Here is a 115,343-nt window from a genome sequence, read left to right as displayed (position 1 = left end):
CGGATTTTACAGAATTACATCCATCCTTATTCTCGCATATGGAATTATCATGATGGTGACAAAAACCAAAATGCATCTGCCTGGAGAAGAAAAAATAATAAGCCAGAATTATTTCAAAACATTCATTAACGGTTTTTTACTGAACCTTTTGAATGTCGGAGTAATACTTTTCTGGTTAGTAACAGTAATTGGAGTCCGCAATCAATATCCCGATACAGAAACGCTGATTCTTTATTTAGCCATCGTCATTGCAACCTATCTTTTAATTGATTTGGCTAAAATTTTTCTGGCAAAACAATTTCATTATAAACTGACTCAGCGATTAGCAAACAACATCAGAAAAGGTGTAGGAGTTGTGCTGATTATTTTCAGTTTTTTCATCTTCCTTCAAAGCTTCAAAATGTTTAATCAGTTTGATAAACGATTGGAAGAAGCAGAGAAAAAGGAACTCAAATACAAAACAGATCGATGAAAATATTCCCAAAGTCAATCAAAAAAGGTGATAAAATTGCCATTATTTCTCCTGCAGGCTCAGTTGAGCCAACTCAATTGGAAAAAGGAATTGAAATGATCAAATCTAAAGGTTTTGAACCTGTTTTAGGGGAACATCTTTATACCAAATTTTCAAACGGATACAATTATGCAGGTACCGAAGACCAAAGATTGAAAGACATAAACTGGGCTTTAAATGATAGCGAAATTTCAGCAATCTGGGCTTCCAGAGGCGGTTATGGCTGTCAGCATTTACTTCATGGTTTAAATTTAAAAGAATTTAGCAAAAACCCGAAATGGTACATTGGCTATTCTGATAATACCGTGATACAAAGTTTTTTGCTGAAAAAAGGTTTTGCTTCTATTCACGCACAAACCATTAAAACATCAAGCTTCGGAGTTACTGAAGAAAGTTATGATCTTATTTTTGATATTTTAAAAGGAAAATCACCGAAGTACAGCTTAGAATCAAATCAATTTAATAAGAAAGGAAATATTGAAGGAGAATTAATTGGAGGTAATTTAGCGCTAATTTATGCGTTACTAGGTACTAAATATTCTTTTGATTTTAAAGATAAAATATTATTCATCGAAGATATTGGCGAAAATTTTTACGCACTCGACAGAATGATGATGAGCCTTGAATTAGCCGGAGTTTTTACAAAAATAAAAGGTTTAATAGTTGGAGGAATGACCAATATGGGCGATGAAAAAGACAACAAACAATACGAAGAAAGTTTTGATGAATTTGCAAACAAACTTATTTCAGACAGAGTTTCAAAGTATAATTTCCCGGTTGTTTTTGATTTTCCAAATGGTCACATTAAGGATAACCGACCGCTGATTATTGGCGGCAAAGTTTCTTTAAAGATTGGAGAAAAAACGTCTTTAAATTTTAAAAAATAAATGTTCTACTCAAAATTTGTCCTTGCATTTTTTCTGATTGTTGCCGGAATTTTACACTTTGTAAAACCGCATTTTTTCATGAAAATAATGCCTGATTATATTCCTTATCATTTGCAGATGGTTTACATCAGCGGCGCAGTAGAAATTTTATGTGGAATCCTCCTCCTCTTTCCCGAAACACAAAAGATGGGAGCTTATCTTTGTATTGCTCTATTGATAGCAGTTTTTCCGGCGAATATTGAGATGGCAAAAAAGTTTTATCAAATTCATCACAAATATTTTTGGTTGACTGTTTTGAGACTTCCTTTACAGGTTGTATTAATCTGGTGGGCTTACCAATTTAGAAAATAATGGCATCACACAACGATTTTGGCAAGAAAGCAGAAGATTTAGCGGTTCAGTTTTTACAGAAAAACGGCTATAAAATTCTTGTGAGAAACTTCCGTTATCAAAAAGCTGAGATCGATATTATCGCTGAAAAAGATAACCTTACCATCATAGTTGAAGTGAAAGCAAGATCGACAGATTTTTTCATTCTGCCTCAGGAAGCGGTTACGAAAGGTAAAATCAGGCTTATCGTTACTGCAGCCAATCATTTTATGGAAGAATTTAATAAAGACCAGGAAGTAAGATTTGATATTATTTCTGTTCTTCCCGACGAAAAAGGAAACTTAAATATAGAACATATTACCGATGCCTTTGAAGCATTTGATGCAAACTAAAGTAATGTACCAATCATTGGTACACTGGTACATTGATACATTGCTACATTCAAAAAATGAAATTTTTTTATGAAAACAATACTCATCACCGGAGCGACTTCCGGAATAGGAAAATCTACCGCTGAACTTTTAGCAAAACAAGGAAACAGAATCATTATCTGTGGAAGACGGCCAGAAGTTCTGGAATCTGTAAAGACAGAATTATCGGCTTTAACAGAAGTTTTTAGTTTAAAATTTGATGTTAGAAATCTTCAAGAAGTTGAAACTGCCATCGAATCGCTTCCGGAAGAATGGAAAAAGGTAGATGTATTAATTAATAACGCCGGAAATGCACATGGTTTAGAGCCTCTTTCAGCAGGAAGTACAGACGATTGGGATTCTATGATTGATGGTAATGTAAAAGGTCTTTTATACGTTTCTAAAACGCTTATTCCGATGATGAAGGAAAGAAATTCCGGACAGATCATTAATATCAGTTCGGTTGCAGCGAGACAAACCTATGCAAATGGGGTTGTGTATTGTGCTACCAAAAAAGCAGTCGATGTTATTTCTGAAGGAATGAGAATCGAACTTACAGAATTCGGAATCAGGGTAACGAATATTCAGCCTGGTGCTGTAGAAACTGATTTTTCTTTAATTAGATTTAAAGGTGATCAGGAAAGAGCAGCAACAGTTTATGCAGGTTACGAGGCTTTAAAAGCTGAAGATATTGCTGATGCAATTGCCTACTGTATCAATGCTCCGCAACACGTAACGGTTTCTGATATGACGATCTATCCAAGCGCACAGAGTGAGCCGAGAACGATTTATAGAAAAGGATAATTAAAAATTGATTAATTTGAGAATTTGAAAATGAAAATTCTTCTTTCAATATTTCTGTTTTGCTTTGTTTTTGGATTTTCTCAAAAGTATTCAAAAGATGAGAAAGCTGTTTTATTACAAGTAAAAAAGCTTGATTCTTTGATGATGAAAAATGATGTTCAAATTGTTGATTTGTTTTGTTCAGACGTTTCATTCGGACATTCCAATAGCTGGATTCAAAATCTGAATGATTTTAAGAAAGATTTTACATCAAAAAAAGTCAGTTATAAAGAAATCACACAACTTGAAATTTCAGAATTAAAACAGTTTAAAAATACGGTAAGCATTCGAAGAAGTGTAAAAGTTACAGGTCTTTACAAAAATCAGGATTTTGAAATGAAACTGGCTTTACTTGAAATCTGGCTTAAAAAGAAATCTGCCTGGAAATTGTGGAGCCGGCAAAGTGTGGAAATAAAGCCATAAATTTGCACAGAATATCAACACAATGGACGAAGAAATTCAAAATTTTTTAATTTACAATACACCTAATGAAAAAGTTAGGGTTGATGTTTTTTTGCAGAACGAGACACTTTGGCTTACGCAAAAAGCTATGGCTACTTTGTTTGGTGTAAATGTACCTGCAATAAGCAAACATCTTTCAAATATATTTGAGGAAGGAGAACTTATTGAAAATTCAACTATTTCCATTTTGGAAACAGTTCAGCAAGAAGGGAATCGAAGCGTTAGGAGAAACGTAGAATACTACAATCTAGATGCTATTATTTCAGTCGGTTATCGTGTAAATTCATCAAAAGCAACACAATTTAGAATTTGGGCGACCCAAACTTTGAAAGAGTTTATTATCAAAGGTTTTGTAATTGATGATGAACGACTGAAGCAAGGACAAAATGTATTTGGTAAAGATTATTTTAAAGAACTTCTTCAGAGAATTCGCTCTATTCGGGCAAGTGAGAGAAGAGTTTATCAGCAAATCACAGATATTTTTGCTGAATGCAGTATTGATTATGATAGAAATTCAGACATCACAAAGAATTTTTATGCAATAGTTCAGAATAAATTTCATTTTGCGATAACCGGTAAAACTGCGGCAGAAATTATTTATCAAAATGTCGACAGTAGAGAAGAGAATATGGGTCTGACGAATTGGAAATATTCTCCACACGGAAGAATTTTAAAATCTGATGTTATTGTTGCCAAAAATTATCTATCTGAAAAAGAAATTCAACAATTGGAAAGAACTGTTACAGGTTACTTTGATTATATCGAAGGTTTAATTGAGAGAGAAAATACTTTTACAATGGAATCTTTGGCCAAAAGTGTCAATAGATTTTTAGAGTTTAACGAGTATAAAATCTTGGAAGGAAAAGGAAAAATTGCGAAAATTGCAGCTGATAAAAAAGCAGTTTCTGAATATGAAACTTTCAATAAGACTCAGAAAATAATTTCTGATTTTGATAAGGAAATTAAAAAATTAGGTAAAAAAGATAAGTTATAAAACTTATAAATAATTTGAAAATGAAAATATTATATCTCGAAACTTCCTCAAAGAACTGTTCGGTAGCCATTTCAGATGGTGAAAAACTGCTTTGTTCTACAGAAGAAGTTTCAGAAAATTACAAGCAGTCAGAAAGTCTTCACACTTTCGTAGAATGGGCTTTGGAAGGTGCCAACTTATCAATGAAAGATATTGAAGCGGTTTCTTTAGGAACAGGTCCGGGTTCTTATACCGGTTTGAGAATCGGTGCTGCTTCAGCAAAAGGCTTTTGTTACGGACTGAAAATTCCCCTGATCGCCGTCAATTCTATGGAAAGCATGATAATGCCGTTTTTAGGGCAAAACTATGAAATGATTATCCCTTTAGTCGATGCAAGACGAATGGAGGTTTATACCGCTGTTTACGATGGTATTTCGGGGGAAGAGCTTATTCCTACCGAAGCTAAAATTTTAGATGAAACTTCTTTTGAAGAACTGAAAGACAAAAAAGTACTTTTCGTGGGCGACGGAGCATTAAAGGCAAAAGAAATATTGCAGCTGCCAAACGCAGAATTCAATACAGACATATACCCTTCTGCTCAGTATTTGATAAAGAAAACTTTAGAAAAGATAAAGAATGAAGATTTTGAAGACATTGCTTATTTCGAGCCTTTTTATCTGAAAGATTTTCACGGAGTAAAGAAAAAAAGTAAAAGCGAAGAATAATCTTCGCTTTTTTTTATTTAGTCATTGGTTTTGCTTCAACCGGAGCCTGAAGCTTTTGCATCGTGTTATTCCCTGGTTTTTTCAGAATATTGTTATTCTTTGGTGGGTTATTGTTCATCTGATTAACCGTATTATTCGGGGCAATATTACTATTTTGAGATTGAATATTACTTGGCTGTCCCGGTCCGTTAAAAGGATTATCTGGCATCTTATTTCCTTTATTGTCGGTTGCCTGGAAGGCAATATCACTTTTCAGATAATTCAGCATTTCTTTAGCTTTAATTCCTTCAGGAGTTTTGGCGTAATTCAACACGATTTGTTCAAGCTGTAGAATCATCACTTCTTTTCCACCAGTTTTTCCGGCATTGAAAGCATTTAAAAGATTAAGTTTTGGGACTAAAGCATCTTTAGGATATTTGAGAACCACCTGCTCTATTTTGCCCTGACTTTCTGCAAATTTTTCAGATTCATACAATGTAAAGGCCATTTTGTATTCGTTTTCAACCTCTTCAGAAGATTTTACAAAATTATTATTTTTAGGATTTCTTGCGAATTCTGCATAGGAAGTATAAGGATAATCGGTCAGTAAAATCTGTTTTGCTCTGGCTGCAATTTGTGGATTTTTCTCATAATTCATTGCGAAAATTTCATATAAAGCCTGAAGCATCACTTTCTCTTCCGGTTTTACATCTACCAAATCATAAAGCGTTTTTGTTGCTAAAGGTGTATTGGTAAAATAATTCTGATACATTACCCCAAGTCCCAATGAAGCGGTGTCTCTATCTTTTTTCAACTGAGATAATTTTCCGGCATCTGAAGGAATTTGCTCTATATAAAATGAAGGCTCAAAACGTCTCGGATTTGGCACTGAAGTCACTCCTAAAGCTTCATTTTTCATGTCTTCCAGAGACGTCATTTTTTTAGAATAACGCCAGTTGTCGACCAAAGCACGATCGCCCCAAACTTGCTTAAACGTTGATGTACCTTTGCTTACTGTACCTGTATTACCGAAGTAAAAACCTTTCGCCGAAACCCCAAAATCTTCGAAGGAATTTGAACTGTTAGCAAAAAGAGAATTGGCATTGTAATCTCCGGTATCAAAACCTTTGCTTCTCTCTGCACGTCTCCTTTCCTGCTCTTCTTTTTCTTCTTTAATTTTTAGTTTCTCAATATATTTTGCAAAATAATCTGTCTTTTGCGCATCAGACATTTTTGCCAAAGAAAGGACACTGTCATTTCTCTTAATTAAATAATAGTTTTTTGAGATTTTTTTAATGTAACTAGACTGATCCTGCAGCAAAATTCTCGAAGGTTCATACGTCATAGAAACCAATGCAGAATCATAATAAGCTCCTGCGCCGATGTAATCATTTTTGTCAAGATAATCTTTACCGATCTCATAATAAGCCAAACCTCTCACCTGTCCGTCAGAAACTTTTTCAAGCAATGATTTTCTGAAAAACTCCTGCGCTTCTTTTTTCTTACCGGCTTTATTAGCCATTAGCCCTAAAGCGTAATAGAATTCATTCTTTCGTGACCCGTAAGTCCCTTTTTTACTTATTTTTTCGAGATAATCTTTTGCGCCTTCATAATTTCCTTTTCCGTTGAATGTTTTTGCAATTTCGATCTGCGATTTCACTTCAAATTCAAAATCATTGGCATATTTATAGGCGGCTAAAAAGCTTTCTCTCGCCAGATCCTGTTTTCCTGTTTCCTGTAAGATTTGTCCTCTCAAAAAGGCAATTCTGCTTTTTAGTTTTCTGTTTCCGTTCAGTTCAAAAGCACGGTCTAATTCTTTTATAGATTCTTCTTTTTTACCTGCATCCAAAAGTGATTCAGCATAATAAATACTCAAAAGTTTATCATGATCTTTGCTCAATTTTTCATTTCTGAGCTTATTGAAAATTTCGTCAGATTTATGATAATTTTTAATTTGTGAATAGGCCAAAGCTTCGTAAATATGGGCTAATGGAAGTCTTTTGTCTTCTTTCATGTGAGTGAAAACATAGTTTAAGGCATCCAAAGCTTTGATCGCTTTTCCCTGATAAATTCTAGATTGAGCTAGAATTATGTAGGCATCAAAAATAGTTTTATTTTGCTCCTCTCCTTTTCTGATGACAGAATATTTATTAATTGCTTTTAAAGCCTTAGCTTCTGCAATTTCTAACACGGATGCTCCTTTATTTCCTTCCGGATTATTAGGATCTTGAGACGTATTTCCGGGCATTCCAGGCATTCCGGGACCATTTGATGGCATTCCGGGAGCGTTTCTTGCATTTTGTTGCGGTCGGTTTACCTCCGCCATTTTCATAGAATTTTCCGCAAAAGCTGAAGATTGTCCCAAATCACTTCCCAACGGTTGCTCCTCGTACGTTAGTATAGGAATATATGGCGCATAAAAATTATCTTTATGAGCTTTGTCTCTCTCTGTAAACTCACTGTTTAAGGCATCTTTTGCATTAAACAGAGTATTGTAATATGTTGAAAATCCTTTTAAAAACTTTGATCTTGCTTCCGGTTTTTTCACTTTCGTGCCACAGGAAACAACGATAATCGCTGCTAAAAGAAAGACTATATTTTTTTTCATTATTTCAATATAACTCGCTAATTTACTTTTTATTATCAGCAGTTTGGTGATTTTGTAAAAATAATAATAAAAATCTTATTTTGAAAACGGTGATAATTCTTGTAATATTTTATAAACTAAATGAGTAGGAAGCCCCATAATGGTATAAAAACTTCCGTTTATTTTTTTGATTTTTGCCATTCCAAGCCATTCTTGTATTCCGTACGCCCCTGCTTTGTCGAATGGTTTATATTTTTTGATATAAAAATCAATTTCCTCATCTGAAATTTCATCAAATTCTACATCGGCAACATCAGTCTCTGTGATGCTTTTATCTGAAGTTTTAATGGTAATTCCGGTATACACCTGATGAGTTTTTCCTGATAATGACTGAAGCATCTTTTTTGCCTCGGTTTCATCTTTTGGCTTCCCAAGAAACTGATTTTCATTGGCAACGACCGTATCTGCGGTCAACAAAACTTCATTATTTTGAATGTTTCCGAATGCATTTGCTTTTAATTCAGATAAATAAGCTGCAGCGTCTTCTATTTTTATATGGTCTGGTAAAATTTCTTCACAATCAATTTTCACGACCTCAAAATCAAAACCTAAACTTGACAGTAATTCTTTCCTTCTCGGAGATTGTGATGCTAAAAGTATTTTCATCAGTATTTTATAAATAATAAACGATTAATGTAAATGATATTTTATGTAATGAGAAAATATATTTGATTATAAGTCTTTTATCTATTTTCTCTCATCTTCTTATACGGATTGCGTATTATCATCATGCCATTTTCCCTGAACTTTCATCACCTGCTCAATGACATCACGTACTGCTCCGCTTCCGCCTTTTATTTGAGAAATATAATCTGCAATTCCTTTTATTTCGGGAACGGCATTTTCAGGACAAGTCGCAATTGCAGAATTCTGCATGATATGAAAGTCTGGAATGTCATCCCCCATCGTTAGAATTTCTTCATTTTTAAGATTATATTTAGCCTTAAAGTCTTCAAAATCTACCATTTTGTCATGAGATTTTGCATAGTAATCCTGAATGCCTAAATAACTGATTCTGTGTCTTACCATTTCATCATTTCCGCCTGTAATAACGCCGATCAGATAATCATTTTTTAATGCTTTTACAACAGCATATCCATCCAGAACATTCATCACACGGCTCATGTTTCCTCCCGGCATCAGATAAACGCTTCCGTCAGTAAACACGCCATCTACATCAAATACAAATGCTTTTATATCTTTTAATTTCTCTTTATAGCTCATACATTGTTTTAATAGAATGATTCATTGTTTTATAAATTTCAAGACTCTCATCTTTTAATAACTGCTCATGTAATTCCAGAATTCTTTGGTCATTTCTGACAGCAGGTCCGGTTTGCGCTGATTTGGGCTCTATTTCAGAAATTTTCTGAACGGTTTCGTTAATTAGCGGCAAAAAATAATCAAAAGGAATTTCCTGTGCATCCGAAATTTCTTTAGCTCTTGCAAAAAGATGATTCACAAAATTGCAGGCAAAAACTGCAGTCAGATGAATATATTTTCTTTTTTCATGAGTACTTTCCATTACATTGTCTGAAATTTTTGAAGCTAAATCAGTTAAAATTCTTTGATCTTCTTCATTTTCTGTTTCAATGAAAAACGGAATTTTTTTATAATCTAAATTTTTAGTTTTAGAAAAAGTCTGCAAAGGGTAAAAGCTTGATTTTCTGTACTCTCCTATCAAAATTTCTTTAGGAAGCGATCCTGAAGTATGGGCAACCAAACAATCTTTTTTGGCAATAATTTTAGACACATCTTCTACAGAATTATCACTTACACAAATAATATATAAATCTGCGTCTTGCAGGTTTTCAGTTGAATAAGAAATATTTAATTCTGAAGAAATTTTCTGAAGTTCTTTTTCATTTCTACCAAAGATCTGGGCTAAAGAAATACCATTTTGAATGAAGGCTTTTGCCAAATGATAGGCAACATTCCCGGAGCCGATAATGACTGTTTGCATAAAACAAAGATAAGAGTTTTTAGTTTTGAAAAGAAAGCTGAAAAAAGTGAATATTTTAGAATAATATTTATTGCTATAAATTTTAAAAGTTAATATATTGGACTAAAAATTGAATAAGTAATTTAACTTTTAGATATTTTTGTAATCCAAAACAATGAAAGCATCTTATGAAGATTAAAGACGCAGAGATTATTGCGCTGATGCAAAACCCACGAACGCTTGAAAAAGGTCTTCGGGTGTTGATGGATGCTTATCAGAGTAGATTATATTGGCATATCAGACGAATTATTGTAGATGGAGATCTTGCTCAGGACACTTTGCAGGAGACATTTATAAAAGCATATCAGAATTTTCATCAGTTCAAAAATGACAGTCAATTATATACCTGGCTGTATAGAATTGCAACGAATGAAGCATTACAGCAAATCAATAAGCTGAAGCGAATGCAGAAAACCGATGAAGATCCTGAATATTATATGCAGAATCTGGTTGCCGATAATACACACAGTGATGCTGAAGAAATCCAAATCTTTTTGCAACGAGCCATACAAAGCCTGCCCGAAAAGCAGAAACTGGTATTTATGATGCGGTATTATGATGATTTGCCTTACGAAGAAATATCAAAAATTGTTGATATGTCAGTAGGAACATTAAAAACAAATTATCATTATGCCAAACAAAAAATAGAAGAATATATCAAAGAGAATTACGAGAGATAATTTTTGAGAACCAACGACATGAAAGATTTTGATCTAGAAAAATTAGAACGCAAAAACATTTATAAAATGCCTGACAATATGTTTGAAAGCATTCAGGATAAAGTGTTGAGCCAAGTGAAAGATTTTGATCTAGAAAAACTGGAACGCAAAAACATTTACAAAGTTCCTGAAAAGATGTTTGAAAACATTCAGGACAGAGTGTTGAGTGAAATAAAAGCGGATAAGAAAGCTCCGATTTTCAAATTAAATTGGGGATATGCAGCAGCAGCGTCTTTGGCTCTGATTTTCGGAGCGACATTTGTATATCAATCAAATTCAGATTCTTCAGTAAACGGAGATCCGGTGACTGGTTATGCAGATAACAGAACATCTCCTAAAAAAGAAAGCGAATTGGCCTACGAAACTCTAACTTCAGATTTAACTTCGGTAGAAAATACTAATCAAAGAACTGAAAGACAGGTTGATATAAAGCCTATAGTTTCGCAGGTTGTTAATAAAAATTCGGAAAAACAAAATAAAAAAGCAGTAAAAACTGCTAATGAAGTACATATGAATGAATATTTAGAGTCGCTTCCCAATTCGGAAATAGCAGAATTGGCAAACAATTCTAGTCAGGATGTTTATTTAGACTTATATAATTAGAAGAAAGATGAAAAAAATATTATTTACACTTTTTGTTATCTCAAGTTTTGGGCTGAATGCACAAATCAAAGAGTATGATTGGAAGAAAATGAATCCCGATCAGAGAAAAGAAGTAATAAACAATCTTTCTCCAGATGAAAGAAAAGCACTTCTTACACAATTCAGAAATAATATGGTTGTTGATATGCTTGACGTTGCACCACAAGATAAAGCAGAGTTTACTGCGATGTACAACGAATATTTAGACAATCAGAAAAAGATAAAAAGTCAGTTCGATTCAAATTTTGATCCCGAAAAACTTTCTGAAGATGAAGCAAAAGTAAAGCTTCAGCAAAGTTTTGATGTTGGGCAAAAATTATTCGACAACAGAAAAAAGTATGCTGAGAAGATGCAGACTGTGATTCCTTGTCAAAAAGTCTTGAAGCTTTTTCAGTCTGAGGGAATGATGAGAGATAAAATGAATGAAAGAAAACCTCACGGCGGAAAAAAGAATTCTTCAGAATCGAAGCAAACTCCATAATAGTTTATTTTTTTAATGTTGGACGACTCTTGCAATTTATTGCAAGGGTCGTTTAATTTTAAATTGGTTAATATTAATTTAGAATTGAAATCTTATTTATAATTTTGAAAAAAACTTAATGATGATCAAAACTTTTTTTCTTTTACTATTTTCAATAATAATTTCTGCACAGAAAATACAGTTGGTACAGCTTACCCAAAATATAAAAGATAAGAGTAAATCTGCGAAATCGTTAACCATTATTGATGACCGGGAAGATCCAAAAATAGGATCAGTCTCGCATCAAAATGTACCATTTGAAATTCAGTTTAAAGATAATCAAATGGAAAACGCTGTTCAGGAATGGTTTTTATCAGATAATAAAAAATTAGGAAATACCGATTTTATACTGCGCATTGAAACTCTGAAAGCTTACGACGAACCTACTGAAAGATATACGTTAGGAAAGCTTGATGTTAAGTTGTCCAGTTTCGTTAAGAAAGGCGATAAATATTATTTCGTGAGCAGACTTTCCGACAATTTTTCTTTTCAGCCTAAATATGATGTGCATATTCCTAAACTTACGGCCAATAAACTGAGTTTTGTTTTAAGTAAAATTATTAATGAAACCTATTCTAATCCGACGATAGATGTTGCTTTAAATGAAAACGAACTGAAAAATTATGAAGAAATAATTTTAAAACAGATAAAATCATTAAATAGCGAAACTCTTTCTGAAGGTGTTTACCCTGATTTTATATCTTTTTTAAAGCAGGAACCCAGCAAAGAATATGCAGTAAATAAAAATAAGAAAGGAACTGCAATAGGATTTATTAATGCTAAAAATTGGCCTGTTGTGGAAAGGCTTTTCGGATATGTTGAAAACGGAACAGCATTTCGTTTAACTCCGGTTGGTTTTCTTGAAATGAAAAAAGATGAAAAGGGCTTTTTTGTAATCTCTTCCAAAAACGCATTATCAACGCAGGTAAGTGAAGGTATGATTGCCGGAAGTCTTATTGGTGGAGTTGTGGGTGGAGCAGTTGCTGGTGCAATTGATTCAAAAGACTCTCAATATTCGAAGATGCAAAAAATCTATATAGATTCTTTAAAGGGAGAGTATATTTTTGATTAAATATTGTTGTTTCAGGTTATTTGAGATTTTAAAATAACTTTTCTTCTTTCGAAAACAGTCTTATAAAATTAATTTTCTCCCTGTAAAATTAAGAATGATAAATTTCCTTCAAATTGTTATCTTTGCAAATTACATAGTTCTTAAATGAAAAACATACGAAATTTTTGCATAATCGCCCATATTGACCACGGTAAATCTACTTTGGCAGACCGTCTTTTGGAGTATACCAATACAGTGACTCAAAGAGAATTACAATCTCAGACGCTTGATGATATGGATTTGGAGAAAGAACGTGGGATTACGATAAAATCTCACGCCATCCAGATGGATTATGAGCTTAATGGCGAAAAATATATCTTAAATCTTATTGATACACCGGGACACGTAGATTTTTCTTACGAAGTTTCGCGTTCGATTGCAGCTTGTGAAGGTGCGCTTCTTATTGTAGATGCAGCGCAAAGTATTCAGGCACAAACGATTAGTAATTTGTATCTGGCTCTAGAAAATGATTTGGAAATTATTCCGATTCTAAATAAAATAGATCTTCCGTCTGCGAACCCTGAAGAAGTTACCGACGAAATTATGGGACTGATCGGTTGTAAATATGAAGATGTTCTTCGTGTTTCAGGAAAAACAGGTGAAGGTGTTCATGATTTGCTTGAACAGATTGTTGCAAGAATTCCTGCTCCGGTTGGAGACCCAAATGCGCCGCTTCAGGCATTGATCTTTGATTCAGTTTACAATCCTTTCAGAGGAATTGAAGCTTATTTCAAAGTAGTCAACGGAAGTATTTCTAAAAACGAGAAAATTAAATTTTTTGCTACAGGAAAAGAATACGGGGCTGATGAAGTTGGAACATTGAAACTTAAACAGCTTCCGAAGAAAACAATCGAATGTGGTGATGTAGGCTATATTATTTCCGGAATTAAAGATGCCCGTGAAGTAAAGGTTGGTGATACGATTACCTCTTTTGTGAATCCTGCCGAAGCTCCGATTGACGGTTTTGAAGAAGTAAAACCAATGGTTTTTGCCGGTATTTATCCTATCGAATCTGAAGATTTTGAAGAATTGAGATTCTCATTGGAGAAATTAAGACTAAATGACGCTTCTTTGGTTTTCGAGCCTGAAAGTTCAGCAGCTCTTGGTTTCGGTTTCCGATGCGGATTCTTGGGAATGCTTCACATGGAGATCATTCAGGAACGTTTGGAAAGAGAGTTTGATATGAACGTGATTACGACAGTTCCCAACGTTTCGTATCACGGATATTCTAAAAAAGATCCTGAAACTACAATTTTAATCAACAACCCGTCTGAAATGATTGATCCCAATCTTTTAGATAGAGTAGAAGAGCCTTATATTAAAGCTTCTATCATTACAAAATCTGATTTCGTTGGAGCTGTAATGACTTTGTGTATTGAGAAAAGAGGTGAAATTGTTAACCAAAGTTATTTGACTGCAGACAGAGTAGAATTGACTTTCAATATGCCTTTGGCAGAGGTTGTTTTCGACTTTTATGATCGTTTAAAATCTATTTCTAAAGGATATGCATCTTTCGATTACTCACCAATCGGAATGCGTTCTTCTAAGCTGGTAAAAATGGATATCCTGATCAACGGGGATATGGTAGATGCTTTATCTTCATTAATTCACGATTCGAATGCTTATTACATCGGTAAAAAGATGTGTGAAAAATTGCGTGAACTGATTCCGAGACAACAGTTTGATATTGCTGTTCAGGCTGCTTTGGGAGCGAAAGTTATTGCAAGAGAAACCATTAAAGCTTTAAGAAAAGACGTTACCGCAAAATGTTACGGTGGAGATATTTCAAGAAAAAGAAAACTTCTTGAAAAGCAGAAAGAAGGTAAGAAAAAGATGAAGCAAATTGGTAGAGTAGAAGTTCCGCAATCAGCATTTATGGCAGTTTTGAAACTGAATGACTAGGAAGTTAAAAGAGCCAAGTAAAAAGATAAAAGTGAAATCCGCAGAAATTTTCTGCGGATTTTTTTATTCATGATGGTTAATCAAAAACGGGTTAAATTTTATTTTTTCGTATATTTTATTTCCATTGTTTTGTACTCTTTGCCTGTTTTAGAATCAGGACCATACATTTCTAATGTTTGATGGGTATCGTCTACAAAAGTATAGACTTCTCTCATATTGCAGTCTTTTCCGGGTCTGGTAGGATCTGTCATTTTTCCTTTAAATTCAATAGATTTTTTGGATGCATCCCAATCGCCTTCCATATTCATCAATCCGGTTCCCATATTGTCAATCCAAGTGCTTACAAATTTCTTTTTAGCATTGTCATACCCCGTAATGCTCATTCCTTCAAAAGGCATTCCCATAAAGTTTCCTTTGTGTTCACTGCTTTGATAGCGCCCGTCAAAAATCATTTTATTGGTCGTTGTCGAGGTGCTTGTCATAGGTTTTCCGCCGTCTTCCATCCACATTGTATTTTCTCCAAGCCAGACTCCGTCAGATTTTGCCAACATTTTCTGCATATCTCCGGGTGTGGCAAATTCCATCCATGCTTTGTTTGCGGTTGCAGAATCTACCGGTTTCCATTCTTCATTGGCGATAGAATCTTTTCCGTCAGAGGTTTTTACATCAATTTTTGCTTTATCACAAGCGATAAACAGAAGCGCAGCGCAGGTTACGAAGAATAAATTTTTCATAATTGTTTAGTTTTAAGTTGTTTATAAATTTAATGAAAAATAGAATTCAAAAATAAATTATTTTAATCTTGACATTCAGATTTCTAATTGCTACTTTTGTGTACTCATAACGCAAATTAAATTATGGATTCTCCAAAAAAGTTACAGGATATCAAAGTTGCTGTCGATGCCGTTATTTTCGGATATTTTGATAAAAAAGATCTTCAGATTCTTTTAATTAAAAGAAATATTGAACCGTTTAAAGGCGGTTGGGCTCTACCTGGAGGTTTAGTTTTAGATGATGAGAATCTGGATGATGCTGTAAAAAGAGAATTACAGGAAGAAGCGGGCATAAAACCCGATTTTTTGGAACAACTCTATACATTTGGGCACGTAGGTCGTGATCCTAGAAACAGAGTAGTTTCGGTAGCTTATTTGGGTTTGGTCAATCCTTCTTATCACGAATTGTTTGCAGATTCTGATGCGGAAGACGCGCAATGGTTCAGTGTGAATCAACTTCCTAAATTGGCTTTTGATCATCATACTATTATTGATATTGCGTTAAAAAGACTTCGTACGAAAATTCAATATCAGCCGATTGGTTTTAATCTTTTAAATGATGAATTTGTATTTTCTGAACTCGAAAATCTTTACAAAACCATTATAGGACAAGAAATTGACCGTCGAAATTTCAGAAAAAAAATCATGAGCTACGGACTTCTCAATGAAACCTCCCAATTTAAAAAAGAAGGCAGCGGCAGACCCGGGAAATTATTCACTTTCAATCAGGAAAAGTATAAAGAGCTTGAAGAACAGGGTTTTTATTTTGAAATTAAATAGTTTTATTAATACAAATTTCACTAATCTTTTTGCATGAATTTCTAACAATATATTACTTCTCCAATGTCATTCAGAATGAAGCGAAGCGGAATGAAGAATCTATAAATTAGTGTTGAGATTCTTCCTGCGTCAGAATGACAAAATGAGCAAATAAACTACTTCTTTAATTCTTTTTCCAATCGAAAATCATCAATCAATATTCAAATCTGAACCATTTGTGAAAAATATTGATGCAGTTAATATTTAAATGAAATAAGTTTTTAAAAACACTGAAAATCAGATAATTAAATTATTTAGCGTAAAATAAACACAAATAAATTTGGCTAATAAAATCATATTGTTTTATATTTGTGTAATAATAACGCAATCATGAAATACACATTACAAAATACAATAGAAAAATTTCAGAAAAAAGAAAACATAGAATTCTTATTTTTCTGGGGACATACAGTAAAAGAGGAAATTACAAAAGCTTGTTTCAGTCAATGGTTTCCTTTTAAATTTGAAGAAGAAGGAATTGAATATAAAACTGCAGAACATTATATGATGGCTGGAAAAGCTAAATTATTTAATGACGATAAAATTTTAGAAGAGATTTTAAAATCTGAAACTCCAAATCAAGCTAAAAGTGTAGGTAGAAAAGTAAAAAACTTTGATTCAAAAATTTGGGACGAGCAAAAATATGAAATCGTAAAAAGAGCAAATTTTTTAAAGTTTTCGCAAAATCAGAAGTTTAAAGATTTTCTATTATCGACAAATAATAAAATTTTAGTAGAAGCAAGTCCATACGACACAGTCTGGGGAATCGGAATGCTGGAAACAGATTCAAAAGCACAAAATCCTTCATTCTGGAATGGAGAAAATTTGTTGGGATTTGCTTTAATGGAAGTTAGAGATTTATTAAAAGAATAGAAATATTTCGCAAAGAATTAAGGCAAAGCTATACAGTTTCAAATTAGTGTAATATCAACACAAATAAAATATAAAAACATGGAAGAAGATTTAAAACCCAGATTTATCGAATCATTACAAAGAAATAATGATCAGATAAGAGAAGATCGAGCCCGAACAATCGGAGAAGATTCAGAGTTGATATACAGACGCCGAGTTGAAGACATTGAACTGAAAATAAAAAGACTGGAACGCGAACAGGAAGGTCTTATCGACATCAGTCCGCTAGACAAAAACAGTTTGACATTTGTTGATTTTCAGCCGGAAGCATTCGTTCAGAGAGATATAGAATTATCATTAACAATCAGAAATCTAAATATTCAACTGGAAGTTTCCACAAAAATATTTGAGTATTTATTTGGTAAAAAATTTTAGTTATGGGAAGTACAAGATACGACATCGACGCTCGTTATGACAGAGCAAGAAAAGAAGGTTATGCATCAAAATCTGCCAGTGAAATTTTCACTCAGAATGCAAAAAGAATGGCACACGAATCAATGAATCCTAAAAATATTTCTTTCAGAGAATCAAGAGATTCTGCGGTTCATCCGAATTCTGTTCCGATTATTTTAGGATTGGACGTAACGGGAAGCATGGGACATATTCCACATGAATTAATTAAAGAAGGGCTACCAAAATTAATGGGCGGAATTATCCAGGGCGGAGTTCCCGATCCCGCACTTTTATTTTTAGGAATCGGGGATCATGAATGTGACGGTTATCCTTTACAGGTCGGTCAGTTTGAATCAGGCGATGAAGAATTGGATATGTGGTTGACAAGAACTTATATTGAATCAGGCGGTGGAGGAAACGCAGGTGAAAGTTATTTACTGGCTTGGTATTTTGCCGCTTTTCACACCAGAACCGATGCTTTTGAAAAGAGAAATCAAAAAGGATTATTATTTACGGTAGGTGATGAGCCTTGCTTAAAAACACTTCCTGCTTCTGCGATCAGAGAGTTGATGGGAACAGGACAGCAAACTTTCAAACACACGGAATTATTAGCGGAAGCTCAAAAAAGATATGAAGTTTTTCATATTAGTGTTTTGCATTCAGACGGAGCGATGAGAGCGGATAAAGACTGGAAAGATTTGTTGGGACAAAATTGTGTTTCCATAAAAGATTACAGAGATGTTCCGAATGTGATCAAAGAAATTGTATGCGATAAATTTAAAGAAGGCTTTAGTAAAACTAAAGATTTAGGTGGTTTTAATAATATTCAAATGTATTAAGAAATGAAAACAGCACAAATAGTTATAGGCTTAGGTTTTGGTGATGAAGGAAAAGGAATCACTACAGATTTTCTGGCTCAGCAAAATCCTGAGTCAGTAGTTATTAGGTTTTCTGGTGGACAACAGGCGGCACATACCGTGATGATTGATGATAAAAAACACATTCATTCTAGTTTTGCAAGTGGTGCGCTGCGTGGTTTGCCTTCTTATTTTACTGAACATTGTACGATCCATCCAACTTTTTTATTCAACGAAAGCGAAGAATTGAAAGAAAAAAAAGGAAATATTCAGTTGCATATTCATCCGTTGGCAAAAGTGACCACCCCTTTTGATGTTTTTAGCAATAGAAAAAATATCAAAAATTTAGAACACGGAACCTGCGGAAAAGGAGTCGGCGCAACAATGAAGAGAAATGAAAGTCCGGTTAAATTATTTGCTGTTGATTTGATCGGCCCAAGATCGATGTTGATTGAAAAATTAAAAAGAATCGCCAATTATTACGGTTTTGAAGAAGGAGAAGAAATCCAAAATGCTTTACAGGATTTTTTAAATGCCGTTGATAAAATTGATTGGAAAATAGAAGGTTACAATTATCTGAATTCGTTTAACAATCTTATTTTTGAAGGCAGTCAGGGGATTTTATTGGATATGGATCACGGCGTTTTCCCGAACGTAACTTTTGCGAATACCACTTCAAAAAATGCATATGAAGTTTGTAAATTGTTAAAGATTGAAAATATAGAAATGTTTTACGTCACAAGATCTTATTCAACACGTCACGGAAGCGGGTGGATGAGCAATGAAAAGGAGTTAACATTAAAAAACAATGAAGAGGAAACCTGTATTTTTAATGAATATCAAAAGGATTTACGTTTTGGGAATTTGGATTATGACTTATTAAATTATGCTCTGAAATTGGATGAAGCTTATGTTGTTGCCAACAAAAAAAACCTGATGGTAACTTGTCTGGATCAATTGGATGAGGAGTTTAAAATAGAAAATCTTGATGTAAAATTTGATATTGTTTATGGATCTTATTCTCCGTATTCAAAGGATTTTAAAGAATTAATTGATGAAAAAATATTAGTTAATTTTAAAAGAAACATTTTACATCAGCATTAGATCAATAGGAATGGGCATGTCATACTGAGCTTGCCGAAGGAAGTCCATTTTTATAATGAATAAATTTCAATGGCTTTAGCCAAAACTTAAAAATAAAGATTAAACACAAAATGAAAACAATAACACTTTACAGACCAGTAGGAGAAAAGGAAATGGTTTTAATTTTAGAAAGCAATTTCAAAAAGTTTCCACCAAGATTAGAATGGCAGCCGATTTTCTATCCAGTTTTAGATGAAGATTATGCATCGGAAATTGCAGAAAAATGGAATACCAGAGATGAAGCAGGAAATTATCTTGGTTTTGTAACAAAATTTGAAGTGTTGGAAGAGGTTGTAAATAAATATCCTGCACAAAATGTTGGAGCCAAAAATCATAATGAATTATGGGTTCCGTCAGAAAAATTAGAAACATTCAATCAGGCGATCGTTGGAAATATTGAAGTGATAAAAGTATTTATTGGGGACAGTTTCAAGAATTCTGCAAATGCTGAAATTGAAAACTTAATGTTAGACGTAAAACAATGAAACTCAAATTAAAAAAATATAAAGAACAACTACAGAATTGGCCTGAAAAAGGACATCATATCATGGCGCAATTTAATGATGAGAAAATAATTGTGTATCAATCATATCGAAAAGAAATTGGCGAGTTTGCAGTTAAAAATCAATACTTTGGTGGTGAATTCAGTTTAGAAAGAATGACCTGGATAAAACCCAACTTCCTTTGGATGATGTATCGAAATGGATGGGGAACAAAAGAAGGTCAGGAATATGTTTTGGCAATACATTTAAAGATGGATGCTTTCAAAAGATATTTAGAAAATGCAGTTTATTCCTCGTACAATGACAGATTGGAAATTTCCCGAGAAGAGTGGCAAAACCAGATAAAAGAATCTTCGGTGAGGTTGCAATGGGATCCGGATCATGATCCTTTTGGAGGTAAGCTGGAAAGAAGAGCAATTCAAATTGGTTTAAGAAATGAATTTACCCGTTCATTTGCTAAAGAAGATATTATTCTGATTGAAGATATTTCAGATTTTGTAAAAGAACAACATCAATTTGTTTTGAATGATGATTTAGATAGTCTTATGATCCCTGAAGAAAAACCATTGCTGTTTGATGATGAAGATTTAAATAGTAAATTAAGATTAGATCAAAATGAAAATTGAATTAATAAAAGGTGACATCACCAAAATAAAAACAGACGCAATTGTCAATGCAGCCAATTCTTCACTACTTGGCGGTGGCGGAGTTGACGGAGCAATTCATCGTGCAGGAGGACCGGAAATTTTAGATGAATGTAAACAGATCAGAAATAGACATGGAAAATGTAAAACAGGAGAAGCTGTAAAAACAACAGCTGGAAATCTTCCCGCAAAATACGTCATTCATACTGTCGGACCTATTTGGAATAACGATGAAGAAAAATGTTCACAACAGTTGGCGAATTGCTATATAAACTCATTAAAATTAGCTGAAAGCTTAAATGTAAAAACAATTTCTTTTCCAAACATCAGCACAGGAGTTTACAGATTTCCGAAAGAATTGGCTGCAAAAATTGCGATTCAGGAAGTGAAAAATTTCGAATCTGATGTTATTGAGAAAGTTATTTTCGTCTGTTTTGATGATGAAAATGAAAAGATTTATAAGAAATTATTGGAATGAGATTAAATGTTCTGATTTGGAACTACCTCGCAAATTAATTTGATTTTGCAGATAACATTAAAGTAAAAAATCCGCCTAATTTGCTAAATCTGCGGGAGATTAAAAAATTAAACAAATGAAAAAACTAACCATATTAACCGGCGCAGGAGTCAGCGCCGAAAGCGGAATAAAAACATTCAGAGACGGAGATGGTCTTTGGGAAAATCATAGCATAACGGATGTGGCAAGTCCGGAAGGTTGGAGAAAAGATAGAGAATTGGTTCTTGAATTTTATAACCGGAGACGCCGCCAGCTTAATGAAGTAGAACCCAATGATGCACACAAACTCATTGCTGATTTAGAAAAATATTTCGAGGTTCAAATTATCACTCAAAACATCGATGATTTACACGAAAGAGCGGGTTCAAAAAATATCATTCATCTTCACGGAGAATTGTTTAAATCTTGTTCGTGCAATAATAAAAATTTGATTTACGATCAAAAAGAAGATATCAATATTGGAGACAAAGCAGAAGACGGAGCACAATTACGACCTTTTATTGTTTGGTTCGGGGAAGAAGTTCCTTTGATGAAAGAAGCGACAGAAAAAGCAAAAGAAGCCGATATTTTTTTGGTAATCGGAACTTCTTTGCAGGTCTATCCGGCTGCAGGATTGCTTCATGATATCAAAGATGATTGTTTGTTAATTGTCATCAATCCTAACGAAACAGGCTTCGGATACGGGCAAAGAGCCGTTGTAATGAAAGAAACCGCAACAAAAGGAATGAAATTATTGTTTGATAAATTGGTAAATCTTGCCTAGTGAAAAATGTTGTAAAAGCCGGAATTTTCGGAGTGTGTATTGGCGATGCTTTGGGCGTTCCTGTGGAATTTAAGAAAAGAGAAGACTTAAAAATATCCCCGGTTACCGGATATTTGGAATATATGTCTTGGAATCAACCCAAAGGAACATGGAGCGATGACAGTTCATTAACTCTTTGCTTAGCTGATGAATTGACAAAAGGTTATGATCTCGAAAAAATAGGACAAAGCTTTGTTAAATGGAATAAATATGGACATTGGACGGCCCACGGAAGACTTTTCGATATTGGCGGAACAACAAGGCATTCCATCGCAAGATTAATTAAAGGTGAAAGCGCTAGGTTTTCAGGAAATATCTTTGAAGAAGATAATGGGAATGGTTCTTTGATGAGAATTCTTCCCTTAGCTTTTTATCTTAAAGATGAAGAAAATATTGAAAAGCTATATCAAACCGTAAAAGAAGTTTCATCAATTACACACGGACATTTTCGTTCTGTTTTTGCTTGCTTTATCTATGTTATTTTTGCCATTGAATTAATTAAAGGAAAAGACAAAAAAGAAGCATACAATCACGTTCAGAAAACAGCTTTGGAATATGCAGAAATTCAAGGTTTTAACCCAAATGAGATTCAGCTTTTTGAAAAGGTTTTAAGAAATGATATTTCACGATATTCGGAAGACGAGATTAGAGGAAGTGGCTACGTTCTTCATAGCTTAGAAGCTTCATTATGGTGTTTCCTAAACACAGATAGTTATTCTGAAGCGGTTTTAAAAGCGGTCAATTTAGGAGAAGACACCGACACAATCGGAGCAATCACAGGTGGAATCGCAGGAATTTATTATGGTTTTGAAAACATTCCTGAAGAATGGATTGCAGAGCTGGTGAGAAAAGAAGATATTGAAAACTTATGTATTAAACTAGAAAATAAATTAATGAAATAAAAAAACACAAACAATGACCGAACAACAAAATAAAAAAACAAGCAAATTCCTGAGCTACGTTCTCAGGCATCATCCCGAACTCATCGATTTGAATCTGGACGAAAACGGATGGGCAAATGTTGATGAGTTAATTACAAAATCTACAAACGATTCTCAAGGTTTTACCTTTGAAGAATTGGATGAAATTGTACAAACTAATGATAAAAAACGGTTTATTTTTAATGAAGATAAAACCAGAATCAGAGCAAATCAAGGGCATTCGATTGATATTAATTTAGCTTTAATTCCACAACAGCCGCCTGAATTTTTATATCATGGAACGGCTCAAAGTAATATCGATTCTATTTTTGAAAAAGGAATTGAAAAAAGAAACCGACAACACGTTCATTTGAGTCAGGATATTGAAACGGCAACTAAAGTCGGAATGCGTCACGGAAAACCGATTATTCTAACCATCAATACAGAAAAAATGTTTGATGATGGGATAGAATTTTATCTTTCTGAAAATAACGTTTGGCTGACAGATTTCGTGGATGCTACATATATTTTGCAATAAGAGATATTAAAAACGGTCAATAATTTTTTTTTGATTTTGTTATTATATAATTCTTATATTAGTGTATTAATATCGGGGTATCTGAAAACCGTATAGAGTAAGAAAATCAAACTAATCATTATGAAAAAATTAAACAAAATCTCAAGAGAAAATTTAAAATCCATTAAAGGAGGAATTACACCGGAATGTGCATCTTGGTGGGGATCAGGTAGACCATATTACACTACCGAAGCAGCTTGCATTCAAGCTTCTACCGCAGATCCTGACTTTGAACCATTTTGCGTTAATAAATGTGGACGTTGGTATGCTTTTTAAGTAAGTAATAAAGTAAAAAAATGCCCCTATAAAGTATCACACTTTTAGGGGTTTTTTTATGTGAAATAAAATTTGAAATTTAGGACAATCAAAAAATTGCTTTTAAGAAAAAAACGTGATTCTATTTTCTAGGCAATCCTTTTTTCAAAGCATAATTGGCTCTTTCCACAGCCTTTTTTTCTTTCCAGTCCATGTATTTATTTTTGAATTGACCTTTCATGATATTGTCAAAATTTCTTTGTACAGTAAGGTTCCATAAAGAATTTGCTTTTACAGCCCAGGATTTGTCCCATGCACGAAGCGAAAGAGAGAAACTTCCGTCAAGATATTTCATCCAGTGCCACCATCCGGTTGGCATAAATAAGGTGTCGCCATGTTCCAGAAAACATTCGATTCCTTCCACACCATCCAGTGCAGGGAATTTTTCAAAATCAGGATTCGAAATATCAAAATCCTCCAAAGCATAAGTAGCGTAAGGTAATTTGTACAGTCTGTCTTTCCATTTGTATTCAAAAAGCAAAACATGCTTTCTCCCGTTGAAATGCGTATGGAAAATATGAGCTAAATCAATATCAAAATGTAAAAAGGTTACCGAGCCTTTTCCTCCAAAAAACATGGAAGGATATTTATCTAAAAATCCACCCATCAAATCTGAAGGAGAGATATAATCTTCCAGTAATTTATTTGCCCGTTTGATAGGATCAAAAAAGAAAATCCTCAAATCTGTGGGTTCTCTTTGGATTAAATCGATGTAATCTGCAAATTTCATCTCCGTAGTCGGAGTATTGATTGGCGCTGCAGGATCTGCTTTTGCACTGTCGTACAGGGGAACGGTAACATCTCCTACCACTTCCTTCACATAATCCATCGTCCATTTTTGATAGGCTGGCCATTTTCTAGCCATATTTTTTATCACCACCGGCTTTCTTGGTATCAGATATTTCTCGCGAAACTCTTCCTGAGTAATATCGTCGACAATATCAATAGGCTTTAGAATAACCCCCATTTGTTTAAAATTTTATGTTACAAAATTATTAAATATTTACTTACGGAAAATGAATTAAGATATTTTTAATCTATGACCTTAATCATTTTTCTATCTAGACAGAATAAATCATTTATTGTAAAGCAGTATTATAGTAAAAGTACCTGAAATTCAGGCGTGTATATAACTAAGTTTAAATATCACTTATAGAAAAGTTTCATAAAAATAGGTAAAGGCTGAAAAGGAGAGAAAAGTATTGTAATTTATCACTATGTTTGTAGGTATATAAAGTTGGATTTAACTATCCGAAAAAAATTGTATCTCTATAAAGTGTAACAAAAGAGCTTAACACATAACTAATTACTCAAATAATAAATTATGAAGTCGCAGAGATTGGTAAAATACTCATTAATCTATGCCTTGCGATTCTATATAACCGTTAAAAAAATAAATAAATACATATGAAAAGAAAAATTTACCTTTTCCTGATGGTTTTTTTCTCTGTGATAACGTTTGCCCAAAAAACAGTTTCCGGAAAAATTACCGATGAAGATGGTGTGGCGATTCCAAGCGCAAGTGTAACGATTGAAGAACCCGGAAAAGATGCAATTCTAGCATACGGAATTACCAATTCTAAAGGTGAATACAAAGTTACTTTTACTTCATCAGAGCCCAATGTAGATCTGAAAGTGAAGGCCTTTAATCAAAAACCACTCACAAAACAAATCAGCAACAGCGATCAAACCCTTGCCTTCAAATTACAATCTGAAGCAACAGAAATAAAAGAAGTACAGCTGAAAACCAAAATGATCACGGCAAGAGGCGATACTATTTCTTATGATTTGAAAGCTTTCGACAATAAGAACGACCGTACTTTGGCCGATATCATGAAAAAAATTCCGGGTATTGAGGTAAATGCAGACGGAACGATTCTTTACCAAGGTAATGCGATCAATAAATTCTATGTTGAAGGTAAAGACTTGATGGAAGGCGGTTACGGAACGATTACAAACTCATTACCAAAAGATGCGATTTCAAAACTTGAAGTTTTAGAAAACCACCAACCGGTAAAAATGTTACAGGGAAAAATACCTTCAGATGCTGCGGCTATTAATATTAGGCTTAAAAAATCTGTAACGATGACGGGTAGAGGAGAAGTAGGTTCCGGATTTGGTGATCCGTGGCTGTGGAATGTAAAATTAACGCCTATGTTTTTCAGTAAAAAGCAACAATGGGTTGTTAATTACAAAACCAATAATATGGGAGAGCAAGTAGAAAATGAAGGTAACATTCTGGCTTTTGGAAACAGATATGAAGGAAGAAGAATCAACGCATCTCAGAACGATTGGCTGAATGTAGAAAATGCAAGCACTCCGAATCTTCCTGTGAAAAGATATTTATTTAACAATGTTCATTATTTATCAGCAAATTATTTGACGAATATTGATGCTAAAAAAGAATGGGAACTAAAAGCCAATGCCAATTATACCAACAATGCTGTTGAAAGAGAATCTTACAGTCAGGTAGACTATTTTGCAACAGAAGAAACTCCTGCATTCGGCATTACACAAAATATATTAAACAATTTTTTCACGGATAAACTGAAAGGAGAATTAATTTTTACAAAAAACGCAAAAAAAGGATTTTTTAAGAATACAACAAGTTTTTCACAGTTTTGGAATGCTGACAGAGCGGTTGTAGATAGAACAGATAATTCAATTGGCAGAAATGGGAGAGAAGCGTTAGAATCTCCTACTTCTTCTTTCCAAAACTCTTTAAGTACAATCATCCCTTGGAAAGAGAAAATGGTGAATGTACAGTCATATATCAGTTACCAGAACGACAGTCAGAAACTGGATATTACACCGGCATCGTATCTTAAAATCCCTGGCTTTAACCCAGGCGGTGCAGCACAATCTGTAAGACAAAATTTACAGTTGAAAACATTTGAAGCCAATCATTCTGCAAATATTGGTTTTTCAGCCAAAGGCTGGACTTTTACGCCTGAAATTGGATTGAATTATAAATCAACAGATTTAAGATCTGCCCTTACAAATTATCAAAATGGTGGTGTATTTGGTTATGGATCTGCTTTTGATAATGACTTAAAATACACAACTGCTACACCGTACGGAAGTGTGGGAATCAATTATAAAGACGACTCTTGGATGCTTTATGCGAATGTTCCTGTAAACTCGAATAATATTAAAGCAGAAGATCCTTTAAGAAATGTGTCAAAATCTGTAAATAAAGTGACATTTGAACCCAATTTATTTGCCCAGTATAATTTTGCTTCATTTTTTAAAGCTTCATTACATGGTAATATTAGCAATAATTTTGGTGAAGTAAATACAGCCTATTCAGGATTTCTAATGATCTCGCCAACTTCATTAAATGCAATGGATGCTGATAATCCGATTCCTGAAAATAACAATAAATCAGCAGGAGCAAGATTGGAATATAGAAATCCTCTGAATAATTTATTTTTCAATGTAAGCTACAGACTTTCTGATGCGAAGAGAAACTTGATCTCGAATCCAACAATTGTTGGAGGTTATTCGGTAATGAAATATATAGAACAAGACAACAATGTGGTAAGTAGTGGCTATAATGCAGAAGTAGGAAAATATTTCCCTAAGTTTAAAACAAATGCATCAATTAGCTATAGTAATAATACCTCTACATCTGATGCTTTCTTAAATGATGCGGCTTTTACCAACAAAAATAACAGCCAGTCTTTTGGAATAAAATTCAACAATACATATTTCAGCTGGATGAGTGTAGATTATAATGCTAGCTTCTCCAGAACCGACCAAACAAGTACGGGACGAGTAAATTCTGATGCAGCAAGAACAGGTTTCACTCATAATCTTGGTCTTTTCTTGTATCCTATCGAAAATCACACGATTGGTTTTAATTGGGATCAGGTAAACACAAGTTCTGCTAATCAAAAATATAATAACGGCTTTTACGATCTGTCATATCAATTCTCATGGTCTAAAAAGAAAATTGATTTTGAAGTAAAATGGATGAATATTGCAAATAAGAAAGTCTTTGAAACGTATGATATTAATACAACAAATATTTCTTACACCAGAATATTACTTCGCCCAAGCCAGGTCATGTTAACAGTAAAATTCAACTTTAAATAATATAAAAAACCAATCTCACCGAGATTGGTTTTTTGTTTTAAAATATTTTAAAAAGTTTATTTAATTTAAAAATTTGGATGATCTGCCGTTGGTCCATAACTTCCGGGAAGTTCGATGTCATTCAGCCTGTAATAAACTCCCAATTGTGCTCTGTGATGCGTAATCTGATTTAAACTGTGGCGAATTGCTTCATATTTCGTCCACGAAGCCAGTTCATGACCATCATTTTTCAAAGCCCATCTTGGTTCCAAGTCATTTTCAGATGCTTTTAGTAATGCTTCCTGACTTGCTTTGTGGTTTTCTTCTAAAACGGTTAAGAGCTCATCTTTTGTGGTAAGATACTTCGGTTCTATTTCGCTTTTGGCAAAATCAAGTTCAGAAGAATTAAGCATAAAACCTGCCCAGCCAAAAACTTCCGAAATGTGGGTAGCGAGATGCATCATTTTCATACTTTTAGAATGCGGAGCGTAATCATTTTTGTCATCCGGATAAATTTCGAAAAAGCTTTTTGTAGTCTGGTACTCAGTTTCAAGCTCGTCTTTTAGTTGTTGTAAGGTATCCATATCATATTTGTTTAGGTGAACTTAAATTTAAAACTTTTAAAAGAGCTAAAAACTTTTTTGAAGAAATATTTAGGAAAAAGGTCTTAATTTAAGAGCAAGTCATTCATAAATTAGACCCTGATTAATAGAGTATTGTCAAATTTGTGATAAAACAGATTAAAGTTTAAAAAGAAAAAATTTTTTTAGCAAAAAATTCAAATGAATGAGAAAAAAATTATATTCAAACCTTAAAAATTTTTTACCGTATTACAATGAATACGGATTCAAAGAAGGATATAAACTGTACAAAAAACTATCATCTTCAAACTTAGATAATATCTTTCTTTATGGAATAAAACATCCTATACATCTCAGAAAAAATGAACAATCTGATCTGGAAGTTTTTAAACAGATTTTTATAGAAAAACAATATCACCCGTATCATTACAAAAACCCTAAAATTATTATTGATGCAGGAGGTAATGTGGGGCTTTTTACAGTCTTAATGAAAAACAAATTTCCGGATGCTGAATTTATCACTATTGAGCCCGATTCTGATAATTTTAGGATGGCAAAAAAGAATCTTGAAAATTATCCTGACATACAGTTACTCAATAAAGGTGTTTGGAGTAGTGACGTTAAATTAAAAATTATCGATGAAAACGCCTCAAAGTGGGGAATTCAGGTAGTGGAAGACAATGAAAAAGGGACTATAGAAGCAATTAGTATTAATACAATTCTCAAGGAAAACAATTTTGATAGAATTGATGTATTAAAAATGGATATAGAAGGCAGCGAAAAAGAAGTCTTTTCTAAAAACTATGAAGATTGGTTGCCTAAAGTAAAAATACTCGTTATCGAGCTGCACGATTCGATGCAGAAAGACACCACAAGAGTATTTTTTGACACCTTAAATAAAACATGGCCACAATATCGTCTTTTTGTAAGCGGTGAAAATTTGGTGATAGAAAATCTTTCTATTTAATCTTCATTCTGATAAATACGTTAAAAAAAATAATTTTATTTCAGAAAATCTGTAACAAAAAACAACTAATGTGAACTAATTAAGCAAACCTTTTATACAATGAAAAATTTATTTTCAATACTATTTATTGCTGTTTTTGCTTTTGCCAATGCACAAGAATCAAAAGAAAGCTCAAACCGCTTCTTTTACGAACTTACTTTCAAGCCAAAGCAAGACTCTGCCAAACTCGATAAAGTAATTACCGTGCTGGATATTACAGACAAAAACAGATCTGTTTATCAGGATTACACTGTAATTTCTCAAGATTCTATTACAAAAGTGGAAATAGAGGCTATGCAGAAGGCAGGTACTTACAAAGACCTTTCAAAATCTCTTAAAACACCAAAATTTTCGGCGAGAATTCACAAATTTTACCCAAGCATGAAAGTGGAATATGTGGATAAAGTTGCGAACGGAATGACGCCTGTAAACATAGCATATACAGAAGATTTGAAATTTAACTGGAAAATATCAGACGAAAAACAAAAAATCGGAGAATACAATACCCAGAAAGCAACCACAGAATATGGTGGAAGAACGTGGACTGCATGGTTTTCTTCAGATCTTCCTTTTCAGGATGGGCCATATAAATTCAGTGGACTTCCCGGTTTGATTGTGAAAATTGAAGATGCCGGCAAAAATTATTCTTGGGTATTGCAGGGAAATAAAAAAATTAAAGATTACAACGAGTTTTCTTACATTGAAAGTTTGATGCAGGCAACTGGCGGAAAACCAAAAGAATTAACAAGAGAGAAGTTTGACAAAACTTTTAATGACTTTAAAAAAGATCCTTTTGCTTCTGTAAGACCTATGATGTCACAGGAAATAATGTCTAGACCAATGCCGGGAACGGATGGTACAATTGGGGATATGATGAAAAAGCAGGAGAAAATGTATAAAGATTTTTACAATGCAAATGATAACCCTATCGAAAAAGCAAATTCTATAAGTGTTGGAAATCTTGAAAAAGTAGGAAAGGAAAAAGATAAAAAATAATTTTCAGATTAACTAAACTATATTTAAAATAAACCCAAATGCTGTAATGTGTTTGGGTTTATTGTATCAAATAATTGAAGATACTATAAATCTAACTGCCTTTAAATATGAAAAGTAACGTTATTTAGATTAAATTTAAATAATTATATTTGCAGTCACAAAAATTAGGGTCTTGAAGGATATTCAATTACATACATTAAGCAGCTTTCCCAAAAATAAAATTGGGAAAATAGTAGACTATGATAATGATAATCTGAATATGCCGACGAAAATTATAGAAATGGGGCTTCTTCCTGAAACTCTGTTTAAAATCCTTTACCAGGCACCGTTCAACGGACCGCTTTATGTGGAGTTTGGCGATGAAAAAAGCCGTATTGCACTACGTAAAGAAGAAGGAGATTTTATCATTGTAGAAGATTTGATTAATGCAGGAAAATAACAAAAAACAGATACTTTTAGTAGGAAACCCGAACGTAGGAAAATCAACCGTTTTTAATGCCTTGTCAAACAAAAAGCAGAAAACCGGAAATTATGCGGGCGTTACCGTATCAAGCCATTCAGGTAATTATTCTTACAAAAACGAAGAAGTGGAGATTGTAGATCTTCCCGGATCTTACAGTATTTATCCGAGCTCAGAAGATGAGGCAATTTTCTCTAAATTTCTTATTGATGGGCAAAAAGATTATTCCGGAGTGGTTTATATTCTGGAAGCATTAAGCATTAAAAGAGGTCTTTTGTTATTCCAGCAGATTCAGGATTTAGGGATTCCAATGATTCTAGTCTTAAATCAAATCGATCAGGCCGAAAGAAGAGGAATTCACATTGATATTGAAAAACTTTCTAAGGCATTAAATATCAAAGTTATTCAGACGAATGCAAAAGAACAGATAGGAATAGAAGCCATTAAAGAAGCTGTTTTTGCCAATGATTTTGTTACATCTGAAAAGGCAAGCTTTGAAATTCCTGCGGAACATAAAAACCTTCTTGATAAAAATGCAGAGAATGATTACCAGGCCTGGATAAATGTTACGCTTGAAAAAAAATCAGATTCAGCATCAAAAAATATAGTTCCGAAAAGATTACAGGTTAAGGAAACGGTAAGACGTTATCAGAATGTTGATAAGATTTTGGCGGATGTTATTACTAAAAAAGCTCAGTTTAAAGAACTTTTAACAGAGAAATTAGATAAAGTTCTTGTCCATAAATTTTGGGGATATATTGTTTTCATGTTTATCCTTTTAATAATTTTTCAGTGTGTTTACTTTTTGGCGGAATATCCGATGAACTGGATCGACGAAGCTTTCGCTTGGCTTTCTCAGTTTGCAGGAGAACATCTTCCGGAGGGGCCAATCAATTCATTGGTTTCTCAGGGAATCGTTCCTGGTTTAGGCGGAATTATAATCTTTGCGCCTCAAATCGGAATCCTTTTGTATTTCCTCTATTTACTGGAAGATTCGGGATATATGGCAAGAGTTGTTTTCCTGATGGATAGGCTTTTAAGACCATTTGGTTTAAATGGAAAAAGTATTGTTCCTTTAGTTTCGGGAACAGCTTGTGCGATTCCGGCGGTAATTTCAACCAGAAATATCGAAAATTTAAAGGAAAGGTTGCTCACGATATTGGTAACACCTTTTATGACGTGTTCTGCAAGGCTTCCTGTTTACAGCATTATTATTGGTTTGATTATTTCAGATAAAACTATTTTTGGAGTTCAATATAAAGCCTTGGTGCTTTTAGGCATGTATCTTTTAGGTTTTTTTGTTGCTTTATTATCTGCAGCGATTCTTAAAAACTTCATTAAAGAAGATAATAAAACGTATCTTGTGATGGATCTGCCTACTTACAAAAAGCCACTTTTCGGGTATGATTTTAAATTGGTTTTAGGAAAAGTATGGGACTTCATTACCGGAGCCGGAAAGATTATATTCATTGTAAGCATCATTATTTGGGTGTTAAGCTATTTCGGACCGAAACAAAATCCGGATGAGGTTGTTGCAACTGATGTTCATTTAGATCATTCTTATCTGGCTAAAATGGGTAAAGCTATTGAGCCAGCCATTGCGCCGCTTGGTTACGATTGGAAAATGGGTGTGGGGATTCTGACGAGCTTCGTTGCCAGAGAAGTTTTTGTGGGAACAATGTCTACTTTATACAGTTTGGATGACGATGCTCCGGAAGGGAAAGTAATCGATAAAATGAGACACGATGTAAAACCGAATGGCGAAAAAGTATTCAACTTTGCGACAGGAGTTTCGGTGTTGTTGTTTTATGCATTTGCAATGCAGTGTGTTTCTACACTTGCAGTAGTCTACAGAGAAACCAAAAGCTGGAAATGGACTGGCTTTCAGGTAGTAATGATGACAGGTTTGGCGTATTTTGTATCGTTGATAGCTTACCAAATATTAAAGTAAAATGGATTCTTCATTAATTTTTCAATATATCATTATTGCACTTTTAGTGCTTTTTGCCTGCTATTCTTTATATAGATTTATAAGGAAAAATTTTTCACCAAAGAAATTCAGTTCCAAAAGATCTGGATGTGATAAAGATTGCGGATGTTCTTAGAAAAGAAAGACTTTTTACAAATTAAAATAGACTGTCTTTTTTATTTGCCCCAAAAGATAATATTTCAACAGTTGTTTCTTTTATCCTGTAATAAATAGAAAAGTCTTCTAAAACCAGAACTCTTCTTATCTGTTCTTTTGTTCCAAAAATTATTGCGCCAATAAAAGGATTAGCAGAGAGTAATTTCTCTTTTCTTTCCACCTCTGCAATTATTTTTAAAGAATAATTATTAGACTTATTGTGGTTAATCCAATATTCTAATGTTTCAAAATATAGTTTTTCTGCTTCAGGAGTCCATTTTATTTTGAACATAATGCTCGAGCTTTTTGATGAACATCAGCGCTGTCAGTTAATTTATTGTCATTAGCTTCATCAATACCGATATGAATAGACTTTAATTCTTCAGGAGAAACAGTTACAATTTCTTCAGAAACTTTTTCGAAAGAAAACTTCATTCTTTTTAAAAGATTTTCTAAAAAGCTAGTTTCTTCGGGTGTTGTAGGATGTACTATTATCGTATTCATAATCTGCTTTTTACAAAGGTATAAATTATTTCTAATTTGAATTTTCATAAAAAAATAAATTCTTTCGATTGTTATAAATTATTTGTAGTAATTTCATTTCCTAAAATTAAATTCAATTTGAATTCAAAAGCAGTCGCTGTTTTTTTCCTTTGTCTGTCGGGTTTTTATTCAAAAGCACAAACAGACAGTACAGATATAAAATCTTACGCAGATCAGGTAATGATTCGTGTAAACCTTGATACGAACATCGAAAATTACACTTTTTCTGAAGGCAGCGAAGAAAATTTAAACGAAACCATACTTTCCATCAATAATAAGACAAAGGCATCTTTATCTGTTGATTATAAGATCATAAGTGCCACGGTGTCTTACGCGCCTCGATTTTTTCCTGGAAATAATGATAATGAAAGAAAAGGAAACAGTTCTTATACCGATTTCAGATTCAGATTTTTCCCTGAAAGATTTATACAGACCTTATATTATAAAAATGTAAAAGGATTTTATATTGAAAATATGCAGGATATTCTTCCGGGATGGCAAAAAGACAGAGATCCTTATATTAAATTTCCGGATCTAAGAGTTCAGACTTTTGGAGGCTCCACCTCTTATATTTTAAAAAAGGATTTCTCATTAAAAAGTCTTTATACCCAAGGTGAATGGCAAAAAAACAGCAAAGGAAGCTGGGTTCCTTTTTTAGATTATGATTTTACGATTTTTAGCAATACCATTGACGGTTTGAAAAGTAAAGAATATCAATATAATTTCGGAGCAAACATCGGATATTTTTACAATTGGGTAATTGTCGAAAAAGTAAATATTGCGCCGTATTTAACCTTAGGTTTTGGTGGAAAATTTACAAGTTTCAAAGATACATTAGAAAATGGGTCGAGAGGTCCAAAACAAAATGAGCAATATATAACGGCAAAAGGATCGGGAGGTTTGCATATAGGATACAATTCTGATCGCTTTTTGTTTGGTGGAAAACTGAACTTTAATGCTACAGCCTATGATGAAAAAGAAAATTCTACTGTTGAAAATAACAATACTTACGGGCTTCTCTACATAGGTTATCGTTTTCCGCCTCCAAAGGTTGTCGAAAGAAATTATAATAAAATGCAGAAAAAAATTCCGGTTTTATAAGTTCGTTGTCTTTTGAGTATCTTTGCAACGGGAAAATTTAAAATAAAGATAATCTGTTTTTCTGAAGATTCAAAAAATAAAATGCAGTTTGCATTGAAGTTCAAAATCAGAAAAATTAAAATATTAAAAAATGTCATTAATAAAAAGTATTTCAGGAATTCGCGGAACGATTGGTGGGAAGGTTGGTGATAATTTAACGCCGCTTGATGTTGTAAAATTTGCTTCTGCATTTGGAACCTGGCTTCAGACTCAAAAAAATAAAAAAGATTTAACCTTAATTATCGGTCGTGATGCGAGAATTTCAGGATCAATGGTCAATTCTTTAGTTACAGCGACATTACAGGGATTAGGAATTAATGTAGTTGATTTGGGACTTTCGACAACTCCGACTGTTGAGATCATGGTTCCTGAATTAAACGCAGATGGCGGAATTATTTTGACAGCTTCTCACAATCCAAAACAATGGAATGCCCTTAAATTATTAAATGAAAAAGGAGAATTTATAAGCGGAGAAAACGGTGCTGAAGTTTTAGCTTTGGCAGAAAATGAAGATTTCGATTACGCTGAAGTTGACGATTTAGGAAAATATGAAACCAGAGATGATGCTTTTGATATTCATATTCAGCAGATTCTCGATTTGCCGATGGTAGATGCAGAAGCAATTAAAGCTAAAAAATATAAAATCGTTTTAGATGCCGTAAATTCTACAGGCGGAATTGCAATTCCTATGCTTTTAGATAAATTAGGTTGTGAGACTATTAAACTATACTGCGAACCAAACGGACAGTTTCCACACAATCCGGAGCCTTTAAAAGAACATTTGGGAGACATTTGTGAACTGGTCATAAAAGAAAATGCAGATTTTGGCGTTGTTGTAGATCCGGATGTTGACAGACTGGCTTTAGTTGACGAAAAAGGAGAAATGTTCGGCGAAGAATATACTTTGGTTGCTGTTGCAGATTATTTATTGAAAAATAAAAATGGTGTTGCAATTTCAAACCTTTCTTCAAGCCGTGCTTTGAGAGATGTTGCCCAAACTCACAATTCAGAATACTTTGCAAGTGCAGTAGGAGAAGTGAATGTGGTGAATTTAATGAAAGAAAAAAATGCCATAATTGGTGGAGAAGGAAACGGTGGGATTATCTATCCTGATCTTCATTACGGAAGAGATTCTTTGGTAGGTGTTGCTTTGTTTTTAACGCATTTAGCAAAAGAAAACAAAACAGTTTCTGAACTTAGAGCTGGCTACCCAAGCTATTTTATGGGTAAAAAGAAAATAGAGCTTACTCCGGAAATTAATGTGGATGATCTTTTAACTAAAATGGAAAAAGAGTATCAAAATGAAGAGGTTTCTACGGTAGACGGCGTAAAAATAGATTTTGAAAACAATTGGGTTCACCTTCGAAAGTCGAATACAGAACCGATTATCAGAATATACACAGAGGCAAAATCTCAGGAAGAAGCCGATAAATTGGGTGATGATATGATCGCAAAGATCAAAAGTTTGATTTAATATTAAACTAAATTCATCATTCTAAAAAAATTATTTATTAACTTTATAGTAATAAGATTTTCAGAAGCGAGTATTTGTACATCTCATATCTCTGGTCTTAAATCTTAAACTCGTTTATATTGGAAGAATATTTTGGAAATGAACTGGTAAAAAAGTTCGAAGAAATGATGGAAAACAATGATGAATTCTACTTCGATACAGAAGAATTAGAAGACATTATTGTTTATTACTTGGAGCTTGGAGATTTTAATTATGCCGATATGGCAGTTAATTTTGGTCTGAAACTCCATCCCAACTCATTAGAAATCAAAATTAAAAAATTGGAGGTTCTTTTAGAGTGGGAAGATTATAATCTGGCGAAAGAATTAATCGAAGAGTTAAAAGGTTCTTCTATGGAGAATACAGACTTTTTGGTTTGCTACGCTAAGTATTATTCGAATTTAGGTAATCCTAAAAGATCCATCGAAATCTGCAAAAAAGCCCTGGAATTGAATGAAGAAGAAAACTTCCTCAATAACTTTATTGCAGACGAATATGTCAATCTGGGAGACCCTTTTAACGCACTTAAACATTATCAGCAAGCACTCAAAGAAGATCCTATGGATGAATATTCTTTAGAAAATGCGATGATCTGCTTTAATGATTTGAATAAGAGTGAAGAAGCGATTGCTTTTTTGAACGATTATCTTGACGATTTTCCGTATTCAGAAATTGCATGGAGCGAGTATGGACAGTATTATTTCAATAGAAAAAATTACGAAGAAGCCATCAAAGGTTTCGATTATATGCTGGCAATCAATTCCAGCGCAGTTGGGGTTTATGCGAGCAAAGCAGCTTGTTACGAAGCTTTAAATCAATATCAGAAGGCAATTGAAGTATATGAAGAAATGTTGGAGTTGGAATACACCAAAGCATTTACTTTTTATAAAATAGGATTGTGTCATAAAGCTTTAAAACAGCCGATTATTGCTTTAAATTCTTTCCAGAAATCATTAAGAGAAGATCCTCAGTTTTATCTTGCGATGATGGAGCAGTCTTATCTTTACGAAGAAATGGGCGGAATGCCGGAAGCTTTGCATTTTGCAAAAGAAGCCACATTATTAAATGACAGCAACCTTGATTATCAAAAAAGATTGGCATTTTTATTTATCGATTCCGGTAAGTTTGAAGAAAGCCTTACTTGTCTTAAAAAGCTTGTAGATGCAGAGCCTTCAAGGTTTTACAATTGGTATGCGTATTCTGAAGTTTTGATGTTGGTTGGCGAATATGAAGAAGCTGTTACAGTTTTAAATTTAGCTTTAAAACATCATTACAGAGCAGAATTGTTTTATCAGCTGAGCAACTGTTATTTTAATTTGAAAGACCATGAAAATGGCGGCGAATCTCTTGAAAAAGCTTTAGAACTCGATCCATCATTGATTATAGATATGCAGAAAAAATATCCGTACATCAAAGATGAGGTGAAAAAGGCTAAGGCAAAGGTGAAGAAGAAGAATTTATAAGCTTGATGTTGGATGATGGAAGTTAAACGCTTTCGATCTCCACGTAAATTAAATTCAGCTTTAATTAAATAAGAAATCCTGCAGCAATGTGGGATTTATTTTTGAACAATAGTTTTTGCCCTTAAAAAGATCAATCCACCAATAATGACAATTGTTCCTGCAAATTGTACAGTAGTTAGTTTTTCACCATCCAAAACACCCCAAATAATAGCAACAATCGGCATCAGCAAAGTAACGGTTGATGCAAAGAGCGGAGTAGAAACTTTCAACAAACGATAATTCATCATCATTGCCAATCCGGTTCCGAAAACAGAAAGCAAGCTTACAAATCCTAATCCGATCATATTTTCTTTGGTGAATGTAAATTGGGAAACAAAACCTGTAGAAAGCAAAGCGATCAGTGAAGGCAAAAACAAAACGAAAGAAAATACAAATGCCGATAAAACGGTAGATGATACATCCATTAATTTTGATTTTACAGTCGTTGTACTCATTGCGTAACACAATGTTGCCAGCAGAAGTAAAAGAATGGGAAATATTTTAAACTGAGTGCTGTCATCACCACCAAATGCAAGCAGGCAAACTCCGGTAAAGCTTATGAAAACTCCGGTCATCTGTCTTTTTGTGGTTTCAAATTTCCAGATTAAAGCTCCAACAATAATCACGAAAATAGGCATCATGGAATTGATGATTCCTGCAATGCTGCTGCTTATCTGGGTTTCGGCAATAGGAAATAAGAACATTGGGATGAAATTGCCTGTAAAAGCAGCTAAAATAAGCCATTTCAAATGTTTTTTCGGGAAAAGTCTGTATTTTGAAACGGCAACAGGCATTAAGATAATTCCGGCAATCAAAACTCTTAAAGCTCCGACCTGATATGGGCTGAAATGGTCTAAGGATTTTTTAATTAAAATAAATGAAGAGCCCCAAATGACACTTAGTATAATCAGAAGAAGCCATTTTTCTTTATCTGCGTTCATTGTTTTTGTGTAAAATTTTCAAAAAATCTTTTTTAGGAATCATTCTCGCCCCCAAACTTTCCAAGTGATCGGTGTGAGATTGGCAGTCAATGAGTGTGAAGTCGTTTTTATGAGTTTCTATAAAATGAATAAATCCTGCTTTAGAAGCGTTGCTCACCTTTGCAAACATACTTTCGCCACAAAAAACTTTTCCGACTTGTACTCCGTAGAGCCCGCCAACGAGCTCTTTATTTTGCCAGACTTCTACGCTTCGGGCCAATCCATAACCATGAAGTGTAATAAAAGTTTCTATCAGTTCATCAGAAAGCCAGGTTCCTTCCTGACCTTTGCGATTGATTTCCCGACAGTTTTTTATCACTTCTCTGAAGTTTTGATTTTCGGTAATGGTAAAAACTTTTTTATCTAAAATTTTTCTCATCGACTTCGAAACCTTCAATTCATGAGGAAAAAGTACAAATCTGGGATCCGGGCACCACCAAAGAATTTCTTCTCCCGGATTAAACCACGGAAAAATACCATTCTGATAAGCAAACCAGATTCTTTCCACAGACAGATCGCCGCCAAAAGCAATGATACCTTCGTGGCCGTCATACTGTGCAGGATCGGGAAATGATATTTCGTTTTTGTCTAATCGAACCATTACGGGAAAAAAAATCCCACTTTTTCAAAAAGCAGGATTAGTATTTGATTTTTATTTCTGATTAAAAAGGTAAATCATCGTCATCGTCCCCGGCAAAAGGATTTTCATTTGAAACCGGAGAAGCAGATTGAGATGGTGCAGCTTGTGTAGGTTCTGAACCATTGTCCAAAACTTTTTCTACTCTCCATCCTGTAATAGAGTTGAAATATTTAGTTTCTCCTTGTGGCGAAACCCATTCTCTACCTCTGATGTTGATTCCTACTTTTACATTTTCTCCTTCTTTCAGTGTGTCCAACAAATTTATTTTATCCTGTAAAAATTCGATGTTGATGGGCTGCGGATACTGCTCTTGTGTAAGAATAACCATTTCTCTTTTTTGAAAACCACTTGCAAATGTTTGAACTTCAGTGATTTTCTTTACCGTTCCTTGTAATTCCATATCGTAAATATTAACGGTGTAAAAGTAATAAAATGAAATTTAAAAAGAATGGTTTCAAATAAATTTTACAAAAAATTAATTTTTTTTTCGAAAAGGTTTGGAAGTAAAGAAAATTGCCCTATATTTGCACTCACAAAAACGAAACAAGTTCTTTAAAATAACTCAATAATAATGCGGATGTGGTGTAATTGGTAGCCACGCCAGACTTAGGATCTGGTGCCGTGAGGCGTGGGGGTTCGAGTCCCTTCATCCGCACTACAAATTGCGAAAATAGCTCAGCTGGTAGAGCACAACCTTGCCAAGGTTGGGGTCGCGGGTTCGAGTCCCGTTTTTCGCTCTCATCACGCCCTGGTGGTGGAATTGGTAGACACGCAGGACTTAAAATCCTGTATCCGCAAGGATGTACGGGTTCAAGTCCCGTCTGGGGTACATAAAACCCTCTGTAATTTATTTTACGGAGGGTTTTTTTATATGCAATACTTTCTCATACCTAATTTTCTTCAACAATAAAAATGCATAAATTAACCTGAAAACTTAGTAGTATGGGGTAAGTGTGTGGTACTTTTTGATCGGTGTGCTAATTGTGTGTGGTTGATTTTATCATAACAAATTTTTATTATGTTTCTTTAGGCTGTTTGCTTATTTATAAAAATAAATGAAAAAACATGACTTTTATATAAATTGATGTTGTAGGTATAAACTTTCTTCTTCACTCAAACTGTATAAGATTTAACTTAAAGAAAATACAAATAAGAATGAAGACACTGAGAATGCTTACTTTTTTATTTGCGGTGATTTGTTTTGGACAAAATACTGTAAATAAAGATATATATAAATCAACAATTGATATTTATCAACAATCTTTTAAAACTTCCGATCAGTTCATTATTGAGGGTGAGAAAACACTCCGTTTATCTAAAACCGATGATGAAACTTCCAAAAGCTATTTGTACATTTCTGTTGGGCATTATCTAAAAGGAAATTTTAGCAAAAGTATTTTTTACGCAAAAAAAGCCGATCTCTTATTCTTAAGAGATCATAAAGAAAAAGAGCATTTTATTACTAACTACTACCTATCACTTGCTTATCATAAGTGCGGAGTTATGCATGAAGCAACTCAATACCTGAATGAGGCAGAAAAAACGGCTATACGACATAATGACCCCTTTCTGAATGCCATGACTCAAAAACTAAAGGCTATTTTGTTAGAGAACGAAAAAAAATATACTGAGGCAATTCCGTATCGTATATTTTGCAACAGCTATTTCCAAACAGGCTTAGATAAAAATTTTACACAAAATGTAATGTCGGAGTTTGCTTTTTCGAAGTGCTACTTAGCTTTTGATTACCTGATGATTGGTGATATTGAAAAAGCGAAAAAGGAAATTTCTATTTTTGAATCTAAAATAGCTAGTTCTCAATTTTTCAACGAATTAAATTGGAGAGCAGAGATCTACTATGTTTGCAAAGCTATTATTGCAGCCAAAGAAAACGATGAAAAAAGTGCAGTGCTCCATTTTGATAAAGCAATTGATATCACCAGAAAAAGTAAAATGAATGAGAGATTAACCGTTTTACTAGAACAGCGTTTGAAGCTCAATATCGATGCCTCGGAAGAAAGAGAGGTGCTTTTTGCTGAATTTTTAAAACGTAAAGATCATTTTAGAAAAGAAAGTACTAAAGTAATTAATCAGGAGATTAGCAGGCAGGATCTTAATCTGATACATCAAAGAGAATATAAATATATCTTTATTCTGGTTGCTGTCTTTTTGTCTTTAGGAGTTTTAATATTTAAAAGAAGAAAAAGAAAAAAACAAAAAGCATACTTTGAAGAGATTATAGAAGAGCTTGAAAATAATAAAGAAACTTCAAATTCTGTTATGGATGAAGAAGAAAAAGATGAAGAAACCCTTTCGGAATGTGCAGATTCAAAACCGCATATAATATCAGAAGCAACAAAGACGGATTTATTAAAAAAGCTGGAAAAGTTTGAAAAAGGAAAGGCTTTTACTGCTAAAAACTTCACATTAAGTAATTTCGTCAGTATTTTAGATACCAATACGAAATACATCAACAGTATACTAAAAGAACATCATGGTAAAACGTTTAATGAATATATTAATGACTTACGGATCAAATATATTCTGGAATACCTTCACGAAAATCCGGAAAGCCTAAAGTACAAGCTTAGTCATCTTTCAGATTTAGGAGGATTTTCTTCGCACAGCTATTTTACGAAAGTATTTACTCAAAAAAATAAAATTTCCCCTTCAAAATTTATAGCCTCTTTAAAAGAGAAAAATAAAAAAGAAAAAAAAGATTACAACGAATAATTTACTGCTACAAAGACGAAAAAACTGATAATTCTATCTTTTTTGACTGATTTGAAATACGTATTTACTAAAAAGTAAATTTTTCAAATGATAATTTTAATGCTTTGTTTATCAATTGATAATAGATTTGACGGTATTGTAAAATTCTGGAATTGTACTAATCATCTTGTAGGTTGTACATTCGAATTGAATTAGATTTGCAACCGCAATACAAGTGAGGAGAATAATTATATAATTCCCTAAATTATTTTCTCAGCATTGCGTACGATTCTAAAAAAGATTGTTTTATTTACGGAAATTGAATACAATCTATGATGAAAAAAAGTTTATTTATTAACACAAAAAAAAGCACAATTATGAATTTAAAATTAGTTCCAAAGGCATAATTTTTCAATCTAATTGTGCTTTACTTGACGGGTAAATATTAATCCGTTCAAAAAAACTATATCTTAAAATTTTATGATTTTCCATTCTTAATAATTAAGGATATAGGTAAAACAACGATGAAAGTTTAAAACGGCGTTTTAAGTATAATGATTTAAACACAAAAAAATGAAAAAGCAAATTTTTACAATTGCATTACTTTGTTCCGGTCTTGCCTACTCTCAAGTCGGGATTGATACAGAAACACCAAAGGCAACTTTGGATGTAACCGGTAAACCGACTGATATGTCTAAAATTGACGGGTTTATAGTTCCTAGACTTGCCGGCACAGAGCTGAAAGCTAAAGATGCTTTGTATGGAGCAGATCAAAATGCAGCGCTTATCTATGTAACAACTCCCTTGGCTGCAGCCGATACCAGCGCAAAAACAATAAATGTGACCAGCAGTGGATATTATTTTTTTGACGGAAATATCTGGCAGAAATTAAATACTGCAGGTTCAGGTTCAGAACCATGGTATGATTCTTTAACAAATCTTCCCGCAACCCAAAACAGTCAAAATATTTATCAGTCGGGGAATGTTGCTATTGGTAAAAGTACAATGGTATCAGATATAGCTTTAGATGTAGAAGGATCCGTTCACATGGGAACAAATCATTCAGGAAGCAATGGTGTAAACTCGGCAGCATTTGGAAACGGAACGATCGCTTCTGGTGAAAATTCTACAGCTTTTGGATGGAATAATCAAGCTCTTGGAATAAACGCAATGACATGGGGAGGAAACGAAGATGCCACTAGCACTACAGGAAATCTTTATAATGAAGCCACAGGAGTTGCATCTACTGCTTTTGGATATAGTAATGTATCATCGTCTTTTGGAACAACTGCATTTGGTACTAGAAATACGGCTTCAGCACCTCAGGCAACTGTATTTGGCGCATCAAATATTGCAAGCGGATTTTGGTCCACAGCTTTTGGTAGACATAATATTTCTTCCGCCAACAGATCTCTCGCCTTTGGTCTCGAAAATACAGCCAGTGGTGGTAATGCTGTAGCCTTTGGCTTCCAAAATGTTGCGAGTAATGAAAATACTACTGCTTTTGGCGAACGGAATAAAGCAGAGGGTTCAAGAGCTCTTGCGTTTGGCTTAGGAAATACAGCCTCCGGAAATGATGCTGTAGCATTTGGCGAAAATAATGTTGCAAGTTCTGTCAATGAAACTGTTTTTGGTCGTTATGCAGCTATTATGACTTCTTCAAGTACCAACCAGTGGGTCGCTACTGATCCTGTGCTTCAGATAGGAAATGGTAACGATCAGGCAAGATCAAATGCTTTAACAGTATTGAAAAACGGAAACATTGGTATTGGTGAAATCGCACCGACTACAAAGCTAGAAATCAATAATGGTACAACAAACGGAGCAATAAAAATCGTAGATGGAACACAGGGAGCAGGTAAAATTTTAACTTCCGATGCAAATGGTTTAGCAACTTGGCAGGACTTAGCTACAGGAACTGGAAATGATTGGTCTCTTGTAGGAAACAGCGGAACCACGGCCGGAACCAACTTTATAGGTACTACAGATACTCAGGATTTTATAGTAAAAACCAATAATACAGAGCGAGAGCGAACTTATAATACAGTCGATGCAAACAACACGATCAAGACAATTACAGGTGGAGATTTAAATTTGAATGGAATTACTGTCGGAAGGGGTAGTGGCAACAAAAACAGTAATGCTGTTGTCGGATATGAAAGTTTAAAAGCAAATGACACAGGAGGAAACAATGTTGCAATGGGCAGTTTTGCTTTGTACAACAGTACAGAAGGTTTTTCAAATGTTGCTATCGGACACAGTGCGATGACAGGAAACACAGAAGGAAACAGTAATGTCGCTATTGGGCAAAGTACTTTACCCTACAATACAACAGGAGACTTAAATGTCGCCATCGGACATAGTGCCTTGTCAAATCCGCTTAATAAAACAGGACGTCATAATATTGGTATAGGATTTACTGCAGGTGGTAATTTGGAGGATGCAACCTCCAATAATATAGCAATTGGCTCATTTCAGGATTTAGCTACTAGCACAGGCAGTAACCAACTCAATATCGGCGGAGCTATTTTTGGAACCGGACTAACCGGAACACAAGCAGCCCCCGCAGGAAATATAGGAATTGGTACTACAGCACCTTCCACAAGACTAGAAGTTAACAACGGCACAACCAATGGTGCTGTGAAAATTGTAGATGGTACGCAAGGAGCAGATAAAATATTGACTTCTGACGCAGACGGTGTAGGAACATGGCAATCGCCTAAAGTTTCTGTCGTAAAAGGCGAGATTGGAGGATATAACTTACCTTTCGAACAATTTTCGGATTTAAGGTATACCGGAGCATCGATTACTTTGCCTCCGGGAAAATGGCTGGTAACAATCACTCAATTTACTTATATTACTGGAAATGATTCAGGAAGTACCAGCATACTTATATCTCCAGACGATTGGATGCTTGTGAGGTCTTCCTTTTCTGATCAAACCAATGTAACGACTATAGGGCAGGCTGCATCACCTTCCGCAGATATTACACAGCCAAGCTCTATGACTTTCACTGTATCCGGACCACATCGTGAAGATTCGAAAACCGGAGTGATTTTCATTAATAATACTTCCGGAGCAAGTAAAACTTATAAATATATTGCTGGTGCTACTGAAGTTTCGGGAACAATATCAGGTGGATTCTTAAATAATTTTACAGGAAATTGGTCTGAAAATTCAATAATTGCAATCGCAGTAAATTAAGAAACAAATAATTAATATAGTAAATAAGAAATACGTTATTTATCATTTGTGTTTTGTGCCGTAGGAGAAATTTTTTCCTGCGGCACTTTCTTTCAATGTAATTTTTTAATATAAGTCTGAAGAATTATATGATGATATTTAAATAAACCTGCATAATTTCTCTTTCTATAAATAAAAAAAGCCCCGCATTTGCGAAGCTTGGATGTTAAGATCTAAACATCTCTGTGTGCGGAATGTTGTCTTCCAGATATTTCTTGTCAGTTTCTTTAAAGCCAAAACCTGAATAAAATCTTAAAAGATAATCTTGTGCAGAAATTCTTACTTCAGAAGTTTTGAAACGGTTTTCAATGGTTTCAACAGCATATTGTATCAATTGTTTGCCTAGATTTTTTCCTCTGCCATTTGCTGAGGTTAAAACTCTTCCTATTGAGGTCTCGTTATATTTTATTCCTTTATCGAAAATTCGGCAATATGCCAACACGGTTTGATCTTCCTGCTCTGCCCAAAGATGTAATGCTTTTTGATCGTATTTATCCAAATCGGGATAAGGGCAGTTTTGTTCTACCACAAAAACATCTACTCTCGCTTTGATGATTTCGTAAAGTTCAGAAGTCGTCAGTTCTTCGAAACTTTTTATTTTCCAAACAATATTACTCATTGAATGTTACACTGTTATTAGTCAAAAATTCATTCGTTTTTTGAATAAAACTTAAAATTTCTTCAGTTCCGGTTTTCTTTTCCCCAGAGGTAACGTAGATTTCCGGTAAATCTTCCCATGTTTTGTGAAGCTCAGTTTTGTAGTCTTCCACATTTTTAATCAAAATGCTTGGCTTAAGCTTATCAGCTTTCGTGAAAACAATTGAAAAAGGAACGCCACTTTCTCCACACCATTGGATAAACTCCAAATCAATATTTTGCGGACTGTGACGAGAATCAACAAGGACGAAAAGATTAACGAGGTTATTTCTGTTTAAAATATAATTATTAATCAATTTTTCAAAATCTCTTCTCATTACTTTTGAGACTTTTGCATATCCGTATCCTGGTAAATCGGTAAGAAACCAGTTTTCATTAATAAGGAAATGATTGATCAACTGAGTTTTTCCTGGAGTTCCTGAAGTTTTTGCCAAATCCTTCCTGTTCAACATTCCGTTGATTAATGAAGACTTCCCAACGTTTGATCGTCCGATAAAAGCATACTCAGGAATCGTTCCTTCAGGGCATTCCTGCCATTTTCCGCTGCTTTTCACAAACTCTGCTGTTTTTATAACCATTTTTCTTGAATTTTATTTAGAAAAATAAACCATTAAGAAAGTCTTAATGGTTTATCATTTTATATTTTGTCTTTTACCCAGTCGTAAAGAATTTCGTTAAACTCATCTGGTTTTTCCATCATTGCCGCATGTCCGCACTTATCGATCCAGAATAAATCTGAATTTGGGATAAATTTGTGCATATCAATCGCAACTTCAGGCGGTGTTACATTGTCTTGTTTTCCCCAGATCAGACATGTCGGTCTCTGGATTTTAGGCAGGTCATTCAACATATTGTGTTTGATGGCGCTTCTTGCCAGCATCACTGTTTTGATTCCTTTCATTCGGTCATTTACCACACTGAAAACTTCATCTACCAAATCTTCAGTAGCTACCGAAGGATCATAAAAAACCTCCTCTGCTTTCTTTCTTATATAAGAACGGTCGTTTTTTCTGGGAAAACTGTCGCCAAAAGCTCTCTCGTATAATCCTGAACTTCCCGTTAATACAAGATTCTGCACCAGATCGGGACGCGCTAAAGTTAAAATTAAACCTACATGACCCCCCATAGAATTACCTACAATAGTAACCGGCTTGCCAATATTGGTTTCTATAAATTTGATTACATATTTTGCAATCGTGGTGAGATTGGTATTGAGTACCGGTAAATCGTAAATCGGTAATTGAGGGACGTAAACTTTAAATCCTTTTTCTGAAAAAAAATTCACCATTTTGTCAAAATTACTCAATCCACCCATTAGCCCATGCAAAAGCACAAGTGGATGACCTTCCCCAGCTTCTATAAACGTATATTTCTTTTCTTTTTTTGTACTAAATCTCATAATGCCTTTCTAAGCCTTGCAAAAATACAAATTAAACACCAAAAAATTTTTGATATAACTAATATAAACTAAAAATAATATATGAAACCTATTGTTATGGTATTTTTTACAATTCTTTTTGCTATGCTTCAAATATAAGACCACTTGTAGCAAATCCTGGAAATGATTTTATCTTATTGATATTCAATATTTAATGAAACTTATTAACATTAAGTCAAAAAGTGGGAAAAAGTGGGAGGATTTGGAAAAATATTTATAATTTTGTCCCAAATGAGAAATTTCATTGGAACATATGAGTGCAAAATAGACGACAAGGGTCGCCTGAAAGTGCCTTCATCGCTTATAAAGCAGATGGAGAACTTTGAGGATAAAACCTTTGTGGTAAAGCGTTCTGTGTTTCAACCGTGTCTGGAAGTGTACCCTATGAAAGCATGGGATAAGCTGATGGATAAGATAAATAAGCTGAATAGATTCATCAAAAAAAATGCTGATTTTATCAGAATGTTTACCGCCGGAGTGAAAACTGTGGAGCTGGATAGTGCCGGAAGACTGCAGATTTCGAAAGATCTTACTCATTTTGCCAATCTTCAGAAAGATATTGTGGTGACGAGTGCAGGAGAACTTTTTGAAATTTGGGATAAAGAAGCATACGAAAAAGTAATTGCGACCAACGAAGATGATTTTGCAAGTCTTGCAGAAGATGTGATGGGAGCGTTTGACGAAGAATAATTAAATAAACACAAATAAGCATGTATCATAACCCCGTTTTATTGAAGCAAAGTGTGGATGATTTGGTGACGAATCCGGACGGTATTTATGTAGACTGCACATTTGGTGGCGGTGGACATTCACGCGAGATTGTAAGCCGACTTTCTGAAAAAGGAAAACTTTACGGTTTTGATCAGGATCTTGATGCGCTCAAAAATAATATAGATGACCCGAAATTTACATTAATCAATCAGAATTTTAGATTTCTTGAAAATTCTCTTTTGATGTATGGCGTTTCTCAGGTTGACGGTATTTTGGCGGATTTGGGAGTTTCGTCTCATCAATTTGATGCTGGCGAAAGAGGTTTTTCTACAAGAAGCAATGCGCCGCTTGATATGAGAATGAACGTTATGCAAAGTCTTGATGCCAAAAAAGTAATCAATGACTATGACGAAGAATCTTTAGCAGATATTTTTTATTACTACGGTGAACTAAGGGAAGCGAGAAAGTTGGCTCGTGACATCGTACATCACAGAAAAAATAAAACAATTGAAACCACGGAAGATCTGAAAAAACTATTCAGTTATCTTCCGCCTCATAAAGTGAATAAATTTTATGCGCAATTGTTTCAGGCGATAAGAATTGAGGTTAATCAAGAGCTTGAGGTTTTAAAAGAAATGCTGGTTCAGTCTTACAAAATGTTAAAACCTGGTGGAAGATTGGTGGTTATTTCTTATCATTCTCTGGAAGATCGTTTAGTAAAAAGATTTTTGAAAAACGGGATGTTTGAAGGTGAGCCGCAACGTGATATCTACGGAAATTACGAGAAAGCATTCGAATTGGTGAAGAGTAAAGCAATTATTCCTGATGATAAGGAAATTGAAGAAAACTCAAGAGCCCGAAGTGCTAAAATGAGAACAGGAATCAAAATATAAATGATAAATAATGATTGATAAATGATTTCAAGATCAATTATAATTTATCAATCATCAATTATTGAAAACGTGGCAAAAAGAACAACAAATCGCCCCCAGAAGAAGCTTACTTTTATAGATATTATAAAGGGAAACTTTCTGAATCGTGATGAAATAAAAGTTCATTACAAATTTTTCCTGTTGTTATTTGTCTTAATGATGGCGATGATTTACAGTAATCATTTAGTCAACAAAAAAATAAAAATTGTTAACGCTTTAAAAGAAGAAACAGAAGAATACAAATCTAGAAACGCTTACGCACAAAGCAAGCTGATCAAAGTAAAAATGGAATCTGAATTGGGCAAAGAAGTCGCCGCAGATTCGCTAATGACTTTAGAAAGTCACCCGCACAAATTGTTAATAAAATTAGACAGTAGCGATGCAAAAACAAAATGATTACGATAACAAAAGAAAAAAAACACTGCGATGGGGTTACCTCTTCGCAACAGTTGCTTTATGCATATTCGTGATGTTTTTGGCGAGAATCGTGGTGCTTCAGAATACCAATGTTCAGGAAATTAAAGACGATTATATCAACAGCAATTACCGTACAGCAACTCTGAAAGCCGCTCGTGGAAATTTGTTTGCTTCAGACGGATCAATTTTGGCTACAACGGTGATGCGTTATGATATTTATCTTGATTTTAAAACCATAAAAGATACTGTTTACAGCAATAATATAGGCGCTCTTACAGATTCTTTGAGCAAGATGTTCGGAAAACCAAGAGCTGAATTCAGAAAAAGATTCGACGAGCAGAAGAGAAAGAAAAACCAATACTACTCTTTGGTAAAAGGTTTAGATTTTGACCAGTACGACAGAATCAGAGATTTTCCGATTTTTAAAAGAGGTAAAAATAAAGGTGGATTCATTGTTGACAGAAACTATAAAAGAGAATTGGCAACTTCAGAAATCGGTTCCGGAACAATTGGGATGGATAATGGCGATGTAAGATCCGGTCTGGAAGGTGCTTTTTCAAAGTTTCTTACAGGAACCGACGGAAGCAGATTGGAACAAAGAGTCAATTCGTCTCAATGGAAGCCAATTGATTTCTGGAAAGTAAGCGAACCTGTTGACGGGCAGGATGTTTACACCACATTAGATCTCAGAATTCAGGATATTGCACATTCGGCTTTAGAAAAACAACTGATCAATTTCGAAGCAAAACACGGAACGGTAATCGTAATGGAAGTTGAGACCGGAAAAGTGAAAGCTTTGGTTAATTTAAGACAAACCGAACCCGGAGTTTATGAAGATGCCTACAATTATGCTTTAAAAGATAATATCGAACCGGGATCTACTTTTAAAACGATTTCTCTTTTGGCAGCAATGGATGATGGTTTTATCGATGAGAATACAACTGTAGATGTAGGAAATGGAGTATGGACGTATGCGAAACAAAGAATTTCTGATGGACATGGCGGTGGAACGTACGATATCAGTGATGTTTTAGCAAAATCCAGCAATGTAGGAACTGCAAAACTGATCACAAAATATTACGCAGAAAAGCCTCAGATTTTCCTTGATCATTTAAGAAGATGGAAATTATTCGATAAAATGGATATCGAGCTTCCGGGGATAGCAAGACCCAAAATCGTAACTCCGGATAATAAAAGATGGAACGCTGCAACATTGGCTTCAATTGCGTACGGATATTCATCAAACATTAATCTTTTACAGTTGACAACCTTCTACAACGGAGTTGCCAACAAGGGTAGAATGGTAAAGCCGCTATTCATTGATAAAATAATGAAAGACGGAAAAACAATTTTTGAAGCCAAGGAAGAAGTAATTGTTAAAAAAATGGCTTCTGAAAAAGCAATTCAGATGATGACCAGTGCTTTGACAAAAGCGGTAGAAAAAGGAACAGGTAGAAGTATCTTCACACCAAACCTGAAAATGGCAGGAAAAACAGGAACGGCAAGATTTGAATACTGGCTTCCAGGTCCAATGAAATACAGAGCATCATTCGCAGGATTTTATCCGGCAGATAATCCGAAATATACGTGTTACGTGATGATTAGCGAACCCAACACGGCAAAAGGATTTTACGGAGGAACAGTTTCTGCGCCGGTTTTTAAAGAAATTGCCGGAAAAACTTTCCTGAAAACGCCACAGAATGTTGAAAAAGAAATGCTTGTAGACAGAAAGGTAAACCTTAATAAAATGGTGGAGCCGAATGTAAAAGTAGCAGTTAATAATAAGCAAATGCCAAGTGTAGTTGGGTTAATAGGAAAAAATGTAATCCCGCAATTGGAAAATTTAGGCTATCGTGTAGACTTCAAAGGAGTCGGTAGAATCAAAGAGCAATTCCCGCTTGAAGGCACAACGATAAGCAAAAACCAGAGAATATATTTGTCTCTGCAGAATTAAAAAAGAGAGTTCCAAAGGGACGATTTAATAAAGAATAGGATGAAATCCTATTAAAAAAGTAAGCAATGCAATTAATTGAATTATTAAACAGAATTCCAGTTTTAGAAATCCACGGTAAAAACGATCGTGAAGTTTCTGCTTTGGTTTTCGACAGCAGAAAGGTTACCGAAGATTCACTTTACGTTGCTGTAAAAGGAACGGTTGCAGATGGACATTCATTTATTGCATCGTCTATTGAAAAAGGCGCAAAAACAATTGTTTGCGAAGAATTACCGGAAAATTTAGATCAAAATATCACCTACATCAAAGTAAAAGATTCATCAAAAACTTTAGGCCAATTGGCTTCTAATTTCTATGGGAATCCTTCTGAAAAATTAAAGTTAATCGGAGTTACCGGCACCAACGGAAAAACCTCAGTTTCTACTTTGCTTTTTGATGTTTTTAAAAATTTAGGCTATAATTCAGCGTTGCTTTCTACAGTTGAAATAAGAGTTGGGGATGAAATAATTCCTGCAACACATACAACTCCGGATGTAATTACGATCAATCAGATCTTAGCTAAAGCGTTAGAATCGGGTTGCGAATTTGCCTTTATGGAAGTGAGTTCACACGGAATTTCTCAAAATAGAACTGAAGGTTTACATTTCAAAATTGCAGGATTTACGAATCTAACACACGATCATTTAGATTATCATAAAACGTTTGATGAATATTTAAAAACGAAAAAAAGGTTTTTTGATGAATTGAATGATGACGCTATTGCAATCACAAATGTTGATGATAAAAACGGCAATGTGATGCTGCAAAATACCAAAGCAAAGAAAAAATCTTATGCTTTGAAAACAATGGCAGATTATCACGGGAGAACTTTGGAAGTTGATTTTAACGGAATGCTGTTAAATTTCAACGGAAAAGAATTCTGGACAACCTTAACCGGGAAGTTCAATGTCTACAATTTGCTTTTGGTCTTCGGAATTGCTTCTGAATTAGGCTTCCAGCAGGAAGAAATTCTTCAGGCAATCAGTATTTTGAAAAGGGTTTCCGGAAGATTTGAAACGTTCAAATCTGATGGTGGAATTTTCTTTATTGTAGATTATGCACACACACCGGACGCACTCGAAAATGTTTTAGACAGCGTAAACGATATCAGAACGAAAAACGAAAGACTAATTACGGTTTTCGGTTGTGGAGGCGACAGAGATCACTCAAAGAGACCTGAAATGGGAAATATTGCCACAAAGAAATCTACTTTGGCAATCATCACTTCAGATAATCCGCGAACAGAAGATCCGGCAGTGATTATAAAAGAAATTGAGTCGGGTGTTGAGCCACAAAACTTCAGCAAGTATACTTCAATTCCGGACAGAAGAGAAGCGATAAAAATGGCAATAAAGTTTGCCGAACCAAAAGATATTATTGTCGTAGCCGGAAAAGGTCACGAAAATTATCAGGAAATCAATGGTGTAAAACATCATTTTGATGACAAAGAAGTAATTAATGAGCTTTGGAAGCTTATGAGTAAATAAAATTTATAATCGATAATTGATCAATGTTAATTGATTTTATCATTCATCAATAATCATTTATCATTTATAAAAAAGTAAAAAATGTTATACTACTTATACGAATATTTAACGAGCCAAGGCATCCACATTCCGGGAATGGGAATGTTGAGGTACATTTCGTTTCGCGCAGGGATGGCTGTTTTACTTTCATTGACGATTGCCCTCGTTTATGGAAAAAGCATCATCAATTACCTGAGAGGAAAACAGATGGGCGAGTTAGTTCGTGATTTAGGATTAGACGGACAAAAACAAAAAGAGGGAACACCTACAATGGGAGGTTTCATCATTATTATTGCGACTTTAATTCCGGTTTTACTGTTTACAAGAATTACCAACATTTATATTGTTCTTTTGATCGTAACGGTGATTTGGATGGGTGCAATTGGTTTTATAGATGATTATTTAAAGAAAATAAAGAAAAATAAAGACGGATTAAGCGGGAAATTTAAAATTGTAGGACAGGTCGGTTTAGGGCTAATTGTCGGAGTTACAATGTATTTCCATCCCGATATTACGGTTAAAAGAAAATATGCCGATGCAAAAGTAGTCAACAGAAATAACGTTGAACAAAACTTTATGCCGACAGAAAAAATTACTGTTTCTACCGTTCCTTTTACCAAAAATAATGAGTTCGATTACAGTGGAATTTTATTTTGGATGAATGATAAAGATGCCCACGAATGGGCATGGATTGTTTTTATTCCTATCGTTATTTTCATTGTAACAGCCGTTTCAAATGGCGCAAATATTACCGACGGAATAGACGGGCTCGCCGCAGGAACGAGCACCATTATTCTTCTGGCGCTTGCGTTTTTTGCATACGTTTCCGGGAATATCATTTTTGCAGATTATCTCAATATTATGTTCCTCCCGAATATGGGTGAAACTACCATTTTTGCCGTCGCAATGGTCGGTGCAGTAATCGGGTTTTTCTGGTACAATACCTATCCGGCGCAGGTTTTTATGGGAGATACCGGAAGTTTGATGTTGGGCGGCGTGATTGCTGTTTTAGCGGTTGTTTTAAGAAAAGAACTGATGATTCCTGTGCTTTGCGGGATTTTCTTAATCGAAAATATCTCAGTAATGCTGCAGGTGGTTGTCTTTAAATACAGAAAAAGAAAATATGGGCTGGAACATGCCCAAAATAATAGATTGTTTAAAATGTCTCCGCTTCATCATCATTATCAGAAAGACGGTTTTCACGAAAGTAAAATCGTTAACAGGATGATTATCATTGGGGTTATGTTGGCAATTGTATGTCTCATTACATTGAAGATGAGATAAATGTAAAAAGTAAGAATGTATTAACGTATTAATGATTTTGTAAATGCAGGATACATGAATACAATGTACATAAATACAAAAAAGATATGAAAATAGTTGTTTTAGGAGGTGGCGAAAGCGGTTGTGGTGCTGCTTATTTGGCTAAGAAAAAAGGTTTGGAAGTATTTCTTTCAGACAAAGGTGCCATTAAGGATCACTATAAACAATTTCTTACAGAAAATGACATTGAGTTTGAAGAGGAAAACCACGACGAAGAAAGAATCTTAAATGCTGATTGGATTGTAAAAAGCCCGGGTATTCCCAAAAAAGCGGAAATGATCAACAAAATTCATGAGAAAGGAATCAGGCTTTCTTCTGAAATTGAGTTTGCTTCAGAGTTTACCGATGCCAAGATCATTGCCATCACAGGAAGCAATGGGAAAACAACGACTACTTCTTTGATCTATTATATCCTGAAAAATGACGGATTAAATGTAGGTTTAGGCGGAAATATAGGCTACAGTTTTGCAAAGCAGGTTGCCGACGAAAACCACGAATATTATGTTTTGGAAGTAAGTTCTTTCCAGTTGGATGATATTCAGAATTTCAGACCGTATATTTCTTTATTGTTAAATCTGTCGAAAGATCATTTGGATCAGTACAATTATAACTATGAAGAATACGCTTTAGCGAAGTTCAGAATTGCTGAAAATCAGGAGAATGACAATTTTTTCATCTACAATAAAGATGATGAAATGAGCAAGAATATTCTTGAAAAATTTGAAATTAAAGCGAAAATGATCCCTTTTTCAACTAATGAAAGATTGTCTGAAGGAGGTTTTGTGGAGGAAGATAAAATTGTGGTAAAACTGAAAGAGGAATTCTCAATGAAAGTTGATGAATTGTCTTTGTTAGGAAATCATAATGTAGCCAACAGCTTAGCGGCTTCAATTGCCGGTAAGATATTGGAAATCAATAATGAAAGTATCAGAAATTCATTGATGACTTTTCAGGCGGTGGAGCACAGATTGGAGCTTGTTACAGAAATCGAAGGGGTAAAATACATCAACGACAGCAAAGCAACCAATGTAAATGCAACTTATTATGCCCTAGAAAGCATGAAAAACCCTACAGTTTGGATTGTCGGAGGTTTAGACAAAGGAAATGACTATACCGAAATTGAAGATTTAGTTAAAAGAAAAGTAAAGGCAATTGTTTGTTTAGGAATTGATAATCAGAAAATTATCGACTTCTTCAAAAACAAAAAAGAATTTATTTACAGCACTTCAAGTATGAAAGATGCGGTAGAAATCTCAAAATCATTAGCTAAAAGTGGTGATACGGTTTTACTTTCACCTTGCTGTGCAAGTTTTGATCTTTTCAAAAGCTATGAAGACAGAGGTCGTCAGTTTAAAGAGCAAGTGTTAAAAAATTAAGAATTAACAATGAATAGTTAAAAATGATTTTCATTCTTAATTTTTCATTATTCATTAAATAATATGAACGAACAGAATATAGAAAGCAGATTCGAATTTCTAAAGGGCGACAAAGTACTTTGGATGGTCATTCTTGTGATCTCCATTTTCTCTATTTTCCCGGTATATTCTGCAAGTTCAAATCTCGAATATATTGTAAATAACGGTACCACAACGGGTCACGTGATGAAGCATATGTTCTTTGTGGTTTTAGGTTTGGCAATCATGCGATTGGTAGGAACCGTGAAGTATGAATACATGGGAAAACTCAGCAGCATTATGTTGGGTTTAATGATTATTCTCTTGATTGTCACAATGTTTACAGGGCAAACGATTGATGGGGCAAGTGCCTCAAGATGGCTGAAGATTCCCGGAACACCGATTTCATTCCAACCGTCATCATTTGCGTTTTTAATGCTGATTATTTATCTGTGCAGATATTTAACCAAGAAAATTACCAGAGAAAGGCTTCCGATTGAAAATGTAATGTACATTTTCGGGCCGATTTTGCTGGTTTTTGTATTGGTTGCCAAAGATAATGGTTCTACAGCGTTGATGATTTTAATGGTTTCTGTAATTGTTTTGATTATCGGGCAACTGCACTGGAAATACATTGCAGGGTTTATCTCTGCATCATTTGTTGCCATTGCATTGTTTTTATTAATTGCTTTAAATACCAATATGATTGGCGGAAACCGTGTTCATACATGGATGAGCCGTATCGAAACATTCACATCGAGCAAAGCAAAATCTGCTGATGTTGATGATGAAAGTGTAAAAGCAAAAAATTATCAGGTAATGCAGGCAAAAGCTGCTATCGTTCATGGTGGAATTACCGGAATGGGACCAGGAAAATCTGCGTTAAAGCAAATGCTTCCGCAATCAGCTTCAGACTTTATTTTTGCTGTAATTGTTGAAGAATATGGTTTAATAGGAGCAGGATTTCTCATCAGTATGTATCTTATTATGATTGTCAGGATTGTAATGATTGCCAGTAAAATGCCGGCATTTTTCGGCTCGTTGCTTGTGCTCAGTCTCGGGGTAATGATATTCATACAATTAGCGGTAAATATTGCCGTTGCAGTGAATCTTATTCCGGTTACAGGACAGCCATTGCCACTGATTAGTTACGGAGGAACATCGATGTTGGTAACTTACATGCAGCTCGGAATTATCTTAAATATTAGCTCAAGAATCCAGATATATGATGAAGAAGGAATGGGTAAAAAACAAAGCATTGTCGAGATAAACGACATTGCATAAATATAAATGATAATGCATAATTGATTTTCATATCGCTTATCAATCATCATTTATCAATATTAAAAAGTATGAACAAAAAACTAAAAGTATTGTTATCAGGCGGCGGAACAGGAGGGCACATCTTCCCGGCAATCGCTATTGCAGACGAGATCAAAAAAAGATTTCCTGATGCTGAGTTTTTGTTCATTGGAGCCAACGGAAAAATGGAAATGGAAAAAGTTCCGCAAGCGGGCTACAAAATAGAAGGAATTGACATTGCAGGAATCGACAGAGGAAATATGTTATCGAATTTAGGGTTGCCTTTCAAGATTTTGAAAAGTTTATCTAAATCTAAAAGAATAATTAAAAATTTCGCTCCAGATTTTGCAGTTGGAACAGGAGGTTTCGCAAGCGGACCAGCTTTGTATGAAGCCAGTAAAATGGGAATTCCGATTTTTATTCAGGAACAGAATGCTCATGCAGGAGTGACGAATAAAATTTTAAGTAAAAAAGCAAAAGCCGTGTTTACTGCCTACCCAAAAGTGGAAGGCTTTCCGGCTGAAAAAATAAAGTTTTTGGGAAATCCGATTCGTGAGAATATTATTTCAGGAATGCAGGAAACTTCTTCGGCCAAAGAGAAATTAGGTTTAGATAAAAATAAACTAACCATTTTATCGGTTGGTGGTTCTTTAGGATCAAGAACATTAAACAACGCTTGGAAAGAGAATTTAGAAAAAATAAAAGAAAAAGGGTATCAGTTAATCTGGCAAACCGGAAAGTTGGATTACAAAGAAATTGTTGATAGTTGTCAGTTGTCAGTTGATGAAAATAGCCAACAACCCACAACTAACAACCAAATACAAATAAAAGAATTCATCAAAGACATGGAAACCGCTTATTCAGCGGCCGATGTCATTGTTTCAAGAGCGGGAGCGATTGCCATTTCAGAATTGGCGGTAGCGCAGAAACCTGTTTTATTGGTTCCATTTCCATTCGCAGCGGAAGATCATCAAACCAAAAATGCGATGAATCTGGTTGAAAAAAATGCTGCCAAAATGGTAAAAGATTCTGAAATGCAGGAGAAATTCTGGGATACATTATCAGAAATCTGCGAAAATGAAAATGTAAGAAAAGAAATGTCTGAAAATCTGAAATATTTTGCCAAACCCAATGCGGCAAAAGAGATTGTGGATGAGATATTTAATCAACTGTAAAAAGTATAATTGTAAAATGTATTAATGAAATCATAAATACCCTTTACATAAATACAATAATACAAGAAAAAAGAATGAACAATTTAGAAACATATCAAAATTTTTACTTCGTTGGAATCGGAGGAATCGGAATGAGTGCTTTGGCGCGCTATTTCCATGCTTCGGGCAAGAATGTTTTGGGCTATGATAAAACCAACACCAAATTGACGACAGCGTTAATGAACGAAGGAATTGATATTGTTTTTGAAGATGTGATTGATGAAAAAATTACTTCGCTTCAGAAAGAGAATACATTGGTTATCTACACTCCGGCAATCAAAAAGCTTGAGATTTTAGATTATTTTAATGAAAATCAGTTTGAAGTTTTAAAGCGTGCAAAAGTTTTAGGTTTAATTACAGAAAATACAGATTGCATCGCTGTTGCGGGAACACATGGAAAAACCACAACTTCTACTTTGGTTTCGCATTTGTGCAAAGAAGCAGATTTGCCTTTCTCATGTTTCTTAGGTGGAATTTCTGAGAATTTTAAATCAAATTTTCTATATAACGGTTCGCAATATTCTGTGGTTGAAGCTGACGAATATGACAGAAGTTTTCTCAACCTTTCTCCGGATTGGGCGGTGATTACTTCTACAGATGCCGATCATCTGGATATTTATGGAGATAAAAATACGATTGAAGAAGGTTTCAGACAGTTTGCAGCTTTAGTTCCGGAAGACAAAAAGCTTTTTGTAAGAAAAGGAATTGAAATCGGCAGAGCACATAAAACCTACGCAGTAAATGAAGCAGCAGATTATTATTCGGATAATCTTCGTATGGATCATGATAAAATCTACTTCGATTTTCATACGCCAACTGAAACGATAAAAGATTTTGTGTGGGATGTTCCGGGAATTCATAATGTTGAAAATGCAACGGTTGCGCTGGCTATTCTTCACAATCTGGGAGTTGATTTTGAAATCTTAAAGAAAGCAATTGCCAATTTTAAAGGGATTAAGAGAAGATATACAAAACATATTTATCCGAGTGGTAAAATTTATATTGACGATTACGCACATCATCCGACGGAAATTAATGCTGTTGTGGGTTCAATAAGAACTTTTTATCCTGAAAAAAAGCTTTTAGTTGTTTTTCAGCCGCACTTATTCAGCCGCACAAGAGATTTTGTGGATGGATTTGCTGAAAGTTTAAATAATTCTGATGAATTGATCTTGCTCGACATTTATCCGGCAAGAGAACTTCAGGAAAATTTTGAAGGAATTACTTCAGATTGGTTATCAGAGAAAGTAAGTTTAGATAAAAAAGAAGTGTCAAATTTATCTGATGCTTTCAACAAAATAAAAGAAAAGGAATTTGATATTTTACTTACAGTCGGCGCAGGAAACATAGATACACTGTATGACCCGATTTGTGAGTGGATGAATAAAATGTAAAAAGTAATAATGTATTAACGTATTAATGACCGCTCATGAATACATTTTACATTAATACATGAATACAAAAAATAATGAAAAATAAATACAGAATTTTAAAAATTGCCATTACAGTAATCATTCTTGGGTTCCTGCTGAGTTTCTCGTTGAAGAAATTCGGGAGTCAGAAGATTACGGACAATAAAATTTCTGTAAAAATGAATGAGAAAACTCCGGTTTATTTCATTGATGAAAAAGATATTCGTGAGATCGTCAATAAAGAAAACCCGTCACGGAAAGTCGGTGATTTGAATATTCCTGAACTGGAAAGAAAAATCAACGCGCTTCCGGCGGTTGACAGCGCTAATGTTTATTTAAATCTAAATGGAAAACTGAATCTGGATATTAAACAACGAGTTCCTGTTTTCAGGCTTAATTATAATGGAAAAGATTTTTATGTAGACGAAAAAGGAACAGAATTTCCGATTTCAAGAACCTATTCTCATCCGTGCATGCTGGTGACAGGAGATGTAAAAAAAGATGAATATGAAAAGCTGGCAGATCTAGTCGATAAGATTGATAAAGATGATTTCAGCAAAAAATATTTCATTGGGATTTCAAAATATAAAGACAGTTATAATCTTCTCACCAGCGAAGGAAACTATAAAGTCGAGATTGGTGATTTAGACAATATTGAATTAAAAGTAAAAGGTTTTAAAACTTTTGTTGAGAAATACTTAGTGTTTCAGGATCCTCAGAAATACAAAATGATTTCTGTAAAATATCAGAATCAAATTGTTACAACGCTGAATCCTTATTTTAAAGAAAATGACAGTATTTTAAAAGCCAGCCATAAAGATTTAGCAAAAACTCCGGTTGCAGTCGTAAAAAAAGCGACTTCAACTTCTTTAAAGCCAAAAGAAAATACAAAGCCAAAAGCGGTCGTCAAACCAAAAGAGAAAAAGATAACTCCGGAAAAGAAAACGGTCACAAAACCGAAGACTAAAGCAAAGGTTAAAATAGAATAAACAAAGAGTCCAAAAGGGACGACTTAATAAAGGAGGGGATAAAATCCTATCAAATAATAAATAAGTAATTAAATCAAATCGATATACACAATGGAAAATCAAGAGTATTCAGTAGGTCTTGACATCGGGACAACCAAGATTGTCGCCATTGTCGGAAGGAGGAATGCACACGGGAAAATAGAAATTCTCGGTGTTGGGAAGGCCAAAAGTCTTGGAGTTCATAAAGGGATTGTGAATAATATTTCACAAACCATTAACTCTATAAAAGCAGCTGTGGCAGAAGCACAGTCGAGCGCAGGAGTTCCTATTCATAAGGTAACTGTAGGTATTGCGGGGAAGCACATTCGCTCACTGCAGCATTCAGATTACATTATGCGTGAGAATCCGGATAGATTCATCACAGATGATGACATCGAAGCATTAAAAGATCAGGTGAAAAAACTGGTCATGTTACCGGGTGAGGAAATTATCCATGTTCTTCCACAGGAATATAAGGTTGATTCTGAAGGAGAAATTCAGGAGCCTGTCGGAATGCACGGAAAACGTCTGGAAGCCAATTTCCATGTTGTTGTAGGACAAATGGGAAGCATCAGAAACATCGCAAGATGCGTAAGAGAAGCAGGTTTGGAGATGGAAGCGCTTACATTGGAGCCTTTAGCATCTTCTGAAGCTGTTTTAACTAAAGAAGAGAAAGAAGCAGGAGTAGCAATCGTAGACATCGGTGGTGGTACTACAGATATTGCTATTTTTAAAGATAATATCATTCGTCATACTTGCGTCATCCCTTATGGGGGCGGAATTATTACGGAAGACATCAAAGAAGGTTGTTCAATTATAGAAAAGCATGCCGAGCAATTAAAGGTGAAGTTCGGTTCTGCAGTTCCTGAGTTAGAAAAAGACAGCACATTCGTAACGATCCCGGGACTTCACGGAAGACCGGATAAAGAGATTTCTCTGAAAACTTTAGCACAAATTATCAATGCGAGAGTGGAGGAAATTCTGGAAATGGTCAACACAGAATTAAAAGCTTACGGAGCTTTTGAACAAAAGAAAAAACTGATTGCAGGAATTGTTTTGACGGGTGGTGGTTCAAATTTGAAACATCTTCGTCAGCTGGCAAACTACACGACAGGTTTTGATAGCAGAATTGGTTTTGCCAATGAATATATTGCCAACGATAAAAACCAGTATCTGAAAGGTCCCGAATTTGCAACTTCTATTGGTTTACTGATGGAAAGTTTAAAGATCAGAGATAAAAAAACGGTTGCTGTAGAAGAGGAAATTGAAATTGAGGCTGACACAAAAGTGGAGCAAAAAGAAGCACAAACGAATGCTAATGTTGAATCTCAAGCTCAAACAACTCCGCAAATAGAAGAAGAATTTAAAACGCCTGTACAAACATCTAGACCTTCGAAACCAACATTCGGACAGTCGCTGATGGAAAAAGTAAAAAAATTCTTTGAAGAAGTAGAATAAAATATAAATGATGGATGATAAGCGATGAATGATCTTTCTCATCAACTATCATAGTCGATTATCAATTTAGAAAAAATTAAATATGGAAAATATAGGCACACAAGGATTTTCATTTGATCTGCCAAAAGGAAATTCTTCGATCATCAAAGTTATTGGTGTTGGTGGCGGTGGAAACAACGCCCTAAAGCACATGTACGAAAAAGGTATTCACGGGGTAGATTTCGTGATCTGTAATACCGATGCTCAAACTTTAGATAACAATCCGGTTTCAAATAAAGTTCAGTTGGGAGTTACCATTACTGAAGGTCTTGGAGCAGGTGCGGATCCTGAAGTTGGTGAAAAAGCGGCTATTGAAAGTATCGAAGACATCAAAGCGGCAATGGGGCAAAACACCAAAATGGTTTTCATCACTGCTGGAATGGGTGGTGGTACCGGAACGGGTGCGGCTCCTGTTATTGCTAAAGTTGCCAAAGATATGGGAATTCTTACGGTAGGTATCGTTACCGTTCCTTTCAGTTTTGAGGGGAAGAGAAGACTTGATCAGGCAGAATTAGGACTTGATAAATTAAGAAATAATGTTGATTCATTAATTGTAATCAACAATGATAAACTAAGACAGCAATTTGGAAATCTTGGTTTCAAACAAGGTTTTTCTAAAGCCGATGAAGTTTTAACCAATGCTGCAAAAGGGATGGCAGAGGTTATTACAGGTTACTTTGATGTAAACATTGACTTTAGAGATGCTAAATCTGTGCTTCAGAATTCCGGAACGGCATTGATGTCTACAGGAATGGCTTCTGGCGAAAACAAAGCGGAAGAAGCAGTAAGAAAAGCATTGGATTCTCCATTATTGAACGACAACAAAATTACAGGTGCAAGAAACGTGTTATTGTTGATCAGAAGCGGTGTAGAAGAAGCTACGATGGACGAAATCGGGATCATTATGGATTATATCCAGAAAGAAGCGGGTCACACGGCTGATATCATTTTCGGAGTTGGAGCGGATGAAGAATTGGGTGATGCTGTTAGCGTATTGGTGATTGCTACTGGTTTTTCTAATGATAACCAAAAGTTTTCCGGACCTACTGAGAAAATCAGAATTGGTTTAAATGACGCATTAGATACTCCAAAAGCTTCTCCTTTCAAAACAAGAGATGAGAGAGAGGTAGCTCCTGAACAGGGATACGACTTTGGAGGTAAAAATCTTTTCAGATTAGATGATGAAGATCAGGATGTTCCGAAGTTTAAGATGTCGTCTTCTGAAAAAAAAATGATTATTGAGGATGAAGATGTAAAAACAGAAATAAAATTCTCTGATAGAGAGGAAGATACATTAGAAAGCCCGATTCAGAGCTGGAGAAACGAAGAATCGAGCAATGACGATGATGTCAATTTGTTTTCTTTCGATGACGATCCGAATGATTTAGAAATTCAGTCTTTCTCTTTCGATTTTGATAATAAAAAAGAAGAACCAAAAGAGAGTTCTTTTAACAATAATTATTCAGACGAAAAAAAGGTTGAGTTTAACTTCACCGTGAACGAACCTCTTGTTGAGCCTAAATATGATTTTGGTCAACCAAAAAATGAAGTTGAAACTTCAGCTGTGATTGAGAAAGTTGAAGAGAAAATTCAAAGAGTTGAAACATTTTATCAAACTCCAGAACAGCCTAAAGCTGAAGAAAAACCTGTTGTTGAAAAAAGAGTAGAAATAGAAACAACAAGACATACAGAATCTGAATTCACTTTTGTGAATAAGCCTGCTGATCAGGAAAGAGTAGTAGAGAGAAGAAACAAGCTGAAAGAATTCAATTCTCGTTACCAGAATTTCGATCACGTGAATGAATTTGAATCTGTACCTGCTTTCAAGAGAAAGAATATTTCAATTGACGGTACCAATGCATCAGACCAAAATATCAATACCTATTTGTCTGATAACAACGGAAACATGCAGATCAGAGAAAACAGATTTTTAAATAAAGACGTAGATTAAAATAATATAACAATGTAGAAATGTACCAATGTAACAATCTCGAACGGTCATGCTGAGCTTATTGAAGCATCTCAATTGGTAAACTGTTACATTGATACATTGTTAAATTTAATAAAATGAGTTTAGAACTTACAATTAGCGAAGCAATAAAAACAGCAATGAGAGCTAAAGACAGAGTAGCTTTAGATTCTCTTCGTGCTGTAAAATCTCAGATATTATTGCTGAAAACCGAGGCTTTAGGAGCTGAAGTTTCATCTGAGCAGGAAATTGCAATTTTACAGAGAATGATCAAACAGCGTAAAGATTCTTACGAGCAGTTTACCGCTCAGGGAAGAAACGATTTGGCAGAAGTAGAAGAAGCTCAGATGAAAGTCATTGAGAAGTTTTTACCTGCTCAATTGTCCTCTGAAGAATTAGAAGCAGAGATCAAGCAGATTATTTCAGAAACTGGCGCTGAATCGATTAAAGATTTAGGAAAAGTAATGGGATTAGCTTCAAAAAACTTGGCCGGAAAATCTGACGGGAAAAGTATTTCCGAGATGGCTAAGAAGTTACTTTCGTAGTTGATTGTTGACCGTTATTGGTTGGTACTTTTATATACTATCAACTGACAACTAAAACCTATCAACTGTTTAAAAACGGATATTCAACCTTTGCATATCGATTTGATTAACGAAGCCCGAAACTTTATGTTTCGGGCTTCATTTATTGTAAATCCTTTATCAATGTTTTTTAATGAATTCTAAAAACCGAGGACAAAACAGAGATAAAGGTGAGGGAATTACATTGTTATCAGATTACTCTGATATCTTGAAAGATTGATTTAATAAAGTTTTTTTCATGGAAATCGTTTTTAGAATCATTTCAAATTTAGCAAATAAAATTTAATATAGATGATTTTTATTTAAATATTAATTAAAATTATTATGGTATTCTTATATGTTGCTGAAAATTCATTTTGTTTATTAAAAGCTTTGATAGTTTTTATAAATTGTAAATACATGCAGAATTGTGTAAATTTGTAGACACTTAAAAAAAATAAGAAATGTATCCAACAGATTTAGTAATGCCTATGAAGGCTGAGCTTACAGATAAAGGTTTCGAAGATTTGGCAACTCCTGCTCAGGTAGAAGATGCTTTAAAGCAATCAGGAACTACTCTTTTAGTAATCAATTCGGTATGTGGTTGTGCAGCTGGAGCAGCAAGACCGGGAGTGGTTTACTCTCTGACTGGCGAAAAAAAACCAGACCATTTGACTACAGTTTTTGCTGGTTTCGATAAAGAAGCAGTAGAAGCAGCTAGAAAACATTTGGCGCCATTTCCTCCAAGCTCACCATGTGTAGCACTTTTCAAAGACGGAGAATTGGTTCATATGCTTGAAAGACACCACATTGAAGGAAATCCTGCAGGAGCAATTGCTGCAAACTTACAGGCAGCTTACGACGAGTATTGCTAATCCTTTAAGAATTAAAAAAATAATATGGAAACCATTGCAAATTTGTGATGGTTTTTTTGTTTAAATCATTCGCTGAAAATTCAAATATTATTATATTTGTCAGAATGGCAACGAAAGCACTTTTCAATACGGTGGTCAATTGGTTTATCCGTCAAAGGATAGATCAGATCCAGCATTTTATGGATCATCCTATCGATACACAGAAGGGAATTCTGTTTTCTCAATTATTCCATGCAGAAGACACGGAATATGGTAAGAAATATGGGTTTAATTCTATCTCAAGTTATCAGGATTTTAAAAATAAAGTCCCGATTGTTACGTATGAGGAATTTGAGCCGTATGTGGAACGGGCAAGACAAGGTCACAAAGACGTAAGCTGGCCCGGTTACATTAAGCATTTTGCAAAATCTTCGGGAACTACTAATGCCAAAAGTAAATTTATCCCTATTTCAGCAGAAAGTCTGGAATACTGCCACTTAAAAGCAGGAAAAGACATGGTTTCAATCTATGCCAATAACCATCCTGAAAATCAACTTTTTACCAATAAAAATTTACGTCTTGGCGGAAGCTCCGAATTGTATGCTGATTTTAACACGAAGTTTGGCGATCTCTCTGCTATTTTGATTGATAATCTTCCTTTTTGGGTTGAAATTACCACAACACCGAGCAAAAAAGTTTCGTTGATGGGAGAGTGGGAAAGTAAGCTTAACGCTATTGTTTCTGAAGTGAAAAACGAAGATGTAGGAAGTATTTTAGGGGTTCCTAGCTGGATGATGGTGCTTTTGCAGAGAGTTTTAAAGGAAACAGATGTGAAAAATGTTTCTGAACTTTGGCCAAACCTGGAAGTATTCTTTCATGGCGGAATCAGTTTTAAACCTTATAAAGAGCAATATAAACCGATTATCGGGAAAGATATCAATTACTATGAAATCTATAATGCTTCTGAAGGCTTTTTTGGGATTCAGGACAGATCGAATAGTGATGAAATGCTTCTGATGCTCGATTACGGAATCTTCTATGAATTTATTCCCATGGATCAGTTTCACCATTCCAACCCGAAAGTGGTGAGTCTGGAAGGAGTCGAGGTAGGAAAAAACTATGCAATGGTGATTACAACCAACGGCGGACTTTGGAGATATTTAATTGGAGATACAGTGGTTTTCACATCGACGAGCCCATTCAGAATAAAAATTACGGGTCGTACAAAACATTATATCAATGCTTTTGGTGAAGAGCTGATGATTACCAATGTAGAATCGGCTTTAACGAAAGCTTGCCGGGAAACGAATGCTTCCGTAAAAGATTTTACCGGAGCCCCGATTTTCATGAAAGAAAATGAAAGCGGTGCCCACGAATGGATTTTTGAATTTAGCGAACATCCCGAAAATCTCGATTTGTTTACTGATATTTTTGATAAACACCTGAAATGCATCAATTCGGATTACGAGGCTAAAAGATATAATAATATTACGCTGAAAAAACCTGTCGTGCATATCGCAAGACCCAACCTTTTCTACTGCTGGCTTGAATCTAAAGGTAAACTGGGCGGGCAGAACAAAGTACCGAGGCTGAGTAATGACAGAGAATATATAGATCCTTTACTGGAGCTTAATAGAGCATAAAAAAAACCGCAGAAATTTCTGCGGTTTTTAATTTATTTAAGATCTTCCTTAATTTTTTTGGCACCGTCTTCTACTTTCTGAGCACCTTTTGCAGCTGCATCTTTAATGTCTTTACCTGCTTTGTTGATGTCTTCTTTTGCTTTTTGGGCAGTGTTGTCGATCTTATCACTCGCATTATCTACGGTGTTTTGAATATCGTTTTTGGCTTTATCTACTTTCGAAGAATCGATCAATCCGGTACCGATTTCCGTTGTTGTCGTTGTCGTTACAGATCCGTCAGGATTTTCTGTTTTTTCAGTGGTTGTTGACTTTGTACATGCAACAAATAGTGTAGAAGCTACAACTGCTGATAAAATGTGTTTTTTCATTGTGTATATTTTTTTGTAATGAATTGTTTGAATTGCAAAAGAAGAAAATTTGTTTGCAATAAAAATCTGTTTTAAGTATAAATTAATTTTAATTATTCCTGTTTAGGTTCTGTTGTCTTTTCAGAAGCTTTTAATTTTTTCTCGGCCTCAGCTTTCTTTTTATTTTCTTTTTCAAGCGCTTCAGTAATTCTTTTTTCTTCCTGTTGCAATTTTAAGGCCTCTTTTAAAGAATCCTGATATTTCTGTGAAGACATTCTTATTTGTCTCGCAATATCTACTGATGTTGCGCCCGGAGAAAAAGAGTCTATTGCTGTGGTATCGTATTTTATTTTTAATACCTGATCGTTGCTGACAACAGGTTCACGTTGAGAACAGGCAACCGATAATAAAGATGAAATTACAGTAGCAAAAATTACATTTTTCATGCGACTAATTTAGTAGAAATTCAGCAATTACAGGATAGTGATCTGATAATTTTACCGAATAATCTACCTTATAGCTTTTGGGAACAAGGCTGCTTGATGCAAAAATATAATCTATTCTGAGTGGGAATTTATAATCGTGAAAGCTTGTAGAGCTTCCATTTCCGGCTTCTACAAAAGCATCATCCAGGTTTTTACCCAGATTGTAGTATTCCCAGGAATTGGGAACCGAATTAAAATCTCCTGCAAGAATCACCGGGTAAGGTGAATGATCAACTACTTTTCTTATTTTTCTCACCTGATCTTCATGCGTTCGGAAGGTAGGAATCAGTCTTGAAAATAACGCTTCCATTTTATTATTTTCCTTTTTGCCAGAATTGTCATCTTCTATTCCGATCATGTTTTTATTGAGTCTGAAAGGTTCCAGATAAACATTTACAACTCTTACGATTTTACCATTAATATCGATATCTGCATAAAAAGAATTGCCTTTGGAAGCATCATTAATTAAATCTCCCTGTCTTAGAATTTTATGTTTTGTTTTTAGTATAACCGAAGGATATTTTACCAGATCGCTCCTAAGCGCTTTATTAGTGTCTTTTTCCTGAACCAGAATAATATCGGCATTTTGATCTTCAATATATTTTTTTACATTATCCCAACCCATACTTCCATATTTTACATTGTATGTCAAGACTTTTATATCTGTCTTGGCGGTCTCAATATTGCTGTTTTGAGGTGAAAAATTAACCCATCGTCTTACAGGGTTATAGAAAATAAATGTTGAAAGAATAAAGATGACGGCAATTTTCTTCTTCTTAATAATCCAGATAAGCGTAAATAAGAGATGGGCAAAAATTAAATAAGGAAAGCTCAGCGAAAGAAGATTGAGTTTACTGAAGTAGTTGGGGCTTATCCATGCATTTGCAAATGTGCTGATTAACAGTGCTAAAACTCCTAAATGGATAATAAGTAAAAAAGGAAACCGCTTCATGAAACTCAAATATTTCTTGAGCAACAAAAATTCTGCCAATCAGTGTTTTATGAAGACTGAGATTGCTTTTAATCGATTTTAAAAGTGGCGATCACCGGAAAATGATCAGAAAGATGCACGCTACGGTCAACCTGATAGCTTACGGGTTTTATTGATTCTGAAGTGAAAATATAGTCTATTCTTAACGGATATTTATAGTCATGAAAGCTTGTTCCGCTGCCTTTCCCTACTTCGTAAAAAGCATCTTTTAGACCCTCTGAAGTTTTGTAATATTCGTAAGAGTTGGGAACAGAATTAAAATCTCCTGCCACAATTACGGGATACGGAGAACTGTCGATACTTTCTCTGATAATTTGTACTTGTTCCTGATGTGATTTGAAAGTAGGAATTAGTCTTTTAATTACGTTTTTTACTTTAGTTTCGTCTTCACCGCTATTTCCGTTAAGTTTTACCATACTTTTTACAACGCCGAAAGATTCTAAATGAACGTTGATGACACGATAGGTTTCACCTTTAATTTCAAGGTCTATTTGCTCGCACTGCGCGGTAATGTCTCCATTAAAAAGATTTTCAAAAAGATTTTTGCGGGAAACAATTTTATAATTCGTGTATAAAGAATTAATCGGAATAGTGTTCTTTCCTGTGAGGTTTTTAAGCTCTAAATCACCTGCTCCATATTCCTGGATGAAAACCAAATCAGCTTTTTGAGCATTAATATATTCCTGTATTTCCTCTTTACCAAAAGTACCCCCTTTTATGTTAAAAGTAACAATTTTTAAGTTCGCCGTTTCCTTGCTTTCAGAAGAGTAATTAATCCATCTTTTTACAGGATTCAGAAAAAATAATCCTAAAAACATAAAGACGAACGCTCTTTTTTTCCAGCTCAAAATCCAGAAGAATGTGAGTAACACATATCCGGCAATCAAAATAGGAAAACCTAAAGACAGTAAATTAAACCACGGGAAAATTTTCGGCGGAATATAAGCATTCAGTAAAACTCCTGTTAACAGAAATAATAGCCCTAAATGTAGTATGAGAAGTATTAATCGGAAAATTTTCACAATATATTATTTGAATCTGTATAAGTGCTTTTTCCAGATCATAGCTAAAATGAAACCAACAATTGCGCCACCAACGTGAGCTAAGTGAGCAATTCCTCCAACATTTCCTGTAACGCCTAAAACAACAGAACCAACTATAATTATGGGTAGTAAATATTTTACCTTTACTGGAACCGGAATAAACATAATTCCGATTTTTGCTTCAGGATACAAAGTTGCAAATGCAGCAATAACACCGAAGATTGCTCCAGATGCACCTACCATTCGGCCAAATATAATTGGGTTTATCTGATCATTAATCAATTCTTGAACCTTTAATGAAACTTGAGCATTCACAAAGCTTTCTGGATCAGCAACATATCCTTGTATGTCAAACCCCAAATTACTTAATTGAGAATAGGCATCTTGATATTCTACAAAATTCCATAAGTTAAAAAGAAAAAATGCTCCTAATCCACTTAAAAAATAAAGAATTAAATATTTTTTGGCTCCCAGACTTTGCTCTAAAATAGGACCAAAACTGAACAGAGTAAACATATTGAAAAGAATATGCATAGGACTTCCATGCATGAACATATGTGTAATAATTTGCCATGATTTAAATTGTGGTGATAAAGGAAAATACGCAGCCAAATAAAAATCAAGCTGTGGTATTACCAATGCTGCAATATAAACTACAATATTTAATATAATGATATTTCGGGTAATTGGCGGTATATTATTAAACATCTACTTAAAATTTATTTTTAAAATCATTAAACGGAACTTCATAAAAACATCTTTTTCCGTTAGGTAAAAATTCAGGGAAACCCAAAGCTGTAAAGTCTTTGATGAGCTGTTCGGCATCTATTTTATAAATAAAATCAAAACGGGATTTCGACTGCATTTTGTTCCATTGGTTTTGGTAAAACTGCATAAACTCTTCCTCAGTTTTATACTCTAAAACGTCAAAAAGATTCTCCAGAAACTTCATCACCTGAGATTCTTTTAAACCTTCAGGAACGGCATCAATTCTTAAAACACTTTCATGAGCAATGCTCATTTCAAACCCCAGTTCGGGAAGATATTTTTTGATTGATTTGTATTTGCTCTTTTCAATCTCATTCATATGATATTCGAGTGAAAACAAAAGAGACTGGCTATTTGTAGTTCTCTTTGATTTGTTATTGATTTCGGTCACCACAAGACGGTGCATTCTACCCAAATCGAGCATCAAAGTGCGGTCTCCTTTATTGAAAAGCCAATATCCGTTGGGAAGCCTCATCAAATCTTCATCAAAATCTTCATCTTCAAACAGGTTGATTTTTGAAGGTTCAGCAGAAATATTCTGATGATACATTTCCGCAAGATTATGAATTTCAGTTTTTGATGTTGTTCTTTCTTCCAGAAAAGGGTTGTAATCTCGGTCTACGATGATTTCAGGCATTTTTAGATTTCCCGTATTGTTGCTTTTGCTCGGAAAGCTTTTTTGCATAATCGCATCAATCTGCGGATCTCTTTCGAAATCTAGACTTGGTGCAATATTGTAAATTCCTAAAGAACGCTTTATTGTAGAACGAAGCAGCGCGAAAATAAGATGCTCGTCTTCAAATTTTACTTCCGTTTTTTGCGGATGAATATTGACATCAATTTTTTCAGGATCTAATTCCAGGAAAAGAAAAAATGTAGGGATATATCCGGGCATTAGCAATCCGTCAAAGGCTTCCTGAACAGCCTTGTTGAAATACGGACTTTTAAAAAATCTTCCGTTCACAAAAAGGAATTGTTCGCCACGCGTTTTCTTGGCTCCTTCAGGCTTTGCCACAAAACCGTGAAGCTTACACCAAATGATATCTTCTTTGATGGGAATCAATTGCGGATGAAGTTTTCTGCCAAAAATATCGACAATTCGCTGCATCTGCGTTCCTTTTCTCAGCTTAAAAACCGGATCGTCATCATGAAAAAGAGAAAACTCTAATCCTTCATGAGCCAGCGCAACACGCTGAAATTCGTCAATGACATGACGAAATTCTATATTATTATTTTTAAGAAATTTTCTTCTTGCAGGAACATTGTAAAAAAGGTTTTTAACTAAAAAATTAGAACCTTCCGAAGTCTGCACCGGTTCCTGAAACTGGAAAACTCCGCCTTCAATATAGATATTGGTTCCTAAAGCGGCATCTTTAAGCTTGGTTTTTAGTTCAACCTGAGAAACGGCGGCAATAGAAGCCAAAGCTTCACCACGGAAACCTTTGGTTGCAATTTTAAATATATCTTCAGTTCCTCGTATTTTTGATGTGGCATGCCTCTCAAAAGACATTCTCGCATCGGTTTCAGACATTCCTTTTCCGTCGTCAACAACCTGAATGAGGTTTTTTCCGGCGTCTCTTATAATCAGCTCTATTTTTGAAGCCCCGGCATCAATAGAGTTCTCCAAAAGTTCTTTTACAATAGATGCAGGACGCTGCACCACCTCACCGGCTGCGATTTGGTTGGCTACATGATCGGGTAAAAGCTGAATAATATCTGACATAAATGAGTAATGAACTTACAAAAATAGGCAAAGCAAATAAGATTTTAAATAATAAACCCATGAATTAAGATTAAGTTATCCCTAACTTTTACACAATTTCGTTAAAAAAAGTCCATGCCTGAAAAAACAGACAAGGACTCCAAACTAAGTATATACAATTTGTGCTGCTATTTTTTTAATGATTTTACATCATTTTTTCTTCTAAGACCAGTTTTGATTTTTCAGGTCTTTGCTGTTTTACCACAACTTCGCCATTTCCATGTATTCTGTCATATAAATAAGCCATCAGATTGGGTTTATTATAGATTTTCGAATATCTGTAGTTTGTGTAAAAGTGTCTCAGATGAATTTTATAAAGATCATATCCGATAACGACCACCAAACAGGCACTTATCACATAGAATACACTGAATTCAAGATAATAATATGTCAAACCTGAAAATACGGCTCCTGTAACATACGCCAACATTACACTAGATAAAAGCTTGGCTCTTGCGATCAACTCAGGATTTTTTCTATATTTTTTGTGCGTAAACATAGACATCAAAATTCCCAAGTCGGTTGTTGTTCCGGTAAGATGCGTAGTTTTTACCAAAAAGTTTGAAATACTTGCCGTCAAACCATTTTGTAAACCGGTTGCAAAAAGCATTAAGGCAACCAGATATTCGGCTTCTTCCAATGTTTTCTGGTAGAAAAACTGACCGTAGATTCCGACTGTCAAAAGGCATAATATTTCCAGAACAATCGGCATTGCATGGGCAAAATATTTACTTTTTTTGTTGAAATTGATAACAAAAAAGTTGGCGGTAAAACTACCGAAGAAGAATAAGAAGATCCAGGCACCTACAACGGCAACCTGATTCCAGTTTCCTTTGCTTATTTCTGCTGCAAATACAGCATAATGTCCCGTTACGTTTGACGTAAATGAGAGAAATATCAATAGAGATGCTATATTTATAGTTCCTGCCGTAAAAGCAGTCAGCGTCCCCAGTTTTATGTTGTCTCCCAACGTCCTGCTGTTACTATAATTTCTTAACATTTTACTTAAATTTTAAAATAGTTTACATTTAAAAGCATTACACTTCTACAAAAACTTCTGCCAGCCTGCCTTTTTCCGGCATAAATTCCGGAGTTCCGAATACCATTTCATAAGAAGTCAATTCTTTACATTTTTTGATGTAAGGATTTAAATCAAATTTTCCTTTTGTATTTTTATTTTTAAGGGAAGGCGAGTAGTACGCTTCTGTAATTCCTTCAGCTTTCACGTAATTGTTGAATGCTCTCTGGAAGCTTCCTGAAAAGACATCACAAACAATTTTGTGAACCAAATGCGGATATTTATTAACAATAATTCCGTAGGCATCGCAAAATTCCTGCGTTCTTATTTTGCTGAAAATGGTAGATTTTGTAGTGAAAAGAAGATCTCTGATAGAATCTCCCATGTCGTAACCTGATACCAATAAAATTTTGTATTGCGTATCATTTTCTTCTGCGTTTTTCTCTTTTAAAACTCTTTTTAAAATATTCAGAGACTCAAGAGAATAATCCGTTGCTATTAAAATGGTTTTGATCATATCTTTAGATTTAGTTGTGTAACATCTTTTTGATGATACAAAACTATACCTGCCAAATTAAAAGCTCTTTGGAACGAAATTAAAATGTAATTAAAGAGATTAAAATGAGATTAGAATTTCATTTTAAAAAATGCTTCTTTCTGAAGCTAAGGTAGGTTTTCTTCTTTTTGAGTACCGTAAATAGTGGGAAAACGCATTTGTACGGTCGTTCCCTGATTTTCGTGAGAACTTACCAAGAGTTCACCGTTGTGCATTCTCACAATATTTCTGGCAAGAGGAAGACCGATGCCGTACCCTTCATAATTTCGCGTATTGGAAGCCCGGAAAAAAGGATCGTAGATTTTATTCATTTCAGATTCGGGAATACCGATCCCGTTGTCTTTGATGATGATATAAAGGTCTGTATCTGTAGCGCCCAACGACACTTTTACCTGCTGATGATTAGAATATTTACAGCCGTTATTGATAATATTGGCAACCGCTAAATGAAGAAGCTGCTCATTACCCTGAACTTTCAGTTTTTTAGGATTATCGGGAAGCATACTGATGTCTAGATAGATATTGTTTCGGGAATCTATTCTTCTTAAAGTTTCAATAACGTCCCATAAAAGCTGATCGATTCTTACTTTATCGATTTTCTGAATTCTACCGTCAAATCCGGTTTGTGCAATCAGTAAAAGTGCTTTTATTTTTTTATCAAGCTTTTCGGCTTCATCTAAAATAATTTCAAGCGTCTCTTTATATTCTTCGGCAGTTCGGTTGATAGAAAGTGCTACATCGGCTTCGCCCATAATCGAAGTTAGCGGTGTTCTAAGCTCGTGGGATACATTCCCAATCAAATGATTCTGAGTTTCAAAAGAAGTCTCGATTCTTGTCAGCATGGTGTTGAACGTTTCAACCAATTCATTTAATTCTTTGTTATCCGGTTGAGGTTCAAGTCTTAAATGCAGGTTTTCAGAACTGATTTCTTTTACTTTTCCGGTGATCTTTAAAATCGGTTTAAATAAAGTTTTAGACAAATAAAAAGAGAAAATCATGCTGAAAAATATCGAAAGAATCATACATGTGATCAGTGTTCTTTTCAAAAATCCTAGATAATGAACGACGTAATGGTTTTTTGCTGAAGCGATTGCGATATAATCTTTGTTTTGATATTTAAACGTCTGTCCGATATAATAAAATTCAGAATCGTTGTAATTGGCTTCTCCGGATCTGATGATATTTTTAAAAAATGTATCTGGAATGTGTACTTCGTGTGAAATTTTTTTGAAATTAGAATCTGTAGGAATTGCAAAAACATAGTCTCTTTCCATCGGAAGTTCTTCGTCATTTCTGCTGTTGAGAATATAATTTTCTGGAAGATCGAGACGTTCTTTGCTTTTTTCGATCTGCACAATGGTGGTGGTACGGATTTTTAGCAATTCATAAAACCTCTGATGCGAAAAATTAACAATAGAAAAGTACACCGATCCGCCAAAAATCAGAATAACGGTTGTAAAAACAACCATCAACAGCACCATTGTTTTGGTTTGATTGGTAATGACTCTATTGAACATTTTCTAAGGTTTTTTTAAAACATACCCCATTCCTATTACCGTATGGATGAGCTTTTTATCTTCCTGATTATCGATTTTTTTCCGCAAATAATTTACGTAAACATCCACCACATTGGTTCCTAATTCGTAATTGACTCCCCAAACGGCATCTAAAATTTCAGCTCTGGAGATCACTTTTTCGGGGTTATTGAGGAAATACATCAGGAGTTTGTATTCTGTGGAGGTTAAAGAAACTTCTTCACCTGCGCGAGTTACTTTTTTGGTGTAATCATTCACAATTAAATCTGAAATCTGAAAAACATGCTTGTTATCAATTTCGTTTTCTGTTTCGTCTGGAGTGTTTATTGGGTTACTTCTTCGAAGCAGAGATTTTACACGGGCAACTAATTCGATAAATTTAAAAGGTTTTACAAGATAATCGTCACCGCCATTTTCCAGACCTAAAACAATATTCTCGGAAGTTCCCAAAGCCGTTAAAAAAAGAATAGGAACGTTTTTATTGGTTTTTCTGATTTCTTTGCAGACATCCAATCCGTTCATTTCGGGCAGCATAATATCGAGAATAACCAAATCGAAATCGTTTTCCTGCACCAAGCTTACACCGGTGCGGCCGTCGAATGCTACAGAAATTTCATATCCTTTTTCCTGAAGTCCTTTTTTAATAAAAGAGACTACGCTGGTTTCATCTTCAATCAGAACAATTTTTTTCATAAAAAGTAGTGAACTTCACAAAAATAGGAAAAAGATTATAAACGGAAGGTTCTGGTTTTTCATTTCAATTCAACAAAAAAAGACGAATATAGAATTCGCCTTTGGTTATATATGGAAATGTGTTTTTTAAAATGATATAATTGTAGGATTTAAAATCCTGTTTTGAGATTGTATTTATAATTAAAACGATCCTCAGACATAAAAATGAAGACGAAAAAATCAAATAGTGCAATCAATGCAGGAATAAAAGTCCAGAAAAAAATAAGATATAATATTCCCTTACCATTTTGTCCCAAATAAAATCTGTGAATGCCCAATCCTCCTAAAAACAGAGCAAACATGGCTGTTGTAAATTTTGATTTCATAACTTTAAACTCTAGATAATATCTCGTTCTTTTTATTTTCAAATTCTTCAGGAGAAATTATTCCGTTTTCCATTAAGCCTTTTAGTTTTTGTAAAAGAGCAAAAGGATCTTCGTTTTCTATTAATAATGGTTGAGATTGCTGGAATTGTTGATGAGGGGTAATAATTGGTGTTGTATTATTTACTGTAACCCCACCTCCTGCAGAAGCTCTTCTTGCCTCCAAATCTTTCTCTCTTCTTACATTTCTCATTTGTTCTTCAATTTCCTGTGCATATTGATACAATTTTCTTGCCTGTGTTTTAGGAAGATAATCCATCATATTGGTGAAGTTTTTTGTAGTTCGCATCATAAAAGTAGCACCCAAAATTCCTTCTTTAATGTGGCAATCTGCAACATCTACCCAACTATAATCCTGAAAATCCATAGATAAACCGAAGGTTTTAGGTCTGCAGAAAATTATTCTCCTGTTGGTAAGCGCAATGCAGTCCGGAGATAAATTTAAAGCAGGTTTCTTTTGTACAGCGATATATTCTACAACTTCCTGTGAAGTGAGAAGCCCATTGATTCTTTCCAAGAGCTTTTCAACAGCTTTTGGATCCTGCTCTTCGTTTAAAAATTGCTTTAAATTCATATCAATTATTTTTAGTTATTTGAATATCCTTGTAATAAATATATCCTGTTGTTCCTGTTTTTTGGATCTGAACTTTTATCCAGCTGTCTTTTTTTTCAATTTCAATTAAAGCAGTGCCTTGTCTTATTTTTTCAACAACATCAAAACGAAAACCGGGACCTTTCCGAACATCAATAGTCTCTGCTTTTAATTGGCTCATCAATTTATGAGGAGTTGAAGAAGTCTTTGAGTTTGTTTTTTTTGAAGAAGTACTATTGGTACTTTTCTTTGCGGTTTTACTTTTTTTGTTTGATGATGAATAGGAAAGATTTCTTTCTGAGGAACCTCCGCTACACACGCCACAAGTTCCTCCTGCTCCACAATGACCACATCTGGAACAATTGGAACATGCTGTACAATAAGCAGAGCCGGTACATCTTCCTTTGTGACCATTATTTTCATCTCTTGAAAAATAAAGCGAAGTGAAAGCGATCAATATGATTCCAAAAAATAATAATAAAATTTTTTTCATGTTAGTTGTAATTTTCTAGTGTTTTCAGAAGCTCTGTCTTGTAATTATATATTTCATCCAGATTATTAAGTAAAATCTTTTCTCCGGCATCTTTTCCGTTGTGAAATGTTTCCAGATATTTATTTGCAGTATTAAAATGCAATCTGCAAAGTGGTTTTCTATTATTATCATCCAGCAGAATTCCAAAATAGGATAAAGTATCTCTGTGTGCAATTCTGGCAGATGGAATTTTTTCTCTCAAAATAGCTTTCACAATCTGAAATCCTTCCAGTTCTTCTTCTGTAGTTACAATTTTAGAATCGTTATTTTCGTCAATCGGCTGTGATGTTTTTACATTATCTTCCTGTTTTTCGATTTGCTCATTAATGCTTAAAGCAGATTTTAATCTGAAACTGATTGATTCATTTATGGAAGTTGTTAACGCTTTTTTGGCATATTCTTTAAACGAAATCATTCGGTTTGCCGTTAGTGGTTTTTCAAAAAAACGGTTGACTAATAATTTGACCAATTCATCAGAAGGGTTTTCAATTTCTTTTTCAAACTCTTTTCTGATAGCTTTGATGTATTTTAAGGCTTCTGCAGAATCCAAAATACTTTCAAGATTGTAATCTTTCTTGGTGAAGCTTTCCAGAATTTTAATCGAACTTTCTTTTATATCTTCAATATTGATGGTAAAAAAAGGCTTTTCATCCATGATATTGGGTTTCTCAAGATCTGTGTAGAAGTTGTAGACAATTCCGTTGGTTAAGACTCCGAATCTTGTTTTTGAAACATGATAATATCTGTGAAGTTGAGAATTGTGCGCATCGGCGCTTTCTTTCCAATGTTTGCATTCGATAATGAAAATGGGCTCGTCATTATTTTTAATGACGTAATCTACTTTTTCACCTTTCTTGGTTCCAATATCGCAAACATGCTCCGGAACGACTTCTGTAGGATTGAAAATATCATAACCCAAAATTTGTATAAAAGGCATCACAAAAGCATTTTTGGTGGCTTCTTCAGTAGTGATCTGCTCTTTTAACCCAACTACTTTTTGATGTAATTGCTCAAGTTTAATTTTAAGATCCATAATGGTATTTTTTAAAGAGTTTCATCAACGATTTCGGCAGTTGGTGCATTGGTTTTTACAGAATCAATTCCGATTTCCATGCTTGATTTTGAACTGTAATACTGACTTTTTCCAATGATTTCACCGTTTCTTGCTTTCAATACAAAATAATCTTTTTCGTTTACAGCAACTCTTCTGTCGTATCTTGAAGAATCCTGTGAATTGATTCTTACAGATTCAATTCCTTTATGGCAATTTGCTTTTGTCGTGTAACCTTCGCTGGTTAAAATGATTTCTCCGTTCCCAGCTTTCAGATTAAATTGATATTCATCATTTTTTCTTTTGCTGATGGTAAATTTTCCCATGATTGTTATTATTTAATACTTCAAAAGTATAACCCTTTCAAAACCAATCCTTACGGGAAACCGTAAAACAAAAAAACCTTTCAATAATTTGAAAGGTTTCGAATGGTTATTTAAAATGAATTATATAATTCCTAAGTCTTTGCAGAATGCAACCAATTGTTCGTTGTTGCTTATTCCCAACTCTTCTTTCAGCGTATTGAGTTTCTTTTCAATACTGCTCAAACTGTTGGGTTTTATATTGTTGTTTTGTAGAAATACCGGAATATTCTTTTGTAAAACCCCTTGAGAAAGTAACGAGACTAGTGTAATATCATACGATGTAAACTCATAATTATTCAGTTTTTTCACCTCCTGTTTAAGATCAAGCGAAAGATAATTTTCATTGTTATAAACTGATGCAATTGCTTTTTTTAATTCTTTAGAATCGTGTCTTGCTTTCCGGACATAGCCGTTGATTCCGTAATCATTAAAAAGAGAATCGATTATTCCGGATTTATGTTCGGCCGAAAAAACGATAATTTTTAAATCTGGCTGTTCTTGTCGGACTGCCGAAATCAATTCCCGACCGTCTTTTAATTTTTGAGGATGATGATCTTCTTCGTAATAAAGATCGGTGATGAGCAAATCATAAGGTTTCTTTTCACGGATTGCTTTCTGCGCTTTTGATAATGCATCATCACAATAATATACATACTCAAAATTATCAAATTTGAGATCTTCTAAAGTTTTCTGTACTGAAATATTGATACTTTCGTGATCTTCGGAAATTAAAATTTTTTTAAACATTGTTATCTTTTTAAGAAACAGGAAATGAAATATTGATTTTCAGTCCTTTTTCGGTTTTGGTTTCAAAAGTAATTTTTCCGTTGATGTTTTCTATACGGGAAACCGTATTCGATAATCCGTTTTTAAAAATTAAATCATCAGAAATCCCAATTCCGTTATCAGCATAGTTAATGTTGATGAGGTTGTTTATTTTTTCAAACTTAAAAACAACATTGTTTGCCTCACTATGCTTTTTCATGTTTACCAAAAGCTCACGAATAATCTGGTAAATCTCCGTTTGAGTCGATTTTGTAACTTTTTCCCACGTTTCTTCCTGATTTCCGACAGTAAATGTATTGATCTCATCATTTTTAAAAGAAGCTACAAGCTTTGAAATTTTTTCATTGAATTTTTCATCTTGAGAATCCGGGTTTTCGTAGGAGATATCTCTGGATTTTTCATAAACAAATTCCAATTCATCAAGTGCCTGTTCTTTATTGAAGCTGCCTTGATTTTCAATTTTTGTCATCACCTGATAAATCCCGTTGGCAACAACGTCGTGTACTTTTTTGGAATATTTTAGTTCGGTGTTTTTTACTTCAATTTGTTTTTCTTGTTCTTTTTCGCGTCTGATGTTTTTCTTCCTTTTTTCGTTCCAGAAGAAACCTGTGACTAAGACGATGATTAATGAAATAATGCCAATATTCTGTTTCAGTATTCTATTTTCGTTCTGTGCAATTTCTAATTTGTTTTCTTCCACACCGTACACAATGGTTGCGAATTTATTATTGTCAATATAGCGAGCTGTTTGTATACTATCTCTGAGAGAAACGTACTTATTGAAATTATTTTGAAAATTACCAGATTCAAGGTTTGATATTTTTTGTAGAGCTTCTAGTTGGTCGTCACTGCTTTTTACCTCTTTTGCCACTTTCTGCATCAATTCTGCGTAGAATAAAGACTTTGATATATCTTTATTTTTAAAGTAATTAGATAAACGGGAATAATTTGCATTTTGTCCCATCTTATCATCAATTTCCGACTGTATTTTTAATGCTTTTAAGATAAGTGGTTCTGGATTGTACTTAGAATCATTTAGCCACTTTGTATACGCTAGATTAGAAAGAATTCTTGGAAATCCTATTCCTTCTATTTTCTCTGCCTTTGGTAAAATACTATCAAAAATTTTTATAGCTTGAGGATATTTTTTTTCTTCTTTGTAAATATTTGCGATGTTTGCTAAAATTGAAATTTTCACATTTTCATCTTCTGCATATTTTACGGCCGACAGATAATAATCTTTTGCTTCTTTGTATCTCTTTAAATTATTACTTATCATACCCAAATTATTAAAATTATCGGTTATATGATAGTATTGATCTTTGTCGTTGATGTTGAAGAGTTGTTTTGCGCTAAGCGAAAAATCTTGTCCTTTAAAATAATTTCCTTTTGTAGTTAATATTTTAGACATATTCAGAAGACACTTTGCTTGGCCGAAATTATTTTTATTTTTTTTGAAAGCATCTAAAGCTTTGCTATAATAGATATATGCGCTGTCAGAAATATTTAAAGAATCAAATTTAAAGGCTTTATCATAAGCAGGATTTGTTATCTCATTATTCACATTATTATGTTCAGAACAGGCAACAATTGCGATGACTAGTAATATTGAAAAAAATAGTAATTTAAATTTCACGATAATAAGTTTTTATAAAAGTATAAAAACTATTTTTCTAATTAGAAGTTTAGGGATAAATAAAAAAGAGAGAAGCTTTTTAACTTCTCTCTCTTAAAATTATTTTTTTGGAGGTAATGGTATTGTGTCTCCTCCTGTATCTCCCGGATCCGTTCCTGTTCCCGGATCTAAACCAGCTCCTCCTCCGGAGTTCTGTACCGTTATAGGATCTTGATTGTTATTATTACAGTTTGTTGTATTTGCATTATTATTTCCGAATGCTAAACCTAATAGCATTAATATTAATTGAATCATTTCCGTTAAATTTTTGAAGTTGAAATCATTTTTCTTCCTCTCGCAGATTTTTTGATCTCGAGCTGTACACGTAAAATTTTGAAGCGCTTCTAAATTTTTGGGAAGTAAACCTTCAAAAACGGAAGAGAAACATCTGCTTCCCAACCCGGAGTTTTCTTCCGTTTTATCAGGTGATATTAGAGATCAGTTTTGTAAATTTGTTTTTGTAATTGTTTGTTTTTCACTAATCTCTGATGCAAAGATGCAACGGAAATGAAGGGTGGGGTTAGAAAGTTTTTGGAAAGAATTTGGAAAGTTTTTCCAGAAAGAGCTTACGGAAAACCGTAAGGTATTTGATTTGAAATTTCTTAATTTTCGCAATAATAATCCATGAGTATGTCCAAATTTTTACCTGAGAGAAAAAAATTATTGGAGGATGTTTTTGATAAAGCTTCCAATGAAACTCCTGAAACATCTTTTAGTGGGATTTTAAAGAATCTTGAAATAGTGCTACGTGATGAATATAAGATTACTTTAAGCTATAAAACATTTGAAAACTATTATAAAGCAATTGTTAAAGAAGAAGGTGATTATCCTATAAAACCTTTAATATTAGATGATTTAAGTAGATATTTAGGGTTTGAAAGCTTTAATGATTATTGCTCTGGCTGGAAAAGTTTTGAATACAAAGTAAATCAGGCATTATCTAATTTGGTGATAACTGTTATCAATAAACCAATCATTAAGATGCCAGAATTTCTTACCAAACAAAGCAATTTAGGGATTTTGGGTGTGCTTTTAGTAGGTGGTTTCTTGGCAGGGAATAAAATTGTAAATAATCAGACACCAACTATTTCCAAAGAAAGTCTAACTAAAAATTTGGAAATCGAAAATGCTCAGGTTTTAGGAATTGCTCATATTCCGGTTACAATGGAAAGTAAGGTGTCTCAACAGACACCAACTATATCTGTAAAGCAACAAAACTGTATGTATTGGGATGATAAAGAGTATAAATTGGCTTACTGTGATGATAAAAATCCAAAGATAGAATTGAAGCCGATTGATGAGATTCTTGTAGCCTATTTCCAAAGAATTACCAGAAAAGATACTTTGACGGTAGATAATGCATATGGAAAAGTTTGGTATTCTAAGCATAAAGGAAATGTAGAATTTTTTACTTCAGATGGGATAGATCCAGAAAATGGAAAAGAATTAAGAAAAGCGACAGAGTATATTATTGAAACGTATGGTAGACAATAAAAAAAGCGAAGAAAAATCTCCGCTCTTGTTTTTATTATGAATCTGTTTCCAGCATTCCCAATTCTCCGAAATGTTTTTTAAATTTCTGAATCTTTGGTCCTACAACTGCGCTGCAGTAAGGCTGTGTAGGGTTTTCGTTATAATATCCCTGATGGTATTGTTCGGCTGGCCAGAATTTTTCAAATGGGGTTAATTCTGTCACGTAAGTTCCAGACCATCTTCCTGATTCTTGCGAGGTTTTGATGGCTTCTTCGGCTTTTGCCTTTTCAGCATCGTCTTTATAATAAATTACAGAACGGTATTGAGTTCCGATGTCATTACCCTGTCTGTTCAATTGAGTTGGGTCGTGAAGGAAGAAAAATACATCCATTAACTGTTCGTAAGAAATAATTTCTGGATCATAAGTAATCTGTACGACTTCAGCGTGACCGGTTTCGCCTGTGCAAACCTCTTCATATGTCGGATTATCTTTATGACCTCCCGAATATCCGGAAATAGCAGATTCTACTCCTTTCAGTATATTAAAACAGCTTTCTACACACCAAAAACATCCGCCACCAAAAGTGATCTGCTGAAAATTATTTTTATTCATTTTAAGTTGATTGTTTTATTTAAATATTCTCTTTTTTAAACTTTAATAAGCCTGAAAAACGAAATCAAAATTATGAAAAACTTTTTCATTTAAATAAGGTTTTATGCTTTAAGAATAAATGATCACAATAGATTTCACAAATCAAAAGAAAGAAATTTGCACACTTAAATGAGCCATGAAAAAACGGCAAATTTATTAGCCACGAATGCACGAATATTTTCGATATCTATTTAAATATTCGTGCATTCGTGGCAAAATATAAAATCAGTGGTAATTTAATCAACAAAAAAAGCACCCTAGAAAGGATGCTTAATATTTTAAATTTAAGTCAGATTATTTTTCCCAAACTAAAGCACTTGCTCCAAGAATAGCTGCATCTGCTTCATCCAGTTCACTGAAAACCAATCTTACTTTATTTCTGAAAATAGGAAGAAGGTTTCTTTCCATGTGAAGTTTAGCTGGTTTCAAAATAAAATCGCCCGCTTTGATTACTCCTCCGAATAATAAAATAGCTTCGGGAGAAGAAAACATGACAAAATTGGCTAAAGCTTCACCCAATTTCTGACCCGTATATCTGAAAACCTCAACCGCTACAGGATCTTCTTTTAATGCACATTCGTGCACTGTTTTAGAATTGATCGCTTCCTCAGGATATTGATTCAGCATCGAATCCGGGAACTCTGCTCTCATTTTTTTTGCGGTAATGGCAATTCCTGTGGCTGACGCATAAGCTTCTAAACTTCCTTCAGAACCTGTACTCCAATGTTTTCTGCCACCTGGTTTTACAATAGTGTGACCCAATTCTCCGGCAAAACCATCATGACCGTAAATAAGATGTCCGCTGGAAACAATTCCGCTTCCTACACCTGTTCCCAAAGTAATCATGATAAAATCTTTCATACCTCTTGCGGCGCCGTACATCATTTCTCCTAAAGCCGCAGCATTAGCATCATTGGTCATTTTGCAGGGACTGTTGAATTTCGCAGTCATTAAGTCGGCAAAGTTAATCACTCCTTTCCAGGGAAGATTGGGAGCCAATTCTATAGTTCCTCTATAGTAGTTTGCATTGGGAGCACCTACACCTATGCCTTCAATCTTTTTTCCTTCGCAATGCTCATCGATCATCGGTTGAATCTGCTCATGAAGAGCATCAACAAATGCTTCAGGTGTGCTGTATTGGTCGGTCGGCAAAGAACCTTTAATCAAGATTTCTCCTCTGTGATTGACGAGACCAAATTTTGTATTGGTCCCACCGATATCGATACCTAATGCAACCTGTTTTGACAAATCTACTACTGACATTTTCTTATTGTATAATTTCGAGGCAATAAATTTATAAAAAAGATTGTATTAATAGTTATTAAACCCGACTTATTTGAAAAATCAGACTGCTTTTTTAGTCTTTTTTCTTCTTCCCCACCAAACTAAAAAGCCCGTTACGGGAAGTGAAGCACAAATTAAGCTTACAATAAATGCAATGATTTTTGTGGGTAACCCCAAAATAGATCCTACGTGAATATCATAATTAGCAGCGACTGTTTTTTCGCCAAAGTTCTTATCTTCATGATTATAAGTATGCAAAAGCTCACCCGAATTTTCATCAAAAATCAAACTGCTGTTTTTGTGATAAGAATAAGAAAGATGTTTTACGAAAACTGAGAAATTAGGATGCTCATGATCATCCATATGCGGATGTCCAAGGTCGATTGCAAACCCAAAAGAATTGGGATATTTTGCCTGAACCGTGTGAATGACTTTATCTAATGTGGTTTCATTTCTTTGCTCTATCGGCGCTTTGGTGGTAATGTGCGAAAAATCGGGGTATACCGTATTTCCTCCGGAAAAAACAAAATAGATCATTGCCTGTACGATAAAGAAGGCATAAAATAAACCTGTAATTGAAAAGATTAAAGCAAAAATAGAAGAATAAAATCCTAAAATATTATGAAGGTCGTAATTCTTTCTTTTCCAGTTTTTGATATTTTTCCATTTGAAAGAAAAGCGTTGTTTTCGGGCAGATTTATTCTTTGGCCACCACAAAATAATTCCGGATATCAGCATGATAATGAAGATAATTACCGGAATTCCCACCACATATTTTCCCCAGTCCTGTTTTAATAAAAAGCTCCAGTGAATAGATTTTACAATGCTGAAAAAACCGTTTTTCTCATCATAAGTCCTTAGAACTTTTCCGGTGTAGGGATTCACATAAGCAACTTTGTAGATAGGAAACTCGTCAAAATAATTCCAGGCTTCCGTGTTGTGCTCGTACCAATAGAACTGATAAGACATTTTCTTGTCGATAGGAACATTCACCCAATGGATCTTATATTTTTCCTTAAGTTGAGCATCAACAGCTTTTTCTAAAACCCGGATGGGCAAAATCTGTTTTTGCGCAATATTTTGTTCATTGTGATAAATAACATCTTTACGGGTAAAATTCTCAACCTCATCTTTGAATACAAACAAAGTTCCGGTAATTGAAACAATAAAAATGATCAAACCGATGAAAAGACCAAACCACAGATGCAGTTTGCCTGTCCATTTTTTGAAGATACTGGGTTTCTTTTTATGGTGGTGTTTTTTCTTCATAGAAATTGCAATGTGCAAATATAAAACAAGTTTTTATTTAGATTAATTAAAATTTATATTCAATCATAAAGGTTCCTCTCATACCCAAAGCGTTTACAAATTCAGAATCTCGGGCGTTCCACCATGCAATTGCTGGCTGATAAGTGGTGTTGAAAAGGTTTTCTATCCCTAAAGAAAGTTTCCAGTTTTGGTTGATTTCATAATTTGTTTTAAAATTGAAAATCGTGTATTCAGGGACTTTTCCTTCACCATAAGCATACAAACCTGTGCTAGCATTAGGGCTAAATCTGTTTTGTTCGAAAGAATGCAGCATATCAAGGCCTACAGAAAATGCTTCGGTAGGCTTTACCTGAACGTATGCTAAAACTTTTGGTGCAGCGATTCTGCTGTTGTTTACTTTTGCCGAGTAATCTCCATCGTCTTTAAGTGAAGTAATACCTTCCAGCCAGCTATAACTTCCACCGAAATTAATCCATTTTGCTGGTGTGAAGTGCAGGAAACCCTCAACACCGTACACCACTTCAGGGGATCTTTGGATTGTAAAAGCTCTGTCTGGACCTTGTACAAAAGAAGCTCCCAATTTTGAGGTGCTAACATAAGATGTTACTTCATAATTCAGCCAATTAGAGATTTGCCCGGTAGCGCCCAACTCATAATTGTTGACAATGATTGGCTTGGCTTCTATCTGGGCAATGGTACTTTGTGTAGAAGTTCGTAAAATTCTTCCGATCTCGTTGATAGAATAAGACTGTGAAAAGCTCCCGAAAAGATTGATCTGATTATTAATATTATAACGAAGACCAATATTCCCTACCAAAGCGTTGTATTTTAAGTCTCCACCGGTTACAAAGATACTTTTGGTGAATGTTCCATCGCTCTTTACAGAAGAAAGCGTGTTGAAATCTCCTACATTTACGGTCATATTTTCGTATCGTAATCCTCCCTTTATCGTTAATTTTTTCAATAAGTCGATTTTTAATAAAAGGAAAGGAGCCGTGTTGATCATATCCATATCCGGAGTCCAGTAACGTCCGTCTTCTAGTTTTTGTACGGTCTTATCGTTGAGTAGATCTAAACCGTAGATTACTTCTGCCTGAGAATTGTTTCCAGACCAAAGTTGGGTGTCAAAATTGATTCTGGCTCCCATTTTTTTAGAAATAATATTTGATTGGCCACCTCCAAAAAAGGTGTCGCTATATCCGTAAACTGTTCTGAAATCCTGCATATAAGCATTAACATTCAATGCAGTAGATCCCCAGAAAAGATTTTTGTTGTCGTAGTTTATTCTGTAATTATGGTTGCGGGGAGTTCCTTGTGGAGTCGTTTCAAGACTTTTACTTTCACCATCTCCAATGGTTGGATTAATTCCATATTTCCCTGTTTTTATCCCCAAATTCAAATCAGATTTTGATGCATATCCCATATAAGAAACTTCGATTCTCTGGTCATCATTAATATCATAACCCAACTTCAGTAATCCGTTGTAGCTGTTCATCTGTGCTGTGCTGTAAGTAGGGCTCAGAAATACGCCATTGCCATCTTTTGCATCACCGGTTCTTTCATAAGCCAAAGACAAGACATAATCGAACTTTTTTATCTTACCAGATAAAAGCTGGCTAGCTCTGAAACCTAAAGTTCCACCATAAGGTTGCCCGGTAATACCGATCTGAGAAATACCCGATATTTTTTTATCTGTTTTGTTTCTTTTCGTAATATAGTTGATGATACCACCATCTGCGCCGTTTCCGTAGATAGACGAGGCTCCTTTTATCACTTCAATTCTCTCAATAGCCGAAGGATCAATAGATTTAATGTCCCTCGCACCGTTACGTAGCGGAGTAGATTGCGGAATTCCATCAATAAGTACCAGCACCTGGCGACCTCTTAAAGTCTGTCCGGAATTGGAAGTCTGCCCTGAACTAGGTCCTAAACTTGGTACCGTGTATTGCAGAATATTAGAAATGTCTGAATTGACTGTCAGCTGCGCTTGAATTTGTTTTTCGCTAACGATGGTAATAGAACTTGGTATTTCTTTGATGCTTTCCTTTTTTCGGGAAGCTGTAAGTACCACTTCATCTACATTTTTTACTTTTAAGCTGTCTTTTTCCTGTGCAAAAACAGTGATTGTGCTCAGGCAAGCTACTGATAAAAGAGCCTTTTTCATAATGTTTTCTTTCCTTGTTTTTTACGTTTTCCCCACCATACTAAAAAACCGGTTACCGGTAATGAGGTACATACCAATCCTTCGGCAAACCATAGGATTTTACCGAAGATGCCGAAGTACGATCCTACATGAATGTCATAATTGGCATTGGCATATTTTTCAGCGTTTGTTAATTTCTGATGAGGTTTATTTGATAATAGTTTCCCCGAATATTTATCGTAGAAGAGTAGATTTCTTTCACTGTATCTACCGTCTTTACCATACACGGTAACGGGAATGTTTTCTAATTCTTTTCCTTTTTTATTTTTTCCGTTTAATGGAATTCTAAAGCTTGAAGATTCAAAATATAATTTTTGAGTCTGAGGAATTGTAAGATCAAAAACCGAATTGTTTTTTGCTAAAAGTGAGTCCGGTGATTTAATTGTCTTTTCTTTTGGAAGTTCTAAGGAACCGGATAATGTGAAGTTAAATGCATTTTTCACCCACGGATAAGCAAAATATAACCCTGAAAGACTTAGCAATAAAGCGATAAACGAAGCATAAAATCCTAAAACATTGTGTAAGTCGTAGTTTTTGCGTTTCCAGGTTTTTACTTTTTTCCAATCAAATGAAAGTCTGCTTTTTCGTGCATTTTTATTTTTGGGCCACCAAAGAATAATTCCTGTAATCAGCATAATGATAAATAAGACAACCGGAATACCGACCACATATTTTCCCCAATCTGCTTTTAACAATAAACTCCAGTGAATAGATTTCAGAATAGGGAAGAGATCATATTTTTCATTGTAAATTCCCAGAATTTCACCGGTATACTGATTGACATAAATCAGTTTGTTGATCTTTACTTCATCAAAATAGTTCCACGCTTTTTTGTCTTTTTCATAAAAAATAAACTTGTAAGATTTGCTTTTATCTAAAGGGATCTCAACCGAACTTACAGGATATTTCTCATTGAGTTCCAAAGTAATTTTTTCCTTTAAAACTTCGACAGACAAAGGTTGTTTTGTAACTGTTTCAGTTTTTACAAACAGAACATCTTTCCTTAGCTGATTCTGAATTTCGTCTTTGAAAACATACATCGTTCCCGATAAAGAAACTATGAAGATAATGAGCCCCACGGATAAGCCAAGCCATAAATGCAGTTTGCCTGCCCATTTTTTATAGACGCTCGGTTTCTTCTTATGATGATGTTTTTTTTTCATTTATCTATTAAAAAACTATTCCCGAAAAAGCTTTCAGGAATAGAGAATATAGTTTTTAAATTTAGAATTTGTAATTTAAACTTAGAGATAAAGTTCTCAATCTCTGAGGTGTCACTGTAGACCATCCAGAGAAGTATTTTTTGTTAGCAATGTTATCTAGCTTAAGAATGATGCTGTATCTGTCTTCTGTGTAAGAGAGAGATGAATTCATAATGATGTAGCTAGGAAGTGGAAATGCGCCAATATTACCTCTATTAAGGGTGTAAAATCTACTTGCTGAGTTACCTCCGAAGCCAATTCCAAAGTTTTTCAGAGAGCCTTCCTGTATTTTATATGTTCCCCAGAAATTGATTAGGTTTTTGGGTCCTGAATCTTCCGTTCTGTGACCAGGATAACCTTCGTCACCTTTTACAACGTTACTGTCGTTGTAGCTATATCCTGCAATAATATTCATACCGGGGATTGGGCTACCCAAAACACTTACTTCGAAACCTTTACTGTCAACCTCTCCTCCTTGAGTAATATTGTTTCCGTTACCCATTACTTTATTTTTAACATTAATGCTGTAATAACTTGCTGTAATTGAGAATTTGTCACCTGCTAAATTGGCTTTTGTTCCAACTTCCCATTGGTTGGCGTGTTCAGGATCAAAATAAAGAAGTTCGTTGCTCAAAACATTTCCAAGGTCATCTGTAATTTGTACAGGTGAAGGATCAACATTTGTGAATCCATTCATATAATTTCCGAAAACAGATACTTTGTCAGGTATAGGTTGGTACACCAAACCTAATTTTGGTGAAAATGTTGTTTGGTTTTTAGAATCGTCAGTAGCATAAGCGCTTGCTTTACCTGTAAAATGATCCATTCTTAAACTTAACATTGCAGATAAGTTCGGAAGAATATTTACCACATCAGAAACATAAGCGCTATAAATTTTTGCTTTGACATGACCTATTTCCTGACCAGATCCCTGTAAAGCAAAATCAACTGAAGATTTTGTTAATACATCTGCTTTTGTATCACGTTGGTTAACAATGTCTACAACTCCGTAACCAATCCAGCCTGTTCCTCCCTGAATAAAATCTCTTTGAAAATAATCTAAACCAACTAATAATTTATTTTTAACGCTTCCCAAATTAAAATTACCGACGAAATTTTGCTGAATACCTGTAGTATTGGTTTCACCGCCTACATCAGCAATGTATCTTGTGAAATCTTTTCCGTTTGACTGATCATATAAATATTGATAGTAACCATCTGTTTTGGTGTTGCTTCTAGAAAAAATTGTTTTTGAAGTCCAATTATCAGAAATTTGGTAATTCGCTGAAGCTTGAAAATTGAAAGTTGTATTATTAATGGTTAAGTCATCACTGGTATAAGACTTTTTATAATTGTCTTTGAAAACACCAATTGAATAATAGGTAAGTGGAAGATTTCTATTTAAGAAGATCATTGGTGCATTTGCAGACTCGCTTTTTTTGATTTCGGTATTTACAAAAAAGGTAAGCCTGTCGTTAGCGATAAATTTTACTGAAGGCGCAACGTAAAAAGATTCGCTAAAACCTGCGTCCTGAAAAGTATTCTGTTTTTGATAAGCGGCATTTACTCTCGCAAATAAGTTTTTGCTTAGCGGAGTATTTATATCGGCACTCAGCCTGTTCAGGCCGTAACTTCCGTTAATATAGTTTACTTCACCTCCAAAATGGTGATACGGCTTTTTAGTAATTACATTAATCAAACCGCCATAAGAAATTACACTTCCTCCGTACAATGTTCCAGATGGCCCTTTAATGGCTTCAATAGTTTCAACTCCGGCAAGGTCTAAAGTTCCGTTGTTAAGGGAAGGCATTCCGTTTGTCAAACTTGGCTGTAAAGAAAAACCTCGCATGGTATAATATTCACCACCATCATTTCCTCTTCCTGTAGATTCCCATAATCTGGCAATCCCTGTAACGTTTTTCAAAGCATCATTAAAGCTTGTAACAACTTGCTCTTTGATTACATTCTTGTTAACAATATTATAAACCTGAGGGTTTTCGATTTCCTTTAGAGGCATTTTGTTTACCGACTCTCTATCTCGCGTAATATAACCTTGTACAACAACTTCGTCAATTTTATCAGTTTTAACAGTATCGTTTTCTTGTGCAAAAGCAAATGCTGTTGCTAACAACGAAGCAGAGATCAATAATTTATTCATGTAAGACCTAATTTTTTTGCAAATATATAGTTTTTAATTATTCTAAATAAAATAGCTAATTGATATTTGTCATATTTATTTAATAAGTATTATTCTGTAAATAACAAAAACCCGCCTCAAATGAGGCGGGTTTTTATAAAATCTATAATTTATCTCTTATGCGGGAATTTCTCCTCTGTATAAGAATGAAATAATTTCTTTGTTCATCTTGTCTACCATTTCACTGAAAAGGTGGAAAGATTCTTGTTTGTAAATCACCAAAGGATCTTTTTGTTCGTAAACGGCTCCTTGAGAAGATCTTCTCAAGTCATCCATTTCACGAAGGTGAAGTTTCCAGTTTTCATCAATGATTGATAAAGTAATATTCTTTTCAAAATCATTAATTAAGCTGTCACATTGTGAATCATAAGCTTCTTTTAAATCTGTAACGATGGTTAAAGTTTTCACACCGTCAGAGAAAGGAACCTGGATCATTTTGAACATAGAACCTTGATTCTGATATACATTCTCAATAATTGGGAACGATTTTTCTTTCAGCAGATTCAGCTTCATATTATAATCGTCCTGAGCTGCTTTGAATAGAATATTGGTAAGTTCGGGAACTTGTTTTGATTTAAAATCATTTTCAGAAACCGGAGATTCCATCGTGAAGTTTTTAATCACCTCAAATTCAAAATCTTTGTAGTTTCCAGAAGCTTTGCCTTTGGTTACAATAGAGTTTGAAACATCAAAGATCATATTCGTAATATCATACTTCAGGTGATCTCCGAACAAAGCATTCTTTCTTCTTTTGTAGATTACGTCACGCTGTTTATTCATTACGTCATCGTATTCCAAAAGTCTCTTTCTTGTTCCGAAGTTATTTTCTTCTACTTTTTTCTGAGCTCTTTCGATAGATTTACTGATCATAGAATGCTGAATTACTTCACCTTCCTTATGCCCCATTCTATCCATCATTTTTGCAATTCTTTCAGAACCGAATAAACGCATCAAGTTGTCTTCCAGAGAAACATAGAACTGCGAACTTCCAGGATCTCCCTGACGTCCCGCTCTACCTCTCAACTGTCTATCAACACGTCTAGAATCGTGTCTTTCTGTTCCGATAATTGCTAAACCACCTGCTTCTTTTACTTCTTTAGAAAGCTTAATATCGGTACCACGACCTGCCATGTTGGTTGCAATAGTCACAACTCCTGGCTGACCCGCTCCGGCAACGATTTCTGCTTCTTTTTTGTGCAATTTTGCATTCAACACCTGATGCTGAATTTTTCTTAGCTGAAGTGCTTTAGAAAGTAATTGTGAAATCTCAACAGAAGTTGTACCTACCAATACCGGTCTTCCCGCTGAGGTTAGATTTTCAATTTCTTCAATTACTGCGTTATATTTTTCTCTGTTGGTTTTGAAAACCAAATCTTGTTTGTCGTTTCTCTGGATCGGACGGTTGGTAGGAATTACCACCACATCTAATTTATAGATCTGCCAAAGTTCTCCTGCTTCAGTTTCTGCTGTACCTGTCATCCCCGCAAGTTTGTTGTACATACGGAAATAGTTCTGAAGTGTTACCGTGGCAAAAGTTTGGGTAGCCGCTTCGATTTTTACACTTTCTTTAGCTTCAATCGCCTGGTGTAAACCGTCTGAATAACGACGACCTTCCATAATACGGCCAGTCTGCTCGTCTACGATTTTCACTTCACCGTCAATTACCACATATTCATCATCTTTTTCGAATAATGTATAGGCTTTTAATAATTGGCTCATGGTGTGAACACGCTCTGATTTTTCGGCAAATTCTGCGAAAAGCTTTTCTTTAGCTTCAAATTCTTCTTCTTTAGATAAATTTTTAGCTTCTACTTCTGCGATTTCAGTTCCGATATCCGGAAGTACGAAGAAGTTATTATCCGAATTTCCTTGAGACATGTATTCAACACCTTTGTCTGTCAAGTCAACCTGATTGTTTTTTTCTTCGATTACGAAGTATAGATCTTTATCTACAATCGGCATGTCACGGTTGTTGTCAGCCATGTATTGAGCTTCAGTTTTTTGAAGCAATGCACGATTTCCGCTTTCCGATAAAAATTTGATTAATTGTCTGTTTTTAGGAAGACCTCTGTAAGCCTGAAGTAATTTGAATCCTCCTTCTTTAGTATTTCCTGCTGCTATTAATTTTTTAGCCTCATTAAAAATACCAGAAACAGTTTTTTTCTGTACTTCAACGATTCTGTCGATTGAAGGTTTTAAAAGATCAAATTCTTGTCTGTCACCTTGAGGAACCGGACCAGAAATGATCAATGGTGTTCTCGCATCATCAACTAATACAGAGTCAACCTCATCCACGATGGCAAAGTTTAGTTCTCTCTGTACCAATTCTGTAGGCGAAGTTACCATGTTATCTCTCAGGTAATCGAAACCAAATTCGTTGTTGGTTCCGTACGTGATATCTGAGTTGTATGCTTTTCTTCTTCCGTCAGAATTGGGTTGGTGATTATCGATACAGTCGATAGACATTCCGTGGAATTGGTACAATGGTCCCATCCAAGCGGAGTCTCTTTTTGCAAGATAGTCATTCACCGTTACTACGTGAACTCCTCTTTCGGGAAGTGCATTTAAGTAAATAGGAAGTGTTCCTACCAACGTTTTACCTTCACCGGTTGCCATCTCAGCGATTTTTCCGCTGTGAAGAATTACACCACCAATAAACTGCGTATCATAATGCACCATATCCCAAACTACTGGTGTTCCGGCTGCGTTCCATGAGTTTTTCCAAACTGCCTGATCTCCCTGGATTTCAATGAAATCTTTTCCGGCAGCAGCTAATTCTCTGTCCCAATCTGTTGCTGTTACACGAATTTCTCCGTTTTGAGCCCATCTTCTTGATGTTTCTTTAATCAAGGCGAAAGCTTCTGGAAGAACCTGCAAAAGAACTTTTTCTTCAATTTCGTAAGAATCTTTTTTCAAAGCTTCTATTTTAGAAAAAAGCGCTTCTTTCTCATCAACATTGGTAGAGTTTTTTATCTGCTCTTTAATTTGTTCTATCTGCGCTGTGATACTGCTGGTCGCTTCTTTTATTTTAGATTTAAATTCGGCGGTTTTCTCTCTTAAACCATCATCAGATAGTTCTCCGATACCTGGCTCAACAGCTTTGATTTTTGTTACAACTTTTTTTACTTCCTTTAGGTCCTGCGCTTTTTTGTCTCCCAAAAACCCTTTAAGAACTTTATTTAAAAAACTCATAGAATTTGATTTAAGCTCAAAGCTTATTGCTTTAAGCATATTAAAATTACACGCTTTGGTGTGTATTATATATTTAAAAAAGCTTTAAGTATACCACCTAAAGCTTAATGCTTTTCATTAATATTCGTCTTCGTTCCAAAGATAATCTTCATCTGTTGGATAATCGCTCCAAATTTCGTCGATAGCATCGTAAATTTCTCCTTCGTCTTCAATTGCCTGAAGGTTTTCTACCACTTCCATTGGTGCACCAGTTCTGATTGCATAGTCGATAAGTTCTGCTTTTGTCATCGGCCAAGGTGCGTCGCTTAGATATGAAGCTAATTCTAATGTCCAGTACATAATTTATTATTTTTTGCAAAAGTATAAAAATAGGTTATATTATAATCTTTTTTTATGAATTGATTTTCAATTCTTTTTGTTAAACTTTGTCTATATTTCACTGCAGATGCATGTAAGTGTGCAGGCGCAGTAGATTGATGTCATTTTCTCAAAAACCATTCCACAAATTTTTTTGTGCCATTTTGGAAGTTTGTGACTGGTTTGTAACCTATTAAATTTTGTGCTTTTGTAATGTCAGCGCTGGTTTTCTGTACGTCACCCGGCTGAAGTGGCAGTATTTTTCTGATGGCAGTTTTATTAAGATTTTTTTCAATTTCTGACAACATTTCAGTTAAAGTGACTACTTCATTTTCGCCTAAATTAATAATTTCATAGATGTCGGAATTTTTCTCAAGATAATCTATTGATTTTAGTATTCCGTCAATGATGTCGTCTATGTAAGTATAATCTCTTGCTGTGTTTCCGTCGCCGTAGAAAGGGATTTCTTTGTTTTCTGAAATGAGTTTTGTAAATTTATGAATGGCTAAATCAGGTCTTTGCCTTGGTCCGTAAACCGTGAAAAACCTAAGCTGAATCATGTCTATACCATATAAACTGTGATAAACGTGACCTAAAACCTCCCCACTTTTTTTTGTCGCTGCATACGGTGAAATTGGTTGATCTACATTATCAGTTTCACAAAAAGGAATTTTCTCATTGTTACCATATACGCTTGATGATGAGGCGCAGATGAATTTTTTTATCCCGAATTGATTACAGAGTTCCCAAAGATTCATCGTACCGCGAACATTCACTTCTTCATATTCCAAAGGTCTTTCAATAGACGGTCTTACGCCAGCAAGAGCCGCTAAGTGTATGATAAAATCGATATGATGTTTGTGAAATACTTTGTCTAAACCTTTTTGGTCTCTGATATCCTGAAAATATAAAGTGTAATGTTCTGATTTTGAAATTGAAATTAAATTTTGAATATCATTTTCTTTTTCGGAAAATTTAAAATCAATGTTTTTTTCAAGAGAATCTAAAGTATTTTTAATTTTTATCTTATAATCATAAAAATCATCAAAATTGTCAATGTTTATGACAGAATGTCCTTCTTTCAATAATTTTTCTATCAAATGAGAACCAATAAATCCGCTTCCTCCTGTTACGAGATAAATCATTTGCTAAGTTTCTTTTACAAATATATCCATAAACTGAAAAAGAATCTCAATAAAACACTGAGATTCTTTTATGTTTAAATGATTTTATTATTTGATCAGTACTTTTATAGATATAGCTGCTTCGTTCTCCTCAACATTTAGAATGTAAATTCCTTTTGGTAATTCAGAAACGTTTATTTCGCTTTTAACTGTTTTGCTAATAAGTAATCTTCCTGTTTGATCGAAGATTTTCACTTTTTTATCAGAATTTTTACTTGAAGTAATAAAAATTTTACCATTACTTACAGAAGTAGGATAGATATTAAATCCCTTTTTGTTGTTTTCACTAGTCGCTAAAGTACCAGCAGTTCCCGTCAAATTTATATCATCAATTCTAAAGCCTACATTAGAATCTAAAACATTGGTTAATCTGATTCTCAAATTGGTAGTTGCGGGTATTACTCCGGTGGGGCTTATCAACATCCAATTAGCTGTTCCGGAGCCTGTAGGTCTTGTATAAGTTAGTGGTGTCCAGGTTGTTCCATTGGCACTTACTTCGATAGTAAGTTCGTTATTTGAAGCGATTGTACTTTTCTGATGACCCAATGTCATTGAAATACCCATATAATTGGAAGTGTTTATTCCTTCAATTATCAATGTTTTTGCAGGGTTTCCTGAGGTTGTAGTAACTTCTCCTAAAAATACACATCCACTGCCACTTGCTCCAGCATAGCCTACTGATGGACTAGAGGTTCTTACATCTGCAGTTCCCGAATACATGATCGGACTACTGTTTTGGTATCCCGAATAAGCTGTCAGTAAAGTTGTTGCGGTAGGAGTTCCGAAATTCTCCGAATAAATAGTAGTTTGTGCAACAAGTAATGATGCCAATAATATTGACAAGATAGAATAGAATTTTTTCATCTTTTTTATGTTTTTAGTGATAGTGAAGTTAGGAATTTATTTTTAAATGACTAAAAAAGTTTACATTTATATCATAATTAAAATTTTTTGAAATGCAGTTTTCCGGACAAATATTGAAAATGACAACCTATGACGATCAACCGATACAATATTATCTAAATCTTTCTGGAGATCTTATCCACATGAATGAATTATTTGGAAAAGAAATAACCATAAAACATACAGGTTTTCAGTGTGTAAATTGCGGATTAGATAAGACCATATACAGAATGGGATTTTGTAAAAGCTGTTTTTTCGAAAGTCCTTATGCGAGCGATACAATTATTCGTCCCGAGCTGTCTACAGCGCATTTGGGAATTGGTGAAAGAGATTTAGATGTAGAAAGACAAATCCAATTGCAGCCGCATACCGTATATCTAGCATATACAGGAGATGTGAAAGTGGGTGTGACAAGAAATACACAAATTCCTACCCGATGGATCGATCAGGGCGCAACATTTGCTTTACCGATCGCGAGAACAGAAAACCGATACGAAGCAGGAATGATAGAAGTTGCCTTGAAAGATCATCTTCCTGATAAAACGAACTGGAGAAAAATGTTGCAGGACGATTATGAAGATGACATAGATTTGGCAGATTTTCAGCGGAAAATAAGAGAATATTTCCCTGAAGATTTTCAGAAATTCTATTCTGAAGGTGAAGATATGTGGAAGTTTGATTATCCTTTTTCAAAGCCTGAAAAGATTACATCTTTTACATTGGATAAAAAGCCTGAATTTACCGCAAAACTGAATGGTATTAAAGGTCAATATCTGAGTTTTGAAGGAGGTAATTTTATGAATGTCAGAGGACATGAAGGGTATGTAATTGAGTTGACTGTAAAAAATTAATTGTATGTATTAAAACTTTATATGATGAAAAAACCTTGGGTTAAAAAGCTTTTTATAGGTCTGGGAATTATTTTCGGCCTCGTATTGCTTGCTAATTTCGGACTTAATATATGGCTTAAAACCCAATTGCCCAATTACATCAAAAAAAATACAGATTATAAAGTTTCATACAAATCGCTCGATGTTGATCTTGGAACCGGAAATATATTTGCATCCGGAATTACCATCAATAATAAAGATCCACAAAACATAAACGTTATAGGCCTTCAGGGAACAATTGATACTTTAAAGATCAGTCGTTTCGGAATTTACGATGCGTTGTTTAATAAGACCATAAGTTCTTCAGATTTATTGCTTTCAAAGCCGAATCTTAATATTATTCTGGCAAAACCTGTCGACAAAAAAACCGGGAAAAAGCCAAATCCGGTTAGTTTTGAAAATATCAGAATCAATAAAGGAACAATTAATATTTTTAAACATACCAAGCAGAAATTTGTTGAGGTTAATCAGCTGGATTTATTTATAGAAAATCTGCAGATGACTGAAGAATCGGTAGAAAATAAACTTCCTGTTGTTTTTGATCATTACAGCATTCGCGGAAAAGATTTTTTCTTTCAACCGGATGATATTTACACGATAAAAATAGATAAGATTACTACAGCGAACGGGCAAATGTCTGTTGAAAACTTTCAGCTTACACCAATTATTTCGTTCGAGCAGTTTAAGAAAAGTTATCCTAAAAAAACTCAAATGTATCAATTCAGCATTCCTAAAATGAATTTTAAGGATATTGTTCTGAAAAAAAATAAAGTTTCACTGGCCAATGCAAACTTTCAAAATCCTTTTGTGAAAATTTATACAACAGGAGTTTCTGCGATAAAAAAAGCAGAGAAAAAAAGAAATTTTGAGCTAAATTTAGATGATATCCAGTTGAGTAATGCTAAAATTCAAGTGTTAAAACCTAATGATACTGATTTGTTTTTTGCTGAAGATTTAAGTGTTAATATCAATAAATTAGAATTTTCCAAAGAAAGCTCGCAGGAGGTAATTCCGGTACTGTATAAAGATTTTAAAATTGCCGGAAAAGGAATTCACTATAATGATCAACAAAATATTTCTGTTGAAAGTTTTAATTTGAATCCTAAAGGCGGACAAATAAAAAATCTGGTTGCAAAGCCTGGCAACTCGCCAAAAATGACAATGGATTTTAAAACCAACCTGATTCAGTTTAATATTAATGATTTTAAATTTGTTGATAAAAAATTAAATCTCGACGTTAAAGATCTTCTGATTGACGGGATTAACGGTAAAATTACTGCAGGAAACGCTGTTCCAAAGAAAAAGATAGCTGTTAAAGGAATTGAGTTTCCGATTCTGGTAGGGAAAATATCACTTAAAAATTCAAACATTACTTATGAAAGCGGCAAACAACCGCTGACTTTCAATGCACTAAATGCGACGGTAAACCAACTTGAGTTAGTAGAAAATGCCGCAAAAAACGGAATGGCGGTGAAAATAAAAGATTATGCACTCACAACCAAAAATTTCATCTATACAACAAAGTTTTATAAAATGAATGTCGGAGCTTTGGCTGTAACCAAAAATAAAATTGACATTGATCAATTTGCGATGACGCCATTGGTTTCGCGGGCCCAGTTTATCAGAATGATTCCCGTAGAAAGTGATTTGTATGATATAAAAGTGAAGCAGATTTCTGCGCAGGGAAGTTGGGACTTTTTTTCAGCAAATAAATTTATTAATGCCTCAAATGTTACTATCAACTCTGCAAATGCCAATATTTTCCGAAGTAAAATTCCTGCCGATGATCCCAAAGAAAAGCTTTTGTATTCTAAACTGTTGAGATCGATCAAAATACCGGTGTATATTGCTAATCTCAATCTGAAAAATTCAGTTTTAGAATACGAAGAAGATACGCCCAAAAGCGACGGGCCGGGAAAATTGATTTTTACCAATTTTAACATGAATGTGAAAAATCTGAATTCTGCTAAAATGAAAGGTAAGTCAACTCAGGTTGCCATAAAAATAAATTGTGACTTTATGGAGACTTCGCCACTTTCTGTTAATTGGGGCTTTAATACAGCAGATCTTGGTGACCGTTTTTCTATTTCTGGGAAATTGATAAATATTCCTGCGAGAGCACTCAATTCTTTTATAGTTCCTTATTTAAGTGTTTCGGCGACCGGAACGATACAGGAAATGCTGTTCGATTTTAAAGGAAACCCAAAAGGAATTGGTGGTGCATTTAATCTTAAGCATAAAGATCTTAAAATTTCGATTTTAGATAAAGAAAGTAAAGAGAAAAAAGGCTTTTTAAGTGCCGTTGCGAATGTTTTTATCAAAACAGACTCTGATAAACTTCCCGAATCTGTTATTGTGGAAGGAGTAGAAAGAGATCCTACAAAATCTTTTTTCAATATGTTCTGGAAAGGGATTGAAGACGGTTTGAAGAAAACATTGATCGGTATCAATATAGACAAAACTAAAAAAACCGTTGAAGGAGCAGTAAATACCGTAAAGGATGTAAAAGGTAGTGTAAAAGATGTGAAAAATTCTGTGAAGCAGGCCAAGCAAGATATTTCCAAAGAATTAGCGACACCTAAAACCAATACAGATACGCCAACTGAGGAAAAAAAAACTGAAAAACCAAAAGAAAAGAAAGGGTTGTTTAAAAAGATATTCAAGAAAAAAGAAAAACCCGAAACTGAATAATTCCGGGGGATTCTATATTTAAAATAAATTTTATTTAGTATTCGTCGCTTTCCTGAATCGGAATAGCACGAAGGAAAGTATCAAATTCTTCGCCAGAATAATTGCTGTCTGCACCATAAGAGTCAATGATAATTCCTAAATTTTGTTCATTGTCCTGCAATACATACAAGGCAACGTTATCATCCGGATTACTGTCGCCTTCAAAACGGTATGTTTTCAGGATTAATAATTCCTCTGGAGTATAGTTTTTTTCAGAGTTATCATACTTCATTTGACATTCATCATTCATTCTGAATTCTTTGTGAATCCCTCTTTTTCGCAGGGTTTCCATAACCTGACTCAGAGTTGTCATTTGGTCGTTATTTTCTGAATGTTCCATAATAATATTTTTAGTTTATACTACAATTATTAAACCATAATGAAGTATATATTAACAAAATATGGATGTAGATTTAACGAAAATTTTTATTACATAAATATAAATAGGTATACTATTTGATATAAAAATACAAATCGTAAAAAAAATGAAAAAAGAAGTTGGAGTTTTACTGGCAGGAGGAGTTGGCCTTTTGGCGGTATTAAGTTTTTTAAGCGTAAAGAAAATTTTAGGTAAAAAACATAAAAAATATAACGAGTACTATTCTGATCATCACAGACATTTTGATAGAAAAAATGATGATGACGATCATGGTATTGAGTTCTACGCATTCAAATAAAAGTAATAAATAGATATAGATTTTTGAAGTCCGGCATCCAAATTTTTGGTGTTGGATTTTTTTTGTGGAAAACTTTTGTCTTAAAACTTATTATTTTTAAAACAAAGCTTTATAATTTTACATAGAAATGCAGAACGAAAATATCATAAAAGGACAAGGTGCTCAGCGAAATGTAATTAACCGTTTCGACAGATTTACTTTTGAGCCTGAAGATGAAGATTTCGACATTATAAAAACTTCTTTTACCGAAGTATTCCCCAAAACGATTGTTAATCAGGTTAAAAGCGAAGATTTACCGATGGAATACTCGATGAATACTTATCAGGGTTGTGAACATGGATGTTCTTATTGCTTTGCGAGACCAACCCACGAATACTGGGGCTACAGTGCAGGAATTGATTTTGAAAGAAAGATCATGGTCAAGAAAAATGCTCCCGAATTATTGGAAAAATTTTTTAAGAAAAGAGGCTATAAACCTGAACCGATTTTAATGTCGGGAAACACCGATTGTTATCAGCCGGCAGAAAGACAATTTGAAATCACCAGACAATTGTTGAAGGTTTGCCTGGATTACAGGCATCCGGTAAACGTTTTGACAAAAAATGCTTTGGTTCTGCGTGATCTGGATATTCTAAAACCTCTGGCGGAACAAAATTTAGTTTCTGTATCGTTGAGCATCCCGACAATCAACGAAGATTTGCGCAGGAAGATGGAACCCAGAACAAGTACGGCAAACAATAAACTGAAGGCAATAGAAGTGCTTTCTGAAAACAATATCCCCGTTCATGTTATGGTGGCACCGATTATTCCAGGATTGAACAGCGATGAGCCGTTGAGCATTTTAAAATCAATTTCTGATGCAGGAGCTCAAAGTTTTGGTTATACTTTAGTCAGGCTTAATGATACGGTACAGCCTGTTTTTGTAAAGTGGATTGAGGCTCAGTTTCAGGATAGGGCACAGAAGGTTTTAAATTTAATCTGTTCTATGCGTGGCGGAAATTTAGGTGACAAACGGTATTTTGAAAGACAAAAAGGCAGCGGAAATATTGCAGAAATGATTCACAATACGTTCAAAATAGGAAGAAAAAAGTTTTTTGAAGGGAAAGAATTTCCAAAACTTTCTACCGACGGTTTTACCGGAACTAAAGAGCAGCAGCTGAAATTGTTTTGATTATTTAAACTTTTTATTAGATAAAAAAAAGACTTCTGAATAAACAGAAGTCTTTGTAATTTATTGAGAGAATTGATTTATCCGATCAGTTCTTTTGCCTGCGTTAATGCGGCTTCAGTGATTTTACTTCCGGATATGAGCTGTGCAATTTCGTTCAGTTTTTCCTCATCGTTGAGAGGGATAATGGTTGATTGGGTTTTACCGTTAATGTCCTGTTTTACAACTTTGTAATTGTCATTTCCTTTTGCGGCAACCTGTGCCAAATGAGAAATAACGATCAGCTGCATATCTTCAGACATTTCACGCATTAAATTTCCTATCTCTTCAGCTACTTTTCCGGAAACTCCGGTATCAATTTCGTCTAAAATCAAAGTCGGAAGTTCATCGCTTTCGGCAATGATCTTTTTCACAGCAAGCATTACGCGAGATCTTTCACCACCTGAAATAGCGGTTTGAATAGGCTTTAAAGGAAATCCCGAATTGGCCTGAAATAATAATTGAATATTTTCTTTACCAAACTGATTGTATTCTGAAGCTTCAGTAATCTCAATATCAACTTTAGCTTTTTCTAAACCAAGTTTTTTAAGCAAATCTTCTGCTTTTTTAATGAAAACAGGAATGCTTTTCTTTCTGTTTTTTGAAAGTTTCTGGCTTAAAGATTCCAGAGATTTTTCTTTTTTAGAAATATTTTCAAGAATTTGTGCAATATTGGTCTCAATTTCTGCTGTTCCTTTCTGTTCGCCCGAAAGCTGATCTCTAATTTCCTTTAAATCTTCAATATCAGTAACATTGTGTTTTAGGAAAAGACTGTTTACTTTATTATTAAATTCTAATAGTTGAGCTAAAGTTTCAGGATTAATTTCAATTCTATCGGCTTCATCTTCCAGCTCCGAAATAATATCTTTGATTTCTACAAATGATGTTTCAAATCGTTCGCTAAGTTCTGCGAAGCTTGTTGATACCTCAGAGATTTTAGAAAGTTTAGATTTTGCTTCATTAAAAAAGGAAAGAATTCCTATTTCCTCCTGATGAAATCTTGACAGAAGCTGAGCCAGATTTTCAGAAATCATACCTGCATTCTCCTGTACGGAAAGCTGATTCTGTAGATCTTCATAGTTTACATCATCCATTTTCAGATCTTCCAGCTCACTCAAAAGAAATTGCTTGTAATCACTTTCTTTAGTATTTTCTGAAAGTTGGGTCTGAAACTTTTTAAGCTGAGTTTTTAAAGACTGGAATTCATAAAAATCGTGCTGATAATTTTCAATCAGGTTTTTGTTATCTGAAAGTCCGTCGATGATTTTAAACTGATATTCTGAAGTAAAAAGATTTGACGTTTCAAACTGAGAATGAATGTCGATCAACTGAGAAGTCAGCTCTCTCAAAATATCCAAAGTGACCGGAACATCGTTAATAAATGCTCTTGATTTCCCTGAAGGCAAGATTTCACGTCTTATAATGGTTTGATGCTCGTAATCGAGGTCATTTTCGATAAAGAATTTTTTAAACTGGTTGTTCAGTTCAAATTCGGTCTCAACAATACTTTTTTCTTCAGTTTTTGAAATTGACTTTATATCTGCTCTTTCACCCAAGATCAATCGAAGAGCACCGAGAATAATAGATTTACCCGCACCTGTTTCACCGGTAATTACCTGTAAACCATTTTTTAAAGATACTTCGAGAGCATCGATAAGGGCAAAATTTTTAATGTAGATTCTTGAAAGCATAGATCAGAGGCAGATTACGTTTGTTACTGCAAATATAAAATTTAGAAGTCAGAATTCAAGAATTATGCCTGTTACTTCCACTTATTCCATCTGGATTCTGTGTTCTTTGGTGAGAAAATAATCATCTGTTGCTTCAAAGCACTTATGTTTACCGCTCCATTATTGCCAGAATTGAAAATATTGAATATTTCATCAGCTTTGGTATCCATAAAAAGATTGAAGAAGTAATTCTGCTGGAAAGAGTTTTCGTACGTTTTAAGCTGCATCAAAGCATCAAAGATAATTTTCTTAGCCTGTGTTTGATCCTGATTAAACAATCCGTCTAAACCCGCTCTGTGATAGGTGTAAATCGTTGAACGCAATTGGCTCATATTCGGATTAAGAATCTCGCCGATTAAAATAGAACGGCTTCTGGGCTCATTGATTTGATTCCAACCTTCATAATTTCTGTTCTGAGAATTCTGGGCAATTTGTTGCGCTTTTGAAAACCACTGCGTTCCGCCCATCGACTGAAAACTGTCTGCATCGTAACCTAATATAAGATAGACATAAAAGCTGATCACATCAATTAAATTTTTCCCCGAAAACTGTCTTTCATTAAATATCAAATTTTCATTTTCCGCATATTCGAAACCGAACCGCGTATCCTGAAGATTTAAAAGCGGAGATTCGTACGAACTGTTAAATACAGGGCGAACTGCCTGAACAACTATAACTCCTTTAAATCTGTTTCCTTCTCTTTCGCTAAGAACAATTGAGATATTTGATTTTATTTTTTCGAAATTCTGAAGTTTTTTACCGGTCCAGCTCGTGTTGTTGATAAAATCTCTGAGACTTTTTTCCAAAGCTTTAAAAACCTGTGTGTTACTTCCTCCCAATTGTTGAGAGTTCACCTGAACTGTAGCCAGAATTTCCTGAGAAAAACCAAAATTAAATGCGATGAGAAGAAAAAGTATGATTATTTTTTTCATTTGACAAATTAAAAGTTGAAAACGGAAATTTATAACATTTATTTTAAATACTGAGCTTCAATACAATCGAGAATATCTTTAGCGACATTTTCTTTTGATTTTAAATCAAATTCTATTTTCTCGTTTTTTGTAAATATCTTTATTTTGTTGGTGTCGTTTTTGAAACCGGCTCCTTCATCACGAAGCGAATTCAGAACAATCATATCCAAATTTTTCTTGGCCAATTTTCCTTTCGCATTTTCTTCTTCGTTTTGAGTTTCCAAAGCAAATCCTACCAAAAACTGATGTGCTTTTTTCTCGCCCATCGTTTTCAGAATATCCGGATTTTTGATGAGTTCTATCGTAAAAATATCTTCATTCTTTTTAATCTTTTCTGAAGCCACCACTTTCGGAGCGTAGTCTGCAACTGCGGCACTTGCAATTCCTATGTCGATCGTATCATAATATTCTAAAACTTTATCGAGCATTTCTTTTGCTGATGTAATTCGGTGTAAATTGATATTTTCATGTTGCGGTTTCAAAGAGCTTGGCCCTGAAATAAGAATCACTTTGGCGCCTCTTTTTGCTGCTTCTTCAGCTAAAGAAAAACCCATTTTTCCTGAAGAATGATTTCCAATAAAACGAACAGGATCAATAGCTTCATACGTTGGTCCGGCCGTAATCAAAACTGTTTTTCCTCCCAAGGATTTTTTTTGATCAGAATTAAAATGCTCTTCTATCATTCGGGCAATGGTTTCCGGCTCAGCCATTCTCCCTTGGCCAACTAAACCACTTGCCAATTCTCCACTTTCAGCAGGAATTACTGTGTGACCAAATTCTTCGGCAAGTTTTAGGTTATTTTTGGTTGAAGGATGTTGATACATATCCAAATCCATCGCAGGAGCAATGAAAACCGGGCATTTTGCCGACATATACGTTGCAATCAAAAGATTGTCACAAATCCCGTGAATCATTTTTGCCAAAGTATTTGCCGTACAGGGAGCGACAATCATTAGATCTGCCCAGAGTGCCATTTCGACATGGCTATTCCATGTTCCGTTATCACTATAAAATTCTGTGTAAACAGGTTTTTTTGAAAGCGTTGAAAGACTAAGTTTAGTAACAAAATGTTCTGCATCAGAAGACATGATTACCTGAACTTCGGCTCCTTTTTTTATCAAGTCTCTGATGAGGAAATGAATTTTATAAGCAGCTATTCCGCCAGAAACGGCAATGAGAATCTTTTTCCCGGAAAAACTCATGTAGATTTTTTTAAAGGACTAATTTACTTATTTTTTTCAAGAACCTTGTTGTCTTATTTATGCGCATTTTGATAATTCTAATAATGGCAATATATAGAAACAACAAAAAATCATAGAAGAAACTAATCTTCTATGATCTTAGATTTTATAAAAATAAAATTTTATTATTTTCTTTCTTCAGTTTTTCTGAAATATACATCACCATCCAACCATTCTTGGATTGCGATAGATGTTGGTTTCGGAAGTTTTTCGTAGTGTTTTGAAATTTCGATTTGTTCTCTGTTTTCAAAAACTTCTTCCAAAGTAGAGTTGTGAACAGCAAATTCGTCTAATTTATTGTGTAATTCAGTACGGATTTCTGCATTGATCTGCTCTGCTCTTTTCCCCATGATCACAATAGCTTCATAGATTGAACCTACTTTATCTTCAATCTTATCTTTATCGTAAGTAATAGTATTTACTTCTGCTTTTGTATCTTTTACGCTCATTTTGAGAAAATTATTTTAATTATAAGATGGCAAATTTACGAATTATCTTTGGATTTTGAAAGTCGCCGCCGGAGGAGGTGTCTGTAATGCAGCACTGTCTCTCTGAATCTGCATTGCTTTCTTCTCGTTAGAGATCTGTTCTTTCATTTGCTCTTCTGTTTTATTCTGCTCTGCAAGCTTATCAGCGATCTTTTTTTGCTTCGCCGTAAGTACTGCAATTCTTTCTTCCATTTGTTTTTTAGCAACAGCAAAATCTTTTTTCTCTTTTTCGAGTTTTTCTCTTAAGTCTAATGCTGTTTTAGAATATTCTGTATCTGGAAGTTCTTTTTCAACCTGTCTGGTAAAAGCTAAAGCACTTTCTATACGCTCGCTCTTTAGATCATAGTTGGAACCTACAGCCAAAGAATAGCGTGATTTCATGATGTAATCATAGATTTTTGGACGAAGTTTGGTACTTGGGAAGTCGTCCAAAACATTCTCAAAAGTAGTAACTGCAGCTTTGTAATCTGCCATTTTGAAATATTGCTTGGCATTTTCGTAAGCTTTGAATTCCAGTTTATAAGAAAGCTCATCAATCATGGTGTTGATGTTTTTTGATCTTTCGGAAGTAGGGTAGGCCGTCAAAAATTCCTGAAGCTCATTAATTGCCAATTCTGTACTAGACTGATCCAAGTTATAATCCATAGAACCGTTATAATAACATAATGCAGACATATAAGCCGCTTCTTCTTTTCTGTTATCCTGAGGGAAACTTACCGAGAAATTTTTAAACTGATTTCCTGCCAGTCTATAGTTTTTATCGTAATAGTTGGCATATGCAGAATTGAAAACCACGTTGGGTGCATCATCTGTACCTGCCACCAAATTTGGAAGTCTGTCATAAAGTGCCAATGCATTTTTCCACTTCTTTTTAGCAAAATTTTCGTTTGCAGCTTTAAGAATAAAGTTTTTGTCTGCACTTCTCAACGCTTTTTCCTGCTGACTTTTGCACGATGCCAAAACAGCAATTGCGAAAATACCTAAAATATACTTTTTCATATAAAATGTAACAGTTTTCGGGTTTACCGAGCTATTAATTTGCAAAAATATAACTTTTTTGCTAAAAGATTTTTTTTTATGATTATTTAACGTAAAATTAGTCTGCTGCATATCCCAAAACAGCAAAAATATTCATTAAGAGATTCATTCTCACCTTTTTTTCAGCTTCTTTGGTGTATGATTCGTCGTCTTTGTGAGGTACATACAGCTCATAGAAATTCTTATTTCTGATGACAAATAAGGTAGAGCCTATAATGGTAGTAAGGATATCCTCAGGTTTTGGTGTGAATGTAAAAACTCCGGAAGTGACTCCTTTTTTGATGACTTCATCTAGTTTTCTTACAAAAAGCTGATAAAAATCGAGCAATTCATCTTTAAGATTTTCGGTATGGCGAAGTTCCTGGGTGACAAAACCGTGAAAATAATTATATCTGAAAAGCTGGCTTACAATATATTTTATCATTTCTTTCATCTGCATTTCGGGTCTGCCATCTTTTATAGTGTCTGCAAATTCAGAAAAATTCTCTCTGGTTTTCAGTACCCGATACTGATAAAGATAAGACATCATTTTCTCTTTAGAACCAAAATAATAAGAAATCATTGCGACATTGATATTTGCTTTGGTGCAAATATCTCGTACAGAAGTTCCTTCATATCCTTTCTTAGCGATGAGTTCTTCAGCAATATCAAGAATGTGAATCTGCTTCTCAGAAAACTTTTTTCCCATGCGTAGGTTTTTAGTAAAGTTAAGACTTTTTAACATATCTGTAAACAGATGTTTAATAATTTTCAGCCTTACAGTAATTATAGTATTTTTGAATATGAAATTTTTTGATTTTCATCATCATAATAAAAATATAAGCTACGGAATTTACAATCTGGAATTTGGTGAAACTCCGTCAAACTTTCAGTATTCAATAGCGATTCATCCTCAAGATATTCAATCAGAAAATATTGAAAGTCAATTTAGTTGGTTAAATTCTAATATTACTCAAAACTGTTTTGCCATCGGAGAATGTGGTCTTGACGGATTGATTTCTATCGAACAAAAAATACAGGAACAGGTCTTCAAAAAACAAATTGAAATTTCTAATGAGTTTAAAAAACCATTAATCATCCATTGTGTAAGAAAATTCTACGAGGTAATTTCTTTCAGGAAAGTAGCGAATCAAGCCATGATTATTCATGGGTTTAATAAAAAACAGAGTGTCGCAGATGATTTGCTTAAAAATAAATTTTATTTGAGTTTTGGAAAACCTGTTTTGTATAATCTATCTTTGCAGAATGTTTTAAAGACGACTCCTTTAGATAAAATATTTCTGGAAACTGATAATGAAGATTTTAATATTGAAGAATTATATGCAAAAGTTTCAGAATTAAAGGGAATTTCTTTAGAAAAACTTAATCAACAGATTTTAGAAAATTTAGAAACAATTCAGCATGGATAAAGTTTGGCTTGAAAGAACAGAGTTACTGATAAAAGAGGCAGGTGTTGAAAAATTAAACAAAGCCGCAGTTTTGGTTGTAGGCTTAGGAGGGGTGGGTTCTTTTGCCGCTGAATTCTTAGCCAGAGCCGGAGTCGGGAAAATGACAATTGTAGATGGTGATACTGTAGATATTACGAATATTAACAGGCAGCTTCCTGCTCTACATTCTACTGTAGGAAAGCATAAAGTAGATGTTGTTTCAGAAAGATTGATGGATATTAATCCGAATCTTGAACTTGTAAAAGTCAATGAATTTTTGAATCCTGAAAGAATGGCAGAAATTCTAGACGACGGAAATTTTGATTATATATTAGATTGTATAGATAGCGTAAGCCCGAAAGTATCATTAATTATTGCAGCAAGACGCAGAAAAATAAAAATTGTAAGCTCAATGGGAGCCGGCGGAAAATCTGATCCTTCTAAAGTTATGGTTCGTGACATCAGCAAAACCCAGCATTGCCATCTTGCAAGAGAAGTTAGGAAAAGACTGAAAAAAGAAAAAATAGATAAAGGAATACGTTGCGTTTTTTCGGATGAAATTCAGGATGAGGAAAGTTTAAAAATGACTGACGGAAGCAATTATAAAAGATCTTTCTACGGAACCATTAGCTTTCTTCCTGCAATTTTCGGATTGTACGCAGCTGCAGAAGTTATCAATCATCTAGTGAAGAAAGATTAATGTCTGATTTTAAATATCCAAAAGACGAAAAGCTCAAAAAAGAGAATGAGATCACTTTACTTTTTGCAAAAGGTAAGTGGAAGAGTTGTGGGAATTTGCGCATTATCATTCTTAAAAATCATCCGGATCTACAAACTGAGAATGTAAAACTAGGAGTTTCGGTTTCTAAACGATATTTTAAAAAAGCGGTGTGCAGAAATCGTATAAAAAGACTTTTAAGAGAATGTTACCGTCTAAATAAAGATATTTTTAAAACAAGTTTTGGTGAAAAAACAATTGCGATGATGTTCTGGGTTTCGAATGAGCTTCCTGAGAAATTTCAGGATGTAGAAGCTGAATTCATTAAGCTTTGTCAGTCTCAGAAGAAGTCTTAGCAAGGTTAAATTTAATTATTTTATTGTTAATATATAAGGTTGCGCTCCGAAGGAGCGCAATTTTCATTTTCATATTTTCTACAAAGTTTCGGCTCCGAAGGAGCCGAAACTCAATCATTCTCATTATAGCACTTAAAAAATTGAGATGCAGGTGTTTGTATTTTTTGTAGCTTTAAACAAACAATTGATGTTATGCAAGATCAAATTCCTTATCTTCCGTATGTTCTGAGCGCATTTATTGGTATTGGGCTTGCTGCTGCAACTGGTTTCAGAGTTTTCCTACCGATGTTTGCAGTGAGTTTAGCTTCTTATTTTCAATGGATTCCCACGCATGAAAGTTTTGAATGGCTTTCGGGTCTTCCGGCATTAATCACAACGGGAATTGCCACATTAGCAGAAATTTTAGCTTATTATATTCCGATTGTAGATCATTTGCTCGATACTGTTTCTGTTCCGATGGCGACTATTGCGGGTTCTGTACTTTTTGCAAGTCAATTTGCAGATTTAGGAACATTTCCACAGTGGGGATTGGCTTTAATTGCGGGAGGCGGAACTGCTGCAACGATCAGTTCCGGATTTGCAGGAATTCGGGCGGCATCTACCGCAACAACTGGCGGATTGGGAAATCCTGTTGTAGGAACCGCAGAAACTGCAGGAGCAGGAATTATGGCTGTTTTGGCAATGGTTGCTCCTGTAATAGCAGCTTTTCTGGCAATTGCAACTGTAATAGCGATTGTCATTTTGGGTAGAAAAGCTTTGAAGAAATTGAGAAAACGAAAAGAAGTTTTGAATAATAAATTTTAAAAAGATTTTATTTAATTTCAAAAACATCCCGATCATTCAAAAACTGAAAATGATTTCTGAAATCTTTAAGTTCATCTAAATTCAATTCTGCAGAAACCAAATTTCCTTTTTTCTCAGCAATTTCTTTTCCGTCTGCAAAAAAGCAATGGGAACTTTCCTGGTAAAAAAGATCGTTCTCATCTGTGCCAATTCTGTTTAAGCCAAAAACATAAGATAGGTTCTCAATCGCACGTGCTTTTAACAAATGTTCCCAAGCTCCGACTCTTTTTTCCGGCCAGTTGGCAACGTATAAAATAGCATCATAATCATCATTATTTCTTGCAAAAACAGGAAATCTCAAATCATAACAAACCTGTAACAGAAAACGGATTCCAAGATATTCTACAATGACCCTTTCTTTTCCAGGTGTATAGATTTTGTCTTCGCCCGAGAACGAAAACAAATGCCTTTTATCATAAAATGTAACCTCAGAATCTGGCTTCACAAAATACATTCGGTTAAAAAACTGATCATCAACCTTTATAGAAGCACTTCCGGAAAATGCTGTATTTTTCTCTTTTGAAATTTTCTTTAAAAATTCTAAAGATTCTGCATTTTTATCTGAAACTTCAGCAGCATCCATACAAAAGCCTGTAGAAAACATTTCCGGCAGAAGAAATAAATCTGCTTCTTGGTTTTGTAGCTGATTCTCTATTAATTTAAAGTTTTCACTTTTATTTTTCCAGATAATATCCTGATTTAATCCTATAATTTTCATACGCAGATTTCTATTTTTTTTAATTGCCGTATGGAATCGCCTTTTTAAAATCACATCTATAATTTAAAAAAACGAACATGGCGATTTCATATTCCAAATTCAAAACTTGTATAAAATTACAGCTTTTAAATGGTTTCGGTTTTATATTTGCTGCAAATTGTCATTAGTAATAATTTAAAATTAAATCTATGAAGAAATTGGTTTTTATGTTGATGGTTTTTGCCGGAGTGGCAGTCAGTGCACAAGCCTACACAGGAAAAGGGGATCAGAAAGTTAATTTAGGTTTGAATGCCTGGGGCTATGGAACGGGGATTACCGCAACTTACGACTATGGTTTAAACCAGTTGATATCTGTCGGAGCCGGAGCTAATGCTTATTTTGATGGGTACAAAGACAATAATAAAGATAACAGGGTTTTTATATTTGGAAGGGTTAATTTTCATTTAAACGAAGCTTTAGAATTGCCTGAGAAACTAGATATCTATCCGGGAGTTGATCTTGGAGTTCTCGGCAGAGACTTTGGTATTGGAGCTCACATTGGTGCCCGATATTTCTTTACAGAAAAAGTCGGTGTTTTTGCAGAAGTCGGGAATAGCGGAAGTTTGGGAGTTTCTTTCAATTTTTAAAAAAGCAGTCACAATATATGACAAAGCTTCTCATTTAGAGGAGCTTTTTTGTTTGGCATCCTTTTGATAATTGTTACCTTTGCAAATTAAAATCTAAAAACAATTAATGGAATTAGCAATTAAGATCTTTCAATTTATATTAAGCATATCTATCTTAGTAATTCTTCACGAACTTGGGCATTTCTTACCCGCAAAGTATTTTAAAACCAAAGTAGAAAAGTTTTATCTTTTTTTTGACCCTTACTTTTCTTTAGTTAAGAAAAAAATTGGCGAAACTGAATACGGTATCGGATGGCTTCCTTTCGGAGGTTATGTGAAAATTGCCGGAATGGTTGATGAAAGTATGGATACCGAGCAACTAAAGCAGCCTGCACAACCTTGGGAATTCAGAGCAAAACCGGCTTGGCAGAGATTGATCATTATGTTGGGTGGAGTTACGGTAAACTTTTTCCTGGCTTGGTTGATTTACGGATGTCTTTCGTTTTTCAATGGTGAAACTTCTTTTGATACAGCGAAAGTTGATGCTCCAATGAATTATACGAGTGTTGCTAAAGGAATGGGTTTCCAGGATGGCGATAAAATCTTAAAAGTTGACGGGAAAACTCAGAATAATCTTGATAAATTAGCTTTAGACGTTCTTTTAAGTGACGAAATCACAGTTTTAAGAAACGGAAAGGAAGTTACATTCCCAACGAATGACGATGGTAAAGCGATGGCTTTCAGAGATGAGAATCCCAGAGCATTCCTTACGCCTAGATTTCCTGCAGTAATCGATTCTATATACAATCCTAAAACTGCTCAAGCTGGTTTGAAAGTTGGTGACCAAGTTGTTGCTGTTGATGGAAAGAAAATTTCGTATTACGACGAATTTCAGGAAACTGTAAGAAATAGTCCCGGAAAAGACCTGAAAGTAGATGTAGTAAGAGGTGGAGCAATTCAGCCGCTTGTTTTATCGGTATCTAAAGAAGGAACTTTAGGATTGGCTTCTTATAAGCAATTGACCAAATTCTACGAAACAAAACACTTTTCTTTTGGAGAATCTATCGGAAGAGGTTTCACAAGAAGTATTGAAAGCTTAACTTATCAAGTAAAACAGTTTAAATTAATCTTCAATAAAAAAGTTCAGGGTTATAAGAAAGTTGGTGGACCATTGGCGATCATCAAAAATATGCCTGTTGACAAAGCAAGAGACGGAAGTGTATCAATTGATTGGACGGCTTTCTGGAGTTTTACAGCAATGTTCTCTGTTTGGTTGGCGTTCTTGAACCTAATTCCAATTCCTGGGTTAGACGGTGGACATGTAATTTTCACTTTATACGAAATGATCGTTGGTAAACCTGTTCCGCAAAAGATCTTAGAAAATGCACAGATGGTTGGTGTTATCTTCTTGTTAGGCTTAATGTTACTGATTTTTGGAGCAGACATCTTTAAAATTATTACCAATAAATTTTAAAATTATTTAAAAAAATAAATAAAAAACTTGCGTGGTATAAATATCCGTCCTATATTTGCACCACTTAAAAATAAGGACATTCCTCCTTAGCTCAGTTGGTTAGAGCATCTGACTGTTAATCAGAGGGTCGCTGGTTCGAGCCCAGCAGGAGGAGCAAAAAGACTTACAGAAATGTGAGTCTTTTTTTTGTTTCATACTTTCCTGTTTTTAATTTTATTTGAAATTTAAATTACTGAAAAATAATCTGATAGCAGGTTTAGGGTAATTTTACCTCAAAAATATTTGTATAATATTGTTTTTCATATTATATTTGCACCACCTTAAAAGAGGGACATTCCTCCTTAGCTCAGTTGGTTAGAGCATCTGACTGTTAATCAGAGGGTCGCTGGTTCGAGCCCAGCAGGAGGAGCAAACCGTAGTCACTTAGATTACGGTTTTTTTATGTATTATATTTATATTTTGTTTTCAGAATCAGCAGATAAATA

The 115,343-nt window shown here is 34.5% G+C and carries 113 protein-coding genes and 5 tRNA genes (1 of these 118 running past the window's edge); 67 read left to right on the top strand and 51 right to left on the bottom strand.

Annotated elements, in window-relative coordinates; genetic code table 11:
* The 8 genes from OH814_RS09690 to tsaB all read left to right on the top strand — a co-directional run.
* Nucleotides 1-472, top strand: the 3' portion of a protein-coding gene (locus tag OH814_RS09690) for a LysE family translocator (protein WP_076561384.1). Its footprint begins 215 nt before the window's first position; 472 of the gene's 687 nt are visible here — the last part of the coding sequence; its start codon lies beyond the left edge, outside the window; the stop codon is at nt 470-472.
* Nucleotides 469-1,398 carry an LD-carboxypeptidase gene (locus OH814_RS09685; protein WP_308828017.1) on the top strand — a complete coding sequence of 310 codons (930 nt, stop codon included), beginning with the start codon at nt 469-471 and terminating at the stop codon, nt 1,396-1,398. Before OH814_RS09690 ends, OH814_RS09685 begins: the two co-directional genes overlap by 4 nt.
* The gene (locus tag OH814_RS09680) at nt 1,399-1,749 is read left to right on the top strand and encodes a DoxX family protein (RefSeq protein WP_308828016.1); all 351 of its coding nucleotides are present in this window, start codon (nt 1,399-1,401) and stop codon (nt 1,747-1,749) included.
* Nucleotides 1,749-2,120: a YraN family protein gene (locus OH814_RS09675; RefSeq protein ID WP_279196382.1), complete on the top strand. Its 372-nt coding sequence runs from the start codon at nt 1,749-1,751 to the stop codon at nt 2,118-2,120. Before OH814_RS09680 ends, OH814_RS09675 begins: the two co-directional genes overlap by 1 nt.
* A 69-nt stretch (nt 2,121-2,189) precedes the next feature.
* Complete coding sequence (locus tag OH814_RS09670; RefSeq protein WP_308828015.1) at nt 2,190-2,942, top strand: SDR family NAD(P)-dependent oxidoreductase; 753 nt, start codon at nt 2,190-2,192, stop codon at nt 2,940-2,942.
* A gap of 30 nt (nt 2,943-2,972) precedes the next feature.
* Nucleotides 2,973-3,404, top strand: coding sequence for a hypothetical protein (locus OH814_RS09665; protein ID WP_308828014.1), 432 nt, complete (start codon nt 2,973-2,975; stop codon nt 3,402-3,404).
* A 22-nt stretch (nt 3,405-3,426) separates the two neighbouring features.
* Nucleotides 3,427-4,437, top strand: a complete 1,011-nt coding sequence (locus tag OH814_RS09660; RefSeq protein WP_308828013.1) for a virulence RhuM family protein — start codon at nt 3,427-3,429, stop codon at nt 4,435-4,437.
* Between the two features lie 20 nt (nt 4,438-4,457).
* Nucleotides 4,458-5,141, top strand: a complete 684-nt coding sequence (gene tsaB, locus OH814_RS09655; protein ID WP_308828012.1) for a tRNA (adenosine(37)-N6)-threonylcarbamoyltransferase complex dimerization subunit type 1 TsaB — start codon at nt 4,458-4,460, stop codon at nt 5,139-5,141.
* A 13-nt stretch (nt 5,142-5,154) separates the two neighbouring features.
* Here tsaB and OH814_RS09650 read toward each other — a convergent pair whose 3' ends face one another.
* The 4 genes from OH814_RS09650 to OH814_RS09635 form a co-directional block, all read right to left on the bottom strand.
* Entirely contained in the window at nt 5,155-7,728 is a 2,574-nt protein-coding gene (locus tag OH814_RS09650; RefSeq protein WP_308828011.1) for a tetratricopeptide repeat protein, read from the bottom strand.
* Nucleotides 7,729-7,803: 75 nt separating this feature from the next.
* Entirely contained in the window at nt 7,804-8,373 is a 570-nt protein-coding gene (locus OH814_RS09645; RefSeq protein WP_308828010.1) for a Maf family nucleotide pyrophosphatase, read from the bottom strand.
* Between the two features lie 99 nt (nt 8,374-8,472).
* Nucleotides 8,473-8,991 (bottom strand): HAD family hydrolase, encoded by a 519-nt coding sequence (locus OH814_RS09640; protein WP_076561393.1) that lies wholly within the window; start codon nt 8,989-8,991, stop codon nt 8,473-8,475.
* On the bottom strand, nt 8,981-9,730 hold the full coding sequence (locus OH814_RS09635; protein WP_308828009.1) for a DUF2520 domain-containing protein: 750 nt from the start codon (nt 9,728-9,730) through the stop codon (nt 8,981-8,983). The genes OH814_RS09640 and OH814_RS09635 overlap by 11 nt, the downstream gene beginning before the upstream one ends.
* Before the next feature lie 167 nt (nt 9,731-9,897).
* On the opposite strand from OH814_RS09635, the gene OH814_RS09630 reads away from it, so the two are divergent.
* The 5 genes from OH814_RS09630 to lepA all read left to right on the top strand — a co-directional run bounded on the left by OH814_RS09630 (nt 9,898) and on the right by lepA (nt 14,663).
* Nucleotides 9,898-10,449, top strand: a complete 552-nt coding sequence (locus tag OH814_RS09630; protein WP_115620769.1) for an RNA polymerase sigma factor — start codon at nt 9,898-9,900, stop codon at nt 10,447-10,449.
* 18 nt (nt 10,450-10,467) lie between these two features.
* Nucleotides 10,468-11,091 carry a hypothetical protein gene (locus OH814_RS09625; RefSeq protein ID WP_279196391.1) on the top strand — a complete coding sequence of 208 codons (624 nt, stop codon included), beginning with the start codon at nt 10,468-10,470 and terminating at the stop codon, nt 11,089-11,091.
* A 7-nt stretch (nt 11,092-11,098) separates the two neighbouring features.
* A complete protein-coding gene (locus OH814_RS09620; protein ID WP_279196392.1) occupies nt 11,099-11,611 on the top strand; it encodes a hypothetical protein in 513 nt (170 codons plus the stop codon).
* A 121-nt stretch (nt 11,612-11,732) separates the two neighbouring features.
* Complete coding sequence (locus OH814_RS09615) at nt 11,733-12,722, top strand: hypothetical protein (RefSeq protein ID WP_308828008.1); 990 nt, start codon at nt 11,733-11,735, stop codon at nt 12,720-12,722.
* Nucleotides 12,723-12,866: 144 nt separating this feature from the next.
* A complete protein-coding gene (gene lepA, locus OH814_RS09610) occupies nt 12,867-14,663 on the top strand; it encodes a translation elongation factor 4 (RefSeq protein WP_308828007.1) in 1,797 nt (598 codons plus the stop codon).
* A 98-nt stretch (nt 14,664-14,761) separates the two neighbouring features.
* Here the strand turns inward: lepA and OH814_RS09605 are convergent, their stop codons facing one another.
* Complete coding sequence (locus tag OH814_RS09605; protein WP_308828006.1) at nt 14,762-15,397, bottom strand: DUF1579 domain-containing protein; 636 nt, start codon at nt 15,395-15,397, stop codon at nt 14,762-14,764.
* 123 nt (nt 15,398-15,520) lie between these two features.
* Between OH814_RS09605 and OH814_RS09600 the strand changes: the two genes are divergently transcribed.
* The 12 genes from OH814_RS09600 (at nt 15,521) to OH814_RS09545 (ending at nt 23,799) form a co-directional block, all read left to right on the top strand.
* Nucleotides 15,521-16,216, top strand: a complete 696-nt coding sequence (locus OH814_RS09600; protein ID WP_308828005.1) for an NUDIX domain-containing protein — start codon at nt 15,521-15,523, stop codon at nt 16,214-16,216.
* A gap of 369 nt (nt 16,217-16,585) precedes the next feature.
* Nucleotides 16,586-17,128, top strand: a complete 543-nt coding sequence (locus OH814_RS09595) for an NADAR family protein (RefSeq protein WP_308828004.1) — start codon at nt 16,586-16,588, stop codon at nt 17,126-17,128.
* Between the two features lie 78 nt (nt 17,129-17,206).
* Nucleotides 17,207-17,542 carry a hypothetical protein gene (locus OH814_RS09590; RefSeq protein ID WP_308828003.1) on the top strand — a complete coding sequence of 112 codons (336 nt, stop codon included), beginning with the start codon at nt 17,207-17,209 and terminating at the stop codon, nt 17,540-17,542.
* A 2-nt stretch (nt 17,543-17,544) separates the two neighbouring features.
* Nucleotides 17,545-18,399, top strand: coding sequence for a hypothetical protein (locus tag OH814_RS09585; protein WP_308828002.1), 855 nt, complete (start codon nt 17,545-17,547; stop codon nt 18,397-18,399).
* Between the two features lie 3 nt (nt 18,400-18,402).
* Nucleotides 18,403-19,521, top strand: coding sequence for an adenylosuccinate synthetase (locus tag OH814_RS09580; RefSeq protein ID WP_308828001.1), 1,119 nt, complete (start codon nt 18,403-18,405; stop codon nt 19,519-19,521).
* A 110-nt stretch (nt 19,522-19,631) separates the two neighbouring features.
* Nucleotides 19,632-20,045, top strand: a complete 414-nt coding sequence (locus OH814_RS09575) for an ADP-ribosylation/crystallin J1 (protein WP_308828000.1) — start codon at nt 19,632-19,634, stop codon at nt 20,043-20,045.
* On the top strand, nt 20,042-20,689 hold the full coding sequence (locus OH814_RS09570; RefSeq protein WP_308827999.1) for a DUF4291 domain-containing protein: 648 nt from the start codon (nt 20,042-20,044) through the stop codon (nt 20,687-20,689). Before OH814_RS09575 ends, OH814_RS09570 begins: the two co-directional genes overlap by 4 nt.
* The gene (locus tag OH814_RS09565; protein WP_308827998.1) at nt 20,679-21,185 is read left to right on the top strand and encodes an O-acetyl-ADP-ribose deacetylase; all 507 of its coding nucleotides are present in this window, start codon (nt 20,679-20,681) and stop codon (nt 21,183-21,185) included. Before OH814_RS09570 ends, OH814_RS09565 begins: the two co-directional genes overlap by 11 nt.
* 115 nt (nt 21,186-21,300) lie before the next feature.
* A complete protein-coding gene (locus tag OH814_RS09560) occupies nt 21,301-21,987 on the top strand; it encodes an NAD-dependent deacylase (protein ID WP_308827997.1) in 687 nt (228 codons plus the stop codon).
* Nucleotides 21,987-22,928, top strand: a complete 942-nt coding sequence (locus tag OH814_RS09555; RefSeq protein ID WP_308827996.1) for an ADP-ribosylglycohydrolase family protein — start codon at nt 21,987-21,989, stop codon at nt 22,926-22,928. Before OH814_RS09560 ends, OH814_RS09555 begins: the two co-directional genes overlap by 1 nt.
* Before the next feature lie 13 nt (nt 22,929-22,941).
* Entirely contained in the window at nt 22,942-23,484 is a 543-nt protein-coding gene (locus OH814_RS09550; protein ID WP_308827995.1) for an RNA 2'-phosphotransferase, read from the top strand.
* A gap of 120 nt (nt 23,485-23,604) precedes the next feature.
* Entirely contained in the window at nt 23,605-23,799 is a 195-nt protein-coding gene (locus tag OH814_RS09545) for a hypothetical protein (protein ID WP_115620784.1), read from the top strand.
* Nucleotides 23,800-23,920: 121 nt separating this feature from the next.
* Here the strand turns inward: OH814_RS09545 and OH814_RS09540 are convergent, their stop codons facing one another.
* Nucleotides 23,921-24,805, bottom strand: coding sequence for a cupin-like domain-containing protein (locus OH814_RS09540; protein WP_115620788.1), 885 nt, complete (start codon nt 24,803-24,805; stop codon nt 23,921-23,923).
* A gap of 440 nt (nt 24,806-25,245) precedes the next feature.
* Between OH814_RS09540 and OH814_RS09535 the strand changes: the two genes are divergently transcribed.
* Nucleotides 25,246-27,936 carry a carboxypeptidase-like regulatory domain-containing protein gene (locus OH814_RS09535; RefSeq protein WP_308827994.1) on the top strand — a complete coding sequence of 897 codons (2,691 nt, stop codon included), beginning with the start codon at nt 25,246-25,248 and terminating at the stop codon, nt 27,934-27,936.
* A 65-nt stretch (nt 27,937-28,001) separates the two neighbouring features.
* On the opposite strand, the gene OH814_RS09530 is transcribed toward OH814_RS09535, so the two are convergent.
* Nucleotides 28,002-28,499 (bottom strand): DinB family protein, encoded by a 498-nt coding sequence (locus OH814_RS09530; RefSeq protein ID WP_308827993.1) that lies wholly within the window; start codon nt 28,497-28,499, stop codon nt 28,002-28,004.
* A gap of 202 nt (nt 28,500-28,701) precedes the next feature.
* On the opposite strand from OH814_RS09530, the gene OH814_RS09525 reads away from it, so the two are divergent.
* The 4 genes from OH814_RS09525 to feoB all read left to right on the top strand — a co-directional run bounded on the left by OH814_RS09525 (nt 28,702) and on the right by feoB (nt 32,909).
* Nucleotides 28,702-29,463 (top strand): FkbM family methyltransferase, encoded by a 762-nt coding sequence (locus tag OH814_RS09525; protein ID WP_308827992.1) that lies wholly within the window; start codon nt 28,702-28,704, stop codon nt 29,461-29,463.
* Between the two features lie 99 nt (nt 29,464-29,562).
* Nucleotides 29,563-30,498: a GLPGLI family protein gene (locus OH814_RS09520; RefSeq protein ID WP_076561420.1), complete on the top strand. Its 936-nt coding sequence runs from the start codon at nt 29,563-29,565 to the stop codon at nt 30,496-30,498.
* A 172-nt stretch (nt 30,499-30,670) separates the two neighbouring features.
* On the top strand, nt 30,671-30,937 hold the full coding sequence (locus tag OH814_RS09515; RefSeq protein ID WP_115596391.1) for a FeoA family protein: 267 nt from the start codon (nt 30,671-30,673) through the stop codon (nt 30,935-30,937).
* Nucleotides 30,924-32,909 carry a ferrous iron transport protein B gene (gene feoB / locus OH814_RS09510; protein WP_308827991.1) on the top strand — a complete coding sequence of 662 codons (1,986 nt, stop codon included), beginning with the start codon at nt 30,924-30,926 and terminating at the stop codon, nt 32,907-32,909. The genes OH814_RS09515 and feoB overlap by 14 nt, the downstream gene beginning before the upstream one ends.
* 175 nt (nt 32,910-33,084) lie before the next feature.
* Here the strand turns inward: feoB and OH814_RS09505 are convergent, their stop codons facing one another.
* Both OH814_RS09505 and OH814_RS09500 read right to left on the bottom strand, forming a co-directional pair.
* Nucleotides 33,085-33,375 carry a type II toxin-antitoxin system RelE/ParE family toxin gene (locus OH814_RS09505; protein ID WP_308827990.1) on the bottom strand — a complete coding sequence of 97 codons (291 nt, stop codon included), beginning with the start codon at nt 33,373-33,375 and terminating at the stop codon, nt 33,085-33,087.
* The gene (locus OH814_RS09500) at nt 33,363-33,587 is read right to left on the bottom strand and encodes a hypothetical protein (RefSeq protein WP_147293619.1); all 225 of its coding nucleotides are present in this window, start codon (nt 33,585-33,587) and stop codon (nt 33,363-33,365) included. Before OH814_RS09500 ends, OH814_RS09505 begins: the two co-directional genes overlap by 13 nt.
* Nucleotides 33,588-33,704: 117 nt before the next feature.
* Here OH814_RS09500 and OH814_RS09495 point away from each other — a divergent pair, with 117 nt between their 5' ends.
* The 3 genes from OH814_RS09495 (at nt 33,705) to OH814_RS09485 (ending at nt 37,742) form a co-directional block, all read left to right on the top strand.
* A complete protein-coding gene (locus tag OH814_RS09495) occupies nt 33,705-34,727 on the top strand; it encodes a DUF4421 family protein (protein WP_308827989.1) in 1,023 nt (340 codons plus the stop codon).
* Between the two features lie 130 nt (nt 34,728-34,857).
* Nucleotides 34,858-36,240 (top strand): phosphoglucosamine mutase, encoded by a 1,383-nt coding sequence (glmM, locus tag OH814_RS09490; RefSeq protein ID WP_308827988.1) that lies wholly within the window; start codon nt 34,858-34,860, stop codon nt 36,238-36,240.
* A 119-nt stretch (nt 36,241-36,359) separates the two neighbouring features.
* Nucleotides 36,360-37,742: a tetratricopeptide repeat protein gene (locus OH814_RS09485; RefSeq protein WP_308827987.1), complete on the top strand. Its 1,383-nt coding sequence runs from the start codon at nt 36,360-36,362 to the stop codon at nt 37,740-37,742.
* 95 nt (nt 37,743-37,837) lie between these two features.
* Here the strand turns inward: OH814_RS09485 and OH814_RS09480 are convergent, their stop codons facing one another.
* The 3 genes from OH814_RS09480 to OH814_RS09470 form a co-directional block, all read right to left on the bottom strand.
* On the bottom strand, nt 37,838-38,722 hold the full coding sequence (locus OH814_RS09480) for a DMT family transporter (protein WP_308827986.1): 885 nt from the start codon (nt 38,720-38,722) through the stop codon (nt 37,838-37,840).
* Nucleotides 38,709-39,362: a leucyl/phenylalanyl-tRNA--protein transferase gene (gene aat, locus OH814_RS09475; RefSeq protein ID WP_308827985.1), complete on the bottom strand. Its 654-nt coding sequence runs from the start codon at nt 39,360-39,362 to the stop codon at nt 38,709-38,711. Before aat ends, OH814_RS09480 begins: the two co-directional genes overlap by 14 nt.
* A gap of 61 nt (nt 39,363-39,423) precedes the next feature.
* Nucleotides 39,424-39,801 carry a DUF3127 domain-containing protein gene (locus OH814_RS09470; protein ID WP_115620801.1) on the bottom strand — a complete coding sequence of 126 codons (378 nt, stop codon included), beginning with the start codon at nt 39,799-39,801 and terminating at the stop codon, nt 39,424-39,426.
* A 173-nt stretch (nt 39,802-39,974) separates the two neighbouring features.
* Here OH814_RS09470 and OH814_RS09465 point away from each other — a divergent pair.
* The 5 genes from OH814_RS09465 to OH814_RS09445 all read left to right on the top strand — a co-directional run bounded on the left by OH814_RS09465 (nt 39,975) and on the right by OH814_RS09445 (nt 45,317).
* A tRNA-Leu gene (locus OH814_RS09465) sits at nt 39,975-40,056 on the top strand.
* A gap of 9 nt (nt 40,057-40,065) precedes the next feature.
* A tRNA-Gly gene (locus OH814_RS09460) sits at nt 40,066-40,138 on the top strand.
* Between the two features lie 8 nt (nt 40,139-40,146).
* Nucleotides 40,147-40,230: transfer RNA gene (locus tag OH814_RS09455), tRNA-Leu, on the top strand.
* Between the two features lie 326 nt (nt 40,231-40,556).
* Nucleotides 40,557-42,134, top strand: a complete 1,578-nt coding sequence (locus tag OH814_RS09450; RefSeq protein WP_308827984.1) for a helix-turn-helix domain-containing protein — start codon at nt 40,557-40,559, stop codon at nt 42,132-42,134.
* Nucleotides 42,135-42,686: 552 nt separating this feature from the next.
* Complete coding sequence (locus OH814_RS09445; RefSeq protein WP_308827983.1) at nt 42,687-45,317, top strand: hypothetical protein; 2,631 nt, start codon at nt 42,687-42,689, stop codon at nt 45,315-45,317.
* A gap of 205 nt (nt 45,318-45,522) precedes the next feature.
* Here OH814_RS09445 and OH814_RS09440 read toward each other — a convergent pair whose 3' ends face one another.
* Genes OH814_RS09440 through OH814_RS09430 form a run of 3 tightly spaced genes read right to left on the bottom strand, consistent with a single transcriptional unit; the run spans nt 45,523 to nt 47,412 of the window.
* Nucleotides 45,523-45,975 carry a GNAT family N-acetyltransferase gene (locus tag OH814_RS09440; protein ID WP_308827982.1) on the bottom strand — a complete coding sequence of 151 codons (453 nt, stop codon included), beginning with the start codon at nt 45,973-45,975 and terminating at the stop codon, nt 45,523-45,525.
* Nucleotides 45,968-46,591, bottom strand: a complete 624-nt coding sequence (gene yihA, locus OH814_RS09435) for a ribosome biogenesis GTP-binding protein YihA/YsxC (RefSeq protein WP_076561435.1) — start codon at nt 46,589-46,591, stop codon at nt 45,968-45,970. The genes OH814_RS09440 and yihA overlap by 8 nt, the downstream gene beginning before the upstream one ends.
* A 59-nt stretch (nt 46,592-46,650) precedes the next feature.
* On the bottom strand, nt 46,651-47,412 hold the full coding sequence (locus OH814_RS09430; protein ID WP_076561436.1) for an alpha/beta fold hydrolase: 762 nt from the start codon (nt 47,410-47,412) through the stop codon (nt 46,651-46,653).
* A gap of 270 nt (nt 47,413-47,682) precedes the next feature.
* Here OH814_RS09430 and mraZ point away from each other — a divergent pair, with 270 nt between their 5' ends.
* The 16 genes from mraZ to OH814_RS09350 all read left to right on the top strand — a co-directional run bounded on the left by mraZ (nt 47,683) and on the right by OH814_RS09350 (nt 67,208).
* A complete protein-coding gene (mraZ, locus tag OH814_RS09425) occupies nt 47,683-48,141 on the top strand; it encodes a division/cell wall cluster transcriptional repressor MraZ (protein WP_076561437.1) in 459 nt (152 codons plus the stop codon).
* 20 nt (nt 48,142-48,161) lie between these two features.
* Nucleotides 48,162-49,055 carry a 16S rRNA (cytosine(1402)-N(4))-methyltransferase RsmH gene (gene rsmH / locus OH814_RS09420; protein WP_115620809.1) on the top strand — a complete coding sequence of 298 codons (894 nt, stop codon included), beginning with the start codon at nt 48,162-48,164 and terminating at the stop codon, nt 49,053-49,055.
* A 69-nt stretch (nt 49,056-49,124) separates the two neighbouring features.
* Nucleotides 49,125-49,490 carry an FtsL-like putative cell division protein gene (locus OH814_RS09415; RefSeq protein ID WP_076561439.1) on the top strand — a complete coding sequence of 122 codons (366 nt, stop codon included), beginning with the start codon at nt 49,125-49,127 and terminating at the stop codon, nt 49,488-49,490.
* On the top strand, nt 49,474-51,465 hold the full coding sequence (locus OH814_RS09410; protein WP_308827981.1) for a penicillin-binding transpeptidase domain-containing protein: 1,992 nt from the start codon (nt 49,474-49,476) through the stop codon (nt 51,463-51,465). The genes OH814_RS09415 and OH814_RS09410 overlap by 17 nt, the downstream gene beginning before the upstream one ends.
* 65 nt (nt 51,466-51,530) lie before the next feature.
* Entirely contained in the window at nt 51,531-52,991 is a 1,461-nt protein-coding gene (locus OH814_RS09405) for a UDP-N-acetylmuramoyl-L-alanyl-D-glutamate--2,6-diaminopimelate ligase (protein ID WP_308827980.1), read from the top strand.
* A gap of 81 nt (nt 52,992-53,072) precedes the next feature.
* Nucleotides 53,073-54,314: a phospho-N-acetylmuramoyl-pentapeptide-transferase gene (mraY, locus tag OH814_RS09400; RefSeq protein WP_076561442.1), complete on the top strand. Its 1,242-nt coding sequence runs from the start codon at nt 53,073-53,075 to the stop codon at nt 54,312-54,314.
* An 86-nt stretch (nt 54,315-54,400) separates the two neighbouring features.
* Nucleotides 54,401-55,729 carry a UDP-N-acetylmuramoyl-L-alanine--D-glutamate ligase gene (gene murD, locus OH814_RS09395; protein WP_123886525.1) on the top strand — a complete coding sequence of 443 codons (1,329 nt, stop codon included), beginning with the start codon at nt 54,401-54,403 and terminating at the stop codon, nt 55,727-55,729.
* Nucleotides 55,730-55,792: 63 nt separating this feature from the next.
* On the top strand, nt 55,793-57,031 hold the full coding sequence (locus OH814_RS09390; RefSeq protein ID WP_076561444.1) for an FtsW/RodA/SpoVE family cell cycle protein: 1,239 nt from the start codon (nt 55,793-55,795) through the stop codon (nt 57,029-57,031).
* Nucleotides 57,032-57,099: 68 nt separating this feature from the next.
* Nucleotides 57,100-58,224, top strand: coding sequence for an undecaprenyldiphospho-muramoylpentapeptide beta-N-acetylglucosaminyltransferase (murG, locus tag OH814_RS09385; RefSeq protein WP_308827979.1), 1,125 nt, complete (start codon nt 57,100-57,102; stop codon nt 58,222-58,224).
* Nucleotides 58,225-58,298: 74 nt separating this feature from the next.
* Nucleotides 58,299-59,657 carry a UDP-N-acetylmuramate--L-alanine ligase gene (gene murC / locus OH814_RS09380; RefSeq protein ID WP_308827978.1) on the top strand — a complete coding sequence of 453 codons (1,359 nt, stop codon included), beginning with the start codon at nt 58,299-58,301 and terminating at the stop codon, nt 59,655-59,657.
* 74 nt (nt 59,658-59,731) lie between these two features.
* The gene (locus tag OH814_RS09375; protein ID WP_123886528.1) at nt 59,732-60,664 is read left to right on the top strand and encodes a cell division protein FtsQ/DivIB; all 933 of its coding nucleotides are present in this window, start codon (nt 59,732-59,734) and stop codon (nt 60,662-60,664) included.
* 90 nt (nt 60,665-60,754) lie between these two features.
* Complete coding sequence (ftsA, locus tag OH814_RS09370) at nt 60,755-62,140, top strand: cell division protein FtsA (protein WP_308827977.1); 1,386 nt, start codon at nt 60,755-60,757, stop codon at nt 62,138-62,140.
* Between the two features lie 82 nt (nt 62,141-62,222).
* Entirely contained in the window at nt 62,223-64,130 is a 1,908-nt protein-coding gene (gene ftsZ, locus OH814_RS09365; protein WP_201132924.1) for a cell division protein FtsZ, read from the top strand.
* A gap of 116 nt (nt 64,131-64,246) precedes the next feature.
* A complete protein-coding gene (locus OH814_RS09360) occupies nt 64,247-64,693 on the top strand; it encodes a GatB/YqeY domain-containing protein (protein ID WP_047443424.1) in 447 nt (148 codons plus the stop codon).
* A 482-nt stretch (nt 64,694-65,175) separates the two neighbouring features.
* Nucleotides 65,176-65,586 (top strand): BrxA/BrxB family bacilliredoxin, encoded by a 411-nt coding sequence (locus OH814_RS09355; protein ID WP_076561451.1) that lies wholly within the window; start codon nt 65,176-65,178, stop codon nt 65,584-65,586.
* 104 nt (nt 65,587-65,690) lie between these two features.
* Nucleotides 65,691-67,208 carry a GH3 auxin-responsive promoter family protein gene (locus OH814_RS09350; protein WP_308827976.1) on the top strand — a complete coding sequence of 506 codons (1,518 nt, stop codon included), beginning with the start codon at nt 65,691-65,693 and terminating at the stop codon, nt 67,206-67,208.
* Nucleotides 67,209-67,240: 32 nt separating this feature from the next.
* On the opposite strand, the gene OH814_RS09345 is transcribed toward OH814_RS09350, so the two are convergent.
* The 18 genes from OH814_RS09345 to OH814_RS09260 form a co-directional block, all read right to left on the bottom strand.
* Entirely contained in the window at nt 67,241-67,576 is a 336-nt protein-coding gene (locus OH814_RS09345) for a hypothetical protein (RefSeq protein ID WP_308827975.1), read from the bottom strand.
* A gap of 92 nt (nt 67,577-67,668) precedes the next feature.
* A complete protein-coding gene (locus OH814_RS09340) occupies nt 67,669-68,001 on the bottom strand; it encodes a hypothetical protein (protein WP_308827974.1) in 333 nt (110 codons plus the stop codon).
* Nucleotides 68,002-68,005: 4 nt separating this feature from the next.
* Nucleotides 68,006-68,992, bottom strand: a complete 987-nt coding sequence (locus OH814_RS09335) for an endonuclease/exonuclease/phosphatase family protein (protein WP_308827973.1) — start codon at nt 68,990-68,992, stop codon at nt 68,006-68,008.
* A gap of 68 nt (nt 68,993-69,060) precedes the next feature.
* Complete coding sequence (locus tag OH814_RS09330) at nt 69,061-70,053, bottom strand: endonuclease/exonuclease/phosphatase family protein (RefSeq protein WP_308827972.1); 993 nt, start codon at nt 70,051-70,053, stop codon at nt 69,061-69,063.
* 6 nt (nt 70,054-70,059) lie between these two features.
* Nucleotides 70,060-70,782: a rhomboid family intramembrane serine protease gene (locus OH814_RS09325; RefSeq protein ID WP_076561456.1), complete on the bottom strand. Its 723-nt coding sequence runs from the start codon at nt 70,780-70,782 to the stop codon at nt 70,060-70,062.
* Nucleotides 70,783-70,786: 4 nt separating this feature from the next.
* Complete coding sequence (gene mutL / locus OH814_RS09320; RefSeq protein ID WP_308827971.1) at nt 70,787-72,565, bottom strand: DNA mismatch repair endonuclease MutL; 1,779 nt, start codon at nt 72,563-72,565, stop codon at nt 70,787-70,789.
* Between the two features lie 184 nt (nt 72,566-72,749).
* Nucleotides 72,750-73,604 carry a YoaK family protein gene (locus OH814_RS09315; RefSeq protein ID WP_279196432.1) on the bottom strand — a complete coding sequence of 285 codons (855 nt, stop codon included), beginning with the start codon at nt 73,602-73,604 and terminating at the stop codon, nt 72,750-72,752.
* 37 nt (nt 73,605-73,641) lie between these two features.
* Nucleotides 73,642-74,139: a hypothetical protein gene (locus tag OH814_RS09310; protein ID WP_076561459.1), complete on the bottom strand. Its 498-nt coding sequence runs from the start codon at nt 74,137-74,139 to the stop codon at nt 73,642-73,644.
* Between the two features lie 146 nt (nt 74,140-74,285).
* Nucleotides 74,286-75,695, bottom strand: a complete 1,410-nt coding sequence (locus tag OH814_RS09305) for a HAMP domain-containing sensor histidine kinase (RefSeq protein ID WP_308827970.1) — start codon at nt 75,693-75,695, stop codon at nt 74,286-74,288.
* Nucleotides 75,696-75,698: 3 nt separating this feature from the next.
* Complete coding sequence (locus OH814_RS09300) at nt 75,699-76,406, bottom strand: response regulator transcription factor (RefSeq protein WP_076561461.1); 708 nt, start codon at nt 76,404-76,406, stop codon at nt 75,699-75,701.
* Between the two features lie 149 nt (nt 76,407-76,555).
* Nucleotides 76,556-76,771 (bottom strand): TM2 domain-containing protein, encoded by a 216-nt coding sequence (locus tag OH814_RS09295; RefSeq protein WP_115620827.1) that lies wholly within the window; start codon nt 76,769-76,771, stop codon nt 76,556-76,558.
* Between the two features lie 4 nt (nt 76,772-76,775).
* Nucleotides 76,776-77,402: a PH domain-containing protein gene (locus tag OH814_RS09290; protein WP_115620828.1), complete on the bottom strand. Its 627-nt coding sequence runs from the start codon at nt 77,400-77,402 to the stop codon at nt 76,776-76,778.
* A gap of 1 nt (nt 77,403) precedes the next feature.
* Nucleotides 77,404-77,913: an SH3 domain-containing protein gene (locus OH814_RS09285; protein WP_308827969.1), complete on the bottom strand. Its 510-nt coding sequence runs from the start codon at nt 77,911-77,913 to the stop codon at nt 77,404-77,406.
* Between the two features lies 1 nt (nt 77,914).
* Entirely contained in the window at nt 77,915-78,985 is a 1,071-nt protein-coding gene (locus tag OH814_RS09280) for a type I restriction endonuclease (RefSeq protein ID WP_308827968.1), read from the bottom strand.
* 11 nt (nt 78,986-78,996) lie between these two features.
* A complete protein-coding gene (locus OH814_RS09275) occupies nt 78,997-79,329 on the bottom strand; it encodes a YegP family protein (RefSeq protein WP_308827967.1) in 333 nt (110 codons plus the stop codon).
* 120 nt (nt 79,330-79,449) lie between these two features.
* The gene (locus OH814_RS09270; protein ID WP_115620833.1) at nt 79,450-80,115 is read right to left on the bottom strand and encodes a response regulator; all 666 of its coding nucleotides are present in this window, start codon (nt 80,113-80,115) and stop codon (nt 79,450-79,452) included.
* A gap of 10 nt (nt 80,116-80,125) precedes the next feature.
* On the bottom strand, nt 80,126-81,790 hold the full coding sequence (locus OH814_RS09265; RefSeq protein ID WP_308827966.1) for an ATP-binding protein: 1,665 nt from the start codon (nt 81,788-81,790) through the stop codon (nt 80,126-80,128).
* 99 nt (nt 81,791-81,889) lie between these two features.
* Nucleotides 81,890-82,084 (bottom strand): hypothetical protein, encoded by a 195-nt coding sequence (locus tag OH814_RS09260; protein WP_308827965.1) that lies wholly within the window; start codon nt 82,082-82,084, stop codon nt 81,890-81,892.
* Nucleotides 82,085-82,459: 375 nt separating this feature from the next.
* Between OH814_RS09260 and OH814_RS09255 the strand changes: the two genes are divergently transcribed.
* Nucleotides 82,460-83,323, top strand: coding sequence for a hypothetical protein (locus OH814_RS09255; protein ID WP_308827964.1), 864 nt, complete (start codon nt 82,460-82,462; stop codon nt 83,321-83,323).
* A 34-nt stretch (nt 83,324-83,357) separates the two neighbouring features.
* Here OH814_RS09255 and msrA read toward each other — a convergent pair whose 3' ends face one another.
* The 10 genes from msrA to OH814_RS09205 all read right to left on the bottom strand — a co-directional run bounded on the left by msrA (nt 83,358) and on the right by OH814_RS09205 (nt 97,706).
* Nucleotides 83,358-83,915 (bottom strand): peptide-methionine (S)-S-oxide reductase MsrA, encoded by a 558-nt coding sequence (gene msrA / locus OH814_RS09250; RefSeq protein ID WP_308827963.1) that lies wholly within the window; start codon nt 83,913-83,915, stop codon nt 83,358-83,360.
* A gap of 333 nt (nt 83,916-84,248) precedes the next feature.
* Nucleotides 84,249-85,217, bottom strand: a complete 969-nt coding sequence (locus OH814_RS09245; protein ID WP_076561469.1) for an ROK family protein — start codon at nt 85,215-85,217, stop codon at nt 84,249-84,251.
* Between the two features lie 81 nt (nt 85,218-85,298).
* Nucleotides 85,299-86,507, bottom strand: a complete 1,209-nt coding sequence (locus OH814_RS09240) for a PepSY-associated TM helix domain-containing protein (RefSeq protein ID WP_308827962.1) — start codon at nt 86,505-86,507, stop codon at nt 85,299-85,301.
* Nucleotides 86,508-86,553: 46 nt separating this feature from the next.
* The gene (locus OH814_RS09235) at nt 86,554-88,671 is read right to left on the bottom strand and encodes a TonB-dependent receptor (protein ID WP_308827961.1); all 2,118 of its coding nucleotides are present in this window, start codon (nt 88,669-88,671) and stop codon (nt 86,554-86,556) included.
* Nucleotides 88,668-89,873: a PepSY-associated TM helix domain-containing protein gene (locus tag OH814_RS09230; RefSeq protein ID WP_308827960.1), complete on the bottom strand. Its 1,206-nt coding sequence runs from the start codon at nt 89,871-89,873 to the stop codon at nt 88,668-88,670. The genes OH814_RS09235 and OH814_RS09230 overlap by 4 nt, the downstream gene beginning before the upstream one ends.
* A gap of 61 nt (nt 89,874-89,934) precedes the next feature.
* Nucleotides 89,935-92,070 (bottom strand): TonB-dependent receptor, encoded by a 2,136-nt coding sequence (locus OH814_RS09225; RefSeq protein ID WP_308827959.1) that lies wholly within the window; start codon nt 92,068-92,070, stop codon nt 89,935-89,937.
* 156 nt (nt 92,071-92,226) lie between these two features.
* A complete protein-coding gene (gene secA / locus OH814_RS09220; RefSeq protein WP_308827958.1) occupies nt 92,227-95,301 on the bottom strand; it encodes a preprotein translocase subunit SecA in 3,075 nt (1,024 codons plus the stop codon).
* A gap of 117 nt (nt 95,302-95,418) precedes the next feature.
* A complete protein-coding gene (locus OH814_RS09215; protein WP_027382805.1) occupies nt 95,419-95,640 on the bottom strand; it encodes a DUF2795 domain-containing protein in 222 nt (73 codons plus the stop codon).
* A gap of 140 nt (nt 95,641-95,780) precedes the next feature.
* Nucleotides 95,781-96,803, bottom strand: a complete 1,023-nt coding sequence (locus tag OH814_RS09210; RefSeq protein ID WP_308827957.1) for a GDP-mannose 4,6-dehydratase — start codon at nt 96,801-96,803, stop codon at nt 95,781-95,783.
* 87 nt (nt 96,804-96,890) lie between these two features.
* The gene (locus OH814_RS09205; RefSeq protein WP_308827956.1) at nt 96,891-97,706 is read right to left on the bottom strand and encodes a T9SS type A sorting domain-containing protein; all 816 of its coding nucleotides are present in this window, start codon (nt 97,704-97,706) and stop codon (nt 96,891-96,893) included.
* Between the two features lie 92 nt (nt 97,707-97,798).
* Between OH814_RS09205 and OH814_RS09200 the strand changes: the two genes are divergently transcribed.
* Both OH814_RS09200 and OH814_RS09195 read left to right on the top strand, forming a co-directional pair.
* Nucleotides 97,799-98,596, top strand: coding sequence for a DUF2797 domain-containing protein (locus OH814_RS09200; RefSeq protein WP_115620843.1), 798 nt, complete (start codon nt 97,799-97,801; stop codon nt 98,594-98,596).
* Nucleotides 98,597-98,620: 24 nt separating this feature from the next.
* Nucleotides 98,621-101,326 (top strand): hypothetical protein, encoded by a 2,706-nt coding sequence (locus OH814_RS09195; RefSeq protein WP_308827955.1) that lies wholly within the window; start codon nt 98,621-98,623, stop codon nt 101,324-101,326.
* 34 nt (nt 101,327-101,360) lie between these two features.
* Here OH814_RS09195 and OH814_RS09190 read toward each other — a convergent pair whose 3' ends face one another.
* The gene (locus OH814_RS09190) at nt 101,361-101,705 is read right to left on the bottom strand and encodes a hypothetical protein (protein ID WP_115620845.1); all 345 of its coding nucleotides are present in this window, start codon (nt 101,703-101,705) and stop codon (nt 101,361-101,363) included.
* Nucleotides 101,706-101,850: 145 nt separating this feature from the next.
* Between OH814_RS09190 and OH814_RS09185 the strand changes: the two genes are divergently transcribed.
* Nucleotides 101,851-102,042: a hypothetical protein gene (locus OH814_RS09185; RefSeq protein ID WP_076561478.1), complete on the top strand. Its 192-nt coding sequence runs from the start codon at nt 101,851-101,853 to the stop codon at nt 102,040-102,042.
* Nucleotides 102,043-102,169: 127 nt separating this feature from the next.
* The gene (locus tag OH814_RS09180) at nt 102,170-103,213 is read left to right on the top strand and encodes a PA0069 family radical SAM protein (RefSeq protein ID WP_308827954.1); all 1,044 of its coding nucleotides are present in this window, start codon (nt 102,170-102,172) and stop codon (nt 103,211-103,213) included.
* Nucleotides 103,214-103,290: 77 nt separating this feature from the next.
* On the opposite strand, the gene OH814_RS09175 is transcribed toward OH814_RS09180, so the two are convergent.
* From OH814_RS09175 to OH814_RS09150, 6 genes are all read right to left on the bottom strand, one after another.
* Nucleotides 103,291-104,940 (bottom strand): DNA repair protein RecN, encoded by a 1,650-nt coding sequence (locus OH814_RS09175; protein ID WP_308827953.1) that lies wholly within the window; start codon nt 104,938-104,940, stop codon nt 103,291-103,293.
* 71 nt (nt 104,941-105,011) lie between these two features.
* Complete coding sequence (locus OH814_RS09170; protein WP_076561481.1) at nt 105,012-105,911, bottom strand: DUF4835 family protein; 900 nt, start codon at nt 105,909-105,911, stop codon at nt 105,012-105,014.
* Between the two features lie 38 nt (nt 105,912-105,949).
* Nucleotides 105,950-107,152: a bifunctional phosphopantothenoylcysteine decarboxylase/phosphopantothenate--cysteine ligase CoaBC gene (gene coaBC / locus OH814_RS09165; RefSeq protein ID WP_308827952.1), complete on the bottom strand. Its 1,203-nt coding sequence runs from the start codon at nt 107,150-107,152 to the stop codon at nt 105,950-105,952.
* Nucleotides 107,153-107,316: 164 nt separating this feature from the next.
* Nucleotides 107,317-107,640 carry a DNA-directed RNA polymerase subunit omega gene (locus tag OH814_RS09160; protein WP_076561483.1) on the bottom strand — a complete coding sequence of 108 codons (324 nt, stop codon included), beginning with the start codon at nt 107,638-107,640 and terminating at the stop codon, nt 107,317-107,319.
* A 42-nt stretch (nt 107,641-107,682) separates the two neighbouring features.
* Nucleotides 107,683-108,678, bottom strand: a complete 996-nt coding sequence (gene bamD / locus OH814_RS09155) for an outer membrane protein assembly factor BamD (RefSeq protein ID WP_076561527.1) — start codon at nt 108,676-108,678, stop codon at nt 107,683-107,685.
* Nucleotides 108,679-108,775: 97 nt separating this feature from the next.
* Nucleotides 108,776-109,405 carry a TetR/AcrR family transcriptional regulator gene (locus OH814_RS09150; protein WP_115620849.1) on the bottom strand — a complete coding sequence of 210 codons (630 nt, stop codon included), beginning with the start codon at nt 109,403-109,405 and terminating at the stop codon, nt 108,776-108,778.
* Between the two features lie 94 nt (nt 109,406-109,499).
* On the opposite strand from OH814_RS09150, the gene OH814_RS09145 reads away from it, so the two are divergent.
* The 4 genes from OH814_RS09145 (at nt 109,500) to OH814_RS09130 (ending at nt 112,022) form a co-directional block, all read left to right on the top strand.
* Nucleotides 109,500-110,126, top strand: coding sequence for a TatD family hydrolase (locus OH814_RS09145; protein WP_308827951.1), 627 nt, complete (start codon nt 109,500-109,502; stop codon nt 110,124-110,126).
* Nucleotides 110,119-110,844, top strand: a complete 726-nt coding sequence (locus OH814_RS09140) for a tRNA threonylcarbamoyladenosine dehydratase (protein WP_308827950.1) — start codon at nt 110,119-110,121, stop codon at nt 110,842-110,844. The genes OH814_RS09145 and OH814_RS09140 overlap by 8 nt, the downstream gene beginning before the upstream one ends.
* On the top strand, nt 110,844-111,218 hold the full coding sequence (gene rnpA, locus OH814_RS09135) for a ribonuclease P protein component (RefSeq protein WP_308827949.1): 375 nt from the start codon (nt 110,844-110,846) through the stop codon (nt 111,216-111,218). Before OH814_RS09140 ends, rnpA begins: the two co-directional genes overlap by 1 nt.
* A gap of 192 nt (nt 111,219-111,410) precedes the next feature.
* Nucleotides 111,411-112,022, top strand: a complete 612-nt coding sequence (locus OH814_RS09130) for a DUF4126 domain-containing protein (protein ID WP_308827948.1) — start codon at nt 111,411-111,413, stop codon at nt 112,020-112,022.
* A 7-nt stretch (nt 112,023-112,029) separates the two neighbouring features.
* On the opposite strand, the gene OH814_RS09125 is transcribed toward OH814_RS09130, so the two are convergent.
* The gene (locus OH814_RS09125; protein WP_308827947.1) at nt 112,030-112,779 is read right to left on the bottom strand and encodes a nitrilase-related carbon-nitrogen hydrolase; all 750 of its coding nucleotides are present in this window, start codon (nt 112,777-112,779) and stop codon (nt 112,030-112,032) included.
* A 188-nt stretch (nt 112,780-112,967) separates the two neighbouring features.
* Here OH814_RS09125 and OH814_RS09120 point away from each other — a divergent pair, with 188 nt between their 5' ends.
* The 4 genes from OH814_RS09120 to OH814_RS09105 all read left to right on the top strand — a co-directional run bounded on the left by OH814_RS09120 (nt 112,968) and on the right by OH814_RS09105 (nt 115,267).
* Nucleotides 112,968-113,405 carry a DUF6646 family protein gene (locus OH814_RS09120; protein ID WP_308827946.1) on the top strand — a complete coding sequence of 146 codons (438 nt, stop codon included), beginning with the start codon at nt 112,968-112,970 and terminating at the stop codon, nt 113,403-113,405.
* 106 nt (nt 113,406-113,511) lie between these two features.
* On the top strand, nt 113,512-114,858 hold the full coding sequence (gene rseP / locus OH814_RS09115; RefSeq protein ID WP_115620855.1) for an RIP metalloprotease RseP: 1,347 nt from the start codon (nt 113,512-113,514) through the stop codon (nt 114,856-114,858).
* 80 nt (nt 114,859-114,938) lie between these two features.
* A tRNA-Asn gene (locus tag OH814_RS09110) sits at nt 114,939-115,012 on the top strand.
* Nucleotides 115,013-115,193: 181 nt separating this feature from the next.
* Nucleotides 115,194-115,267 (top strand) — tRNA-Asn (locus OH814_RS09105).
* Nucleotides 115,268-115,343: the final 76 nt, after the last annotated feature.

Origin of the sequence: Chryseobacterium sp. CFS15, assembly GCF_031118795.1 — a bacterium.
GTDB lineage: Bacteria > Bacteroidota > Bacteroidia > Flavobacteriales > Weeksellaceae > Chryseobacterium > Chryseobacterium indoltheticum.
Note: the sequence above shows the minus strand (reverse complement) of the source record. Positions and strands in the feature narration are given on the sequence as shown.

Coding starts and splice junctions, on each gene's coding strand:
- OH814_RS09665 (WP_308828014.1), top strand. CDS start 2,973: ATGAAAATTCTTCTTTCAATATTTCTGTTTTGCTTTGTTTTTGGATTT.
- msrA (WP_308827963.1), bottom strand. CDS start 83,915: ATGAATAAAAATAATTTTCAGCAGATCACTTTTGGTGGCGGATGTTTT.
- OH814_RS09595 (WP_308828004.1), top strand. CDS start 16,586: ATGAAATACACATTACAAAATACAATAGAAAAATTTCAGAAAAAAGAA.
- OH814_RS09470 (WP_115620801.1), bottom strand. CDS start 39,801: ATGGAATTACAAGGAACGGTAAAGAAAATCACTGAAGTTCAAACATTT.
- OH814_RS09300 (WP_076561461.1), bottom strand. CDS start 76,406: ATGAAAAAAATTGTTCTGATTGAAGATGAAACCAGCGTAGTCTCTTTT.
- OH814_RS09255 (WP_308827964.1), top strand. CDS start 82,460: ATGTCCAAATTTTTACCTGAGAGAAAAAAATTATTGGAGGATGTTTTT.
- OH814_RS09175 (WP_308827953.1), bottom strand. CDS start 104,940: ATGCTTTCAAGAATCTACATTAAAAATTTTGCCCTTATCGATGCTCTC.
- OH814_RS09535 (WP_308827994.1), top strand. CDS start 25,246: ATGAAAAGAAAAATTTACCTTTTCCTGATGGTTTTTTTCTCTGTGATA.
- OH814_RS09335 (WP_308827973.1), bottom strand. CDS start 68,992: ATGAAGCGGTTTCCTTTTTTACTTATTATCCATTTAGGAGTTTTAGCA.
- OH814_RS09375 (WP_123886528.1), top strand. CDS start 59,732: ATGAAAAATAAATACAGAATTTTAAAAATTGCCATTACAGTAATCATT.
- tsaB (WP_308828012.1), top strand. CDS start 4,458: ATGAAAATATTATATCTCGAAACTTCCTCAAAGAACTGTTCGGTAGCC.
- OH814_RS09315 (WP_279196432.1), bottom strand. CDS start 73,604: ATGTTAAGAAATTATAGTAACAGCAGGACGTTGGGAGACAACATAAAA.
- OH814_RS09430 (WP_076561436.1), bottom strand. CDS start 47,412: ATGAGATTTAGTACAAAAAAAGAAAAGAAATATACGTTTATAGAAGCT.
- OH814_RS09360 (WP_047443424.1), top strand. CDS start 64,247: ATGAGTTTAGAACTTACAATTAGCGAAGCAATAAAAACAGCAATGAGA.
- OH814_RS09640 (WP_076561393.1), bottom strand. CDS start 8,991: ATGAGCTATAAAGAGAAATTAAAAGATATAAAAGCATTTGTATTTGAT.
- feoB (WP_308827991.1), top strand. CDS start 30,924: ATGCAGGAAAATAACAAAAAACAGATACTTTTAGTAGGAAACCCGAAC.
- bamD (WP_076561527.1), bottom strand. CDS start 108,678: ATGAAAAAGTATATTTTAGGTATTTTCGCAATTGCTGTTTTGGCATCG.
- OH814_RS09235 (WP_308827961.1), bottom strand. CDS start 88,671: ATGAAAAAGGCTCTTTTATCAGTAGCTTGCCTGAGCACAATCACTGTT.
- ftsA (WP_308827977.1), top strand. CDS start 60,755: ATGGAAAATCAAGAGTATTCAGTAGGTCTTGACATCGGGACAACCAAG.
- OH814_RS09615 (WP_308828008.1), top strand. CDS start 11,733: ATGATCAAAACTTTTTTTCTTTTACTATTTTCAATAATAATTTCTGCA.
- OH814_RS09285 (WP_308827969.1), bottom strand. CDS start 77,913: ATGAAAAAAATTTTATTATTATTTTTTGGAATCATATTGATCGCTTTC.
- OH814_RS09450 (WP_308827984.1), top strand. CDS start 40,557: ATGAAGACACTGAGAATGCTTACTTTTTTATTTGCGGTGATTTGTTTT.
- yihA (WP_076561435.1), bottom strand. CDS start 46,591: ATGGTTATAAAAACAGCAGAGTTTGTGAAAAGCAGCGGAAAATGGCAG.
- OH814_RS09585 (WP_308828002.1), top strand. CDS start 17,545: ATGGGAAGTACAAGATACGACATCGACGCTCGTTATGACAGAGCAAGA.
- OH814_RS09290 (WP_115620828.1), bottom strand. CDS start 77,402: ATGAATTTAAAGCAATTTTTAAACGAAGAGCAGGATCCAAAAGCTGTT.
- OH814_RS09245 (WP_076561469.1), bottom strand. CDS start 85,217: ATGTCAGTAGTAGATTTGTCAAAACAGGTTGCATTAGGTATCGATATC.
- OH814_RS09575 (WP_308828000.1), top strand. CDS start 19,632: ATGAAAACAATAACACTTTACAGACCAGTAGGAGAAAAGGAAATGGTT.
- rnpA (WP_308827949.1), top strand. CDS start 110,844: ATGTCTGATTTTAAATATCCAAAAGACGAAAAGCTCAAAAAAGAGAAT.
- OH814_RS09500 (WP_147293619.1), bottom strand. CDS start 33,587: ATGAATACGATAATAGTACATCCTACAACACCCGAAGAAACTAGCTTT.
- OH814_RS09590 (WP_308828003.1), top strand. CDS start 17,207: ATGGAAGAAGATTTAAAACCCAGATTTATCGAATCATTACAAAGAAAT.
- OH814_RS09350 (WP_308827976.1), top strand. CDS start 65,691: ATGGCAACGAAAGCACTTTTCAATACGGTGGTCAATTGGTTTATCCGT.
- OH814_RS09545 (WP_115620784.1), top strand. CDS start 23,605: ATGAAAAAATTAAACAAAATCTCAAGAGAAAATTTAAAATCCATTAAA.
- OH814_RS09210 (WP_308827957.1), bottom strand. CDS start 96,803: ATGATTTATCTCGTAACAGGAGGAAGCGGATTTATTGGTTCTCATTTG.
- OH814_RS09625 (WP_279196391.1), top strand. CDS start 10,468: ATGAAAGATTTTGATCTAGAAAAATTAGAACGCAAAAACATTTATAAA.
- OH814_RS09205 (WP_308827956.1), bottom strand. CDS start 97,706: ATGAAAAAATTCTATTCTATCTTGTCAATATTATTGGCATCATTACTT.
- OH814_RS09200 (WP_115620843.1), top strand. CDS start 97,799: ATGCAGTTTTCCGGACAAATATTGAAAATGACAACCTATGACGATCAA.
- lepA (WP_308828007.1), top strand. CDS start 12,867: ATGAAAAACATACGAAATTTTTGCATAATCGCCCATATTGACCACGGT.
- OH814_RS09565 (WP_308827998.1), top strand. CDS start 20,679: ATGAAAATTGAATTAATAAAAGGTGACATCACCAAAATAAAAACAGAC.
- OH814_RS09480 (WP_308827986.1), bottom strand. CDS start 38,722: ATGAACGCAGATAAAGAAAAATGGCTTCTTCTGATTATACTAAGTGTC.
- OH814_RS09310 (WP_076561459.1), bottom strand. CDS start 74,139: ATGATCAAAACCATTTTAATAGCAACGGATTATTCTCTTGAGTCTCTG.
- OH814_RS09295 (WP_115620827.1), bottom strand. CDS start 76,771: ATGAAATCAAAATTTACAACAGCCATGTTTGCTCTGTTTTTAGGAGGA.
- OH814_RS09345 (WP_308827975.1), bottom strand. CDS start 67,576: ATGAAAAAACACATTTTATCAGCAGTTGTAGCTTCTACACTATTTGTT.
- OH814_RS09645 (WP_308828010.1), bottom strand. CDS start 8,373: ATGAAAATACTTTTAGCATCACAATCTCCGAGAAGGAAAGAATTACTG.
- OH814_RS09390 (WP_076561444.1), top strand. CDS start 55,793: ATGAACGAACAGAATATAGAAAGCAGATTCGAATTTCTAAAGGGCGAC.
- OH814_RS09685 (WP_308828017.1), top strand. CDS start 469: ATGAAAATATTCCCAAAGTCAATCAAAAAAGGTGATAAAATTGCCATT.
- OH814_RS09650 (WP_308828011.1), bottom strand. CDS start 7,728: ATGAAAAAAAATATAGTCTTTCTTTTAGCAGCGATTATCGTTGTTTCC.
- rsmH (WP_115620809.1), top strand. CDS start 48,162: ATGTATCATAACCCCGTTTTATTGAAGCAAAGTGTGGATGATTTGGTG.
- OH814_RS09325 (WP_076561456.1), bottom strand. CDS start 70,782: ATGTTTAATAATATACCGCCAATTACCCGAAATATCATTATATTAAAT.
- OH814_RS09675 (WP_279196382.1), top strand. CDS start 1,749: ATGGCATCACACAACGATTTTGGCAAGAAAGCAGAAGATTTAGCGGTT.
- murC (WP_308827978.1), top strand. CDS start 58,299: ATGAACAATTTAGAAACATATCAAAATTTTTACTTCGTTGGAATCGGA.
- OH814_RS09230 (WP_308827960.1), bottom strand. CDS start 89,873: ATGAAAAAAAAACATCATCATAAGAAGAAACCGAGCGTCTATAAAAAA.
- OH814_RS09280 (WP_308827968.1), bottom strand. CDS start 78,985: ATGGATCTTAAAATTAAACTTGAGCAATTACATCAAAAAGTAGTTGGG.
- OH814_RS09150 (WP_115620849.1), bottom strand. CDS start 109,405: ATGGGAAAAAAGTTTTCTGAGAAGCAGATTCACATTCTTGATATTGCT.
- OH814_RS09340 (WP_308827974.1), bottom strand. CDS start 68,001: ATGAAAAATGTAATTTTTGCTACTGTAATTTCATCTTTATTATCGGTT.
- OH814_RS09440 (WP_308827982.1), bottom strand. CDS start 45,975: ATGAGTAATATTGTTTGGAAAATAAAAAGTTTCGAAGAACTGACGACT.
- OH814_RS09195 (WP_308827955.1), top strand. CDS start 98,621: ATGAAAAAACCTTGGGTTAAAAAGCTTTTTATAGGTCTGGGAATTATT.
- OH814_RS09145 (WP_308827951.1), top strand. CDS start 109,500: ATGAAATTTTTTGATTTTCATCATCATAATAAAAATATAAGCTACGGA.
- OH814_RS09355 (WP_076561451.1), top strand. CDS start 65,176: ATGTATCCAACAGATTTAGTAATGCCTATGAAGGCTGAGCTTACAGAT.
- murD (WP_123886525.1), top strand. CDS start 54,401: ATGAAAATAGTTGTTTTAGGAGGTGGCGAAAGCGGTTGTGGTGCTGCT.
- OH814_RS09660 (WP_308828013.1), top strand. CDS start 3,427: ATGGACGAAGAAATTCAAAATTTTTTAATTTACAATACACCTAATGAA.
- OH814_RS09225 (WP_308827959.1), bottom strand. CDS start 92,070: ATGAATAAATTATTGATCTCTGCTTCGTTGTTAGCAACAGCATTTGCT.
- OH814_RS09630 (WP_115620769.1), top strand. CDS start 9,898: ATGAAGATTAAAGACGCAGAGATTATTGCGCTGATGCAAAACCCACGA.
- secA (WP_308827958.1), bottom strand. CDS start 95,301: ATGAGTTTTTTAAATAAAGTTCTTAAAGGGTTTTTGGGAGACAAAAAA.
- OH814_RS09635 (WP_308828009.1), bottom strand. CDS start 9,730: ATGCAAACAGTCATTATCGGCTCCGGGAATGTTGCCTATCATTTGGCA.
- ftsZ (WP_201132924.1), top strand. CDS start 62,223: ATGGAAAATATAGGCACACAAGGATTTTCATTTGATCTGCCAAAAGGA.
- OH814_RS09505 (WP_308827990.1), bottom strand. CDS start 33,375: ATGTTCAAAATAAAATGGACTCCTGAAGCAGAAAAACTATATTTTGAA.
- OH814_RS09540 (WP_115620788.1), bottom strand. CDS start 24,805: ATGGGGGTTATTCTAAAGCCTATTGATATTGTCGACGATATTACTCAG.
- OH814_RS09120 (WP_308827946.1), top strand. CDS start 112,968: ATGAAGAAATTGGTTTTTATGTTGATGGTTTTTGCCGGAGTGGCAGTC.
- aat (WP_308827985.1), bottom strand. CDS start 39,362: ATGGTTCGATTAGACAAAAACGAAATATCATTTCCCGATCCTGCACAG.
- OH814_RS09405 (WP_308827980.1), top strand. CDS start 51,531: ATGCAATTAATTGAATTATTAAACAGAATTCCAGTTTTAGAAATCCAC.
- coaBC (WP_308827952.1), bottom strand. CDS start 107,152: ATGAGTTTTTCCGGGAAAAAGATTCTCATTGCCGTTTCTGGCGGAATA.
- OH814_RS09170 (WP_076561481.1), bottom strand. CDS start 105,911: ATGAAAAAAATAATCATACTTTTTCTTCTCATCGCATTTAATTTTGGT.
- OH814_RS09270 (WP_115620833.1), bottom strand. CDS start 80,115: ATGTTTAAAAAAATTTTAATTTCCGAAGATCACGAAAGTATCAATATT.
- rseP (WP_115620855.1), top strand. CDS start 113,512: ATGGAATTAGCAATTAAGATCTTTCAATTTATATTAAGCATATCTATC.
- OH814_RS09305 (WP_308827970.1), bottom strand. CDS start 75,695: ATGTTCAATAGAGTCATTACCAATCAAACCAAAACAATGGTGCTGTTG.
- mraY (WP_076561442.1), top strand. CDS start 53,073: ATGTTATACTACTTATACGAATATTTAACGAGCCAAGGCATCCACATT.
- OH814_RS09275 (WP_308827967.1), bottom strand. CDS start 79,329: ATGGGAAAATTTACCATCAGCAAAAGAAAAAATGATGAATATCAATTT.
- murG (WP_308827979.1), top strand. CDS start 57,100: ATGAACAAAAAACTAAAAGTATTGTTATCAGGCGGCGGAACAGGAGGG.
- OH814_RS09140 (WP_308827950.1), top strand. CDS start 110,119: ATGGATAAAGTTTGGCTTGAAAGAACAGAGTTACTGATAAAAGAGGCA.
- OH814_RS09680 (WP_308828016.1), top strand. CDS start 1,399: ATGTTCTACTCAAAATTTGTCCTTGCATTTTTTCTGATTGTTGCCGGA.
- OH814_RS09125 (WP_308827947.1), bottom strand. CDS start 112,779: ATGAAAATTATAGGATTAAATCAGGATATTATCTGGAAAAATAAAAGT.
- OH814_RS09525 (WP_308827992.1), top strand. CDS start 28,702: ATGAGAAAAAAATTATATTCAAACCTTAAAAATTTTTTACCGTATTAC.
- glmM (WP_308827988.1), top strand. CDS start 34,858: ATGTCATTAATAAAAAGTATTTCAGGAATTCGCGGAACGATTGGTGGG.
- OH814_RS09185 (WP_076561478.1), top strand. CDS start 101,851: ATGAAAAAAGAAGTTGGAGTTTTACTGGCAGGAGGAGTTGGCCTTTTG.
- OH814_RS09530 (WP_308827993.1), bottom strand. CDS start 28,499: ATGGATACCTTACAACAACTAAAAGACGAGCTTGAAACTGAGTACCAG.
- OH814_RS09600 (WP_308828005.1), top strand. CDS start 15,521: ATGGATTCTCCAAAAAAGTTACAGGATATCAAAGTTGCTGTCGATGCC.
- OH814_RS09550 (WP_308827995.1), top strand. CDS start 22,942: ATGACCGAACAACAAAATAAAAAAACAAGCAAATTCCTGAGCTACGTT.
- OH814_RS09160 (WP_076561483.1), bottom strand. CDS start 107,640: ATGAGCGTAAAAGATACAAAAGCAGAAGTAAATACTATTACTTACGAT.
- OH814_RS09560 (WP_308827997.1), top strand. CDS start 21,301: ATGAAAAAACTAACCATATTAACCGGCGCAGGAGTCAGCGCCGAAAGC.
- OH814_RS09240 (WP_308827962.1), bottom strand. CDS start 86,507: ATGAAGAAAAAACACCACCATAAAAAGAAACCCAGTATCTTCAAAAAA.
- OH814_RS09520 (WP_076561420.1), top strand. CDS start 29,563: ATGAAAAATTTATTTTCAATACTATTTATTGCTGTTTTTGCTTTTGCC.
- OH814_RS09570 (WP_308827999.1), top strand. CDS start 20,042: ATGAAACTCAAATTAAAAAAATATAAAGAACAACTACAGAATTGGCCT.
- mutL (WP_308827971.1), bottom strand. CDS start 72,565: ATGTCAGATATTATTCAGCTTTTACCCGATCATGTAGCCAACCAAATC.
- OH814_RS09215 (WP_027382805.1), bottom strand. CDS start 95,640: ATGTACTGGACATTAGAATTAGCTTCATATCTAAGCGACGCACCTTGG.
- mraZ (WP_076561437.1), top strand. CDS start 47,683: ATGAGAAATTTCATTGGAACATATGAGTGCAAAATAGACGACAAGGGT.
- OH814_RS09180 (WP_308827954.1), top strand. CDS start 102,170: ATGCAGAACGAAAATATCATAAAAGGACAAGGTGCTCAGCGAAATGTA.
- OH814_RS09620 (WP_279196392.1), top strand. CDS start 11,099: ATGAAAAAAATATTATTTACACTTTTTGTTATCTCAAGTTTTGGGCTG.
- OH814_RS09130 (WP_308827948.1), top strand. CDS start 111,411: ATGCAAGATCAAATTCCTTATCTTCCGTATGTTCTGAGCGCATTTATT.
- OH814_RS09410 (WP_308827981.1), top strand. CDS start 49,474: ATGCAAAAACAAAATGATTACGATAACAAAAGAAAAAAAACACTGCGA.
- OH814_RS09260 (WP_308827965.1), bottom strand. CDS start 82,084: ATGATTCAATTAATATTAATGCTATTAGGTTTAGCATTCGGAAATAAT.
- OH814_RS09445 (WP_308827983.1), top strand. CDS start 42,687: ATGAAAAAGCAAATTTTTACAATTGCATTACTTTGTTCCGGTCTTGCC.
- OH814_RS09670 (WP_308828015.1), top strand. CDS start 2,190: ATGAAAACAATACTCATCACCGGAGCGACTTCCGGAATAGGAAAATCT.
- OH814_RS09190 (WP_115620845.1), bottom strand. CDS start 101,705: ATGGAACATTCAGAAAATAACGACCAAATGACAACTCTGAGTCAGGTT.
- OH814_RS09605 (WP_308828006.1), bottom strand. CDS start 15,397: ATGAAAAATTTATTCTTCGTAACCTGCGCTGCGCTTCTGTTTATCGCT.
- OH814_RS09580 (WP_308828001.1), top strand. CDS start 18,403: ATGAAAACAGCACAAATAGTTATAGGCTTAGGTTTTGGTGATGAAGGA.